General features: G+C 68.4%; 105 protein-coding genes, 3 tRNA genes and 16 pseudogenes (1 of these 124 only partly in view). 58 read left to right on the top strand and 66 right to left on the bottom strand.

Annotation, left to right across the window (positions count from 1 at the left end; genetic code table 11):
* Positions 1 to 257 carry the 3' portion of a hypothetical protein gene (locus G4G29_RS10900; protein ID WP_183150143.1) on the top strand. It extends 187 nt beyond the left edge of the window, so only the last 257 of its 444 coding nucleotides appear in the window; its start codon lies beyond the left edge, outside the window; it ends in the stop codon at positions 255 to 257.
* A gap of 71 nt (positions 258 to 328) precedes the next feature.
* Here the strand turns inward: G4G29_RS10900 and G4G29_RS10905 are convergent.
* Positions 329 to 401, bottom strand: a tRNA-Val gene (locus tag G4G29_RS10905).
* A 153-nt stretch (positions 402 to 554) separates the two neighbouring features.
* On the opposite strand from G4G29_RS10905, the gene aceE reads away from it, so the two are divergent.
* The 6 genes and pseudogenes from aceE (at position 555) to G4G29_RS10935 (ending at position 8,164) form a co-directional block, all read left to right on the top strand.
* Positions 555 to 3,281, top strand: a complete 2,727-nt coding sequence (gene aceE / locus G4G29_RS10910; RefSeq protein WP_183150144.1) for a pyruvate dehydrogenase (acetyl-transferring), homodimeric type — start codon at positions 555 to 557, stop codon at positions 3,279 to 3,281.
* 28 nt (positions 3,282 to 3,309) lie between these two features.
* Positions 3,310 to 4,506: a helix-turn-helix domain-containing protein gene (locus G4G29_RS10915; RefSeq protein ID WP_183152814.1), complete on the top strand. Its 1,197-nt coding sequence runs from the start codon at positions 3,310 to 3,312 to the stop codon at positions 4,504 to 4,506.
* 90 nt (positions 4,507 to 4,596) lie between these two features.
* Positions 4,597 to 5,515 (top strand): annotated as a pseudogene (locus tag G4G29_RS10920) (ACP S-malonyltransferase).
* The gene (locus G4G29_RS10925; protein WP_183150145.1) at positions 5,512 to 6,513 is read left to right on the top strand and encodes a beta-ketoacyl-ACP synthase III; all 1,002 of its coding nucleotides are present in this window, start codon (positions 5,512 to 5,514) and stop codon (positions 6,511 to 6,513) included. The pseudogene G4G29_RS10920 and the gene G4G29_RS10925 overlap by 4 nt, the downstream one beginning before the upstream one ends.
* A gap of 68 nt (positions 6,514 to 6,581) precedes the next feature.
* A complete protein-coding gene (locus G4G29_RS10930; protein WP_017202249.1) occupies positions 6,582 to 6,830 on the top strand; it encodes an acyl carrier protein in 249 nt (82 codons plus the stop codon).
* Between the two features lie 96 nt (positions 6,831 to 6,926).
* A pseudogene (locus G4G29_RS10935) lies at positions 6,927 to 8,164 on the top strand (beta-ketoacyl-[acyl-carrier-protein] synthase family protein).
* 80 nt (positions 8,165 to 8,244) lie between these two features.
* On the opposite strand, the gene G4G29_RS10940 reads toward G4G29_RS10935, so the two are convergent.
* Positions 8,245 to 8,910: a hypothetical protein gene (locus G4G29_RS10940; RefSeq protein ID WP_183150146.1), complete on the bottom strand. Its 666-nt coding sequence runs from the start codon at positions 8,908 to 8,910 to the stop codon at positions 8,245 to 8,247.
* Between the two features lie 95 nt (positions 8,911 to 9,005).
* Between G4G29_RS10940 and G4G29_RS10945 the strand changes: the two genes are divergently transcribed.
* Positions 9,006 to 10,409, top strand: coding sequence for a PLP-dependent aminotransferase family protein (locus G4G29_RS10945; protein ID WP_183150147.1), 1,404 nt, complete (start codon positions 9,006 to 9,008; stop codon positions 10,407 to 10,409).
* A 150-nt stretch (positions 10,410 to 10,559) separates the two neighbouring features.
* Here the strand turns inward: G4G29_RS10945 and G4G29_RS10950 are convergent, their stop codons facing one another.
* Positions 10,560 to 11,063 carry a DUF3145 domain-containing protein gene (locus G4G29_RS10950; RefSeq protein ID WP_183150148.1) on the bottom strand — a complete coding sequence of 168 codons (504 nt, stop codon included), beginning with the start codon at positions 11,061 to 11,063 and terminating at the stop codon, positions 10,560 to 10,562.
* A 206-nt stretch (positions 11,064 to 11,269) separates the two neighbouring features.
* Positions 11,270 to 12,043 (bottom strand): hypothetical protein, encoded by a 774-nt coding sequence (locus tag G4G29_RS10955; protein WP_021200730.1) that lies wholly within the window; start codon positions 12,041 to 12,043, stop codon positions 11,270 to 11,272.
* A 176-nt stretch (positions 12,044 to 12,219) separates the two neighbouring features.
* Here G4G29_RS10955 and G4G29_RS10960 point away from each other — a divergent pair, with 176 nt between their 5' ends.
* From G4G29_RS10960 to G4G29_RS10970, 3 genes are read left to right on the top strand one after another with little or no spacing between them, the layout of a single operon-like run.
* The gene (locus tag G4G29_RS10960; protein WP_183150149.1) at positions 12,220 to 14,223 is read left to right on the top strand and encodes a DUF262 domain-containing protein; all 2,004 of its coding nucleotides are present in this window, start codon (positions 12,220 to 12,222) and stop codon (positions 14,221 to 14,223) included.
* A complete protein-coding gene (locus G4G29_RS10965; protein ID WP_202045227.1) occupies positions 14,220 to 15,473 on the top strand; it encodes an alpha/beta fold hydrolase in 1,254 nt (417 codons plus the stop codon). Before G4G29_RS10960 ends, G4G29_RS10965 begins: the two co-directional genes overlap by 4 nt.
* Before the next feature lie 54 nt (positions 15,474 to 15,527).
* Entirely contained in the window at positions 15,528 to 15,812 is a 285-nt protein-coding gene (locus tag G4G29_RS10970) for a hypothetical protein (RefSeq protein WP_183150151.1), read from the top strand.
* Positions 15,813 to 15,886: 74 nt separating this feature from the next.
* Here G4G29_RS10970 and G4G29_RS10975 read toward each other — a convergent pair whose 3' ends face one another.
* The 3 genes from G4G29_RS10975 to glgA all read right to left on the bottom strand — a co-directional run bounded on the left by G4G29_RS10975 (position 15,887) and on the right by glgA (position 18,223).
* Complete coding sequence (locus G4G29_RS10975) at positions 15,887 to 16,144, bottom strand: type B 50S ribosomal protein L31 (RefSeq protein WP_021200734.1); 258 nt, start codon at positions 16,142 to 16,144, stop codon at positions 15,887 to 15,889.
* A 91-nt stretch (positions 16,145 to 16,235) separates the two neighbouring features.
* The gene (locus G4G29_RS10980; RefSeq protein WP_183150152.1) at positions 16,236 to 17,021 is read right to left on the bottom strand and encodes an ABC transporter ATP-binding protein; all 786 of its coding nucleotides are present in this window, start codon (positions 17,019 to 17,021) and stop codon (positions 16,236 to 16,238) included.
* Positions 17,022 to 17,038: 17 nt separating this feature from the next.
* Entirely contained in the window at positions 17,039 to 18,223 is a 1,185-nt protein-coding gene (glgA, locus tag G4G29_RS10985; RefSeq protein ID WP_183150153.1) for a glycogen synthase, read from the bottom strand.
* A gap of 46 nt (positions 18,224 to 18,269) precedes the next feature.
* On the opposite strand from glgA, the gene glgC reads away from it, so the two are divergent.
* From glgC to G4G29_RS11000, 3 genes and pseudogenes are all read left to right on the top strand, one after another.
* On the top strand, positions 18,270 to 19,511 hold the full coding sequence (gene glgC / locus G4G29_RS10990) for a glucose-1-phosphate adenylyltransferase (RefSeq protein ID WP_183150154.1): 1,242 nt from the start codon (positions 18,270 to 18,272) through the stop codon (positions 19,509 to 19,511).
* 50 nt (positions 19,512 to 19,561) lie between these two features.
* A pseudogene (serB, locus tag G4G29_RS10995) lies at positions 19,562 to 20,196 on the top strand (phosphoserine phosphatase SerB).
* 43 nt (positions 20,197 to 20,239) lie between these two features.
* Positions 20,240 to 20,935, top strand: coding sequence for an alpha/beta fold hydrolase (locus G4G29_RS11000; RefSeq protein ID WP_183150155.1), 696 nt, complete (start codon positions 20,240 to 20,242; stop codon positions 20,933 to 20,935).
* A 15-nt stretch (positions 20,936 to 20,950) separates the two neighbouring features.
* Here the strand turns inward: G4G29_RS11000 and G4G29_RS11005 are convergent, their stop codons facing one another.
* Positions 20,951 to 21,661 carry a beta-ketoacyl-ACP reductase gene (locus G4G29_RS11005; RefSeq protein WP_183150156.1) on the bottom strand — a complete coding sequence of 237 codons (711 nt, stop codon included), beginning with the start codon at positions 21,659 to 21,661 and terminating at the stop codon, positions 20,951 to 20,953.
* Between the two features lie 424 nt (positions 21,662 to 22,085).
* Between G4G29_RS11005 and G4G29_RS11010 the strand changes: the two genes are divergently transcribed.
* Genes G4G29_RS11010 through G4G29_RS11025 form a run of 4 tightly spaced genes read left to right on the top strand, consistent with a single transcriptional unit; the run spans position 22,086 to position 23,845 of the window.
* The gene (locus G4G29_RS11010; RefSeq protein ID WP_183150157.1) at positions 22,086 to 22,442 is read left to right on the top strand and encodes a DUF4190 domain-containing protein; all 357 of its coding nucleotides are present in this window, start codon (positions 22,086 to 22,088) and stop codon (positions 22,440 to 22,442) included.
* A gap of 55 nt (positions 22,443 to 22,497) precedes the next feature.
* The gene (locus G4G29_RS11015; protein ID WP_183150158.1) at positions 22,498 to 22,845 is read left to right on the top strand and encodes a DUF3099 domain-containing protein; all 348 of its coding nucleotides are present in this window, start codon (positions 22,498 to 22,500) and stop codon (positions 22,843 to 22,845) included.
* Complete coding sequence (locus G4G29_RS11020) at positions 22,842 to 23,036, top strand: hypothetical protein (RefSeq protein WP_183150159.1); 195 nt, start codon at positions 22,842 to 22,844, stop codon at positions 23,034 to 23,036. The genes G4G29_RS11015 and G4G29_RS11020 overlap by 4 nt, the downstream gene beginning before the upstream one ends.
* Positions 23,033 to 23,845 (top strand): SURF1 family protein, encoded by an 813-nt coding sequence (locus G4G29_RS11025; protein ID WP_183150160.1) that lies wholly within the window; start codon positions 23,033 to 23,035, stop codon positions 23,843 to 23,845. The genes G4G29_RS11020 and G4G29_RS11025 overlap by 4 nt, the downstream gene beginning before the upstream one ends.
* Positions 23,846 to 23,881: 36 nt before the next feature.
* Here G4G29_RS11025 and G4G29_RS11030 read toward each other — a convergent pair whose 3' ends face one another.
* Genes G4G29_RS11030 through abc-f form a run of 3 tightly spaced genes read right to left on the bottom strand, consistent with a single transcriptional unit; the run spans position 23,882 to position 26,809 of the window.
* Positions 23,882 to 24,472, bottom strand: coding sequence for a pyridoxamine 5'-phosphate oxidase family protein (locus tag G4G29_RS11030; protein WP_183150161.1), 591 nt, complete (start codon positions 24,470 to 24,472; stop codon positions 23,882 to 23,884).
* A gap of 40 nt (positions 24,473 to 24,512) precedes the next feature.
* Positions 24,513 to 25,181, bottom strand: coding sequence for an HAD hydrolase-like protein (locus G4G29_RS11035; protein ID WP_183150162.1), 669 nt, complete (start codon positions 25,179 to 25,181; stop codon positions 24,513 to 24,515).
* A gap of 29 nt (positions 25,182 to 25,210) precedes the next feature.
* Positions 25,211 to 26,809, bottom strand: a complete 1,599-nt coding sequence (abc-f, locus tag G4G29_RS11040; RefSeq protein WP_017202270.1) for a ribosomal protection-like ABC-F family protein — start codon at positions 26,807 to 26,809, stop codon at positions 25,211 to 25,213.
* Positions 26,810 to 26,973: 164 nt separating this feature from the next.
* Here abc-f and G4G29_RS11045 point away from each other — a divergent pair, with 164 nt between their 5' ends.
* Entirely contained in the window at positions 26,974 to 27,585 is a 612-nt protein-coding gene (locus G4G29_RS11045) for a VTT domain-containing protein (protein ID WP_183150163.1), read from the top strand.
* A 128-nt stretch (positions 27,586 to 27,713) separates the two neighbouring features.
* On the opposite strand, the gene G4G29_RS21970 is transcribed toward G4G29_RS11045, so the two are convergent.
* The gene (locus G4G29_RS21970) at positions 27,714 to 28,088 is read right to left on the bottom strand and encodes a hypothetical protein (protein WP_244631901.1); all 375 of its coding nucleotides are present in this window, start codon (positions 28,086 to 28,088) and stop codon (positions 27,714 to 27,716) included.
* 154 nt (positions 28,089 to 28,242) lie between these two features.
* Here G4G29_RS21970 and G4G29_RS21975 point away from each other — a divergent pair.
* From G4G29_RS21975 to G4G29_RS21985, 4 genes and pseudogenes are all read left to right on the top strand, one after another.
* A pseudogene (locus G4G29_RS21975) lies at positions 28,243 to 28,335 on the top strand (hypothetical protein); the annotation flags it as partial.
* A 508-nt stretch (positions 28,336 to 28,843) separates the two neighbouring features.
* Positions 28,844 to 29,515, top strand: coding sequence for a response regulator transcription factor (locus G4G29_RS11055; RefSeq protein ID WP_183150164.1), 672 nt, complete (start codon positions 28,844 to 28,846; stop codon positions 29,513 to 29,515).
* 97 nt (positions 29,516 to 29,612) lie between these two features.
* Complete coding sequence (locus G4G29_RS21980) at positions 29,613 to 30,380, top strand: acyltransferase family protein (RefSeq protein WP_244631902.1); 768 nt, start codon at positions 29,613 to 29,615, stop codon at positions 30,378 to 30,380.
* Between the two features lie 131 nt (positions 30,381 to 30,511).
* Complete coding sequence (locus tag G4G29_RS21985) at positions 30,512 to 30,925, top strand: hypothetical protein (protein ID WP_244631904.1); 414 nt, start codon at positions 30,512 to 30,514, stop codon at positions 30,923 to 30,925.
* Positions 30,926 to 30,927: 2 nt separating this feature from the next.
* Here the strand turns inward: G4G29_RS21985 and G4G29_RS21990 are convergent, their stop codons facing one another.
* Genes G4G29_RS21990 through G4G29_RS11070 form a run of 3 tightly spaced genes read right to left on the bottom strand, consistent with a single transcriptional unit; the run spans position 30,928 to position 32,215 of the window.
* Positions 30,928 to 31,188 carry an energy-coupling factor transporter transmembrane protein EcfT gene (locus tag G4G29_RS21990; RefSeq protein WP_244631906.1) on the bottom strand — a complete coding sequence of 87 codons (261 nt, stop codon included), beginning with the start codon at positions 31,186 to 31,188 and terminating at the stop codon, positions 30,928 to 30,930.
* A 14-nt stretch (positions 31,189 to 31,202) separates the two neighbouring features.
* Positions 31,203 to 31,520 (bottom strand): hypothetical protein, encoded by a 318-nt coding sequence (locus tag G4G29_RS21995; protein WP_244631908.1) that lies wholly within the window; start codon positions 31,518 to 31,520, stop codon positions 31,203 to 31,205.
* On the bottom strand, positions 31,517 to 32,215 hold the full coding sequence (locus G4G29_RS11070) for an ABC transporter ATP-binding protein (protein ID WP_183150165.1): 699 nt from the start codon (positions 32,213 to 32,215) through the stop codon (positions 31,517 to 31,519). Before G4G29_RS11070 ends, G4G29_RS21995 begins: the two co-directional genes overlap by 4 nt.
* 84 nt (positions 32,216 to 32,299) lie before the next feature.
* Here G4G29_RS11070 and G4G29_RS11075 point away from each other — a divergent pair, with 84 nt between their 5' ends.
* The gene (locus tag G4G29_RS11075) at positions 32,300 to 32,884 is read left to right on the top strand and encodes a TetR family transcriptional regulator (protein ID WP_183150166.1); all 585 of its coding nucleotides are present in this window, start codon (positions 32,300 to 32,302) and stop codon (positions 32,882 to 32,884) included.
* Here the strand turns inward: G4G29_RS11075 and G4G29_RS11080 are convergent.
* From G4G29_RS11080 to sufB, 7 genes and pseudogenes are all read right to left on the bottom strand, one after another.
* Positions 32,847 to 34,217, bottom strand: coding sequence for an MFS transporter (locus G4G29_RS11080; RefSeq protein WP_183150167.1), 1,371 nt, complete (start codon positions 34,215 to 34,217; stop codon positions 32,847 to 32,849). The genes G4G29_RS11075 and G4G29_RS11080 overlap by 38 nt on opposite strands.
* Positions 34,214 to 35,365 (bottom strand): annotated as a pseudogene (locus tag G4G29_RS11085) (aminotransferase class I/II-fold pyridoxal phosphate-dependent enzyme). Before G4G29_RS11085 ends, G4G29_RS11080 begins: the two are co-directional and overlap by 4 nt.
* Positions 35,366 to 35,458: 93 nt before the next feature.
* Complete coding sequence (locus tag G4G29_RS11090) at positions 35,459 to 35,788, bottom strand: metal-sulfur cluster assembly factor (protein WP_017202280.1); 330 nt, start codon at positions 35,786 to 35,788, stop codon at positions 35,459 to 35,461.
* Positions 35,789 to 35,797: 9 nt separating this feature from the next.
* On the bottom strand, positions 35,798 to 36,568 hold the full coding sequence (gene sufC, locus G4G29_RS11095; RefSeq protein WP_183150168.1) for a Fe-S cluster assembly ATPase SufC: 771 nt from the start codon (positions 36,566 to 36,568) through the stop codon (positions 35,798 to 35,800).
* A 3-nt stretch (positions 36,569 to 36,571) separates the two neighbouring features.
* Positions 36,572 to 36,898: a non-heme iron oxygenase ferredoxin subunit gene (locus tag G4G29_RS11100; protein WP_183150169.1), complete on the bottom strand. Its 327-nt coding sequence runs from the start codon at positions 36,896 to 36,898 to the stop codon at positions 36,572 to 36,574.
* Complete coding sequence (gene sufD / locus G4G29_RS11105; protein WP_183150170.1) at positions 36,895 to 38,100, bottom strand: Fe-S cluster assembly protein SufD; 1,206 nt, start codon at positions 38,098 to 38,100, stop codon at positions 36,895 to 36,897. Before sufD ends, G4G29_RS11100 begins: the two co-directional genes overlap by 4 nt.
* Positions 38,101 to 39,519, bottom strand: a complete 1,419-nt coding sequence (sufB, locus tag G4G29_RS11110; protein ID WP_183150171.1) for a Fe-S cluster assembly protein SufB — start codon at positions 39,517 to 39,519, stop codon at positions 38,101 to 38,103. It lies immediately after the preceding gene.
* A gap of 233 nt (positions 39,520 to 39,752) precedes the next feature.
* On the opposite strand from sufB, the gene G4G29_RS11115 reads away from it, so the two are divergent.
* Positions 39,753 to 40,859, top strand: a complete 1,107-nt coding sequence (locus G4G29_RS11115) for a COX15/CtaA family protein (protein ID WP_183150172.1) — start codon at positions 39,753 to 39,755, stop codon at positions 40,857 to 40,859.
* A 64-nt stretch (positions 40,860 to 40,923) separates the two neighbouring features.
* Entirely contained in the window at positions 40,924 to 41,409 is a 486-nt protein-coding gene (locus G4G29_RS22000; protein WP_244631910.1) for a hypothetical protein, read from the top strand.
* Positions 41,410 to 41,502: 93 nt separating this feature from the next.
* Here G4G29_RS22000 and G4G29_RS11125 read toward each other — a convergent pair whose 3' ends face one another.
* On the bottom strand, positions 41,503 to 42,408 hold the full coding sequence (locus G4G29_RS11125) for a heme o synthase (RefSeq protein WP_183150173.1): 906 nt from the start codon (positions 42,406 to 42,408) through the stop codon (positions 41,503 to 41,505).
* A 218-nt stretch (positions 42,409 to 42,626) separates the two neighbouring features.
* Between G4G29_RS11125 and tkt the strand changes: the two are divergent.
* The 6 genes and pseudogenes from tkt (at position 42,627) to pgl (ending at position 50,734) form a co-directional block, all read left to right on the top strand.
* Positions 42,627 to 44,734: pseudogene (tkt, locus tag G4G29_RS11130) on the top strand (transketolase).
* On the top strand, positions 44,731 to 45,843 hold the full coding sequence (tal, locus tag G4G29_RS11135; RefSeq protein ID WP_183150174.1) for a transaldolase: 1,113 nt from the start codon (positions 44,731 to 44,733) through the stop codon (positions 45,841 to 45,843). The pseudogene tkt and the gene tal overlap by 4 nt, the downstream one beginning before the upstream one ends.
* Positions 45,840 to 47,445: pseudogene (locus G4G29_RS11140) on the top strand (glucose-6-phosphate isomerase). The gene tal and the pseudogene G4G29_RS11140 overlap by 4 nt, the downstream one beginning before the upstream one ends.
* A 21-nt stretch (positions 47,446 to 47,466) precedes the next feature.
* The gene (zwf, locus tag G4G29_RS11145) at positions 47,467 to 49,017 is read left to right on the top strand and encodes a glucose-6-phosphate dehydrogenase (protein WP_183150175.1); all 1,551 of its coding nucleotides are present in this window, start codon (positions 47,467 to 47,469) and stop codon (positions 49,015 to 49,017) included.
* A complete protein-coding gene (locus G4G29_RS11150) occupies positions 49,014 to 49,949 on the top strand; it encodes a glucose-6-phosphate dehydrogenase assembly protein OpcA (RefSeq protein WP_183150176.1) in 936 nt (311 codons plus the stop codon). Before zwf ends, G4G29_RS11150 begins: the two co-directional genes overlap by 4 nt.
* A gap of 5 nt (positions 49,950 to 49,954) precedes the next feature.
* Entirely contained in the window at positions 49,955 to 50,734 is a 780-nt protein-coding gene (gene pgl, locus G4G29_RS11155) for a 6-phosphogluconolactonase (protein WP_183150177.1), read from the top strand.
* 31 nt (positions 50,735 to 50,765) lie between these two features.
* On the opposite strand, the gene G4G29_RS11160 is transcribed toward pgl, so the two are convergent.
* Complete coding sequence (locus G4G29_RS11160) at positions 50,766 to 51,860, bottom strand: DMT family transporter (protein ID WP_183152815.1); 1,095 nt, start codon at positions 51,858 to 51,860, stop codon at positions 50,766 to 50,768.
* Between the two features lie 61 nt (positions 51,861 to 51,921).
* Here G4G29_RS11160 and def point away from each other — a divergent pair, with 61 nt between their 5' ends.
* A complete protein-coding gene (gene def / locus G4G29_RS11165) occupies positions 51,922 to 52,488 on the top strand; it encodes a peptide deformylase (protein ID WP_183150178.1) in 567 nt (188 codons plus the stop codon).
* Between the two features lie 129 nt (positions 52,489 to 52,617).
* Positions 52,618 to 53,124, top strand: a complete 507-nt coding sequence (locus tag G4G29_RS11170; protein WP_244631912.1) for a septum formation family protein — start codon at positions 52,618 to 52,620, stop codon at positions 53,122 to 53,124.
* A gap of 62 nt (positions 53,125 to 53,186) precedes the next feature.
* On the opposite strand, the gene G4G29_RS11175 is transcribed toward G4G29_RS11170, so the two are convergent.
* A complete protein-coding gene (locus tag G4G29_RS11175; RefSeq protein WP_244631913.1) occupies positions 53,187 to 54,143 on the bottom strand; it encodes a helix-turn-helix domain-containing protein in 957 nt (318 codons plus the stop codon).
* Between the two features lie 576 nt (positions 54,144 to 54,719).
* On the opposite strand from G4G29_RS11175, the pseudogene G4G29_RS22005 reads away from it, so the two are divergent.
* The 3 genes and pseudogenes from G4G29_RS22005 to G4G29_RS11185 all read left to right on the top strand — a co-directional run.
* Positions 54,720 to 55,016: pseudogene (locus tag G4G29_RS22005) on the top strand (alcohol dehydrogenase catalytic domain-containing protein); the annotation flags it as partial.
* A 373-nt stretch (positions 55,017 to 55,389) separates the two neighbouring features.
* Positions 55,390 to 55,818 (top strand): zinc-binding dehydrogenase, encoded by a 429-nt coding sequence (locus G4G29_RS22010; protein ID WP_244631915.1) that lies wholly within the window; start codon positions 55,390 to 55,392, stop codon positions 55,816 to 55,818.
* Between the two features lie 46 nt (positions 55,819 to 55,864).
* Complete coding sequence (locus G4G29_RS11185) at positions 55,865 to 57,301, top strand: APC family permease (RefSeq protein WP_183150180.1); 1,437 nt, start codon at positions 55,865 to 55,867, stop codon at positions 57,299 to 57,301.
* Positions 57,302 to 57,466: 165 nt separating this feature from the next.
* Here G4G29_RS11185 and G4G29_RS11190 read toward each other — a convergent pair.
* The 5 genes and pseudogenes from G4G29_RS11190 to dusB all read right to left on the bottom strand — a co-directional run bounded on the left by G4G29_RS11190 (position 57,467) and on the right by dusB (position 62,836).
* Positions 57,467 to 57,542, bottom strand: a tRNA-Asn gene (locus G4G29_RS11190).
* 96 nt (positions 57,543 to 57,638) lie between these two features.
* Positions 57,639 to 58,412: an ATP-binding cassette domain-containing protein gene (locus tag G4G29_RS11195; RefSeq protein WP_183150181.1), complete on the bottom strand. Its 774-nt coding sequence runs from the start codon at positions 58,410 to 58,412 to the stop codon at positions 57,639 to 57,641.
* Between the two features lie 36 nt (positions 58,413 to 58,448).
* A pseudogene (gene dnaG / locus G4G29_RS11200) lies at positions 58,449 to 60,307 on the bottom strand (DNA primase).
* On the bottom strand, positions 60,307 to 61,689 hold the full coding sequence (locus G4G29_RS11205; protein WP_244631917.1) for a deoxyguanosinetriphosphate triphosphohydrolase: 1,383 nt from the start codon (positions 61,687 to 61,689) through the stop codon (positions 60,307 to 60,309). The pseudogene dnaG and the gene G4G29_RS11205 overlap by 1 nt, the downstream one beginning before the upstream one ends.
* Positions 61,682 to 62,836: a tRNA dihydrouridine synthase DusB gene (dusB, locus tag G4G29_RS11210; RefSeq protein ID WP_183150183.1), complete on the bottom strand. Its 1,155-nt coding sequence runs from the start codon at positions 62,834 to 62,836 to the stop codon at positions 61,682 to 61,684. Before dusB ends, G4G29_RS11205 begins: the two co-directional genes overlap by 8 nt.
* A 59-nt stretch (positions 62,837 to 62,895) precedes the next feature.
* Between dusB and G4G29_RS11215 the strand changes: the two genes are divergently transcribed.
* Positions 62,896 to 63,390: a glutathione peroxidase gene (locus G4G29_RS11215; protein WP_183150184.1), complete on the top strand. Its 495-nt coding sequence runs from the start codon at positions 62,896 to 62,898 to the stop codon at positions 63,388 to 63,390.
* Here G4G29_RS11215 and G4G29_RS11220 read toward each other — a convergent pair.
* Complete coding sequence (locus G4G29_RS11220; protein ID WP_183150185.1) at positions 63,387 to 64,079, bottom strand: DsbA family oxidoreductase; 693 nt, start codon at positions 64,077 to 64,079, stop codon at positions 63,387 to 63,389. The genes G4G29_RS11215 and G4G29_RS11220 overlap by 4 nt on opposite strands.
* A gap of 69 nt (positions 64,080 to 64,148) precedes the next feature.
* Here G4G29_RS11220 and G4G29_RS11225 point away from each other — a divergent pair, with 69 nt between their 5' ends.
* Complete coding sequence (locus G4G29_RS11225; RefSeq protein ID WP_183150186.1) at positions 64,149 to 64,760, top strand: AAA family ATPase; 612 nt, start codon at positions 64,149 to 64,151, stop codon at positions 64,758 to 64,760.
* On the opposite strand, the gene G4G29_RS11230 is transcribed toward G4G29_RS11225, so the two are convergent.
* Together G4G29_RS11230 and recO are read right to left on the bottom strand one after the other, a co-directional pair.
* The gene (locus G4G29_RS11230; RefSeq protein WP_183150187.1) at positions 64,700 to 65,503 is read right to left on the bottom strand and encodes an isoprenyl transferase; all 804 of its coding nucleotides are present in this window, start codon (positions 65,501 to 65,503) and stop codon (positions 64,700 to 64,702) included. The two genes, G4G29_RS11225 and G4G29_RS11230, sit on opposite strands and share 61 nt — an antisense overlap.
* Positions 65,500 to 66,241: pseudogene (gene recO / locus G4G29_RS11235) on the bottom strand (DNA repair protein RecO). The gene G4G29_RS11230 and the pseudogene recO overlap by 4 nt, the downstream one beginning before the upstream one ends.
* A 34-nt stretch (positions 66,242 to 66,275) precedes the next feature.
* Between recO and G4G29_RS11240 the strand changes: the two are divergent.
* Positions 66,276 to 66,968 carry a TRIC cation channel family protein gene (locus G4G29_RS11240; RefSeq protein WP_183150188.1) on the top strand — a complete coding sequence of 231 codons (693 nt, stop codon included), beginning with the start codon at positions 66,276 to 66,278 and terminating at the stop codon, positions 66,966 to 66,968.
* A 66-nt stretch (positions 66,969 to 67,034) separates the two neighbouring features.
* Here the strand turns inward: G4G29_RS11240 and leuA are convergent, their stop codons facing one another.
* Complete coding sequence (leuA, locus tag G4G29_RS11245) at positions 67,035 to 68,789, bottom strand: 2-isopropylmalate synthase (RefSeq protein ID WP_183150189.1); 1,755 nt, start codon at positions 68,787 to 68,789, stop codon at positions 67,035 to 67,037.
* Between the two features lie 360 nt (positions 68,790 to 69,149).
* On the opposite strand from leuA, the gene G4G29_RS11250 reads away from it, so the two are divergent.
* Positions 69,150 to 69,629 (top strand): hypothetical protein, encoded by a 480-nt coding sequence (locus G4G29_RS11250; RefSeq protein ID WP_244631919.1) that lies wholly within the window; start codon positions 69,150 to 69,152, stop codon positions 69,627 to 69,629.
* On the opposite strand, the gene G4G29_RS11255 is transcribed toward G4G29_RS11250, so the two are convergent.
* The 12 genes and pseudogenes from G4G29_RS11255 to hrcA form a co-directional block, all read right to left on the bottom strand.
* Positions 69,626 to 70,552: an NADP-dependent oxidoreductase gene (locus G4G29_RS11255; protein ID WP_244632585.1), complete on the bottom strand. Its 927-nt coding sequence runs from the start codon at positions 70,550 to 70,552 to the stop codon at positions 69,626 to 69,628. The genes G4G29_RS11250 and G4G29_RS11255 overlap by 4 nt on opposite strands.
* A gap of 37 nt (positions 70,553 to 70,589) precedes the next feature.
* Entirely contained in the window at positions 70,590 to 71,063 is a 474-nt protein-coding gene (locus G4G29_RS11260; RefSeq protein WP_183150190.1) for a hypothetical protein, read from the bottom strand.
* On the bottom strand, positions 71,060 to 72,040 hold the full coding sequence (locus G4G29_RS11265; RefSeq protein ID WP_183150191.1) for a hypothetical protein: 981 nt from the start codon (positions 72,038 to 72,040) through the stop codon (positions 71,060 to 71,062). Before G4G29_RS11265 ends, G4G29_RS11260 begins: the two co-directional genes overlap by 4 nt.
* Positions 72,040 to 72,561, bottom strand: a complete 522-nt coding sequence (locus G4G29_RS11270) for a sigma-70 family RNA polymerase sigma factor (protein WP_183150192.1) — start codon at positions 72,559 to 72,561, stop codon at positions 72,040 to 72,042. Before G4G29_RS11270 ends, G4G29_RS11265 begins: the two co-directional genes overlap by 1 nt.
* A 54-nt stretch (positions 72,562 to 72,615) precedes the next feature.
* On the bottom strand, positions 72,616 to 73,530 hold the full coding sequence (era, locus tag G4G29_RS11275) for a GTPase Era (RefSeq protein WP_220173411.1): 915 nt from the start codon (positions 73,528 to 73,530) through the stop codon (positions 72,616 to 72,618).
* Positions 73,505 to 74,800, bottom strand: a complete 1,296-nt coding sequence (locus tag G4G29_RS11280) for a hemolysin family protein (protein ID WP_220173412.1) — start codon at positions 74,798 to 74,800, stop codon at positions 73,505 to 73,507. Before G4G29_RS11280 ends, era begins: the two co-directional genes overlap by 26 nt.
* Positions 74,797 to 75,255, bottom strand: a complete 459-nt coding sequence (gene ybeY / locus G4G29_RS11285) for an rRNA maturation RNase YbeY (RefSeq protein ID WP_183150194.1) — start codon at positions 75,253 to 75,255, stop codon at positions 74,797 to 74,799. Before ybeY ends, G4G29_RS11280 begins: the two co-directional genes overlap by 4 nt.
* The gene (locus tag G4G29_RS11290) at positions 75,252 to 76,298 is read right to left on the bottom strand and encodes a PhoH family protein (RefSeq protein WP_183152817.1); all 1,047 of its coding nucleotides are present in this window, start codon (positions 76,296 to 76,298) and stop codon (positions 75,252 to 75,254) included. The genes ybeY and G4G29_RS11290 overlap by 4 nt, the downstream gene beginning before the upstream one ends.
* A gap of 58 nt (positions 76,299 to 76,356) precedes the next feature.
* Positions 76,357 to 76,707 (bottom strand): HIT domain-containing protein, encoded by a 351-nt coding sequence (locus G4G29_RS11295; protein WP_183150195.1) that lies wholly within the window; start codon positions 76,705 to 76,707, stop codon positions 76,357 to 76,359.
* 63 nt (positions 76,708 to 76,770) lie between these two features.
* Positions 76,771 to 77,499 (bottom strand): 16S rRNA (uracil(1498)-N(3))-methyltransferase, encoded by a 729-nt coding sequence (locus tag G4G29_RS11300; protein ID WP_183150196.1) that lies wholly within the window; start codon positions 77,497 to 77,499, stop codon positions 76,771 to 76,773.
* 2 nt (positions 77,500 to 77,501) lie between these two features.
* Positions 77,502 to 78,618: pseudogene (dnaJ, locus tag G4G29_RS11305) on the bottom strand (molecular chaperone DnaJ).
* A gap of 38 nt (positions 78,619 to 78,656) precedes the next feature.
* Positions 78,657 to 79,687 (bottom strand): annotated as a pseudogene (gene hrcA, locus G4G29_RS11310) (heat-inducible transcriptional repressor HrcA).
* Positions 79,688 to 79,789: 102 nt separating this feature from the next.
* Between hrcA and G4G29_RS23425 the strand changes: the two are divergent.
* The 3 genes and pseudogenes from G4G29_RS23425 to G4G29_RS22020 form a co-directional block, all read left to right on the top strand.
* Positions 79,790 to 79,858, top strand: a pseudogene (locus tag G4G29_RS23425) (hypothetical protein); the annotation flags it as partial.
* 19 nt (positions 79,859 to 79,877) lie between these two features.
* Complete coding sequence (locus G4G29_RS22015; protein WP_274601160.1) at positions 79,878 to 80,678, top strand: carboxylesterase family protein; 801 nt, start codon at positions 79,878 to 79,880, stop codon at positions 80,676 to 80,678.
* Positions 80,679 to 80,834: 156 nt separating this feature from the next.
* The gene (locus G4G29_RS22020) at positions 80,835 to 81,206 is read left to right on the top strand and encodes a hypothetical protein (protein ID WP_244631921.1); all 372 of its coding nucleotides are present in this window, start codon (positions 80,835 to 80,837) and stop codon (positions 81,204 to 81,206) included.
* Positions 81,207 to 81,216: 10 nt separating this feature from the next.
* On the opposite strand, the gene hemW is transcribed toward G4G29_RS22020, so the two are convergent.
* The 3 genes from hemW to lepA form a co-directional block, all read right to left on the bottom strand.
* A complete protein-coding gene (gene hemW / locus G4G29_RS11320; protein ID WP_183150197.1) occupies positions 81,217 to 82,434 on the bottom strand; it encodes a radical SAM family heme chaperone HemW in 1,218 nt (405 codons plus the stop codon).
* Complete coding sequence (locus G4G29_RS11325; RefSeq protein ID WP_183150198.1) at positions 82,434 to 83,087, bottom strand: DUF1990 family protein; 654 nt, start codon at positions 83,085 to 83,087, stop codon at positions 82,434 to 82,436. Before G4G29_RS11325 ends, hemW begins: the two co-directional genes overlap by 1 nt.
* Positions 83,088 to 83,169: 82 nt before the next feature.
* The gene (lepA, locus tag G4G29_RS11330; protein WP_183150199.1) at positions 83,170 to 85,023 is read right to left on the bottom strand and encodes a translation elongation factor 4; all 1,854 of its coding nucleotides are present in this window, start codon (positions 85,021 to 85,023) and stop codon (positions 83,170 to 83,172) included.
* 239 nt (positions 85,024 to 85,262) lie between these two features.
* On the opposite strand from lepA, the gene G4G29_RS11335 reads away from it, so the two are divergent.
* From G4G29_RS11335 to G4G29_RS24020, 7 genes and pseudogenes are all read left to right on the top strand, one after another.
* Complete coding sequence (locus tag G4G29_RS11335; RefSeq protein WP_183150200.1) at positions 85,263 to 86,246, top strand: ABC transporter permease; 984 nt, start codon at positions 85,263 to 85,265, stop codon at positions 86,244 to 86,246.
* A gap of 1 nt (position 86,247) precedes the next feature.
* Positions 86,248 to 87,186 (top strand): ABC transporter permease, encoded by a 939-nt coding sequence (locus G4G29_RS11340; protein WP_183150201.1) that lies wholly within the window; start codon positions 86,248 to 86,250, stop codon positions 87,184 to 87,186.
* A complete protein-coding gene (locus G4G29_RS11345) occupies positions 87,183 to 89,111 on the top strand; it encodes an ABC transporter ATP-binding protein (protein ID WP_183150202.1) in 1,929 nt (642 codons plus the stop codon). The genes G4G29_RS11340 and G4G29_RS11345 overlap by 4 nt, the downstream gene beginning before the upstream one ends.
* A gap of 141 nt (positions 89,112 to 89,252) precedes the next feature.
* A complete protein-coding gene (locus tag G4G29_RS11350) occupies positions 89,253 to 90,968 on the top strand; it encodes an ABC transporter family substrate-binding protein (protein ID WP_183150203.1) in 1,716 nt (571 codons plus the stop codon).
* 122 nt (positions 90,969 to 91,090) lie between these two features.
* Positions 91,091 to 91,288 (top strand): annotated as a pseudogene (locus G4G29_RS24010) (alpha/beta hydrolase); the annotation flags it as partial.
* A 56-nt stretch (positions 91,289 to 91,344) separates the two neighbouring features.
* Positions 91,345 to 91,593, top strand: coding sequence for a hypothetical protein (locus tag G4G29_RS24015; RefSeq protein ID WP_345941200.1), 249 nt, complete (start codon positions 91,345 to 91,347; stop codon positions 91,591 to 91,593).
* Positions 91,590 to 91,772 carry a hypothetical protein gene (locus G4G29_RS24020; protein WP_309491570.1) on the top strand — a complete coding sequence of 61 codons (183 nt, stop codon included), beginning with the start codon at positions 91,590 to 91,592 and terminating at the stop codon, positions 91,770 to 91,772. Before G4G29_RS24015 ends, G4G29_RS24020 begins: the two co-directional genes overlap by 4 nt.
* On the opposite strand, the gene G4G29_RS22025 is transcribed toward G4G29_RS24020, so the two are convergent.
* From G4G29_RS22025 to G4G29_RS11365, 3 genes are read right to left on the bottom strand one after another with little or no spacing between them, the layout of a single operon-like run.
* Positions 91,767 to 92,417 carry an MFS transporter gene (locus G4G29_RS22025; RefSeq protein ID WP_244632586.1) on the bottom strand — a complete coding sequence of 217 codons (651 nt, stop codon included), beginning with the start codon at positions 92,415 to 92,417 and terminating at the stop codon, positions 91,767 to 91,769. The two genes, G4G29_RS24020 and G4G29_RS22025, sit on opposite strands and share 6 nt — an antisense overlap.
* Entirely contained in the window at positions 92,300 to 93,001 is a 702-nt protein-coding gene (locus G4G29_RS22030) for an MFS transporter (RefSeq protein WP_244631923.1), read from the bottom strand. The genes G4G29_RS22025 and G4G29_RS22030 overlap by 118 nt, the downstream gene beginning before the upstream one ends.
* Positions 92,998 to 94,371, bottom strand: a complete 1,374-nt coding sequence (locus G4G29_RS11365) for a family 1 glycosylhydrolase (protein WP_183150204.1) — start codon at positions 94,369 to 94,371, stop codon at positions 92,998 to 93,000. The genes G4G29_RS22030 and G4G29_RS11365 overlap by 4 nt, the downstream gene beginning before the upstream one ends.
* A gap of 223 nt (positions 94,372 to 94,594) precedes the next feature.
* Between G4G29_RS11365 and rpsT the strand changes: the two genes are divergently transcribed.
* Positions 94,595 to 94,855 (top strand): 30S ribosomal protein S20, encoded by a 261-nt coding sequence (gene rpsT / locus G4G29_RS11370; protein ID WP_183150205.1) that lies wholly within the window; start codon positions 94,595 to 94,597, stop codon positions 94,853 to 94,855.
* A gap of 80 nt (positions 94,856 to 94,935) precedes the next feature.
* On the opposite strand, the gene holA is transcribed toward rpsT, so the two are convergent.
* The 8 genes and pseudogenes from holA to G4G29_RS24035 all read right to left on the bottom strand — a co-directional run bounded on the left by holA (position 94,936) and on the right by G4G29_RS24035 (position 103,006).
* The gene (gene holA / locus G4G29_RS11375) at positions 94,936 to 95,973 is read right to left on the bottom strand and encodes a DNA polymerase III subunit delta (RefSeq protein ID WP_183150206.1); all 1,038 of its coding nucleotides are present in this window, start codon (positions 95,971 to 95,973) and stop codon (positions 94,936 to 94,938) included.
* A 608-nt stretch (positions 95,974 to 96,581) separates the two neighbouring features.
* Positions 96,582 to 96,698, bottom strand: a pseudogene (locus G4G29_RS22035) (MBL fold metallo-hydrolase); the annotation flags it as partial.
* Between the two features lie 28 nt (positions 96,699 to 96,726).
* Entirely contained in the window at positions 96,727 to 98,334 is a 1,608-nt protein-coding gene (locus G4G29_RS11380) for a ComEC/Rec2 family competence protein (protein ID WP_244631925.1), read from the bottom strand.
* Complete coding sequence (locus tag G4G29_RS11385; protein ID WP_183150207.1) at positions 98,331 to 98,930, bottom strand: ComEA family DNA-binding protein; 600 nt, start codon at positions 98,928 to 98,930, stop codon at positions 98,331 to 98,333. Before G4G29_RS11385 ends, G4G29_RS11380 begins: the two co-directional genes overlap by 4 nt.
* 138 nt (positions 98,931 to 99,068) lie before the next feature.
* Positions 99,069 to 101,652, bottom strand: a pseudogene (leuS, locus tag G4G29_RS23430) (leucine--tRNA ligase).
* A 25-nt stretch (positions 101,653 to 101,677) separates the two neighbouring features.
* On the bottom strand, positions 101,678 to 101,950 hold the full coding sequence (locus tag G4G29_RS24025; protein ID WP_345941059.1) for a chorismate-binding protein: 273 nt from the start codon (positions 101,948 to 101,950) through the stop codon (positions 101,678 to 101,680).
* The gene (locus G4G29_RS24030; RefSeq protein ID WP_345941060.1) at positions 101,947 to 102,225 is read right to left on the bottom strand and encodes a chorismate-binding protein; all 279 of its coding nucleotides are present in this window, start codon (positions 102,223 to 102,225) and stop codon (positions 101,947 to 101,949) included. The genes G4G29_RS24025 and G4G29_RS24030 overlap by 4 nt, the downstream gene beginning before the upstream one ends.
* Positions 102,226 to 102,313: 88 nt before the next feature.
* Positions 102,314 to 103,006 (bottom strand): hypothetical protein, encoded by a 693-nt coding sequence (locus G4G29_RS24035; protein WP_309491572.1) that lies wholly within the window; start codon positions 103,004 to 103,006, stop codon positions 102,314 to 102,316.
* Positions 103,007 to 103,047: 41 nt separating this feature from the next.
* On the opposite strand from G4G29_RS24035, the gene G4G29_RS11400 reads away from it, so the two are divergent.
* The 3 genes from G4G29_RS11400 to G4G29_RS11410 all read left to right on the top strand — a co-directional run bounded on the left by G4G29_RS11400 (position 103,048) and on the right by G4G29_RS11410 (position 105,642).
* Positions 103,048 to 103,719, top strand: a complete 672-nt coding sequence (locus G4G29_RS11400; RefSeq protein ID WP_183150208.1) for a DedA family protein — start codon at positions 103,048 to 103,050, stop codon at positions 103,717 to 103,719.
* 216 nt (positions 103,720 to 103,935) lie between these two features.
* On the top strand, positions 103,936 to 104,748 hold the full coding sequence (locus G4G29_RS11405) for a phosphatase domain-containing protein (RefSeq protein WP_309491573.1): 813 nt from the start codon (positions 103,936 to 103,938) through the stop codon (positions 104,746 to 104,748).
* A gap of 15 nt (positions 104,749 to 104,763) precedes the next feature.
* Positions 104,764 to 105,642, top strand: a complete 879-nt coding sequence (locus G4G29_RS11410) for a 3-methyladenine DNA glycosylase (RefSeq protein WP_183150209.1) — start codon at positions 104,764 to 104,766, stop codon at positions 105,640 to 105,642.
* A 3-nt stretch (positions 105,643 to 105,645) separates the two neighbouring features.
* Here G4G29_RS11410 and G4G29_RS11415 read toward each other — a convergent pair whose 3' ends face one another.
* Genes G4G29_RS11415 through G4G29_RS11430 form a run of 4 tightly spaced genes read right to left on the bottom strand, consistent with a single transcriptional unit; the run spans position 105,646 to position 108,881 of the window.
* The gene (locus G4G29_RS11415) at positions 105,646 to 106,854 is read right to left on the bottom strand and encodes a glycoside hydrolase family 3 N-terminal domain-containing protein (RefSeq protein ID WP_244631927.1); all 1,209 of its coding nucleotides are present in this window, start codon (positions 106,852 to 106,854) and stop codon (positions 105,646 to 105,648) included.
* 26 nt (positions 106,855 to 106,880) lie between these two features.
* On the bottom strand, positions 106,881 to 107,537 hold the full coding sequence (locus G4G29_RS11420; RefSeq protein ID WP_183150210.1) for an SDR family oxidoreductase: 657 nt from the start codon (positions 107,535 to 107,537) through the stop codon (positions 106,881 to 106,883).
* 28 nt (positions 107,538 to 107,565) lie between these two features.
* Positions 107,566 to 108,093, bottom strand: coding sequence for a hypothetical protein (locus tag G4G29_RS11425; protein WP_183150211.1), 528 nt, complete (start codon positions 108,091 to 108,093; stop codon positions 107,566 to 107,568).
* On the bottom strand, positions 108,090 to 108,881 hold the full coding sequence (locus G4G29_RS11430; RefSeq protein WP_183150212.1) for a hypothetical protein: 792 nt from the start codon (positions 108,879 to 108,881) through the stop codon (positions 108,090 to 108,092). Before G4G29_RS11430 ends, G4G29_RS11425 begins: the two co-directional genes overlap by 4 nt.
* Before the next feature lie 104 nt (positions 108,882 to 108,985).
* Here G4G29_RS11430 and G4G29_RS11435 point away from each other — a divergent pair, with 104 nt between their 5' ends.
* A complete protein-coding gene (locus G4G29_RS11435) occupies positions 108,986 to 110,011 on the top strand; it encodes a DUF2804 domain-containing protein (protein WP_244631928.1) in 1,026 nt (341 codons plus the stop codon).
* Here G4G29_RS11435 and G4G29_RS11440 read toward each other — a convergent pair.
* Complete coding sequence (locus G4G29_RS11440; protein WP_183150214.1) at positions 109,998 to 111,083, bottom strand: NAD(P)-binding domain-containing protein; 1,086 nt, start codon at positions 111,081 to 111,083, stop codon at positions 109,998 to 110,000. The genes G4G29_RS11435 and G4G29_RS11440 overlap by 14 nt on opposite strands.
* Before the next feature lie 135 nt (positions 111,084 to 111,218).
* Here G4G29_RS11440 and G4G29_RS11445 point away from each other — a divergent pair.
* Positions 111,219 to 111,291: transfer RNA gene (locus G4G29_RS11445), tRNA-Ala, on the top strand.
* A 194-nt stretch (positions 111,292 to 111,485) separates the two neighbouring features.
* Entirely contained in the window at positions 111,486 to 111,662 is a 177-nt protein-coding gene (locus G4G29_RS11450; protein ID WP_183150215.1) for a hypothetical protein, read from the top strand.
* Between the two features lie 37 nt (positions 111,663 to 111,699).
* Here G4G29_RS11450 and G4G29_RS11455 read toward each other — a convergent pair whose 3' ends face one another.
* Positions 111,700 to 112,065 (bottom strand): cupin domain-containing protein, encoded by a 366-nt coding sequence (locus tag G4G29_RS11455; RefSeq protein WP_183150216.1) that lies wholly within the window; start codon positions 112,063 to 112,065, stop codon positions 111,700 to 111,702.
* Positions 112,066 to 112,184: the final 119 nt, after the last annotated feature.

The raw sequence follows: 112,184 nt of genomic DNA on the forward strand, positions 1-112,184 counted from the left end.
TCTGGTGGGCGGTGGTCCCGGTGATCCTCTGCGTCGCCGGCTATTGGGCGCTGTGGGTGCGATTCCTGGCTTCGGGCAGACGGCGTGCCTCCCTGTTCGCTCCGGCTCTCGGCATTCCGGTGCCGATGGCGGTGTTGCCGGTCGCGGCGTTCCTCGCCGGTGCCGCGTGGCTCGGAAATCCCTGGATCGCGCTCGCCGCGGTCGTGCTCGCCGCAGGGCACGTCCCCCGCTCGCTGATCGCGGCCGGATCCCAGTAGTCATGACGATGGCTCGCGGGCGGCGGGGACAGAACGCCGGCCAGAGCCGAACTCGCGGAGTGCTTTCACGGTGGGCCCTGCCGGGATCGAACCGACGACATCCACGGTGTAAACGTGGCGCTCTACCAGCTGAGCTAAAGGCCCTGGTGCCGTCAGTCTATCGGTCGTCCGGTGCGCACCCGCGTCGGAGAAGAGGGATAGGCTGATGGCGGCGCGCGTTGTGCACAGCTGACAAGGCTGCCCGTGTCGCTTCCCGTTTCCTTGGCATGACCTGCCAGCTTGACGAAAGGTTCCCCCGTGACCGTGCACGACCAGGATCCGTACTCCCAGGGCCCACTCGACAGCGATCCGGAGGAGACCGGCGAGTGGCAGCAGTCCCTCGATGAGCTGGTGGATGCCAAGGGCCACGGCCGCGGCCGCGAGATCATGCTCAGCCTGCTCAAGCGCTCGAAGGAGCTGCACCTGGGCGTGCCGATGGTCCCCACGACGGACTACATCAACACGATCGCCCCGGAGAACGAGCCGGAGTTCCCCGGCGACGAAGAGGTCGAGCGCCGCTACCGCGCCTGGATCCGGTGGAACGCAGCGATCACGGTGCACCGCGCGCAGCGCCCGGGTATCGGCGTCGGCGGTCACATCTCGACGTACGCCTCCTCCGCTGCCCTGTACGAGGTGGGCTTCAACCACTTCTTCAAGGGTGCGAACAACCCCGGCGGCGCCGACCAGATCTTCATCCAGGGCCACGCCTCCCCCGGCACCTACGCCCGGTCGTTCCTCGAAGGACGCCTGAGCGAGGACCAGCTCGACGGCTTCCGCCAGGAGAAGTCCCACGCGCCGCACGGCATCCCGTCGTACCCGCATCCGCGTCTGATGCCGGAGTACTGGCAGTTCCCGACCGTGTCGATGGGCCTCGGCCCGATCAACGCGATCTATCAGGCGATGTCGAACAAGTATCTCGAGAACCGCGGCATCAAGGACACGTCCCAGTCGCACGTCTGGGCGTTCCTCGGCGACGGCGAGATGGACGAGGTCGAGAGCCGCGGACAGCTTCAGGTCGCCGCCAACGAGGGCCTCGACAACCTCACCTTCGTGGTGAACTGCAACCTGCAGCGTCTCGACGGCCCCGTGCGCGGAAACGGAAAGATCGTCCAGGAGCTGGAGTCGTTCTTCCGCGGCGCCGGCTGGAACGTGATCAAGGTCGTCTGGGGCCGCGAATGGGACGACCTTCTCGCCCGCGACACAGAGGGCGCCCTGCTCAACCTCATGAACGTCACGCCCGACGGCGACTACCAGACGTACAAGGCCGAATCCGGCGCGTACATCCGGGAGCACTTCTTCGGCCGCGACGAGCGCGCAGCCGCCCTCGTCAAGGACTACTCCGACGACGACATCTGGAACCTCAAGCGCGGTGGCCACGACTACCGCAAGGTCTACGCCGCGTTCAAGGCTGCGACCGAGCACAAGGGCAAGCCCACCGTCATCCTCGCGAAGACCGTCAAGGGCTACGGTCTCGGTCCGCACTTCGAGGGCCGCAACGCGACCCACCAGATGAAGAAGATGACGCTGGACAACCTCAAGACGTTCCGCGACGCCATGCACATCCCGATCACGGATGCGCAGCTCGAGGAGAACCCGTACCTGCCCCCGTACTACAACCCGGGACCCCAGGACGAGACGATCCAGTACATGCTCGAGCGTCGCCAGGCGCTCGGCGGCTTCCTCCCGGAGCGCCGGTCGACGCACGTCGGCCTCTCGCTGCCCGACGACACCGCGTACGCCCTCCCCAAGAAGGGCTCCGGCACGCAGGAGATCGCCACGACCATGGCGTTCGTCCGACTGCTCAAGGATCTGCTGCGCTCGAAGGACTTCGGTCACCGCATCGTGCCGATCATCCCCGACGAAGCTCGCACGTTCGGCATGGACGCCTACTTCCCGACGGCGAAGATCTACAACCCGAACGGCCAGCACTACACCTCGGTCGACCGTGAGCTCCTCCTCGCCTACAAGGAGAGCCCGCAGGGCCAGATCGTGCACGTCGGCATCAACGAGGCCGGGGCCGTCGCGGCTTTCACCGCGGCAGGCACCTCCTACGCAACGCACGGCGAACCGCTGATCCCGATCTACATCTTCTACTCGATGTTCGGCTTCCAGCGCACCGGTGACGCCCAGTGGGCCGCCGGAGACCAGATGGCCCGCGGGTTCATCATGGGTGCGACCGCCGGCCGCACCACGCTCACGGGTGAGGGTCTGCAGCACGCCGACGGTCACTCGCACCTGCTCGCGGCCACCAACCCCGCGACGCTGTCGTACGACCCTGCGTACGGCTACGAGATCGCGCACATCGTGCGCTCGGGCCTCGAGCGGATGTACGGCGGTGAGCACGAAGACCCGAACGTGATGTACTACATCACGCTCTACAACGAGCCTCTGGTGCAGCCTGCCGAGCCGGAGGGCGTGGATGTGGACGGCATCGTGCGCGGCATCCACCGTGTCTCCGTCGGCGAGGGCGAAGGCCACCGCGCACAGCTGTTCGCCTCCGGCGTCGGACTCCCCTGGGCCCTCGAGGCGCAGGAGCTGCTGAAGAACGACTGGGGCGTGATCGCCGACGTCTGGTCGGTCACCTCCTGGACCGAGCTGCGCCGTGACGGCCTCGCCGCCGACGAGCACAACTTCCTCCACCCCGAGGCCGAGCCGCGTACCGCGTACCTCACCCAGAAGCTCCAGGGTGCCGAGGGACCGGTCGTCGCCGTCAGCGACTTCATGCACGCCGTGCAGGACCAGATCCGTCCCTGGGTGCCGAACCGCTTCGCCACACTCGGCGCCGACGGCTTCGGCTTCTCCGACACGCGCGCAGCGGCCCGTCGCTTCTTCAAGATCGACGGACCGTCGATCGTCGTCCGCACGCTGCAGTCGCTGGCAGAGGACGGCAAGGTCGACCGCTCGCTCGCAGCGCAGGCCATCGAGAAGTACCGCCTGCACGACGTGAACGCCGGAACCAGCGGCAACGCGGGCGGCGAAAGCTGAGCCTTCGGTGACAGGATCCCCTTCCGGCATGGACAAGGCCGCGACGCTCACCTGGCTGCGCCGGATCTCCGGTGACATCGCCTCGGTGACGATCAAGCGCCTGGAGGACACCCTCCCGTGGTACGCCGACATGCCACCGGCCCGCCGCTCTGCGGTCGGGCTGGTGGCGCAGGCGGGCATCACGTCGTTCATCCAGTGGTACGAAGATCCCACCTCCACGCCGTGGATCGCCGCCGACATCTTCGCCGCGGCTCCCCGAGAACTGCTGCGGAGTGTCAGCCTCCAGCAGACGCTCCAGCTCATCCGCGTGACGGTCGAGGTCACCGAGGAGCGCGTCGCCGGGCGAGGAGACGATCTCCGCGAGGCGATCCTGCTCTATTCGCGCGATGTGGCCTTCGCTGCGGCAGATGTGTATGCGCGAGCCGCCGAGGCGCGTGGGCTCTGGGACGCCCGCCTCGAAGCCCTCGTCGTCGACTCGATCCTCACCGGAGAGGCGGACGAAGAGCTCCCGAGCCGGATCGCCGCCCTCGGATGGCACGGTCATGGCGAGGTCGCCGTGCTGGTCGGCACGACGCCCCCGCAGTTCGATGTGGATCTCGTCCGTCGAACTGCCAGGAAGCTCGCTGTCGACGTGCTCATCGGCGTGCAGGGTTCTCGGCTCGTCCTCGTGCTCGGACGCGCTCGCGCCGAGGGCCAGGAGGGTGAGGACGATGAACTCGGGTTCCAGGAGATCGCCACTCGCCTCGAGCCGTCGTTCGGACCGGGATACGTCGTGCTCGGACCGGCCGTGGCCGCACTCGTGGACGCGAGCCAGAGCGCTCGTGCCGCGCTCGCGGGGTTCGCTGTCGCCAGAGCATGGCGTGGCGCTCCCCGTCCGGTCGAGGCCGACGACCTTCTCCCCGAACGGGCCCTCGCCGGCGACCCGCTGGCGAAGCAGACTCTGATCGAGCGCATCTACCGTCCCCTTCAGGCGCACTCCACCGATCTGGTCACCACCCTGTGGAGCTACCTCGACAACGGCCGGTCCCTCGAGGCGACGGCGCGGGAGCTCTTCGTGCACCCCAACACCGTGCGCTACCGGCTCAAGCGCGTGAGCGAGGTCATCGGCTGGGACGCCACCGGCCCTCGCGAAGCGCTCATCCTGCAGACGGCCTTGATCCTCGGGTCGATCGGCGCCGCGGATCAGGTACGTCGACGCGCACCGCTCCGGCGCCCGCAGCGCTGAGCGCGTGTTTGTACGCCACACACAAGGGTTTTTCCGAATCTTGTGATGGATCATCCACCGCTCTGCCGCAAACGTTGGCAGACTGGGTGGGTGATTGTCGTCTTATGCCCAGGTCAGGGCTCGCAGACCCCCGGATTCCTCGCCCCTTGGCTCGAGCTCGACGGGGTGACCGAACGCCTCGCCGCATACTCGGACGCCGCCGGAGTCGATCTTCGCGAACACGGCACGGTGTCCGACGCCGACACGATCCGGGATACGCGCATCGCGCAGCCCCTCATCGTGGCCGCGTCGCTGATCGCCGGTGACGCCCTCACGCAGCGGGCGGGTCGACGCGCCGACGGCATCGCCGGACACTCGGTCGGCGAGATCGCCGCACTCGTCGGGAGCACGGTGATCGATGCCGACACCGGTATGCGTCTGGTGGGTATCCGTGGCCGCGCGATGGCCGATGCGGCTGCGCAGGAGCAGACCGGCATGAGCGCGGTTCTCGGCGGCGACGAGGAGACCCTCCTCGCCCGTCTCGCCGAGCTCGACCTCTCCCCCGCCAACTACAACGGAGGTGGCCAGATCGTGGTCGCCGGTGCGCTCCCTGCCCTGGCCGCCCTCGCGGAGGAGCCGGTGAAGGGCACGCGCGTCATCCCCTGCAGGTCGCCGGCGCATTCCACACCCGCTACATGGCCGCAGCGGTCTCCGCGCTCCGCGACGCGGTCGCGGACGTCGATCCCCAGGACCCCGACATCACGCTGTGGACCAATCGTGACGGCTCCGCTGTCGCCGACGGCGCGCAGGCGCTCGACTACCTCGTCGACCAGGTCTCGTCCCCGTGCGGTGGGACCTGTGCATGCAGTCCTTCGCCGATGCCGGAGTCACCGGCGTGATCGAACTCGCCCCGGCCGGTGCCCTCGTGGGGCTCGCGAAGCGCGGTCTCCGCGGCGTACCGACCGTCGCCGTGAAGACCCCCGAAGACCTCGACGCAGCCGTCGCGCTGCTGAACGGAGCAGCCGCATGAGCGTCACCCTCGCCCAGGCCACAGGTCCCGCGTACACGCGCATCTACTCCTACGGTGCTGCCCGCGGTGAGAACGCGGTGCCGAACGAAGACCTGATCGGTCCGATCGACTCCAGCGACGAGTGGATCCGCCAGCGCACCGGTATCGTCACTCGCGCCCGCGCCGACAAGGGCACTGACGCGATCGACCTCGCGACCGCGGCAGCAGCCGAAGCCATCGAGAGGTCCGGCGTCGCCGCCGACCAGGTCGATCTGGTGATCGTCGCGACCATCAGCAATCCGAAGCAGACGCCGTCGGTCTCGGCGATCGTCGCGGACCGTGTCGGGGCGAATCCCGCAGCGGCGTACGACATCAACGCGGCGTGCGCGGGTTACGCCTACGCAATCGCACAGGCCGACGCGCTGATCAAGGCCGGCGCGGCACGGTATGCCCTCGTGATCGGCACCGAGAAGCTGTCCGACGTGGTGGACCCGACCGATCGCAGCATCTCGTTCCTCCTCGGCGACGGCGCGGGGGCCGCGCTGCTCGGTCCGAGCGACACGCCGGGCATCGCACCCGCGGTCTGGGGCTCCGACGGCTCCAAGGCCGACGCCGTGGGCATGAACGGCATTCTCACCGACTTCCGGGACGGCGTGGTGCCGTGGCCCACCCTCCGCCAGGAGGGCCAGACGGTCTTCCGCTGGGCGGTCTGGGAGATGGCCAAGGTCGCGCGCGAGGCGCTCGACAGAGCGGGCGTCGAACCGACCGACATCGCGGCGTTCATCCCGCACCAGGCGAACATGCGCATCATCGACGAGTTCGCCAAGCAGCTGAAGCTGCCGGAGACCACGGTGATCGCCCGTGACATCGAGACCACGGGCAACACCTCGGCCGCATCGATCCCCCTGGCGAGCCACCGGCTGATGGCCGAGCACCCCGAACTCTCCGGCGGCCTCGCGCTGCAGATCGGATTCGGCGCAGGACTCGTGTTCGCCGCACAGGTCGTCGTCCTTCCCTGAGAATGCGCTGACCTTCCCTAGACTGTTCCACGGTTCCGAAAACAACCCGCAAGAAAGAGGAAGACCACATGGCTTTCACCAACGATGAGGTCCTCGCCGGCCTCGCAGAACTGATCACCGACGAGACCGGCATCAACGCCTCCGAGGTCGCGCTGGAGAAGTCGTTCACCGACGACCTCGACATCGACTCGATCTCGATGATGACGATCGTCGTCAACGCCGAGGAGAAGTTCGGCGTCACCATCCCCGACGACGAGGTCAAGAACCTGAAGACCGTCGGCGACGCCGTCAACTTCATCGTCGCGGGTCAGGAGTAATCCCGGCAGGATGCCACCCCTGCGATCGCGGGGTGTGGCATCCTCCGCCCTGCCCTCCCACTCGTTCGACTTCGTTTCGACAAGGAACCACACCCCATGACCAAGCGCATCGTCGTCACCGGCATCGGCGCCACGTCCGCCATCGGCGGCACGGCCCCCGAGAACTGGACGAATCTGCTGGCCGGCATGTCCGGCACCCGCACCCTCGAACACGACTGGGTCCAGCAGTACGAGCTGCCCGTCACCTTCGCCGCAGAGGCGATCGTGCGTCCGGAAGAGGTTCTCCCCCGTCACGAGGCGAAGCGCCTCGACCCCTCCTCGCAGTTCGCGCTCATCGCCGCGCGCGAGGCCTGGGCGGACGCCGGTTCCCCGCGGTCGACCCCGAACGCCTCGGCGTGGATTTCGCCACCGGGATCGGCGGCCTGTGGACGCTGCTCGACGCCTGGGACACGCTCCGTGAGAAGGGCCCGCGCCGGGTCATGCCGCTCACGGTGCCGATGCTGATGCCGAACGCTGCTGCGGGCAACCTCTCGCTGCAGTTCGAGGCCCGCGCCTACGCGCAGACCGTCGTCAGCGCGTGCGCGTCCAGCACCGAGTCCATCATCCACATATACCACCACCTCCAGGACGGCCTGGCCGACGTCGTCATCGCCGGTGGGACCGAGTCCGCGATCCACCCGATCACGATGGCCTCCTTCGCCTCGGCGCAGGCGCTCTCACGTCGCAACGACGACCCTGCTCACGCCTCCCGCCCCGGCGCGATCGACCGAGACGGCTTCGTGATGGGTGAGGGAGCCGCCGCGCTGATCCTCGAGACCGAGGAGCATGCCACGGCGCGCGGCGCGAAGATCTACGGCTATGTGCTCGGCGGCGGCGTCACGGCCGACGCGTACCACATCACCGGTAACGACCCCGAGGGAAAGGGCGCAGCGCGCGCCGTCACCCAGGCGCTCGAGGAGGCCGGCATCACCGCCGACCAGGTCACGCACATCAACGCGCACGCGACCTCGACGCCGGTCGGCGACCCCAACGAGTACGTCGCGCTCAAGAAGGTGTTCGGCGATCGGATCGACGAGATCCCGGTATCTGCGACGAAGGCATCCACCGGGCATCTGCTCGGCGGCACCGGCGCGCTCGAGGCGATCTTCTCGCTCCTCGCCCTGCGCGATCGCGTCGCACCGCCGACGATCAACATGACAGAGCCCGACCCGGCTGTGCCGTTCCGGCTGTCCGGGGAGGCGACGCCGCTCGGTGACGGACCGCAGATCGCGATCAGCAACTCCTTCGGATTCGGTGGACACAACGCCGTTCTGGTGGTCGCCGGCACCGACTGACCTCCGCGGACACGAAGAGAGCCCCTCGGGATTCCGAGGGGCTCTCTTCGTCTTCGGTGCACGGCGTCCGCCGCAGCGCGTCAGGTGCGGGGTGCCGAGGCTAGCTGGCGAGAGCGCGACTCGCGCATGCGCGTGACGCGTGGCAGGAACCATCCGATGAGTGGTCCGATGCCGAACGCGAAGAGCACCGTGCCGACGCCCACGGGTCCACCCAGCAGGAATCCGACGAGCAGCACGCCGCCTTCGATCAGGGTGCGCACGAGCCACACCGCCCAGCCGGTGCGCCTCACCAGCCCGGTCATCAGACCGTCGCGCGGGCCAGGGCCGAAGTCCGCGGCGATGTACAGGCCTGTTGCGAAGGCGAGCAGCAGCATGCCGAACACGAACATGGGGGCGCCGATCCAGACCGAGTCAGGCGTGGGGATGACCGCGAGAGCGAGATCGGCGCTGGGACCCACCAGGAGCGCGTTCAACACTGTCCCGAGGCCCACGCGCTGCCGTAGCGGAATCCAGAGCAGCAGCACGGCGATCGAGATCAACACCGTCATGACGCCGTAGCCGACCCCCGTCTGTCCCGCCAGGCCCAGTGCCAGGACGTCCCACGGCGAGACGCCGATGCCGCCGCGCACCATGAAGCCGAGCGCCACCCCGTAGAGGAACAGTCCGACCACCAGCTGCACGAGGCGCTCGATGAGGTCTCGCGGTGATGTGGCAGTGACAGGCAGGAGGACAGCACAGAGGAACATGACTCCACTCTGACGTCTTCGTCCACTCCATCAGGGAGACCACTCTCGGGAAAGTGGTCTGCGTTTTCCAGGCCACTTTAGGCCATGCTGGAAACATGGGATCACGACTCGTGGAACAGCTCGGAGCGACCAACATCGCCGGAGCGGGCGCGGCCACCCTGGCCGATGGGATCCGTGCACTGATCCTGGACGGACGACTCACCGTGGGCGAGCGTCTGCCCAGCGAGCGCGCCCTCGCGCTCGAACTACGGCGCTCCCGCTCGACGATCACTCGCGCCTACGGGCTGCTGGACTCCGACGGCTACGTCTCGCGCCTGCACGGCGGCAGCACCCGCGTGACGCTCCCGCACGGCCACGCTGCGCCGGGTTCCGACGCCATCGACGATGCGATCGACCTGTCGATCGCATCGATGGACTCGACTCCGGGACTCTACGATGCGACGGTGCGATCACTTCCGCGTCTCGCCGCACTGCGCGGTACGAGCGGGTACTCGCTGCAAGGTCTTCCCGAGCTCCGCGACGCGGTCGCGCAGCGCTTCACCGAACGCGGTGCGCCGACCTCCGCCGAGGAGATCATCATCACCTCGGGCGCACTGAACGCCGTGAACCTGATCCTGACGGGGATCGGCCGGCGGGGCGAGCGGGCACTCGTCGAGCAGCCGACGTTCCCCCACGCTCTGGAAGCCCTGCACCGCCACGGGTACCGGCTCGTGCCGACGCCCGTCGACGTGGACGGCTGGGACACGCGGCACCTGAACGACACACTCCTGAGCGTGCGACCCCATGTCGCCTACCTGATCCCCGACTTCCACAACCCGACCGGTGCGACACTCCCCGACGAGGAGCGCTCGCGCCTGGTGACGACGGCGCGCAACGTCGGTACGCATCTCATCGTCGATGAGACCACCACCGAGCTCGACATCGACCGGGGATGGTCACCCGCCCCGATGGGCGCGAACGGTCCCAACGTCATCACCGTCGGATCGATGTCGAAGATCGCCTGGGGCGGCATGCGCATCGGTTGGATCCGCGCCGAGCGCTCGATCATCGCTCGTCTACTGGCCGTGCGCCCGTCGTTCGAACTCGGGACCGCCCTGTTGGAACAGTGCATCGCGGTGGAGCTGCTGAGCGACATGCCCGCGCTCACGGCCCATGTGCGCCGCCGACTCCAGGAAGGCCGCGCTGCGGTCGAAGCCGGCGTCGCCCGGATCCCCGGCTTCTCGATGCCGCCCACTCCCGGTGGGCTCTCCGCCTGGATCGACATCGGCACCCCGCTGTCGACCGCCCTGTCTCTCGCCGCCCGCGAACGACGTCTGATCCTCCCACCCGGCCCTCGCTTCACGACCGGCGGGGTGCTCGAACGGCGGCTGCGGATACCCATCACCCTCCCGCCCGAGCGCGCGACGGATGCCATGCAGCGATTGGCGCTGGCCTGGGACGACGTTCGGGGAGGGGCGTCGTCGCGTCCCGACGAACTGGAGCACGCCGCCGTCATATGACCTCGACGGCCCCACACGACGAGGACCCCACCTCGGTTCGCGGGGCGGGGTCCTCGTCGTGCGGAGCGGGGATACGTCTTCTCAGCGTCCGGGATGATTCACCGGCATCCGATACTCACGCCTCCCCCGCTCCCGGCCTGCGGTGCCGGACTAGCCGACCTTGTGGAGCCAGACGACCCGTGCGTCATCGCTGGCATGGCGGAACGGCTCGAGCTCCTCGTCCCAGGCGGAGCCGAGAGCGATGTCGAGCTCGCGCTGGAGCTCGACGGCACTCCCGGCCGCGATCTCCATCGCGTACCGGATGCGGTCCTCACCGATGACGATGTTGCCCGCCGCGTCGGTCTGCGCGTAGTGGATCCCGAGATCGGGAGTGTGCAACCAGCGCCCTCCGTCGCTTCGGGGCGTCGGGTCTTCGGTCACCTCGAAACGGAGGTGCTCCCATCCGCGGATCGATGTCGCGAGGGCAGCACCGGTACCGACCGGACCGTCCCAGTAGAACTCGGCGCGCCGCGCACCCTCGAGCACCGGCTGTTCGGTCCAGTCGAAGTTCACTGCACGCCCGATAGCGCGACCCACCGCCCATTCGAGGTGCGGGCAGAGCGCGCGAGGCGCAGAGTGGATGAACACCACTCCGCGTGCGTAAGCCGTCGCCATGATCTCTCCGTTTCATCAGGTGCGTCTTCCCCAACGACCTGAACCACGAAGTGGCGAGAATATGCGGTTATGCGCCCATTCTCGCCGAGTTCGTCGGAAATCACAAGCGTGTCATTCATCACGAAGGCCCCGGTCGCGCGGACCGGGGCCTTCGTGCGCTTCGACGAGCTCGGCGACCGAACGGGTCGGAGCTCAGCGAGAGAGGATCAGGCCTCGCTCATGGCCTGCTTGACCTGCTGGCCCTTCGCGGCGTAGTAGGCCGCGCGCGCAGCATCCTTGCGCGCCTGCTCGGCGTAACCGAACTCGAGCGTCTCCTGGTCGACCTCGTAGTTGGGCACATCGTCGGTGCCGTGGTACTTCTCGATGTAGGCGTCGAGCTCGGGGCCAGAGGTCCACGACGTGATCAGGCAATAGCGCGGCTCCGTGCCGTTGTGCGTGGCGGCGTGCCACAGACGCTGCGTGTCGACGATGAGCTGCGCGCCGGCCGGAAGGGCGATGCGGTACTCGATGCTCGGGTCGGTGCGGTTCTCGCGCAGGACGAAGTAGCTGTCCTTGTCGTCGGTCAGGTTGAAGAACCCGCGGACCACCCAGCCGGTGCCGTCGGGGTTCAGGCGGTTGTTGTCGTCCTGGTGCAGGTTGTAGAGGCAGTCGCCGTAGGGCGTCGGCTGCAGCTCGATCACGCGGCAGCGACCGACGTTGGCGCCCGGCTCCTGCGCACGGCGCGTCAGGTTCGGGGCCTTCTCGGTCTGCGAGTCGATCCAGACGCCGTCCTTGTCGGTGCGCGGTGGCTTGTGGTTCCAGAAGCCGTTGCACTCGATGTCACCGAAGGCACTGGCGAGCGGGGCGAAACGGGTGTCCCCCGACGACTTCCAGTCGTTGTACTCGATGTCGAGCCACTCCTTGGGGTCGAGCTCCTGGTTGTAGCTGTCGAGGACGACGAATCCCTTTTCCTCGAGCGCAGCAGACTTGATGTAACCCATGATCGAGTCATGTTCCTTTCATCGGGGGCCAGCACGTTTTAACAGGCCCTGATAAGGCAAGCCTAACAGCGAAGCCTGCGCGCCCTCCGGAGGTCGGCCGTGCATAACCGAATAGACTGATCGGGGCGCCCGGCGAGGCCTCGGCACCCGTCGCTACGGGAGGACGAGACACCAGCATGAGCACCGCGACCAACGTCGAGGCGACAGCAGTCAACACGATCGAGTGGCTCGCGACGGGAACCACCACGATCGTGGTCCCGGTCTATCAGCGCCAGTACCGCTGGGACATCGGCGGGTGCGAGCGGCTCCTCTCCGACATCCGCGCCGTCGCCCGGGAAGACCAGGCGCACCGTCACTTCATCGGTTCGATCCTCTCTGCGGAGGACGGCACATCCGCCGACGCGGCTCTGATCCTCATCGACGGGCAGCAGCGCATCACCACGCTCATGCTGCTCGTCGCCGCGTTGCATCATGCGGTCCGCGACTCCGATCCCCTGCTGGGCGCCGAGCTCGAACGCGTCCTGGTGCGCGCCGATGCGCCGACCCGCACCAAGCTGCGCCCCCACGACGCCTGGGCCGACCTCTATGAGTCTGTCGTGCTCGACCGCCGTGGGGACGCCGACCGGGAATCCCGCTTCGACGACAACTACGCGTTCTTCCGCAGCCAGATCCACGCGGATGAGGTGCCACTCATCTGGGAAGGCCTGCAGAAGCTCGAGCACGTGTCGATCACGCTGGGCGCAAAGGCGAATGCGCAGCAGATCTTCGAGAGTCTGAACTCCACGGGCGAGCCGTTGCGCGATCACGAGCTCATCCACAACTACATCCTGATGGGGCTCAGCCACGCGGAGCAGGTCGACGTCGAGAACCGGTTCTGGGCGCCCATCGAACAACATACGGGCGAAGCCATCGGCGCGTTCTGGCGGCACTACCTCGTGCTGGTGACCGGCAGGGAGGTCGCCGCGAACGGTGAACACGGCGTGTACAGTGCCTTCCGCCAGTCCTTCCCCCGGGTCGACATCGCCCACCTGCAGGCTGATGCCGCCAAGTGGCGTCACTACGCGGAGATCTACGGGATCCTCCTCGACCCCTCCCGCGAGCAGGACCCTGAGATCGCGCAGCAGCTGCGCCACGTGGCCACTTTCGGCCGCTCTTCGGCCCCGCTCGTGATGAGTGCGTACAGCGACCACGTCCGCGGCGTCATCGACAGGGCGGAGCTCATCGAGACCCTGGAATGGCTGCAGACGTTGTACCTGCGTCGAGCGCTGGTCAACCTTCCGGCCGAGCGCCTGATCGCCCGACTGTGCCGCGCGCGCGACGACGGACGCGATTCCCTGGCTCGTGCGTTCGCCCGCATCACCCCGTCGGACGAGCGCGTGAGCGCCGTGCTGAAGTACAGCGAGCTCCCTCACCCCGCCTACGTCCTGGGGCGACTGGAAGGCGTGGAGAACCTCGACGCCTTCGACGTGGAGCACATCGTGCCGATGGTTCCCGGCGACGCCTGGTCAGGTGATGGGGAACGCCCCTGGAGCGCGTACTCCGAGGACGAGCAGAACAGCCACCGCGCGCTGGCACCGACCCTGGGCAATCTGACGCTCCTGGAGCAGCCGCTCGCGGAGCGCGTGTTCGGCGCGGCCTTCCCGGTCAAGCGGGCCGAGGCCTATGCCCGCAGCTCGGTGCCCGCGACGCGGGACCTCGCCGAAGTCACGGCGTGGGGCACGTCCGCGATCACGCAGCGCACCGTCGCACTCACATCCGATCTGATCCGCGTCTGGGCGCGGCCTGCACTGCCGGAGATCGACGACGATGGCCTGACGCCGATCTTGGACGCCGTCCGCCGCCGGGGGTGGCCGACCGGATGGGAGCGCGAGTTCGACTACGTCGAATACCGCGGGGAGCGCTGGGAGGTTCCCGACGTCAAGTACCTGTTCAACCGGGTCTTCCGACGGGCCTGGACCGACACCCGTGACGCGGCACTCGCTTACTGTGCCGCCCATGGCGGCCCGATCTACCAGGACAAGGCCTGGAAGGGGCAGTGGGATGAACTCGACGAGGGGCACTTCCTCTACATGGGCTGGGACTCCAACTACATGATGACCGCCGTGCAGGGCGTGCTCGAGGAGTCGGGCATCGCCTCGGAGGTCTTCGTCAAGTACTCCTACATCGGGAATGTGATGTGACCATGAGCACAGTCGTCCGCACGCTGCTGGATCTCACCGTCGAAGAGCACACGCTCACCGTCCCGCTCGTCTGGGGCGACCCCGCCGACTCCCGTACCATCGACATCTTCGCGCGCGTGGTCTCCCGTGAAGGCGGTGAGACCCTCCCCTACCTCGTCTTCCTGCAGGGAGGTCCAGGACACGAGGCTCCCCGTCCATTCCACTCCTCCACGTCCCCGGCCTGGCTCGATGAGGCGCTCGCCCACTACCGCCTGGTGCTCCTCGACCAGCGCGGCACCGGGCAGTCGACTCCCGTCGGCGACCGCGGTCTCGCGCAGGGCGCCGAAGCCGTGGCCGAGCACCTCACTCATCTGCGCGCCGATGCGATCGTGCGCGACTGCGAGGCGATGCGCGAGCACCTGGGAGCGCCCACCTGGAGCGTGCTCGGGCAGTCCTTCGGCGGCTTCACGACCCTCGCCTACCTCTCGTCCGATGCCGCCTCCCTCGCGGACGTCTTCATCACCGGCGGCCTCAGCGCCGTGGGCCGTCACCCCGACGACGTCTACGCCCTCTGCTACGACAAGATGCGCGTCGCGTCCGAGCGCTACTACCGCCGCTTCCCCGAGCACCGAGACGCGATGCGACGTCTGATCGACCTGGCCGACGCCGGCGACATCGTGCTTCCCGACGGCGAGGTCGTCTCCCGCTCGCGGCTCCGCTCGATGGGCTCCGCACTCGGCACGGACGACGGTTGGCAGACCGTCTGGTCCCTGCTCGAGCGCGACCCCTCCTCGAACGCCTTCCGGTACGACCTCCTGCACGCGATGCCGTTCGACGGCAGGAACCCGCTGTATTTCGCCTTCCACGAGTCGAGTTACGCCGACGGTCACGCCACCCGGTGGTCGGCCGAGCGCACCGAACCCACGGACTTCCGCGATGACCCGACCCTGTTCACGGGCGAGCACATCCGCCGGGACTGGACCGAGACCGTTCCGGCGTTCCGGCCCTGGCGAGACGTCACGCTCGCCCTCGCGGAGTTCGAGTGGCCACGCATCTACGACGCCGAAGCCATCACCGCGTCGGGTGCGACCGGTGCGGCGGCCGTCTACGTCAACGACGTGTACGTGCCGTACGAGTTCTCGATCGAGACGGCGAGGCTCATTCCCGGGGTCCAGCTCTGGCAGACCAGCGAGCACGAGCACAACGGCCTCCGCTCGGGACCTGTGCTCTCGCGCCTCATCGACCTCGCGCAGGGGCGTCGCATCCGCTGACGTGTCCCCCGCGAGGAGGATGCCGCTGCCCGCCAGGCTGCCTATCCTGTTGTCATGAAGGACGTGATGGCGTGGGCGACGGTGATCGGCGTGCTCGCCATGGGTCCTGCCCTGCTGATCGTGGGTCTCACGCACACGTTCTCGCGCAAGCCGGTGGAGAAGAAGTACGAGCACGTCGCGAACGGCGGCCTGGTGGGGGTGTTCGACAGCGTGTGGTCGCCCACTGCGCATGAAGCGAGCCAGGAACGGGACCGCCAGACGCAGCGGACGGCGCCGGCGCCGGCGCCAGGCGATCCGCCGAACCGCATCGACGCCGGTCGCATCGTCATAGACGTCTGAGAACCGCGCCGGGGAGTCGACCACGAAGAAGGCCCCATGCTCCGAGGAGCATGGGGCCTTCTTCGTGGCAGTCGTTACTTGGACGAGCCGCCGAAGCCCTTGAAGCGCTGGTTGAACTTCTCGACGCGGCCGGCCGAGTCCATGATGCGCTGCTTGCCCGTGTAGAACGGGTGCGAGGCCGAGGAGATCTCGACGTCGATGACGGGGTACTCCACGCCGTCGAGTTCGATGGTCTTGTCGCTCGAGACGGTCGAACGGGTGAGGAACGTCTCGCCCGAGCCGAGGTCGCGGAACACGACAGCCTTGTACTCGGGGTGAATGTCAGTCTTCATGGGATTCCTTAGTTGCTGCCCTGGATTGTGCCAGGGACGAGGGAAGTCTGCGGTGCAGAGAGCACCAAGGGTCGATTCTATCAGACCCTGATCAGGACGCCGCGCGGGCGGCGTAGCGTCCGTCGTCGCTGCTGAGCACGATCGGCATGCCGAACGTGTCGGTGAGAGTCTCCGCTGTGAGCGTCTCGGCGATCGGCCCTGCCGCGACCACCGCGCCGTCGCGGATCAACATCACATGGGTGAACCCGACGGGGATCTCCTCCACATGGTGGGTCACCATCAGCATCGCCGGAGTGGTCGGAGATGACGCGTAGCCGCTGAGAAGCGCGAGGAGCTCCTCCCGGGAGCCGAGATCGAGCGAGGCGGTCGGCTCATCGAGGAGCAGCAGCTCGGGGTCGGTCATGACCGCGCGTGCGATCTGGACCCTCTTCTGCTCGCCGTCGCTGAGCGTGCCGAACGTGCGGTCGGCGAGGTGGTCGAGACGCCAGTCCCCGAGAACGCGGAGCGCACGACGCTCATCGATGTCCTCGTAGTTCTCGTTCCAGCGACCGAGAACGGAGTACGCGGCGGTGAGCACGGTGTTGAGGACGGTCTCGTCGCGGGGGACGCGCTTCGCCATCGCGGATGACGCGAACCCGATGCGCGGTCGCACCTCGAACACATCGGTGCGGCCGAGGGTCTCCCCCAGCACGGTCACCGTTCCCGACGTCGGATGCATGAGCGTGTCGGCCAGCTGCAGAAGCGTGGTCTTGCCCGCGCCGTTCGGGCCGAGGATCACCCATCGCTGGTCATCGTCGACCTCCCACGTCACGTGATCGATGATGTTGCGCCCCTCACGGCGCACGACGACGTCGGTGAATTCCAGAGCGCTCGGCATGCTCCCAGCCTATCGGCTCAGGCGGTCAGCTCCGCGTAGAGCGCGCGCGTCGTCTCCGCGATCGCCGCCCAGCTGAACTCGTCTCGTGCGCGCACCCGCCCGGCCTCGCCGTAGGCGCGTGCGCGTTCCGGATCCATGGCCACCTCGGTGAGGACCGCGGCCAGGTCGGCCACATAGCGCTCCGGATCGACCGGCGTGCCTGTGCCGTCCTGCAGCTGCTCGATCGGGACGAGCCGGCCGGTGACGCCGTCCGCCACGACCTCGGGAATCCCCCCGGTGGCGGTGCCGACGACGGCCGCGCCGCACGCCATCGCCTCGAGGTTGACGATCCCGAGAGGCTCGTAGATCGACGGGCACACGAAGGTCGTCGCCGCCGTGAGGATCGCCGACAGCTCGTCGCGCGGCAGCATGCGCTCGATCCAGATGACGCCGTCCCGGCTCTGCTGGAGCGCCCGCACGCCTTCCTGAACCTCCGCCATGATCTCCGGCGTGTCAGGAGCGCCTGCGCACAGGACGAGCTGCACCTCCGGAGGCAGCAGCCGCGCAGCCTGCAGCAGATACGGCAGACCCTTCTGCCTCGTGATGCGCCCGACGAACACGACCGACGGCCGCGCGGGGTCGAGTCCGACCGACTGCAGGAAAGCCGTGTCGCGCACCGGCCGCCACCGCTCGACGTCGATGCCGTTGTGGATCACGCGCACCTTCGCCGGGTCGACCTGCGGGTAGCTGCGCAGGATGTCGGCACGCATCCCTGCACTCACGGCGATCACGGCTGCGGCGTTCTCGTAGGCGAGTTTCTCGATGCCGCTGGAGATCGCGTAGCCGCCGCCGAGCTGCTCGGCCTTCCAGGGGCGGAGGGGCTCCAAGCTGTGCGCCGTGAGCACGTGCGGGATCCCGTGCAGTTGAGAGGCGAGGTGTCCTGCGAAGTTCGCGTACCAGGTGTGGCTGTGCACGAGGTCGGCATCGGCGACGGCGGCGGCGATCTCGAGATCCGTGCCCAGGGTCTGCAGCGCGGGGTTGGCGGCGGCGAGTTCCGACGGCGCCCGATAGGCGAAGGTATCCGGTTCGTCCCTGGGTCCCCCGAACGCACGGACCCGCACGTCGACGTGTTCGCGAAGCGCGGCGACGAGTTCCGCCACGTGCACCCCGGCACCGCCGTACACCTCGGGCGGGTACTCCTTCGTGATCATTTCGACTCGCATGTCTGAACGCTAGTACAGCGGCCGGGAACGCATCTATGGTGGAGCCATGTCCGCTCCAAAGAAGGTCTTCGGGATCATCCTCGCCGGCGGCGAGGGCAAGCGACTCATGCCGCTCACCGCGGATCGCGCGAAACCCGCAGTGCCCTTCGGCGGACAGTACCGGTTGATCGATTTCGCGATCTCGAACCTCATCAACTCCGGCCTGCGCCAGATCGTGGTGCTGACGCAGTACAAGTCCCACAGCCTCGACCGGCACATCTCACAGACCTGGCGCATGTCGGCGCTCCTCGACTCGTACGTGACCTCGGTCCCGGCGCAGCAGCGGCTCGGCAAGCGATGGTTCTCCGGCTCCGCCGACGCGATCCTGCAGAGCATGAACCTGATCAACGACGAGAAGCCCGACATCGTGGTGGTGATCGGCGCCGACCACGTGTATCGGATGGACTTCCGACAGATGCTCGAAGCCCACATCGAGTCCGGGGCGAAGGCGACCGTCGCCGGCATCCGCCAGCCGCTCGCCCTGGCCTCGCAGTTCGGCGTGATCGACGCGGACGCGGAGTCCGGCCGGATCAAGCAGTTCCTCGAGAAGCCGACCGACATCGCCGGCCTCGAGGACTCCCCCCACGAGGTCCTCGCCTCGATGGGCAACTACATCTTCGATGCCGATGCGCTCATCGCCGCGGTCGAGGCCGATGGCGAATCCCCCACCTCCGGCCATGACATGGGCGGCGACATCGTGCCGTACTTCGTCGATCGGGGCGAGGCCGGGTACTACGACATGAAGCAGAACGAGGTGCCGGGATCCTCACCGCGGGACCGCTCCTACTGGCGAGACGTCGGAACCATCGATTCGTTCTTCGACGCACACCGCGACCTGATCTCGACCCTGCCCGTTTTCAACCTCTACAACATGGAGTGGCCGATCCATTCGCAGGCCGTCAACTCGCCGCCCGCGAAGTTCGTCCGCGACTCGGTCGGCCGCATCGGCAACGCGATCGACTCGATCGTCTCGCTCGGCTCCGTGCTGTCCGGAACGCACCTGGAGCGCAGCGTCGTCGGGCCGTGGACCCTCGCCGGCGGCGGGTCGACGATCACCGACTCGGTCGTCTTCGATCACGTGCAGGTCGGCCAGGGAGCCCGCATCCACCGTGCGATCCTCGACAAGAACGTGGTCCTCGAGGACGGGGCCACCGTCGGCGTGGACCGCGAGCGTGATCTCGCGCGCGGCTTCACCGTCACCGAGTCCGGCATCACCGTGGTCGGCAAGGGCGTGTTCATCGAACGCTGACGACGTCATGCGGCACATCGCATGCTCGAGCGCTCGATAGGCTCGAACCCGTGACCGCCGCGCGTTTCCTCGTCGTCCTCGATGCCGATTCCACCCTCATCCGCAACGAGGTGATCGAGTTGCTCGCCGACGAGGCGGGGCGGCGTGCGGAGGTGCAGGCCGCCACGGAAGCGGCGATGCGGGGCGAGGTCGACTTCGCCACGAGCCTCCGCTCCCGGGTCGCGGCCCTCGAAGGTGTGCCCTCTCGGCGTTCGAGCGTGTCAAGGCACGCGTCGAGCCGACCCCTGGTGTGCGTGCGCTCACGGCTGCCGTCCACGAACGCCGCGGCATCGTCGGCGTCGTCTCCGGAGGGTTCCACGAGATCCTCGACGACGTCGCGCCCGCACTCGGCGTCGACCGATGGCGCGCGAACCGCCTCGAGGTGGTCGCGGGGTCGCTCTCCGGACGCGTGGACGGCGACATCGTCGACGGTGTCGCGAAAGCCTCGTCCCTGCAGGAGTGGGCGGCAGAGCTCGGTGTGACTCCTCGGGCCACGATCGCGATCGGCGACGGGGCGAACGACCTGCAGATGATGGCGGTGGCAGGACTCGGGCTCGCCTTCAACGCCAAACCCGCCGTGCGGGAGGCCGCCAGCCTCGTGATCGGCCCGCAGGACCTGTCCGAGGTCATCGCACTGCTGCCGTAGGACCACCGTGGTGAATGTCCGCGCCCGCCACTAGCGTCGGCTCATGGACATCATCCTCATCCCTGGTCTCTGGCTCGACGCATCGAGCTGGGACGAGGTGACCCCCACACTCGAACGGGCCGGCCACCGCGTGCACGCCCTCACCATGCCCGGCTGGGGTGCACCGGCATCCGACTCCGGCGACATCGGCATCGCCGACTGGGTCACTGCGGCTGTGGCGGCCGTGGATTCGGTCGACGGCGACGTCGCGGTCGTCGGACACAGCGGTGGCGGGAACGTCGCCTGGGGCGTCGCGGATGCCCGGCCTGATCACGTGAGCCGGGTGATCTTCATCGACACCGTGCCGCCCCCGCCCGGGAACGGGATCAGCGAGTTCGACGTCGTCGACGGGGTCGTGCCCTTCCCCGGCTGGGACTTCTTCCCCGAGGAAGACATCGAGGATCTCGATGCGGAGACCAGGGCACACACGCTACCGCTCACGCGAGGCGTTCCCGCTCGCGTTCCGACCGATGGCATCGCCCTCACGGATCCCGGACGGTACCGAGTGCCGGTGACACTGCTGATGGGCGGCCTCGACTCGTCGACGTTCGACGGGATGATCGATCAGTGGCAGGAATACGCGGCAGAGTTCCACGCGATAGATGACGCCGAGGTCGTGCGGATCGGATCCGGCCATTGGCCGCAGTTCTCCGTGCCGCAGCGCCTCGGCGAACTGATCGACGCCGCGATCGCGCGCTGAGGATCGGGGACGGCGTCAGTGCCCCATCCCGAGGCCACCGTCGACCGGGATGACAGCGCCGGAGATGTATCCGGCGTCGTCACCCGCGAGCCACGTCACGACGCCAGCCACCTCGTCCGGAGTCGCGAAGCGCGCTGCGGGGATGTTCGCCTTGTACTGCTTCTGCGTCTCTTCGGGCAGCTCGGCGGTCATGTCGGTCTCGATGAACCCGGGAGCCACGACGTTCGCGGTGATCCCCCGTGCGCCGAGTTCCCGGGTGATCGATCGCGCGAATCCGACCAGCGCGCTCTTCGACGCGGAGTAGTTGACCTGGCCTGCCGAACCGTACAGGCCGACCACGCTCGAGATCAGGATGATGCGGCCGAAGCGCGCGCGGAGCATCCCCTTCGACGCACGCTTGACGACACGGAACGTGCCACCGAGATTGGTGGCGACCACGCTGTCGAAATCGTCTTCGCTCATGCGGAGAAGCAGAGTGTCCTTGGTGATGCCTGCGTTGGCGACGACGATCTCGACCGGTCCGAGCTGCTGCTCCACTTCGGTGAACGCGGCGTCGAGCGCGGCCGCGTCCGTCACATCGGCGCGGACCGTGAGCGTTCCTTCGGGGCCTTCGCCGCTGCGGGCGGTGACGGCCACCCGATAGCCGTCACGCACGAACCGCTCCGCGATCGCGCGACCGATCCCGCGATTTCCGCCGGTGACGAGGACGACGCGCTCAGCGCTCATGGACACACTCCTGACAGGGGCCGACGGCACGGGGATCCGGGCCACATCCGATCCTACCGACGATGCCGGCAGCGCCCATCGCAGACCGTTTGACAGACGCTGCGACGACTGGAACCCTGAATGAGACGAAAGGCTGCACCGTGAGCGAGAATCAGGCCCCCTCCCCCGCGATGAGTCATCGTTCACCCCACCCCCGCCGCCGCCACCTCCGGTCGAGCCGACGGCAGCGCCCGCCCTCCCGGCGCATCCGGTAGAGCCCGCGCCGCAGCCGATCCAGAGCTACCCGGGCGCCGCGCCCACCTATCCGGCGGCCACGCCGCCCTCCCCCGCAGCCGGCCCGTCCGCCTATGGCGCCCCGCCCGCGGCACCGCCGCAGGCCGGCTACGCCCCACCTCTCGCCCAGCCCGCGTACGCTGTCGCTCCGATGCAACCGGCACCGCAGCAGCCTGGGTACGCACCCTACGGCGCACAGGGGTACCCCGGAGTCGCGCAACGCCCCACAAGCGGACTGGCCATCACGTCCCTGGTCTGCGGCATCGCCGGAGTCGCGCTGTTCTGGGCGATCATCCCGCTGCTGGCCTCGATCGCGGCCGTCATCACCGGCCACATGGCGCTCGGACAGACCAAGCGCGATCCGTCGATCGGCGGCCGCGGACTGGCCATCACCGGCCTCATCCTCGGCTACGCGGTGGTCGGCATCGGAGCGTTCGTGCTCGTCAGCACCATCATCAGCTTCCTGTTCCTCGGAGCGTTCACACTTCCCTTCGTCTTCTCGAGCTGAGCCGAAGGCACACCGGCATGCCGGCGCGCCCGCACCGGCGTAGGCTTGAGTCATCGTGAAGAACACGCGTGAAGTCCCGGCTGTCACCTCACTGCCGCAGTCCCCGCGGGACGAGGCAGACCATCGCGTGCGCCGCTATGCCCTGACGATGACGATCCGCATCGTGTGCTTCGGCCTCATGGTGCTCGTGCAGCCGTATGGGTGGTACACGTGGGTCTTCGGCATCTCGGCGGCCGTTCTTCCGTATATCGCCGTGGTCTTCGCGAATGCCGGCAGCGACAGCACCGAGACGACGGCCGAGTCCCCCGTTCGCGAGCTCGATGCCCCGGAGCCGACTCCGATCGAGGGCGAAGCCCCCGCAACGCACGTGTTCACGATCCATGAAGGCCCGAAGGACCGATGACAGACCTCGAATGCGCGCGCGCCGGGTGCCGGAGCGCCGCCACCAGCCACGTCGTATGGCGCAACCCCCGCATCCATGCCGCCAACCGCGAGAAGATCTGGCCGGCCTGCGACGAGCACGTGGGGTTCCTCCGCGACTACCTCGCCGCCCGTGACTTCCCGGTGACGGTGCGCGACGGGGTTCCCGGATGAGTCGACGACTGACCCGGTGGGCCGTCTACGTACTGATCGCCATCGGATTCGCCATCGCGTGCGTCTTCCTCTCGAACTGGCAGTTCGAACGCAACGAGGACCGCGCGGCACAGATCGAGCTCGTGGAGCAGAACTACGACGCGGAGCCGGTGCCGCTCGCCGACCTGATCGGCCAGGACGGCGAACTCGACCCGTCGGACGAATGGCACCCCGTGACCCTGCGGGGCGAATACCTCGCCGAGCAGCAGCTCCTCGTGCGGAATCGTCCACACGGCGGGACAAGTGCATTCGAGGTGCTCGTGCCCTTCCGCGACGTGGACGGCCGCGTGTTCATCGTCGACCGCGGATGGGTGCCGCCCGGTGAGGGCGATGCGCCCGACGCCGTACCCGCACCGCCGGAGGGCGAGGTCGTGGTGACCGCACGTCTGCGACCGGGCGAGCAGCTGCCTGCGTCCGGGCGAGGCGCCCCCGACGGCCAGGTGCCTACCATCAACCTGCCGTCGATCGCTGAACAGGTCGACGGCGAGGTCATCACCGGCGCCTATGGACGCCTGATGAGCGAGGACCCTGCGGGGAGCGTCGCACTGGGCGGCTTCGACTCGCCAACGGACGACCCCGGCCCTCACCTGTCGTACGCGATCCAGTGGATCCTGTTCGCCCTGATGGGCTTCATCTTCATCGGATACATCATCCGCACCGAGATCGTGAAGCACCGCGAAGAGGTCGAGGGAATCCCCGCTCCGGTCAAGAAGTCGAAACGCAAGGACCACGATGCCGACGTGGAGGACGAGCTGCTCGACGTGCGTTGAGCACGCGGGCGCGTTCACCGCCTTCGGGTCTGCTTGTCAGACGAGAGTCGTGCCGGTCACCGTGCGCGACCATTCGCCACCCCGACGCTCGTAGACGATCCGCGTGTGGTTGCGGTCGGGCGCGCCCTGCCAGAACTCGACACGCTCCGCGAGGATCCGCCAGAGAACCCAGTCTCCGGGGGCGATGCCGTCACGCGCCGCGGCGGAACGTGCGGCGAGGTCGGCCTCGCTCTCGGCCGGCGACACCTCTTCGACCCGTCCGCGGATGCGGACCGCCCGCCTGTGCGGCTGCCACCAGAAGTTCAGCGCCGCCACGGGGTGCGCGCCGATGTGCGCAGCCTTACCCGACGATCGCGTCCCGGCGAACGCCCACCCGCGGGAATCGGCGTCTTTCAGGATCAAGGTGCGCGAATCCGGCACCCCCGCCCCGTCCACCGTCGCCAGCGTCGCCGTGTGGGGTTCGGGAACCCCGCCGGCGGCAGCGGTCCTGATCCATTCGAGGAACATCGGCACCGGATCGTCGGGGAGGTCGGTGAGGTCGAGACGCGGTGCGGTGCCGGTGAGAGCCGGTTGCGCGCGCAGCCATTCGCGGAACTCCGAGGAAGAAGGAGTCTGTCGTGCCGCCATGCATCCGACTATGCCATGGGAGGGCAGCCGACACCTCGGTTCAGTCGACCTCGACGGAACCGACGCGCACGCGGAGCGGAGCCAGCAGGTCGACCAACTCCCCCAGCGCCTCGATGCGCGGGGTGTCGCCGGACCAGGCCTGATGACCGCCGTCGAAGTGGAGGAAGACGGCGCCGAGATCGTGAGCGATCTCCCGGTCGTGGTTGGTGTCGCCGATCACGAGGACCTCGTTCGCCGCCAGCCCCGACGCGGCGAGCCACGCGCCGATGACCTCGTGCTTCGAGGCGCGATACGGGTCGTCGATCGACAGCACCTGCTCGAACACAGCGCCGAGATCGTGTGGCTCCATCTGACGAGCGAGGGCCTGGGGAAGGGTCGCTGAGGCGAGAACCTGGCGGAGGCCGTACGCCTGGAGTGCACACAGCGTCGAACGCGCATCGGCATGCAGCTGCGCTTCTCCGACGCGCGCCGCGAGCAATTCCAGGTACGACGTCGCGGCAGGCACGAACAGGTCGTCGCCGAGTCCAACCGCGCCGTAGAAATCACGGATCGGGAACCGGAAGACCGACCGGTACGCGTGCCCGTCGGCCAGCACCGGGAGCGCGTGCTCCTCGAGCACGGAGTTCATCACCTGCCGGCAGATCTCCGTGTCGTCGAGCAGCGTGCCGTTCCAGTCCCAGCACACGGCACGGATGCGATCCAAGTCCATTCCGTCACGCTACAAGCCGATACCGACATTCAGGCGAGTTCGATGAGGTCCTGGTACTCCTGGCTCCAGATGTCTTCGACACCGTCGGGCAGGATCAGCACACGCTCGGGGTTGAGCGACTGCACGGCACCAGGGTCGTGCGACACGAGCACCACCGCACCCTCGTAGTGTGCGAGCGCACCGAGGATCTCCTCGCGCGAGGCGGGGTCGAGGTTGTTGGTCGGCTCGTCGAGCAGCAGCAGGTTCGCCGAGGACACGACGAGCGTGGCCAGCGAGAGACGCGTCTTCTCGCCGCCCGACAGCACACCCGCGGGTTTGAGGACGTCGTCTCCCGTGAAGAGGAACGAGCCCAGCACCTTGCGCGCCTCGGTCTCGGTGATGTGGGGTGCGGCCGAGACCATGTTCTCGAGCACCGAGCGATTCACGTCGAGGTTCTCGTGCTCCTGGGCGTAGTAGCCGACCTTGAGACCGTGCCCCGGCTCCAGCTGTCCCGTGTCGGGCTGATCGACGCCCGCGAGCATGCGCAGCAACGTGGTCTTGCCCGCGCCGTTGAGCCCGAGCACGACCACCTTGGAACCACGATCGATCGCGAGGTCGACATCGGTGAAGATCTCGAGCGAACCGTACGACTTCGACAGCCCGCTCGCCATCATCGGCGTCTTGCCGCAGGGCGCCGGCTTGGGGAAGCGCAGTTTCGCCACCCTGTCTTCCTGGCGGACCTCGTCGAGTCCGGCGAGCAGCTTCTCGGCGCGCGCGATCATCTGATGCGCGGCCGCGGCCTTCGAGGCCTTCGCCCCGAAGCGGGCGGCCTGCAGCTGCAGGGTCGTCGCCTTCTTCTCGGCGTTGGCGCGCTCCTTCTTGCGGCGCTCCTCGTCGGCCACCCGCTGGCGCAGGTAGTTCTTCCAGTTCATGTTGTAGGTGTCGATGACCTGACGGTTCGCATCGAGGTAGAAGACACGGTTCACGGTCTCGCCCACGAGTTCGACATCGTGGCTGATCACGATCAGCCCGCCCTTGTAGCCCTTGAGGAACTCACGCAGCCACACGACACTGTCGGCGTCGAGGTGGTTCGTCGGCTCGTCGAGGATCATCGTCTGCGCGTCGGAGAAGAGGATGCGGGCGAGCTCGATACGACGCCGCTGACCACCGGACAGGGTCGAGAGCGGCTGGTCGAGGATGCGATCAGGCAGCGACAGGTTGTTGGCGATCGACGCCGCCTCGGCCTCGGCCGCGTATCCACCCTGCGCTTCGAACTGCTCGGTGAGACGGGCGTAGCGCTTCATGGCCTTGTCGGCGACGGCGGGGTCGTCCGAGCCCATCGCGAGCGCCGCCTCGGTCATGCCGAGGTTGAGCTGGCCGAGGCCACGAGCATCCAGGATGCGCGTGCGCGCCAGGTCCTCCGGGTTGCCGGACCGCGGGTCCTGCGGCAGATAGCCGAGCTCGCCGGAGCGGGTCACACTGCCACCGGAGGGCAGGACATCACCGGCCAGCACCTTGGTGAGTGTGGTCTTGCCGGCCCCGTTGCGGCCGACGAGTCCGATCTTGTCTCCGTCGGCGACACGGAACGAGACGTTCTCCATCAGCAGGCGCGCGCCAACGCGGATCTCGAGGTCGTGCACGGCAAGCACAGCGGACGTCCGTTCTTCCAGGGAGGTGTGTTCGGCCGATCGGCCAGCCTCCCAGTATAAGCGGCGCGGCAGGGAGCGACGGTCAGGAAGATCACTCCGGAGAGTGACGGGAGCGATACTCGGGAGTGATGCCCGCCGACGCACCCGCTGCATAACGTGCTCGAGTGGACATCCTCAACGAGCTCATCATGCAGGCCATCGCCTCGCCCTGGCTGTATCTGGTCCTGTTCGCCGTCACCGTCATCGACGGCTTCTTCCCGCCCGTGCCGAGCGAGACCGTGCTCGTCGCCGCCGCAGCCGTGACCGCCTCCACCGGAGAAGGGAATCTACTGCTCCTGGGTGCTGTCGCCGCCGTGGGCGCGGCCATCGGCGACAACATCGCCTTCGTGATCGGCAGGGGACTCGGCACGACCCGGTTCGCCTGGATGAAGCGCCCTCGGATCGCCGCGGCATTCGAACACGCGCAGCGTGCGCTGGATCGACGCAGCGCGACCCTCATCCTCGGGGCCCGGTACATCCCGGTGGGGCGCGTGGCCGTCAACATGTCGGCCGGCGCTCTCGGCTTCCCCTGGCGCCGCTTCCTTCCGCTGAGTCTGATCGCCGGCGTCAGCTGGAGCATCTTCAGCCTCGTCATCGGCCTCCTCGCCGGGGCGTGGATCAAGGACCAGCCGCTGCTCAGCGCCGGCATCGGCATCGCGCTCGTGATCGGCTTCGCGATCGACCGGGTCGCCGCGGCCCGTCGCCGCCGCGCACCGTCTCCTCGACTGGCAGGATGAAAGTCATGGCACGCCGCCGAGCGCCCACCGCTGCGCCAACGGATCAACCGTCGCACCGCCGCGCTCGTCGCCCTGGGTGCGGCGGTCGTGGCGCTGTACGCGACCCTCGTGCCGCTGCAGACGGTCCTCTACGGAACACCGCTGCCGCTGTCCTTCGTCCTCGGGGCCGCGCTGTGCGGGTCACCTCTGCTCGCGATCGCCCGCCCGGTGTGGGCCATCGGCCTCTTCACCGCCGCTGCACTCGTCCTGCCGCTCATCGTCATCCCCGAGTCGGCGATCCAATCGCCCTGGCCGTGGTCCGTGCCCGCCCTCCTGGTCTTCGTCGTCTTCGTCGGGGTCGTCACCTTCCTCCACGGCGCACGACTCGGAGCGTTCGCACTGATCCTCGGCGCGATCGCTTCGCTCCTCGCGCCCGTGCTCCGTCCCGACATGGTCGCATTGCCCGAGTCCTCGGCGAGTGCCACGGCCGACCTCATCGTCACCACCGCTGTCGCGTCGGCCATGTTCCTCATCGCCGCCCTGGTCGCCGGACGTGTGCGGGTCGCCGCCGAGCTCTCGCGTGAGAAGGAGCACAGCGCTCTCGAAGAGGCCAGACGCGCCCTGGTGGAGGAACGCACCCGGATCGCCCGTGAGCTGCACGATGTGGTCGCTCACAGCATGTCGGTGATCCAGGTGCAGGCCTCCACGGCCCGCTACCGCATCCCGGACCTCACAGACGCGGCGACCGCCGAGTTCGACGACATCGCGGCGACGGCTCGCAGCTCCCTCACCGAGATGCGTCGCATGCTCGGAGTGCTGCGTACCGAGGACCAGACGGCCGAGCTGGCACCGCAACAGGGCATCGACGACATCCCCGCCCTCGTCGAGCATCCGTCGCGCCGGTGTCGAGGTCGGGCTGGTGCTCGAAGGAGGGGAGGCCGCCGCCGGAGCGCCCTCGGCCGTGCAGATCGCCGCCTTCCGAATCGTCCAGGAGGCCCTGAGCAACGCGGTACGCCACGCGCCCGGCGCCCGGATCGCCGTTCGCCTGCACGCCGAGGCCCACAGCATCCGCATCCGTGTCCACAACGCCGCACCTCCGCACCGCCCGGAGGGACACGTGGGCGGATACGGCCTCCGCGGCATGCGCGAGCGGGCCGAGATCCTCGGGGAAGCCTCTCCGCCGGACCTGCGGCGGACGGCGGATGGGATGTGGATGCCGTGCTCCCCCTCGACCCCGGTGCCCCCATGCCCCCTCCCCTGCACTCGACAAGGAGACTCCGTGACGATCAGCGTGCTCATCGCCGACGACCAGGCCATGGTGCGAGCCGGTTTCGCCGCACTCCTCGGCGCTCACGAGGGCATCCGCGTGGCAGGCCAGGCCGCGAACGGCGCCGAGGCGGTCGCGCTGGCGGCTCGCCTGGACCCCGACGTGATCCTGATGGATGTGCGCATGCCGGAGCTCGACGGCATCGAGGCCACCCGGCGCATCCTCGGTCCGTCCTACCCGGCAGCGCACGTCCCGCGGATCCTCATGTTGACCACCTTCGACATCGACGACTACGTATACGACGCACTCGAGGCCGGTGCCAGCGGCTTCCTGCTGAAGGATGCTCTACCCGAGGAGCTCGTGCACGCGGTGCGGGTCGTGGCGGGCGGAGATGCCCTGCTCGCTCCGAGCGTCACTCGACGGATGATCGAGCAGTTCGCCGGTCGTCGCCCGCGCGCCCCGCGCTCGTCGACCGCGTTGGCAGAGCTGACCGACCGCGAGCGAGAGGTGCTGATCCTGATCGGCAAGGGGCGTTCGAACAGCGAGATCGCCGGCGACCTCTTCATCGCCGAGCAGACCGTGAAGACGCACGTTGGCAAGGTGCTGGCGAAGCTGACCCTGCGCGACCGCGTGCATGCGGTGATCCTCGCCTATGACACGGGACTCGTCGAGCCGTCCTCCTGACTCACCCCGCCGTAGGGGGCGCAACAGCACCCGAGGGTGATGTCCCCGCGGCCACCGCGTCCATAGTCTCCTGGGACACCGCTCCCGAGGAGGACCCATGGCCATCGTCCAGGCGCCGCATACCGTCGCTTCCGCACCATCGCGGCACGCATCCCGCGACACCGGGATCGACTTCGTCAGGGCGCTGTGCGTTGTCGGCGTCGTCGTGCTGCACTCGATCATGGTCGGTGTCACGGTCTCCGACGGCGGTCCCGTGTTCGACAACGCCAGCGACGGCACCGGGTGGATCGCCCCGCTCAGCTGGCTGCTCCAGGTGATGCCGCTGTTCTTCGTGATCGGGGGCTTCTCCGGGCTGCTCGCCCACCGTCGGATGCGCGAACGCGGCGGGACGGCGGTCGGGTTCGTCGCCGGCCGCGTTCACCGCCTGCTGCGACCGGCCGTCTTCACGATCGCGGTCGTCGGTGTCGGACTCGCGCTCCTGACGATCTCCGGTGTTCCGGCCGACCTGATCGCGACGGCCGGCTTCCGCTACGGGCAGCCGCTCTGGTTCCTCGGCGTCTTTTTGCTCTGCCAGGTGCTGCTTCCTCTGCTGGCCTCGGCCCACGAGCACGCCCCCTTCCGCACGATCGGTGCGCTGGCCGCGGCATCCGTCGCGGTCGACATGCTGCGTGCAGCGACGGGGCTCGACGGGCTCGGCTTCCTGAACCTCGCATTCGTGTGGATGGCGCTGCAGCAACTCGGCTTCTTCCTGGCCGACGGACGCATCGACGCCCTCAGCCGCCGCGTCAGGGCCGTCGCGGGCATCGGAGCCCTGTCCCTCCTCCTCCTCCTCACGTTCGTGACGGGGCTCTACTCCCCGACCTGATCGCGAACATCAACCCGCCGACCGCAGGACTCCTGCTCGTCGGCATCGCGCACACCAGTCTGCTGTCGCTGCACCGCGAACGCCTCGAGCGTTTCAGTCGCCGCCCGCGTGTCGCGGCCTTCACCGGATTCGTGACCGCACGCACGATGACGATCTACCTCTGGCACATGCCCGTCCTGCTCGTGATGGCCGGGGCGACCGCCGTCTACGCACTGACCACCGGCGCCGTTCTCCCGGCGCTCGACAGCCCGGACTGGTGGGCGGCCCGTCCGCTCTGGCTCGCGACCTCGCTGGCCCTCACCGGGCTCGTGGCCGTGGCCCTGGCCCGGTTCGAATCGGAGCCGGCACCGCGGGCCACCGCTTCGGCGACTCGCCTCGCGGTCGGTGCCGTGAGCGGTCTGGTCGGCGTCGTGCTGCTCCTGGCCCTCGGTACGTCGGTCGCCACGGCGCTGCTCGCGGTGGCGCTGATCGTCGGAGCCCTCAGACTCGCCGCCGCGGGCGGGTCGCTCCCCTCGTCCGGCGCGCCCACGCTCGTCCCTGCGTAGGGTCAGCCCATGCCCCGCGCTGCCAGCGCGTCGCCCACGTCGTCCGCATGCCGCAGCGCCATCACCAGCACGGGGACGACCGTGCGGACGCCGAGCCGCACATCTCGCGCCCGCTCCGCCTCTCGCACGCGGTGGGCGAACCCTGCGATCACCGGGACCGTCGTGATCGTCAGCGAGATCGTGAGCGCCACCGCATCCGGATCCCGTCCGAACCGACGGAGCGGACGCAGAAGCCGATGCAGGACGGCGAGGAGATCGGACATGCGTGTCGTGAGCGTCAGCAGGCTCGCAAGGAGCAGCACGGCGACGACGCGCCCGTGTTGATCCACGCAGCGAGCGGCGAGACGAAGATCACGAGCGCGGCGGCGAGCACGAGGATGATCCACCGCAGACGCCAGATCTCCGCGACCGGGACCCGGAACGACAGGCCGGCGACGCCGTACAAACCGAGGACCACCAGGAGCGAGAGAGCGATGCTCACGGCGTCGTGCGGATACATCGACAGCACGAGCGCGCCGACGGCCAGCGCGGCGAGCTTGAGGCCAGCCGGAGCACGATGCAGGATGCCGGTGCCGTCACGGTACAGCGCGATCACGCGCACGCCCGCCGATACGCGTCGATCACGGCAGCGGGGTCGCCCGATGCGACGACCCGCCCTTCGTCGAACAGCACGACAGCCTCGCAGCGAGCTGCCAGGTCGAGGTCATGCGTCACCACCACGACCTGTGCCTCCTGTGCGAGCAGGAGATCGCCGATGCGCCGCGCATTGCGCAGGTCGAGGAGCGTCGTCGGCTCGTCGGCCACGATCAGCTTCGGCTCGGTGATCAGCACGGAGGCGAGGGCGAGCATCTGCTTCTGACCACCGGACAGGCTCGACGCGGGGACGTCGGCGTGCGCGCCCAGTCCGTGCGAAGAGAGCGTCGCACGCACCCGGTCGGCCACTTCCTGCTTCGGACGCCCGCGCAACGACAGGGCGAGGTCTTCGGCCGGCGTCGGCATCAGGATCTGCGCATCCGGGTTGGTGAACACGAACCCGACGCGCCGTCGGACGGCCACGCGGTCCTGAACGCTGTCGAGCCCGTGCACCGAGACCCTCCCGCTGGTGGGGGCCACCAGCCCGTTCAGCAGTCGCGCGAACGTCGACTTGCCCGATCCGTTCGCACCGATCACGGCGATCGTCGGAGCGGTCAGCTCCACCGAGATGTCGTGCAGGACCGGCCTTTCGTCGAGCCGCACCGAGACGCGGTCGAGCGAGATGGATGCCACCGTGACCTCCGCTGCGCCCGTCATGACGCCCCCTCCCCGCAATCGTCCCCGTATCTCGGATCAGTCCTGAACACCGTTCACCTGAACGTCGTTCACTATAATCGGAGCATGAGTCCGGAGACGAATCAGGCACGGCACGACCGCGACAGCGTCGCCCGCAGCGCACTCGCCCTCCTCGACGAGGTCGGACTCGCCGACCTCTCGATGCGACGCATCGCCGCCCGGCTCGACGTACAGCCCAGTGCGCTCTACTGGCACTTCGCGAACAAACAGGAGCTGCTCGCCGAACTGGCCGACCGCATCACAGCCTCGATCCCCGGGGACGGCCGCGGCGTGCTCGCGACCGCCCGTGGCATCCGTGACGCGCTGTTCGCCTACCGGGACGGTGCAGAGCTCGTGCTCAGCACCTATGCCCTCCAGCTCGGCTCCTCGCACGCGCAGGGCGTGCTCACGGAGGCCCTCCGCGCACAGGGCGCGAACGATGCCGACGACCGCGGAGCGGCGCTCCTGCATTTCGTGCTCGGACACGCCACTCTCGTGCAGCAGCGCATGCATGCCGACAGTCACGGCGCATTGCCCGCCGCAGCCGAGCCCGATGTGACCGCAGGACTCGATCGCGTCTTCGACCTCGGGGTCGCGTCTCTCGCAGGAGACCTCAGCGAACGGGCGACTCCGCCGCGTGCCCGAGCCTGAGGCCGGGCACCACCCCAACCGCCAGCAGAGCGATGCAGAAGGCGAACACCACCCCGAACGCGCCGGCCTCGCCGCCCAGAGACGCGACACCCAGACCCGCGAGGGCGATCGCGACGGCGGAACCGGTGGCATCCGAGATCGACAGCGCCGAGGAGTTGAAGCCCTGGTTGGTCTCATCCGAGTAGGCCAGGGTCAGCACCGTGAGTCGCGGGTACAGCAGCCCCATGCCACCGCCGGCGAACGCCCAGCCGACCACGACCAGGAGGGGAGACACGTCGAAGACCGCGGCGACGAAGACGCAGGAGAGCGCGATCAGCAGCATACCGAGACTGATCAGGGTGATGCGACGGTTCCCCAGCCGCTCGCCGAAGCGTCCCTGCAGTGCGGATGCACCCGCCCACGCCAGCGCCGCGAGCATCAAGGCGATACCGGCCCAGGTCGCGCTGAAGCCGAACTTCTTCATCAGCAGGTACGGGATGTAGGCCTCGGCGGCGAAGAACGCTCCCGCCGCGATGCCGCGCATCAACACGACGCTCGGGAGCCCGCGCCCCGCCCGAAGCGTGCGTCGGGGCAGCAACGGCAGGACGGCGACTCCGATGGCGAGGACCGCAGCGAGCGCCACCGGCCACCCGACGGACGGCGTCATGTCGGCCGAGAAGCCGACCACGACGGCCAGCACCGCCACGACGACGGCGAGCAGGAGGCGGACGACGAGCGCACCACGATCCTGTGGCTCCCCGTGACCGAGGTCGACACCGCGGAGCCGCACGGCGATCATCAGGAAGGCCGCAGCGGTGAGGACCGCGACTCCCAGGAACGCCCAGCGCCAATCCAGGTACTCTGCCACGGCCCCGGCGAGGAACGGACCGACCATCGACGGCACCACCCAGGCCGCGGCGAAGGCCGCGAAGATCCTGCCGTGCAGGTGCGGCGGGTACAACCGGGCGACGACGACGTACAGCGCCACCGTCTGACCGCCCGTGCCGAGCCCCTGGACCAGACGGCCGAGCAGGAACTGGTGCATCGTCACCGCGAAGCCCGACAGCAGCAGCCCGATGATGAACAGCGTCACGGCGACGTAGAGCGCGCCGCGCGGCCCCCGCGCATCCGACCACGCCCCCGTGGCGACCATGCCGATCACGCTCGTGGCGAGCGTGCCGGCGAAGGCCACCGCGAACAGGGCCTCCCCGTCGAGCGCCGCGCTGACGATGGGCATCACCGTCGTCACCGCGAGCGCCTCGATCGCTGCGAGGAAGATCAGCGCGACCGCGCCGAGGGTGACCCAGATGCGGTGGCGATCCCAGATCGTGGCGACGTCGGCGGGCGGCGTCATCGGCCCACGAGCGCGGCGATGCGCTCGATGGCCTCGGTGAGGATCTCCGGACTGGTACCGAAGTTCAGCCGCACGAACCCGGCTCCCTCCGCGCCGAACGCCGGACCGAAGTGCAGGGCCACCTTCGCGTCCCGGAGGATGCGTCGTGCGGGGTTCTCACCCCACTCGAGTGCGGCGAGGTCGATCCACGCGAGGTACCCGGCGTCGGGGAGCCGATAGCGCGCGGCGGGAAGGTGCGCGGCGAGGAGGTCTTCGAGGAGCACCCTGTTCTCATCCAGTGTGCGCAGCAACCCGTCGAGCCACGGGTCGCTCTCCTCCGAGAACGCGGCGACGGCGGCGAGCAGCCCGAACTGGCCCGTGCGCCATTCGACTTCCACCGGGAGTCCTCGAACGACCGCGCTGGTCTCGTCATCTGCCGTCACCATCAGAGCGCACTTGAGGCCCGCGAGATTGAAGGCCTTGCTGGCGCTGACGACCGCGTAGCCGACGCGCGCTGCGGCGTCGCTGACCGCGAGGAACGGGGTGAAGCCGGTACCGGGCTGTGCGAGCGGCGCGTGGATCTCGTCGGAGACCACCGCCACACCGAATTCCTCGGCGAGCTCCGCGAGCGCGGAGAGACTCTCGATCGTGCACCGTGCCGGTCGGGTTGTGCGGGTTGCAGAGCAGGATCGCCGTGGCCCCGCCCTCGAATGCCTCGCGGATGCCGTCCAGGTCGAGCTCCCACCGCGTTCCGGTGTCGCGGAGCGGCACACGCTCGACCTCGGCGCCGGCTTCCTCCACGAGGTCGTAGAACGGCGGGTACACGGGCGGCGTGACGACCACGCGCTCCCCGGCTGAGTGACGCGCCGCAGAAGCTCCACGATCCCCATGCTCACGTCCGCCGTGCTGCGCATACGCGCAGGGTCGGGCTCCCACCCGTACCGTCGGCTAGCGAACGCCGCGAAGGAGGCGGCGAGCGGTGTCCTCGACGCGACGTAGCCCGTGTCTCCGAGCTCGACCGCACGCTGCAGGGCCGCGGTGATCGCGGGGGCGAGCGGGAAGTCGGTCTCGGCGACGAACAGCGGAAGGACGTCTGCGGGGTACTCCCGCCATTTCTCGCTGCTGCGCTCACGAAGCTCCGCCAGAGACAGGGCCTTCACCTGAAGCATGGGTCCTCCCGAGGTTCCGACACGCGCCGTCGCCGTGTCATCGGAGCCGACGCGCGCGCACAGACCGCCTCTCGACGGTGCTCTCGTGCGGGGTCAGATGGCGAAGCCGAGCGCGCGCATCATGTCGCGCCCGTCGTCGGTGATCCGCTCCGGACCCCACGGCGGCATCCAGACCCAGTTGATCCGGAACCGATCGACGACGTTGTCCAGCGCCTGAGCGGTCTGGTCTTCGAGGACGTCGGTGAGAGGGCAGCCCGCGCTGGTCAGCGTCATGTGGATGACGAGAGCATCGTTCTCGTCATCCCAGGCGAGGTCGTAGATGAGGCCGAGGTCGACGACATTGATCCCGAGCTCGGGGTCCATGACGTCTTTGAGAGCCTCGGTGACCGCGTCGTACTTCTCGTCCGTGAGGGTCGCTGTCATGCGATCAGCCTACGCCTCGATAGGGGCTGCAGGGTCGAGGAAACGGTCGTATCCCTCGTTCTCCAGCCGGTCGGCGAGCTCGGGTCCGCCCTCTTCGACGATCTTCCCGGCGACGACGACGTGGACGAAGTCGGGGCGGATGTAGCGGAGGATGCGGGTGTAGTGCGTGATCAGCAGCACGCCGAGTCCGGTGGACTCCTTCGCGCGGTTGACGCCCTCGGAGACGATCTTGAGCGCGTCGACGTCGAGGCCGGAATCGGTCTCGTCGAGGATCGCGAACTTCGGCTTCAGCACCTCGAGCTGCAGGATCTCATGACGCTTCTTCTCGCCACCGGAGAAGCCCTCGTTGACGTTGCGCTGCGCGAACTTCGGGTCCATGCGCAGGTTCGACATGGCGGCCTTGACGTCCTTGGTCCAGCCGCGGATCGCGGGGGCTTCGCCGTCGAGCGCCGTCTTCGCGGTGCGCAGGAAGTTCGTCACCGTGACGCCGGGGATCTCCACCGGGTACTGCATGGCGAGGAAGAGCCCGGCGCGAGCGCGCTCGTCGACGCTCATCGCCAGGACGTCCTGGCCGTCGAACGTGATCGAGCCGGAGGTCACCGTGTACTTCGGGTGACCGGCGATCGTGTAGGCCAAGGTGGACTTGCCGGAGCCGTTGGGGCCCATGATGGCGTGCGTCTCACCGGTGTTCATGGTGAGGTTGATTCCGTTGAGGATCGGGGTGGTCCCCGCCTCGGTCTCGACCGTCACGTGCAGGTCGCGGATCTCGAGAACAGACATTCTTCAGACTTCCTTAATCACAGTCGGATCGATGAGCACGTCGTCGCCGTCGATCTGGACGACGTAGACCGGAACGGGCTCATATGCGGGGAGATTCTGGGGCTTGCCGGTGAGCAGGGAGAATGCGGAGCCGTGAGCCCAGCACTCCACCGTGTCGCCTTCCACGAAGCCCTCGGACAGCGAGATGTCACCGTGGGTGCAGGTGTCGCCGATCGCGTGGATCACACCTTCCCCGTCCTTGATCACGGTGATCGGCACTCCACTCGGCTCGACACGCAGGGGGGTGTCCTGCTCGAGGTCGGCGACGCCGCAGACGCGCTCCGCGGTCATGCGCTCACCTCGGCGAGCTCCGTCTCGATGGCCGCCAGCAGCTCGGTCTCGAGGGCGGGGATGCCGAGGCGCTGCACGATGTCGGTGAGGAATCCGAGCACGACGAGCCGTCGGGCCTCTTCCTCGGTGATACCGCGGGCCTGCAGGTAGAAGAGCTGCTCGTCGTCGAAGCGACCGGTGGCACTCGCGTGACCGGCACCGAGGATGTCACCCGTCTCGATCTCGAGGTTCGGGATCGAGTCGGCGCGCGCGCCCTCGGTGAGCACCAGGTTGCGGTTGGCCTCGTAGGAGTCTGTTCCTGTCGCGTCGGCGCCGATCAGCACGTCGCCGATCCAGACGCTGTGGGCGCTCTGACCCTGCAGGGCGCCCTTGTACAGCACGTCGCCCTTGGTGTGCGGGCCCTTGTGGTGCAGGTACACCTGACTCTCGAGGTGCTGCCCGGCATCGGCGTAGGAAAGCCCGTAGAGGTAGCCTTCCGACCCGGAGCCCGCGAGTTCCACGCTGGGGTTCACGCGCACGACGCCGCCGCCGAAGCTGACCACGAAGTGCTTGAGGGTGGCATCGGCACCGACGCGGGCCTGGTGCGCCGCGGCATGCACGGCGTCGTCGTCCCACTGCTGGACCGACACGACGGTGAGCTTCGCGCCGTCGCGGACGATGATCTCGACGTTCTGCGCGTACTGGGCCGAGCCCTTGTGCTGCAGCACGACGGTCGCGACGCTGTGCTCCAGCGCCTCGATCACGATGTGCGCATCCGCACGACGATCGGCGCCCAGACCGTTGAGGGCGACGAGGATCGGCTCCGCGACCTCTTCCTCGCGCGGGATGCGCACGTGCAGGGCGTCGGTACTCCCCTGCCATGCCACGGCTGCGGTGACGTCCTCCGCGAGGAAGACCTCTCCGCGCGGGGCGTCACCGGCTTTCAGGCCGGAAGCGGCGTACTCTCCGCCGGAGACGAAAGTCACGTCCACGCCGTCGTTCGCCGTGGCCGTGGTGAACAGCGGCGCGAGCTGGGCGACCGGAGTGTGCTTCCAGTTGACCTCGCGGCCGGTGGGCGACCCGAAGTCGGCCGGCTCGAAGGAGTGCGGACGCTCGGAGCGGGTCTGCACCGGGACGAATCCGGCGTCGGCCACCTGGGCTGCCGGGTCGATGTGCGCGTTCGTGTGCTGCGCCTCGCTGGGCGCGGTCGTCGAGGCCGCCATTTAGCCGACCGATCCTTCCATGCCCATCTCGATGAGCTTGTTCAGTTCCATCGCGTACTCCATGGGCAGTTCCCGGGCGATCGGCTCGATGAAGCCGCGCACGATCATCGCCATCGCCTCGTCCTCCGGCATGCCGCGGGACTGCAGGTAGAACAGCTGCTCCTCGCTCACCTTCGAGACCGTGGCCTCGTGGCCGAGCTGCACGTCGTCGACGCGGATGTCGATCGCCGGGTACGTGTCGGAGCGGGACTTGGTGTCGACGAGGAGTGCGTCGCAGCGCACAGTGTTCGCGGAGTGGTGCGCATTGGCATCGACGCGGACCTCGCCACGGTAGCCCGCACGGCCTCCGCCGCGGGCGATCGACTTCGAGACGATCGACGACTGCGTGTACGGCGCCATATGGATCATCTTCGCTCCGGCGTCCTGGTGCTGCCCAGGACCGGCGAAGGCGACGGACAGCGTCTCGCCCTTGGCGTGCTCACCCATCAGGTAGATCGACGGGTACTTCATCGTCACCTTGGAGCCGATGTTGCCGTCGACCCACTCCATGGTCGCGCCCTCGTGTGCGACCGCACGCTTGGTGACCAGGTTGTACACGTTGTTCGACCAGTTCTGGATCGTCGTGTACCGCACGCGCGCGTTCTTCTTCACGATGATCTCGACCACGGCCGAGTGCAGGGAGTCCGACTTGTAGATCGGCGCCGTGCAGCCCTCGATGTAGTGGACGTAGCTGTCCTCGTCGGCGATGATCAGGGTCCGCTCGAACTGCCCCATGTTCTCGGTGTTGATGCGGAAGTAGGCCTGCAGCGGGATCTCGACGTGCACGCCCTTGGGGACGTAGACGAAGGAGCCGCCCGACCAGACGGCCGTGTTCAACGCCGCGAACTTGTTGTCACCGGCGGGGATGACCGTGCCGAAGTACTCCTCGAAGAACTCCGGGTGCTCGCGCAGCGCGGTGTCGGTGTCCATGAAGATGACGCCCTGCTCCTCCAGGTCCTCGCGGATCTGGTGGTAGACGACCTCGGACTCGTACTGCGCGGCGACGCCCGCGACGAGGCGCTGACGCTCGGCCTCGGGGATGCCGAGGCGCTCGTAGGTCTCGCGGATCTCGGCGGGGAGGTCTTCCCAGCTCTGCGCCTGCTTCTCGGTGGAGCGGACGAAGTATTTGATGTTGTCGAAGTCGATGTCGCTGAGGTCGGCACCCCAGGTCGGCATCGGCTTGCGGCCGAAGAGCTGGTAGCCCTTGAGACGGGTCTTCAGCATCCACTCGGGTTCGTTCTTGAGAGCCGAGATCCCGCGGACGACCTCCTCTGAGATCCCGCGCTTGGCGACGGCACCCGCAGCGTCCTCGTCGTGCCAGCCGAACTCGTACACCCCCAGCCCGTCAAGCTCCGGGCGGTCGATCAGCACATCCGACATCCAACACTCTCCTCACAGGTCCCAAACGGTGTCATCCGCCCCGACACACCTGATCCCCGTCGAGTCTGCGGGAGCGGGTGCCGTTGGTGGGCCCTCATCACTGGCGCTTCCATCGCGCCTAAACTGTTGACGATGCTTCAGCGCGGTCAGCGCTCATCGCAACAATCCGATTCTACAGGTTCCGCCTGCCAGACGGGCCATGCCCGCCCGTTCGCGCGCGGTCCGGAGGACACATGACCGATACGACGATGCCCGCCTCCTCGACGACGCGAGCGGTTCCGCCTCGCTCCGCGGTGTGGGGTCGCGCGTTGACGGTGTTCGCGTGGCTCTCGTTCGTCAGCGAGACCATCATCATCGGCACGGGCGGTGCTGTGCGCCTCACCGGCTCCGGACTCGGCTGCTCCGACTGGCCGCTGTGCACGCCGGAGTCGCTCGTGCCGATCCTCGAAGTGCAGGGCATCCACGGACTCATCGAGTTCGGGAATCGGCTCATGACGGGCGTGGTCGGCATCATCGCCCTCGTCGTCGTCCTGCTGGTTCTGCACACCATCAGCGGCGCGCGTGCGCTCAAGACGGCGCTCTGGTACGCGCTGGCCGGGATCATCGCCGCCGGTGCCGCCTTCGCGATCGCGACACCGTTCCACTTCCCTGCTTCGCCCATCGCGCTCGGCGTGCTGCTCATCGCGGTGATCGCAGCCGCGGTGCACTCCGTACGGACGACCCCGACTCGGCGCGATCTGGTGCTGCTCGCGTGGCTCGTGCTGATCGGCGTGGTCGCGCAGGCACTCGTCGGAGGCATCACCGTACTGACGGGTCTCAACCCCTTCATCGTGGGATTCCACTACACGTCGTCTCTTCTCCTCGTCTGCGTCACCGCGGCGTTCCTGGTCCGGCTGAAGGCCGCCCCGGGCCCGCGAGAGCGCGCCGTCCCGTCGTGGTTCGCCGCGGTCACCCATGTCACGGGCCTTGCTCTGGCGGTGACCATCGTGTTCGGCGTCCTGACGACGGGATCGGGCCCGCACTCGGGAGACGCCGATGTGCTGCGGCACGGATTCGACGCGACCGTGCTGGCTCACGTGCACTCCTGGCCCGGATACGTGCTCGCCGCACTCGTCCTGTTCCTGACGGTGTCCGCCTGGGTACTGCGCCTGGAGCCGAGGCGGTGGCTGCTGGTCCTGGTCATCGCGATCCTCGTGCAGGTCGGCGTCGGGGTCTGGCAGGCACGGGAAGGACTGCCGCCGCTGCTGGTCGGCATCCACATGGTGCTGGCATCGCTCTCGGCGGCGGCGTACACAGTGGTCGTGCTGCACCTGAAGCGCCCCGCACGCATCGAAGAGTGACGTCCACAGTCGATCCATAGCTCGCACATCGCAGACTCACCGGAGCCGCAGCGATAGTGGGGGCATGAACAAGTCACTCTCACGCAGCATCGGATTCTGGCTCCTCCTGGTCGTGTCCCTCGCCACGACGGCGGTCGGCGGATGGCTCATCTCCGGTCAGATCGCGACGATGACGACGACCCTTCTCGACGGCACGGCCACCGGCGTCGAGGTGTACGTCGGTCAGTCGCTGGTCGTCGTGGGCGCCGGAGTCCTCGCCGCCGGAATCGTCGGCATCCTGCTGACGCTCGGACTCGTCGCTGCTCGTTCACTCGTCCCGACGCCTGCCCCGGCGGTCGTCGAGGCGATCGACTGGACGACCGCGCCGACCGAGGACCAGACCGCCGTGGCGGCTCCGACATCGACCAGCGGCGCGCCCCTCGCGGACACCGGCGACACCGTGACGGACGCACCCCTCACGCCCGCGGACGACCACTCGTCGTCCGCTGACTCCTCCGCCGCCGACTCCTCTGAGGACGACTCGTCGTCGGAGCAGCCCCTCACGCGCTGACGTCAATCGCCAGCAAGAGACCGCAACTCCAGAACGAGACCGAGGCGGCGTCGAGAGATCGACGCCGCCTCGTTCGTCACACCGGAGGGGACGTCAGAACGGCAGCAGCGGGTCGATCGCGACGGCGACGAAGATCAGCGTCAGATAGGTGATCGACGCGTGGAACACGCGCATCGGGCGCGGTTCCGTCCCGTGCACGGCACGGTTGTACAGGCGGTGCGACTCGTAGATGAACCATCCGCCGAACACCGCCGCCGAGACGGTGTACATGAGGCCCATCCCGGCGATCGGGACGAGGAGCAACGAGCAGGCGACGGTGGCCCACGCATACAGGATCACCTGGAGACCGACCTGCGAGGCGTTTCGCGTGACGCCCAGCATCGGCACGTCGACGTCTTCGTAGTCGTCCTTGTACTTCATCGACAGCGGCCAGTAGTGCGGCGGCGTCCAGAGGAACACGAGCAGGAACAGGATGAATGCCGGCCAGTCGAGCGACCCGGTGACGGCGGACCAGCCGATGAGCACGGGGAAGCATCCTGCGATGCCGCCCCAGATGATGTTCTGCTCGGTCCGGCGCTTGAGGATCATCGTGTAGATGACGACGTAGAAGAAGATGGCCGTCGCGGAGAGCGTCGCCGTGAGCCAGTTGGTCGTGGCGAGCAGCCACACCGTCGATGCGATCGCGAGCGTCCACGAGAAGATCAGCGCGCCACGAGGGCTGACCTCGCCGGTCACGAGCGGCCTGTTCTCGGTGCGGTGCATGTGCGCATCGATGTCGCGGTCCAGGTACATGTTGAACGCCGCGGCGGACCCGGCGCTCAGCGACCCGCCGATCACGGTCGCCAGCACGAGCCACAGATTCGGGAGCCCACCCTGTGCGAGGAACATCACGGGAACAGTGGACACGAGCAGCAGCTCGAGGACACGGGGCTTGGTGAGCGTGACATACGCCTTCACCGTGCGACCGATGGACGACTCCTTCACGGTCTGATCAGACATCGTCGAGATCTCGATCGCCTCCTCCGCACGTGTGACCGGACAACCTCTCCAGTGTATGACACGGGATGACGGGATCCGGCTCGCGGGCCCGCGTAGCGCATCTCACGTCACCGCTATGCTGAAAACACTCGCGCCCGGCGAAGTGCACACCACTCCGTGATGATGCGGATGCGCCAGGGAATACGGGCGCCCTCGAAACTGTCGGAAAGGGCATGAACGTGTCGGAATTGCAGTGGGATGAGATCGATCGACGCGCGGTGGACACCGCTCGAATCCTGGCGGCTGACGCCGTGGAGAAGGTCGGAAACGGTCACCCCGGCACGGCCATGAGCCTCGCTCCTGCCGCGTACCTCCTCTACCAGCGCGTACTCCGGCATGATCCGGCGGATGTCGACTGGCTCGGTCGCGACCGCTTCATCCTCTCTGCTGGCCACTCCTCGCTGACGCAGTACGTCGAGCTCTACCTCGGCGGTTTCGGACTCGAGCTCGACGACCTGAAGTCGCTGCGTACCTGGGGCTCGAAGACTCCTGGCCACCCGGAGTACGGACACACCAAGGGTGTCGAGATCACCACGGGCCCGCTGGGTCAGGGACTCGCCTCCGCCGTGGGCTTCGCCTACGCCGCGCGCTACGAGCGCGGCCTGTTCGACCCGGACGCCGCAGCGGGCACCAGCCCGTTCGACCACTTCGTGTACGTGATCGCCGGCGACGGAGACCTCCAGGAGGGCGTGACGAGCGAGGCCTCCTCGCTCGCGGGCCACCAGCAGCTCGGCAACCTCATCGCGATCTACGACTCCAACCAGATCTCGATCGAGGACGACACGAACGTCGCCTTCACCGAAGACGTCGCGAAGCGCTACGAGTCGTACGGCTGGCAGGTGCAGGTCGTCGACTGGAAGAAGACCGGCGAGTACGTCGAAGACGTGGCCGAACTCCACGCCGCGATCGAAGCCGCCAAGAGCGAGACGTCGAAGCCGTCCCTGATCATCCTCAAGACCATCATCGGATGGCCGTCGCCTGGAAAGCAGAACTCCGGCAAGATCCATGGCTCCGCCCTCGGCGCTGACGAGCTCGCGGCCACGAAGAAGGTCCTCGGTTTCGACCCGGAGCAGACCTTCGTGGTCGCGGACGACGTGCTCGAGCGCACCCGCGGACTGGCCGCCCGCGCCGCCGAGACCCGCGCGGCGTGGCAGGAGTCGTTCGACGCGTGGGCCGCTGCGAACCCGGAGAAGAAGGAGCTGCTCGACCGCGTCGAGGCTCACGAGCTCCCGTCCGACATCGCGAGCGCGCTGCCCGTGTTCGAGGCAGGCAAGGAGGTCTCGACCCGCGCCGCATCCGGACAGGTCATCAACGCCCTCGCCGCAGAGCTGCCGGAGCTGTGGGGTGGCTCGGCCGACCTCGCCGAGTCGAACCTCACCACCATCAAGGACGCCCCGTCGTTCATCCCTGCCGAGTGGTCGACCCACGAGTGGTCGGGCAACCCGTACGGTCGTGTGCTGCACTTCGGCATCCGCGAGCACGCCATGGGCGCGATCATCAACGGCATCGTCCTGCATGGTCCGACACGCGCCTTCGGCGGCACCTTCCTCATCTTCAGCGACTACATGCGCCCCTCGGTGCGCCTCGCCGCGCTGATGAACGTGCCGAGCATCTTCGTCTGGACGCACGACTCGGTCGCGCTCGGTGAAGACGGCCCGACCCACCAGCCGGTCGAGCAGCTCGCGACGCTCCGCGCGATCCCGAACTTCACGGTCGTCCGTCCAGCCGATGCGAACGAGACCGCCGCGGCGTGGCTGGAGATCCTCCGCCGCCACGAGGGCCCCGCAGGCATCGCGCTGACCCGTCAGAACATCCCGGTGTTCGCGCGCGGCGAGGGCGCGGCCTCTGGCGACACCTTCGCCTCCGCCGACAACGCGGCCAAGGGCGCCTACGTCCTGGCCGAGGCGCCGAACGGCACGCCAGACGTCATCATCGTCGCCACCGGCTCCGAGGTGCAGCTCGCCGTCAATGCCCGCGAGGCGCTGGCGACCGAGGGCATCAACGTCCGTGTGGTCTCCGCCCCCTCGCTGGAGTGGTTCGCGGAGCAGGACGAGGCCTACCGCGAGCGTGCTTCCGTCGTCCGTCACCGCGCGTCTCCGTCGAGGCCGGCTCCGTGCTCACGTGGCGCGGCATCGTGGGCGACCGCGGCCGATCGGTCGGCATCGACCACTTCGGCGCCTCCGCCGACTACAAGACCCTGTTCGAGAAGTTCGGCATCACCACCGAGGCCGTCATCGCGGCCGCACGCGAGACCATCGCCGCACACAGCACCAAGGAGAACGCATGAGCACCCCCACCGCACAGCTCGCCGCCGCAGGTGTCAGCATCTGGCTCGACGATCTCTCCCGCACCCGCATCTCCTCCGGCAACCTCGCCGAGCTGATCGCGTCGCGCAACGTCGTGGGTGTCACCACGAACCCGACGATCTTCGCCAACGCGATCACCGACAAGAACGACACGTCCTACGACGCCCAGGTATCCGAGCTCGCCGCCTCGGGAGCCTCTGCGGAAGAGGCCGTCTTCGCCGCCACGACGCAGGACGTCCGGGCCGCACTCGACGTGTTCCGTCCTGTGTGGGAGGCATCGAACCACGTCGACGGTCGCGTCTCGATCGAGGTCTCCCCCGACCTCGCACACGACACGGCAGGCACCGTCGCCCAGGCCAAGGAGCTGTGGGCGAAGATCGATCGTCCCAACCTGCTCGTCAAGATCCCGGCGACCAAGGCTGGCCTGCCCGCGATCACAGAGGCGATCGCGAACGGCATCAGCGTCAACGTCACGCTCATCTTCAGCCTGGAGCGCTACGCCGACGTGATCGACGCCTACCTGGCGGGGCTGGAGCGCGCGCACAGCGGCGACTTCGACCTGTCGAGCATCCACTCGGTCGCATCGTTCTTCGTCTCCCGGGTCGACACCGAGACCGACAAGCGCCTGTCGGCCGTCGGAACCGCTGAGGCCGAAGCACTCAAGAGCAAGGCCGGCCTCGCCAACGCGCGGCTCGCCTACGAGCTCTTCGAGCAGAAGTTCGCCGAGAAGCGCGCGCAGGACCTGATCGCGGTCGGCGCGAACCTCCAGCGCCCGCTGTGGGCATCGACCGGGGTCAAGGACCCGGCCCTCCCCGACACGCTGTACGTGACCGAGCTGGTCGCGCAGGGCGTGGTCAACACGATGCCGGAGAAGACACTCGAGGCCACCTTCGACCACGGTGTCGTGACGGGCGACACGATCACCGGCGGCTACGACGAGGCCCGCGAGGTGTTCGCCGGGCTCAAGGAACTCGGAATCGACTTCGACGACGTCACCCAGGTGCTCGAAGAGGAGGGCGTCGCCAAGTTCATCGATTCCTGGCACGACCTCCTCAGCCAGGTCTCCGAAGCGCTGGAGGCCCAGCGATGACTTTCGCGATCCACACCTCCGGCGCCGCGCGTGCCGCGATCGACGAGACCGTCCCTGCACTGGTGCACGACCTCGTGGCCTCGCGCATCACCAGCGGCGATTCCACGCTCTGGGGTCCCGACGCCGAAGCCGAAGCCGCCGTGCGCCTCGGCTGGGTGGAGGCCGTCTCGGTCTCGCGCCCCCTCGTGGACGAGATCGTCGCGCTGCGGGCCGACCTGAACGCGAAGGGCGTCACCCGCGTCGTGCTCGCCGGCATGGGGGATCGTCCCTGGCCCCCGAGGTCATCGCCCAGACCTCCGGTGTGCCGCTCACCATCCTCGACTCGACTGCCCCCGGACAGGTCCTCGCGGCTCTCGACGAGGGCCTCGACGACACGGTCCTCGTCGTGTCGTCGAAGTCGGGCTCGACCGTGGAGACCGACTCCCAGCGTCGCACCTTCGAGGCGGCCTTCCGCGACCTCGGCATCGATCCGGCCGAGCGCATCGTCGTCGTCACCGACCCCGGCTCGCCGCTCGATGCCTCGGCACGCGAGGCCGGATACCGGGTGTTCAACGCCGACCCCAACGTCGGCGGCCGGTACTCCGCACTCACGGCCTTCGGGCTCGTCCCCTCCGGCCTCGCCGGCGTCGACATCGACGAGCTGCTGAACGAGGCCGAGGCTTCCCTGCTCGAGGTCGCGGTCGACTCGGCCGAGAACCCGGCCCTGCGCCTCGGCGCCGCGATCGCTGCGACCACCCCGCGGCGCGACAAGCTGGGGCTCATCACCGACGGCACGCACATCAACGGTCTGCCCGACTGGATCGAGCAGCTGATCGCGGAGTCCACCGGCAAGGAGGGCACCGGGATCCTCCCCGTCGTCCTGCTCCCGGTCTCCCCCGAGCTCGACCCCGTGCCCGCCGACCTCCAGGTGGTCCGACTCGTCGACGACGCGAACGAGTTCCATCTGCACGAACGCCACGAAGGCGAGATCCTCGTCAGCGGCACCCTCGGCGCCCAGTTCATCGTGTGGGAGTACGCCACCGCGATCGCCGGGCACCTGCTGCGGATCAACCCCTTCGACCAGCCCGACGTCGAGTCCGCGAAGATCGCCGCGCGCGGTCTTCTCGACGCCCGCCCAGAGCCCACCGCCCCGGCCTTCGTCGAGAACGGTGTCGAGGTGCGCGTCTCGGACCCGGCCCTCGCGGCGTCCGGAACCGTGGAGGGTGTGCTCGACGCCCTCTGGGCGCAGCTCCCCGCCGACGGCTATGTGTCGATCCAGGCATACGTCAACCGTCTCGAAGTGCCGCAGCTCCAGGGCCTGCGCGAGCTGGTCGCTGCGGACTCCGGGCGCCCCACCACGTTCGGCTGGGGTCCGCGATTCCTGCACTCGACCGGTCAGTACCACAAGGGCGGACCGGCGCAGGGGTGTTCCTGCAGATCCTCGAGCGCACCGAGGTCGACCTCGAGATCCCGGAGCGGCCCTTCACGTTCGGCCAGCTCATCCAGGCCCAGGCCGCAGGCGACGCGGCCGTGCTCGCCGAGCACGGCCGACCCGTCGTCTCGCTGACGATCACCGAGTCCTCGGACGACGTGCTCGCCCTCTTCGAAGCCGCACAGAAGTAACAGCAGGAGAATCCCCCACCGATGTCTGTTCCCATCTCGCGCGGGCACAACCCGCTGCGCGACCCCGACGATCGCCGCCTCAACCGGATCGCGGGGCCCAGTGCCCTCGTGATCTTCGGCGTCACCGGGGACCTGTCGCGCAAGAAGCTCATGCCGGCGGTCTACGACCTCGCCAACCGCGGCCTGCTGCCCCCGGGGTTCGCCCTGGTCGGCTTCGCCCGTCGCGACTGGGAGGACCAGGACTTCGCCGAGGTGGTCTACGACGCGGTCAAGCAGCACGCCCGCACCCCGTTCCGTGAAGAGACGTGGACGCAGCTGCTGCAGGGCATCCGGTTCGTGTCGGGTGAATTCGACAACCCCGACTCGTTCCGGAAGCTGCGTGACACGATCGAGAAGCTCGATGTCGAGCGCGGCACGATGGGAAACCACGCGTTCTACCTGTCCATCCCGCCGAAGGACTTCCCGCTCGTCGCCAAGCAGTTGAAGGACTCGGGTCTCGTCGGCGAGGACAGCGACGACGACGAGCGCTGGCGTCGCGTCGTCATCGAGAAGCCGTTCGGCCACGACCTCGAATCCGCGCGCGCTCTCAACGCCGCACTCGAGGTCGCCTTCCCCGCCGACTCGATCTTCCGCATCGATCACTACCTCGGCAAGGAGACGGTGCAGAACATCCTCGCGCTGCGCTTCGCGAACGAGCTGTACGAGCCGATCTGGAACCGCAACTACGTCGATCACGTGCAGATCACGATGGCCGAGGACATCGGTGTGGGCGGTCGCGCGGGCTACTACGACGGCATCGGCGCGGCGCGCGACGTGATCCAGAACCACCTGCTCCAACTGCTCGCCCTCACCGCCATGGAGGAGCCGATCAGCCTGTCTGCCGAGCACCTGCGCGCCGAGAAGGAGAAGGTCCTGGCCGCGGTTCATGTGCCCGACGACTTGTCGATCGCGACGGCTCGCGGTCAGTACGCTGGCGGGTGGCAGGGTGGCGAGAAGGTCACCGGCTTCCTCGACGAGGAGGGCATGAACCCCGAGTCGACCACCGAGACCTACGCCGCGATCAAGCTCGAGATCGACACCCGACGCTGGGCCGGGGTGCCGTTCTACCTGCGCACCGGCAAGCGCCTCGGCCGCCGCGTCACCGAGATCGCCGTGGTCTTCAAGCGCGCGCCGCAGCACCTCTTCGGGCGGGGAAACGCTTCAGAGCTCGGCCAGAACGCTCTCGTCATCCGGGTGCAGCCCGACGAGGGCGTCACGATCCGCTTCGGCTCGAAGGTGCCGGGCAGCGGGACGAACGTCCGCGATGTCACGATGGACTTCGGCTACGGCCACGCGTTCACCGAGGCGAGCCCCGAGGCGTACGAACGTCTGATCCTCGACGTCCTCCTCGGCGACCCGCCCCTGTTCCCGCGGCACGAGGAGGTCGAGCTCTCCTGGAAGATCCTCGACCCGGTCGAGAAGTACTGGGCGGCTGTGGGCGGCCCGGTGGAACAGTACGCTCCGGGCTCGTGGGGACCGGTTTCCGCCGACGACCTGCTGGCCCGCGACGGACGAGTCTGGAGACGCCCGTGATCATCGATCTTCCCGACACGACGGTCAGTCAGGTCGCCAAGCAGCTCGTCAAGGTGCGCGAAGAGGGCGGAGCGGTCGCTCTCGGGCGCGTGCTCACGCTCGTCATCGCGGCCCGCAACGGCGTGGCCGAGGCGGCGATCGACGCGGCGAACGACGCCTCCCGCGAGCACCCCATGCGCGTCATCGTGATCACCACGGGCGAAGGGGAATCCCGCCTCGACGCGCAGATCCGCGTGGGCGGAGACGCCGGCGCCAGCGAGGTCGTGGTCCTGCGCGCCTACGGAGACGCCGCGAGCAACGAGGAGAGCCTCATCACGGGACTCCTCCTCCCGGATGCACCGGTCGTCGCCTGGTGGCCGGAGGAGGCTCCGACCTCGCCGGCGACATCTCCCCTCGGACGGATCGCCCAGCGCCGGATCACCGACGCCGCGACGTCTCCCGATGTGCGTGATCGACTCGCGCTGCTCGGGCGCACCCACGCCCCCGGCGACACCGACCTCGCCTGGACCCGCCTGACGCACTGGCGCGAGCAGCTCGCCGCGGTGCTCGACCAGCCGCCGTTCGAACCCATCACGGGTGTGGAGGTACGCGGCGGCTCCGCGTCTCCGTCGACCGCGCTGCTCGCCGCGTGGCTGCAGATGGCCCTCGACGTCCGCGTGCACTGGTCGTACGAAGACCCTGAGCACTGGCAGGAGGGGATCAAGTCCGTGCGGCTCACTCGGGCGTCTGGCGACATCACGCTCGAGCGCCCCTCCCCCGGCATCGCGATCCTCACGCAGCCCGATCAGCCGAACCATGATCTGCACCTGCCGCGGCGCACGCTGCGCGAGTGCCTCGCGGAGGAGCTGCGCAGGCTCGACCCCGACGTCCTGTACGGTCGAGTGATCACCGAGGGCTGGGAGAAACTGGGTCCGCCCGAGACTGGAGAGTGACGTCGATGCCGGTATCGTCCGCAGAGAAGCGGGTCGTGGTGGAAGCCACCCCTACCGCTCTCGCCCATCGTGTCGCCGACCGATTCCTGTCGCGCGTGCGTGCGCGCACGCGCAACGGACGGCTGGCGCACATCGCCCTCACCGGTGGTTCCATGGGTGGCGCGGTGCTTCGCGCGACCGCAGAAGACCCGCGAGCGGCAGACATCGACTGGTCACTGGTGCACTTCTGGTGGGGTGACGAGCGGTTCGTCCCCCGCGACGACGACGACCGCAACTCCCTGCAATCCCGTCAGGCGCTGCTCGATCACATCGCCGTCCCTGCGGAGAACGTGCACGAGGTGTCGGGGCCGGAGACAGGGCTGACCCTCGACGAGTCGGCCGCGGCCTATGCCGAGGAACTCGCCGGGTTCGGCACCACCGAGCACCCGTGGCCGTCGTTCGCGGTCTGCTTCCTCGGTGTCGGCCCCGACGGCCACATCGCGTCGCTCTTCCCCGACCGCGACGAGGTCACCGTCACCGATGCCGCTGTGCTCGCCGTGCGCGACTCCCCGAAGCCGCCTCCGGAGCGCGTCACACTCACGCGTCCGGTGCTCAACTCGTCGAAGCGGGTCTGGCTCGTGCTCACCGGAGCGGACAAGGCGTCGGCACTCGGCCTCGCACTCGCCGGGGCGAGCTACACGAGTGTGCCCGCAGCGGGCGCGAAAGGCCGCAAGCGCACGGTGTTCTTCGTCGACGAGGCGGCGGCATCCGAGGTCTCACCCGATCTGATCGATCAGGCGTACTGAGCCGACGTCCCTGGCTGAAGCCCTGATCCGCTCAGGGCTGTTCCCCGGAGCCCGCTCGCCACGGCGGAGTGCCGGGCGCTTCGGGATCCTCCGAGCGCTCCGGTGCACCGGAATCGGTGGCCCGTGCGGCCGCGGAAGAGTCGGCTCCAGCGTCTCCCTGACCCGTCGGCGTGCTCCCTCGCTCGATACCGAGCTCCTGGCTCTCGCTGAGCACCTGCGGGTGGTAGCGGGCGAGGCCGACCACACCCCAGACCGCGATGGCGCCGGCGACCGCGAAGATCACCATGACCCACGGCGGAGCGGCAGCGGCTTCACCCAGGACGACCATGCCGATCAGGACGGCGACGAGCGGGTCGACGACCGTCAGTCCGGCGATCACGAGGTCGGGCGGGCCCGAGCTGTACGCGGTCTGCACGAAGTAGCCGCCCACGGCCGCCGCGGCGAGCAGCGCGAGCACGCAGATCGCGGTGATCCACTCGAACTGACCTGCCTCGATGCGCTTGATGACCACCTTCGCCAGTGTGGCGACGAAGCCGTAGAGCACGCCGGCGCCGATCACATAGAACAGCGCGCGCATGCGGTGCCGAAGGATCAGCCATCCGCCGCCGAGGATGATGATCACGACGAGCAGGAGCGCGAGGATCACGAAGAGCTCGCGATCCGTCACCTCCTGTTCGGTCGCATAGATCGCAGCGAAGAACACGAACAGGAAGATGCCGCCGACACAGCACACGATGGCGGTGAGAGACTGCCGCGTCGGTGCGTGCCCGGAGACTCTGGCGTTGAGGAGAGTCGTGATGACGAGGGCGATCGCCCCGAGCGGCTGGACGACGATCAGCGGAGCCTTCACGAGCGCGGCGAGCTGGCAGATCACGGCGAGTCCGAGCATGAGGGTGCCGAGGAGCCACGACGGACGTGTCAGCAGGCGCTTGATCTGATCGAAGGTCAGGCCCGATGCGCCGTCGGCACCGCTGAGACGTTCGACCTTCTCGACTCCTCGATGCTGGTACTGCGCTCCCAGCGACATGAAGACCGCACCCGCGAGGGCGAGGGGGATGCCCAGCAGCAGTCCGGGGTTCTGGAAGGCGCCGACGAGCTGGTCGCCGACATCCTCCACCGCGTTCATCCACACCCCAGCAGTCACGCTAAGAGCCTACCCGTCGACCGGCGCGGACTAGGGTTGTGACGTGGCTGTACTTCCGATTCGCATCATGGGCGACCCCGTCCTGCACTCCCCCGCTTCTCCCGTCGAAGAGGTCACGGACGAGATCCGCACCCTCGTCGCCGACATGTTCGAGACCATGGACACCGCACCGGGTGTCGGACTCGCCGCCCCGCAGGTCGGCGTCCCGCTGCGCATCTACACCTACGCGTACGTGGACGATGACGACCAGCCCTGGCGTGGCGTCCTCATCAACCCGGTGCTCTGGATGACACCCCTGGAGCCGGGCGACCCCGACCCCGATCTGGAGTCCGAAGGCTGCCTCTCGTTCCCGGGCGAGCGATTCCCCCTGCGCCGCTCGGAGCGGGTCCACGTGACGGCGACCGATCTCGACGGGCGACCGGTGACGATCGATGTCGACGGCTGGCGTGCGCGGATCATGCAGCACGAGTTCGACCACCTCGACGGCATCCTCTACGTGGATCGCCTGTCCGACGGAGACTGGAAGACGGTGCAGAAGATCGCGCGCAAGCGGGGGTGGGGCCGACCGGGAGCGAGTTGGATGCCCGGCGTCGACGACCTCGAAGGCTGACGCCGCTCTCAGCCGGTCCACAGCATCCTTCGAGTTGCGTCATAGACTCCCTGCCCGCTAGCGTGTTCGCGGCGGGGGCCGTTTCGCATGCCTCCGTGACACCTGGGAGGGAAACACACCATGATGAAGATGCGCACTCGACGTGCTCTGATGCTGGCGGGCTCCGCGGTCGCGCTCTCGGTCGCTCTGAGCGGCTGCAGCGCGATCAACGGGATCCTGGGCGGTGGCTCCGGCGACGCGAATCGCGATGAGGAGACCGGTCAGGTCACCGAGAGCGCGAACGTCGACGTCTTCTCGATCAAGCTCGGCGACTGCATGCTCGAGACCGGCTCAGGAATGCTGACCGACGCCGACATCCTCCCGTGCTCCGAGCCGCACGACCAGGAGGTCTACCACGAGATCACGATGGAGGACGGCGAGTTCTCCGACGCCGACATCGACGCGGCCTCCGAAGGCTGCATCGGCGACGCGTACACCGCGTTCGTCGGCGTGAGCTACCAGGACTCCGCCTTCGACGTGACCACGCTCACGCCCAGCCAGGAATCCTGGGAACAGAGCAACGACCGCGTGATCCAGTGCATCATCATGGACCCGGCCGGACAGACCACCGGTTCGCTGAAGGGCGTCGCGCGCTGATCGATGTCTTCCGAGGAAGGGCCCTGCCGATCGGCGGGGCCCTTCTCCGTCGGTCGGCCCGTTCAGCCGTCGGCCGCGCGCAGAGCGAGCCAGACCGCCACGCGATCGTCCGGGTCCGTGAGCGAAAGGCCCGTCAGGTCCTCGATCCGACGGATGCGCGCCGTCAGCGTCTGTCGATGGATGTGCAGCCGTGCCGCGCTGTCGCCCCATGCGCCGTTCGCGGCCAGGAACACTCGAAGCGTCTGGAGGAGCTCGTCCGGACGATCTGCTGCGCGCAGCGGGTCCAGGAGCCGAGCGATGCGCCGGGTCTGCTCCCGGTCGAGCTGACCGAGGACGAGGGACACGGTGGGGATCGCCTCGTAGCGGACGACCCGATCGCCGCCGGTGCGCGCGGCCTCGCAGGCGTGACGTGCCTCGTCGACCGTGCGGGCGAGTGCGTCGACATCGGCCGGCCTCCCGAGCCCGAGATAGAGCGTCGAGGCGTAGGTGCGCGCCCGATGCGCCACCTGCTGCGCGTGGTCCTCCCGCACCACCCCGAGGACCAGCCCGCGCTGCGAGGTGAAGACATGCTCGGCACCCAGCTCGTCGAGCCAGAGGGCCAGAAGGTGCTCGACGTCGACCCCACTCGTCCGCGACGCGAGGGCGAACCCCACCAGGGTGCGCTCGTGCACACCCCAGCGCCGGAGCAGACGTGTCGCCCCCTCCCCACCCTGGAGCACGGTCTCGAACATCATCGAACGTCCGAGACGCTCGAGATGACTGCTGTCGCGCGTACGCATCAGGAGGTCCAGCAACGCCGCCGCCTGTGAGCTGAGCTCCCTGCCCCTCCCCGAGCTGTCGTTGCGAGGAGCAGTGACCAGCTGCGCGGTGATGTCCTGCCCTGGACCGACGGGATGCACCTGCAGGGCGCGGTGGCGCACCCTGACCGGTCGGCCGACGGCGACGGCGATCGCGTCGTCGATGTGCAGGCTCCCTGCCCCGGCCGTGGTGATCACCTCGCCGTGCCGATCGAGGAGCACCGCCCATCCATCGATGCGGTGCGCGAGTTCGGCGATGACCCCGTGATGCCGCTGCGCCGCGCAGCGAGGGTGAGACCCGCATCGCCGACGTGATGGCCCGCGCCTCGGCCGCCTGGTCGACCGCGAGGAGCGTCGACAGCGTCGGCGTCAGCAGCTCCTGGGCCACGGCCGCGCCGACGGCCGCCGTGATCTCGGCTTCGCGCAGAGCGTCGCGGACGGCGGAACCGTCTGCGCCGGTGACCACGACGGCATCGCGCAGCATGGCACGCCGATCAGGGTCGCCGCGGAGGGCGAGGATCTCTCGCTCGTCGGCTGCGACGAGCGTCGCGAAGAGGTGATCCGTCGGAGCACCGAAGGACTCGAGGTCGACGACCGCGTTCACCGCACGAGCTCCGGGGACCGCACCGGGCAGAAGCTCGCCGCGCAGATATCGGGCCACGGAGGCGACGTCACGAGCCATCTCTCGATCATACCGATTGTCGAAAGAGCGAGCCGGTATCCATCGTTTTGTCGAATGCCGATGCCTCGCCGTCTCTCCTAGCATCGTGCCCAGCCCCTCTCCATCCGAAGGAAGTCATGAAAGCTGTTGTGTTCCGCGACCCTCAGTCGCCCATCGAGTTCGTCGACGTCGATCTCGCACCTCCCCGGGCCGGTGAGGTACGGGTGCGGATCGCCGCGGCCGGCGTGTGCCACTCCGACCTGCACGTCAAGCGCGGCGAATGGGATGCCGCCGCTCCTCTGGTCATGGGACACGAAGGCTCCGGCGTCGTCACAGAATTGGGCGAAGGTGTCACGACACTCGCTGTCGGAGACCACGTCGTGCTGAGCTGGGTTCCGCCGTGCGGCGAGTGCCGGTACTGTCGCGCGGGACACGAGGCCAGGTGCCAGAAGGTCGCCACGGTGGTCGCACCCCTCGGAGTTCTCTTCGACGGGACCTCGCGCCTGAGCCGTGACGGTGAGCAGCTGCACCACTACCTCGGTGTCTCCTCCTTCGCCGAGGAGGTCGTCGTCCCCGCGTCCGGCGCGGTCAAGGTGCGTGACGACGCCCCGCTCGACGTCGTCGCCGTCGTCGGCTGCGCCGTGGCCACGGGCGTCGGCGCTGTGCTGAACACGGCTGCCGTCGAGCCGGGTTCCACCGTCGCCGTGATCGGCTGCGGCGGCGTGGGCCTCAACGTCGTCGTCCAAGGCGCGCCTCGCGGGTGCCGAGCGCATCATCGCGATCGATGTCCGCCCGGAGAAGACGCAGATGGCTCTGCAGTTCGGTGCGACCGACCGCATCGACGCCTCCCAGGGCGATGCCGTTGCGCAGCTGCGCGAGCTCATCCCCGACGGCGTGGACTACGCCTTCGACGCGATCGGACGCACGACCACCACCGAGCAATCGATCCAGATGCTGGGGCTTGGCGGCGCGGCGGTCATCGTCGGGTTGCCGCCGACGGGCGCGCGCGCGTCGTTCGAGCCGCTCGTGCTCGCCGAGGCCGACCAGCGCATCCTCGGTTCGAACTACGGGTCGGTCCGTCCGTCGATCGACGTACCCGCCCTCGTCGACCGGTACATGGACGGACAGTTGAAGATCGACCCGCTCATCTCGGGACGTCGTCCTCTGTCGGAGGCGGCCGCTGCCCTCGATGACCTCGAAGCCGGCTCCGCCCTGCGCACCCTTCTCATCCCCTGACCGCCTCCGGCTGTCACCGTCCCTGAAACCCGAATCCAGGAGAACCATGTCAGACACCGTCGTCGCCCCACCTGGCGCCCCCAAGGACGCCGGTCTCCGCACCGGCGTCATGAGCGGTCCTGAGCTCGCCGCCCAGGCCATCGCCAATATCGCCCCCAGCGCCGTCATCGCCTTCACGGCCGCGGCCATCTTCCTCGGCGCCGGCAATGGCACCATCTACGCCTTCGCCCTCGCCACGATCGTGATCCTGTGCGTCGGATACTGCGTCGTGGTGTTCGCACGCAAGCACGCGTCGGCCGGCTCGCTGTACACCTACGTGTCCAAGGGTCTCGGTCCGTTCGGCGCCTTCCTCGCCGGTGTGACGCTGCTGATCGGCTGCTTCGGCATCGCGGCGGCATCGCTCAGCGGGTCCGTCAGCTACATGGCCCAGTTCCTCAGCATGCTCGGCCTTCCCGCGCAGGGTCTGGGCTGGGACATGGGCCTCGCCATCGTGCTCGGCGGGCTGGCGACGCTGTTCACCATCCGCGGCATCCGCCTCTCGGCGCGGGTGTCGCTCGTGCTCGAGCTCCTCTCGGTCGGCATCATCCTCATCCTGTTGATCGCCGCCCTCGCGTGGGCGGGCCCCGCCGCCTGGGATCCTGCCCAGGTGCTCGCGGCCGGATCCTCGTTCCAGGGCATCGCGTCCGGAATGGTGCTCGGCATCCTGGGCTTCGTCGGGTTCTCCTCCGCCGACGCCCTCGGTCGCGAGGCGAAGGAGCCATACAAGGCCATCCCCCGCGCGATCATGTGGAGCGCCCTCGGCGTCGGCGTGCTGTACGTGTTCGCCGCATACACGCAGATCGCGGTGCTCGGCGACGATCTGGCCACCTCGGCGAGCCCGCTGGAGAGCATGTCTGCGCTGATCGGGATGCCCGGCTGGTTCGCGGCCGTGCTCACATTCGGGGTCTCGGCGTCGTTCTTCGCCGTGGTGGTCGCGCCGCTCAACGTGATCGGACGCATCGTCTACGTGATGGGCAAGGAGGGCGTCGTCGCCGAGCGGTTCGGCCGCACGCACGAGCAGCACCTGACTCCGCATCGTGTGCTGATCATCGCCGGCGCCGCAGCCATCGCGGTCGACATCGTGCTCCTGCTCTCGGGCGCGGCCACCGGAGACATCCTGGTCTGGGTCAACACCTGGGGAACGTACGGCTACATGGTCGCCTACGCCCTCGTCGCGATCGCCTGCGTGGTGTACACGCAGCGGGCGAAGATGCGGAACGGTCTCGTCAAGGTGTGCGCGACCGTCGCCGTCGTCACCATGGCGTACGTCTTCTTCGCGAACGTCTGGCCGGTGCCGGCCTTCCCGTACAACGTGATCCCGTATGTGTTCCTTGCAACGGTCGCGCTCGCCCTGACACGGTATGCCTACCTCGCCCGCCGACGTCCCGACGTGATCGCCCGGATCGGCAACACGGAGACCAGCGCAATGGAGGGCGTCGGCTGACCCGCACACCTCCTGACAGCACGGCTTCGCACCGAGTGCACGGGTTCTCCTCGCGAGAACCCCGCCCGCTCGGTGCGAAGCCGTGCACTCGCATACACCGCACTCGCTACACCCCACCGTGCGCGGGACGAGAAAAGCCCCCTCCGAGGAGGGGGCTTTTCTCGTTGGCTCCCCGGCTTGGACTCGAACCAAGAACCTGCCGGTTAACAGCCGGCTGCTCTGCCAATTGAGCTACCGAGGAATGTGTCCGCTGAGCGGGCAACTCGACAAGCTTAGCAAACTCCGGACGGACTTCATGCCACCATGGCGCCCTTCGAGGATGCCGGGCGTGTCGAGATCAGTGACGCGAATCCGACTCCGCATTGGGCACCCAGAGCAGGTCTCGACCGACGCCCCTCGCTACGACATGGCCACCGCGGAGCATCAAGGTCTCGGCGTTGAGCTCCCGGATGAAGTCGGCGTCGTTCGTGACGAGCAGCGCCGCCATCGACTGCTCCCGGCGGCGGCGGGTGATCGCGTCGAACACCACGGGCCGGACTTCGAGGTCGAGGTTCGCGAGCACCTCGTCGGCGATGAGCACCTTCGGCTCCAAGACGAAGGAGCGGGCGATCGCCACGCGCTGCCGCATGCCCGCACTGAGTTCGTACGGGAATTTCGCCGCCGTCCCCAGGGGGAGGTGCAGCTCGTCCAGCAGAGTGGCCACGCGGATCGAGAGCGCCTTGGTGTTGACCCTCCGCTCCCTCATCAGGATCGGCTCGGCGATCACCTCGTTCACGGTCAGGCGCGGCGGCAGGTCCGCTCCCGCACCCTGAGGCACGAAACCCGTGCGGTACGTGAGGATGCGGTGCTTCCGGCCCGGCCGGCGGACGTCGACACCACACACCTGCGCGCTGCCGCCGACGACCTTGACGGAGGGATCCGTGGATCCCGCCAAGGCTGCGACCAAGGTCGACTTCCCCGACCCGGTCGGACCGGCGACGCAGATCAGTTCTCCCGGGGCGAGCGAGAACGTGACGCCGTCGACCGCGCGCGTCGGCATCCCGTGGCCGATCCGGTCGATCACCAGATCCGAGCAGTCGATCGCGTTCGGGGATTCGGGCCGGCGGGACATGTGTCCATCCTGCCCTCTGCGCGCCGCCCCTCGGCGTTACGACTCGGCTAAGCGCTGACGCTCGGCGTCGATGTCCCGCAACCGCATGCGCAGCGCCCGCCCTCCGTCGGAGTCAGCCGGCACCCGCTGCACGGCGCCCAGGAGTTCCTGCTTCTCGTTCTCGAGCTGGCGCAGCACGAGTCGTCGGGCGAGGTCGGCGACCGTCGCGACGGCGCGCTCCTCATCGCGCGCGGGGAACGGCGTCATCAACAGCTCACCGGCGAGCGAGCGATACGGCTCGCGGACGCTGTTGACCGCTTCGGTCACCCATCCTGCGCGCGTGCGATCGGGGGCACCCGCCACCGCTTCGCGCACCGCCTCCAGCCCTGTGGTGCGGAAGGGCGCGCCCAGAGCCCGATCGAGCAAGGCCTGGTCGACCTGATGCCCGTACTGCAGCGCCCCCATCAGAGCGTCTCTCTCGACGGCCATGTCGGGGCTGCGCGGCAGGCTCGCCAGGGTCACGGGGCGATCCCCGACGCTCCCGTCGTCGGATCGACCTGCGGCACCTCGCGGCGCGTGTGCAGCGGCGTCGATCCACCCCTGGCCGCACGCTCGACCTCGCTGCGCACCTCGGTCGGGTCCATGCCGAGCCGACGCGCGAGCACGCGCTCATACCCCGGACGCAGCAACTGATCGCGGATCTCGGCCACGATGGGTGCTGCGGCCCTGAGCGCGCCGACCCGGCCTTCGACCGTCGAAAGGTCGAAGCCGCCCAGCTTGCGGTCGATCGCGAACTCGAACATCGGCTGCTTGGTGTCCATGAGCCGGCGCACGGCGGCATCCCCACGCTGGAGACGCAGGTCGCACGGGTCGAGGCCGTCGGGAGCGACGGCGACGAAGGTCTGCGCGTTGAACCGGTCGTCCTCTGTGAAAGCCCTCAGCGCGGCCTTCTGACCGGCCTCGTCCCCGTCGAAGGTGAAGACGACCTCGCCGGAGGCGTTGTCATCACCCATCACCCGGCGCAGCACCTTGATGTGCTCCGTCCCGAACGCGGTGCCGCAGGTCGCGATTGCGGTCGTGAGCCCCGCCAGGTGACAGGCCATCACATCGGTGTACCCCTCGACCACGACGACGCGACGAGGGTCGCCGCGGGCGATGTCGCGCTTGGCGAGGTCGAGGCCGTACAGCACCTGCGCCTTCTTGTAGATCGGCGTCTCGGGGGTGTTCAGATACTTGGGCCCGTTGTCGTCATCGAACAGCTTGCGTGCGCCGAAGCCGATCGTCTGGCCAGACACATCGCGGATCGGCCACACCAGTCGTCCGCGGAATCGGTCGTAGACACCCCGCTGCCCGGTCGACACCAGTCCTGCGGTGCTGAGCTCTTCGCGGGTGAACCCCTGCGCGGAGAGCGCCTTGAGCATGCCGTCCCAGCCCCGCGGCGCGAAACCGACGCCGAAGTGCGCGGCCGCGCCCGCGTCGAATCCGCGCTCCCCGAGGAACCGTCGTCCGGCCTCGGCATCCGCGGTGAGCAGCTGCGCGCGGAAGAACTCCGCCGCCGCCGTGTTCGCGGCGTAGAGGCGGCTCCGGCCGCTCGTCTCCGGCGCCGACCCGCCATCCTCGTAGTGGAGCGTGTACCCGATGCGCCCTGCGAGACGCTCGACCGCCTCGGTGAAGCTCACATGATCCATCTCCCGCAGGAACGAGTAGACATCGCCCGATTCACCGCAGCCGAAGCAGTGGTAGTACCCGACCTGCTGACGCACGTGGAAGCTCGGGCTCTTCTCGTCGTGGAACGGGCACAGGCCCTTCAGCGACCCCACGCCGGCCGACTTGAGCGCGACCCGCTCGCCGATGATGTCGGCGATGTTCGTGCGCGCCTTGACCTCGTCGACATCAGCCTGCAGGATCCGCGGCATCAGTGCGCCCCTTCGGCGACGGGCCGCCTCTCGGCGTGCGCGCGGGCGCCGGGACGAGCATGCCGAGGCGTCCAGATCCCGACCTCGGCCGGATCGATCTCCCCCACCAGTCTGTTGTGCCAGTCGATGGCGCTCTGATCGGTGAGACTCGCGATCTGGTCGACCACGACCCTGGCGCGTTGCGCATCGTCCTCTGCGTCGACGAAATCCGCGGCGAACGCCGGCTCGAGCACATCGGACCCCGCAGACCACAACGCGTCCGTGGACCAGAGCGCGTCGGCGAGGCGCTTCAAAACGCGGCGCTGCTCCTTGTACACGCCCTTACGGGCTTCGATCGTGACGATGGCCTGGCCCATGATGCCCTTGAGGACGGCGATCTCGACCTCGACCACCCGCGGAACGATGACGTGGGCGTTGTACCGCACGAGCGGCGCTGTGCCGTACGCATCCCTGGTGGCCGACACCGAGGCCCGCGCGAAACGCCCGATCAGGTCGCTCGTCAGGTTCTTGAGTCGCGCGAGGGACTGTCGCGAGCGGTCGAACGAGGCCAGCCACATCGGCTGCGACGCCAGTCGGTACATCGCGTCGGCGAGCTCGTCACGGGTGAAGTCGTACCCGACCCACTGCTGGATCCGTCCGACGAGCGCGTCGTGCGCGCGGGGATCCGCGAGCTGAGCGACATCCACGTAGCCGTTGACGATCGCGTCCTCGAAGTCGTGCACCGAGTATGCGATGTCGTCCGAGAGATCCATGATCTCCGCCTCGATGCAGCGGAGTCTTCCCGGCGCCCCTTCGCGCATCCAACGGAAGACCGCTTCGTCCTCCGGATAGACACCGAACTTGAGCCGACCGCCGGGGTCGGGCACGGGGCTGTCGACCGTCCAGGGGTACTTGCAGGTCGCGTCGAGGCTGGCGCGCGTGAGGTTCAGTCCCACCGACCGGTCGTGGTCGTCGAGCACCTTCGCCTCGAGGCGAGTGAGGATGCGCAGGGACTGCGCGTTGCCCTCGAACCCTCCGATGTGCTCCGCCCACTCGTTGAGCGCGCGCTCACCGTTGTGTCCGAACGGCGGATGCCCGAGGTCATGACTGAGGCAGGCGGTGTCGACGACGTCTGCCGAGACGCCGAGCGCCGTCGCGAGCTCTCGCCCCACCTGGGCGACCTCGAGCGAGTGGGTGAGCCGATTGCGGGCGAAGTCCGCGGTGCTGGCGGGGCTGAGCACCTGCGTCTTGGCCGCAAGTCGTCGGAGCGCGGCGGAGTGGAGGACGCGCGCACGATCGCGGGCGAAGTCATCGCGCTCGGATCGATGGGTCTCGGCGAAGAAGCGCTCTGCGTCTCGGGGGTGGTAGCCGTCGTCGCGCGCGGCGTTCGTCGTGTCAACCACCACTGTTCTCGATCTCTGCTCCACGCATCATCTCGGAGGCGGACGAGGCGAGCTCGCGCGACTCCAGCCACTTGTCCGGAAGCGCCGTCCGCTTGGGGTGTCCCGAGCGGCCCCGCTGCCCCTCGGCGTCGGCGCCGGGGTACGGCGCCGAGCGGTCGAGTCGCCCGAGGAAGTCATCGATCTCCGCAAGGCTGGACGCGGTCGCGAGTCCGGTGCGGATGTCGCCGCCGACCGGATAGCCCTTGAAGTACCAGGAGACGTGCTTGCGGATGTCGCGGCATCCGCGGTCCTCGTCCTCGAAGAACTCGACGAGGAGCTCGGCATGGCGACGGAAGGCGTCTGCGACGAATCCGAGCGTGGCGTCGACGGTCTTGCCCTCGCCGCCGAACGCGGTGGCCAGCTCGCCGAACAGCCAGGGGCGACCGAGGCATCCGCGTCCGACCACCACACCGTCGCAGTCGGTCTGCTCCATCATGCGCACGGCGTCGTCGGCCGACCAGATGTCGCCGTTGCCCAGCACCGGGATGCTCGTGACGGCCTGCTTGAGTTCGCCGATCGCATTCCAGTCCGCGAACCCGGAGTAGAACTCCCCCGCCGTGCGCGCGTGCAGCGCGACCGCTGCCGCTCCCGCGTCTTCGGCGGCACGGCCTGCATCGAGGAACGTCAGGTGATCCTTGTCGATGCCTTTGCGCATCTTCACGGTGAGCGGGATGTCGCCCGCGGCCCTGACGGCCTGATCGACGATGTCGGCGAAGAGCTTCGACTTCCACGGGAGCGCGGCTCCGCCCCCCTTGCGCGTGACCTTCGGCACAGGGCAGCCGAAGTTGAGGTCGATGTGGTCGGCATGATCCTCGGCGACGATGATGCGCACGGCCTCGGCGATGGTCTTGGGGTCGACGCCGTACAGCTGGATCGACCTCGGCGTCTCGGACTCATGATGACGGATCAGGCGCATCGTGGTCTCGTTCCGCTCGACGAGAGCGCGCGAGGTGATCATCTCGCTCACGTAGAGCCCGGCGCCGTACTCGCGGCACAGACGCCGGAAGGCGGTGTTCGTGATGCCGGCCATGGGCGCGAGGACGACCGGCACGTCGAGGGCGATCGGGCCGATGCGAAGAGGGCGGGCGGGGGCGGTGGCGAGAGTCATGTCGCTTCCATTCTCCCAGACGCAGAGCAACGAGGCATTCGGCGACTTAGGCTGTGAGTATGACCGATTCCGCGCTCCGTACGATCCCCTTCACCGATGCGAAGGGCGAGGAGAAGACCCTCGACGATCTCGGCGCCGATGTCGTGCTGGTGGTGAACGTCGCCTCGAAGTGCGGGCTGACTCCGCAGTACGAGCAGCTCGAGGAATTGCAGCGGACCTACGGCGATCGCGGCTTCACGGTCGTCGGGTTCCCGTGCAACCAGTTCTTCGGTCAGGAGCCCGGATCGGTGGACGAGATCCTCGAGTTCTGCTCGACGACCTACGGCGTCACTTTTCCCGTGAACGACAAGGTGAAGGTCAACGGCAAGAACGCATCGGCGCTCTACAAGGCGCTCAAGGAGACCCCGGATGCCGGCGGGAAGGCCGGTCGCGTCGAGTGGAACTTCGAGAAGTTCCTCGTGCTGCCGGACGGGGACGTCCTTCGCTTCCGGCCGAAGCAGAAGCCGGACGCCCCCGAGATCGTCAGCGCGATCGAAGCGGCACTGACCCGCTAGACGGCCTCGGCCTCGGCCTCCGCCTCGACGTCTCCGCGCTTCGACCAGAGGTCGCGGAGCACGTTCTCGAACGCCTCGGGCGGCTGCGCGCCGCTGATGCCGTACTGACCGTCCACGACGAAGAACGGCACGCCCTGGATGCCGTACGCGCGGGCCTGAGCCTGGTCCTGACGCACCGCGGGGAGGTACTGCTCGCTCTCGAGTGCCGCGCGTGCACGGTCTGCGTCAAGCCCCACTTCGGTCGCCAGCTCGATGAGGTCCTCGATGCGTCCGACGTGCTTGCCCTCGGTGAAGTAGGCGGACATCAGCCGCTCCTCCATCTCGTGCTGCCGTCCCTCGGCCTTGGCGAAGTGCAGCAGTTCGTGCGCCTTCACCGTGTTGGTGTGCTTCAGGAGGTCGAAGCGGTACTGGAGTCCGGCGTTCGCGGCGATGCCCGTCACGTTCGACAGCATCTGCTCGACCTGCTCCCTCGGCATGCCCTTGTGGCCCGCGAGGAAGTCGATCTCGTCGCCGTCGAAGTCGACAGGTGTGTCGGGCGAGAGCTCGAAGGAGTGGAAGGTGATGTTGACCTGCGGTGCGTCCTCGTCGGCCGCGACCGCTTCGAGACCCTTCTCGAGGTTGCGCTTGCCGATGTAGCACCAGGGGCAGGCGATGTCGGACCAGATGTCGATGGAGATGGGTTCAGTCACACTTTCATCCAACCGCATGCGCCCACGAGCTATTCCGCCTCTCCCCCGCCCCGCGGCTAGGATGCTCGGATGCTCTCCGCCGACGACCCGCTGCCGTTCGTGCCGTCGCGGGTGCTGGTGGCCGGCGTCTCCGGCTCGGGCAAGACGACGCTCGCCCGTCGCCTCGGGCGGGTGTGGGGACTCCGTCATGTCGAGATCGACGGGCTGTTCCACGGGCCGGACTGGACGCCGAGGCCCGCGTTCCTCGACGACGTGCGCGCATTCGCCGCGGAGGAGCGCTGGGTCACCGAGTGGCAGTACACGAGCAAGGGAACCGACGAGATCCTCCCGCCTCGAGCGCAGCTCGCGATCTGGCTGGACTATCCCCACCGCGTGGTGCGCCGCCGTCTGATCGGACGCACCCTCGCCAGGGGCATCCTGCGACGCGAACTCTGGAACGGCAATCGTGAGAAGGGTCCGTGGAGTCTCTTCTACCGCGATCCCGAGCAGAACATCCTCGCGTGGCAGACCGCGACGCTGCACACGTGGGCAGGGCGCTTCCCTGACCTGATGGAGCGGTTTCCGCACCTCGTCATCGTGCGGCTCCGGCATCCGCGCGACGCGGAGAAGTGGCTGCGTGCTCAGGCAGACGCGTCGGGGGCGTCGATGGCCCCACCGAAGCGGCGGTCACGCGAAAGGTAGATGCCGATCGCACGCCACAGCTCCTCACGAGAGAAGTCGGGCCAGAGCGTGTCGAGGAAGACCATCTCGGCGTACGCGGACTCCCACAGCAGGAAGTTCGAGGTGCGCTGCTCCCCCGAACTGCGCAGGAACAGATCGACGTCGGGCATATCCGGCACGTACAGGTTCCGGCGGATCATCTTCTCGGTGATCGCCTTCGGCTTGACACGTCCGTCAGCGACCTCCGCGGCGATCGACCGCATCGCGTCGACCAGTTCGACGCGGCCACCGTAGTTGACGCACATCGTGAGCGTGAGCACGTCGTTCCCGCGCGTGAGCTGCTCGGCGTGCTGCAGCTCCTTGATGACACTGCCCCAGAGCCGCGGCTTGCGGCCCGCCCAGCGGATGCGCACGCCCCACTCGTTGAGCTGGTCGCGCCGCCGGTGCAGCACATCACGGTTGTAGCCCATGAGGAAGCGCACCTCCTCAGGGGACCGCGCCCAGTTCTCGGTGGAGAACGCATACACCGAAAGGTGCTTCACACCGGCCTGGATCGCGCCGGCGACCACGTCGAGGAGCACCTCTTCTCCAGCTTTGTGGCCTTCGATCCGACTCAACCCCCGACGATTCGCCCATCGACCGTTGCCGTCCATCACGATCGCGACATGCTCGGGCACGGCTCGGAACGTGGGAGGGTGCACCCCCGTCCAATCGAGCGGGCGATAGGCCACGGCGTCCTTGTGCGTGTACGGCTTCGGGGTCACCGTGATCCTTCCGACGAGGTGTCCGACACATGGGCGAGCGAGCGGATGCCGCGCTCCATGTGCCACTGGGCGTAGGCGGAGACGAGTCCGGAGGCCGCTGCGGTATCGGCGGCAGGCGACGCGTCGATCACGTCCCACTCCCCCGCGATCAGGGCGCGGAGCAGCCTCAGCGTCTTCTCCGAGACGCGCGGGCTTCCGGCGGGAGCGCAGTTCTCGCAGACCAGTCCGCCCAGCTGCGCGACGAATCGCGAATGCGGACCCGGCGTGCCGCAGCGCGCACTCGTCGAGCGACGGCGCCCACCCCGACAGCGACATGACCCGCAGCAGATAGGAGTCGAGGATGCTGCGCGCGACGTGCTCACCGCGCGACAGGGCGCGCAGTCCGCCGACGAGGAGCAGGTACTGATCCGGCGTCGCTTCCGCATCACTCAGGCGATCCGCCGTCTCGACCATGGCGTTCGCCGCGGTGAAACGGTCGTAGTGCGCCGCGATGTCGCTGCCGTACGAGCCGAGCGACTCGGCCTGCTGCACGATGTCGAGCGAGCGGCCCTGATAGAGCTGCACGTCGGCGACCATGAACGGCTCGAGCCTGGCCCCGAACTTCGACGAGGTGCGGCGCACCCCTTTGGCCACGGCTCGGACCTTGCCGTGACGCCGCGAGAGCATCGTGACGATGCGATCCGCCTCACCGAGCTTGTGAGTGCGCAGGATCACCGCTTCGTCTCGGTAGGTGGGCACCCCTCGATTATCCTCCGTACGCGAGAATGGGGGCGTGACCGAACCGCTCTTCACCATTCCGCTGTGGGCGGACCTCCTCGGCGTCGGCCTCGGCGGCGTCCAGGGCGCGATGTTCGCCTCGGGGTTCCAGGGGCAGCGGCGCCTCGACTGGCTGGGTGTCGCGATCATCGGCATCATGATCGGCATGGGCGGCGGCCTGATCCGCGACATCCTCCTCGGGCAGACGCCGGCGACGCTGCAGAATCAGTGGTACCTGGTGACGGCCGCCGGCGCGGCACTGCTCGGCATGTTGCTCGCCGGGCTCTTCACCCGTCTGAACACCGCGATCGTCGTGCTGGACGCCGTCGTGATCGGGATGTTCGGTGCGTTCGGGACGAGCAAGGCGCTGGCTTTCGGCATTCCCGAAGTGCCCGCCGTCTTCATCGGCGTCTGCGCCGCGGTCGGCGGCAGCGTGCTCCGCGACATGCTGATGGGTCTGCCGACCGCGATCATGCACGTCGGGTCGCTGTACGCGGTCGCCGCCGGAGCGGGGTGCACCTTCATCGTGATCGCCGTCGCCGTCGGTATGCCGATCACGATCGCCGCCGTCGTCGGCATCGCCGTCACCACCGTCATCCGCATTCTCGCGGTGACGTTCGACGTCTCCCTGCCGGAGCAGCGTCGTATCTACCGTCGCAAGGTCGCGGCGGAGACGGGCGCGATCGCGATCGTGAAGCCGCAGGACTGATCCGCTGATCAGACGACCGCGGCCGACATCCACACGATGCCGGCCGCGGTTCGCCTCCGGGGACGATCAGACCGCCGCGAGCTCCTGCTCGCGGGTGCGGATCGACCGGTTGACGCCCGAGACGATGGCCTTGAGGGATGCCGTCGAGATGTCGCCGTCGATGCCGACGCCCCACAGCCGCTGGTCGCCGACCTGCAACTCGACGTAGGCGGCAGCCTGCGCGTCGCCACCGGCGCTGAGAGCGTGCTCGACGTAGTCGTACACCGTGATGTCGAAGCCCTGACCACGCAGCACCTCGACGAAGGCGGCGACCGGACCGTTGCCGTTACCCGACACGGCGACCTGCTCCTCGCCGTCACGCAACACGACGTCGAGCACCACATCACCGGACATGTCGCTGCGCGTCTGCGTCGCCAGGAGTTCGAAACGTCCCCACTTGGCCGCCGAATCGTCGGACGGCAGGTATTCGTCGTTGAAGATCGACCAGATCTGGTCGGAGGTGACCTCGCCGCCTTCGGCATCCGTCTTGGCCTGCACGACCCCGGAGAACTCGATCTGCAGCTTGCGCGGCAGGTCGATCGCATGGTCCGACTTCAACAGATAGGCGACGCCTCCCTTGCCCGACTGCGAGTTCACACGGATGACCGCCTCGTAGGAGCGGCCGAGATCCTTCGGGTCGACGGGCAGATAAGGGACCGCCCACTCGATCTCGTCGACCGTGACGCCCTCTGCGGCGGCCCGGGCCTCCATGGCCTCGAACCCCTTCTTGATCGCATCCTGGTGCGAACCGCTGAACGCGGTGAAGACCAGGTCGCCCGCCCACGGGCTGCGCTCGGGCACCGGCAGCTGGTTGCAGTACTCGACCGTGCGCTTGACCTGGTCGATGTCGCTGAAGTCGATCTGCGGATCGATGCCCTGTGTGAAGAGGTTGATGCCCAGTGCCACGATGTCGACGTTGCCCGTACGCTCGCCGTTGCCGAACAGGCAGCCCTCGATGCGATCGGCCCCGGCCATGTAGCCGAGTTCCGCGGCCGCGATCGCGGTGCCGCGGTCGTTGTGCGGGTGCAGCGAGAGGATGATGTTCTCGCGGTGGTTCAGGTGGCGGCTCATCCACTCGATCGAGTCGGCGTACACGTTCGGCGAGGCCATCTCGACGGTCGCCGGGAGATTGATGATCACCTTGCGCTCAGGCGTGGGCTCGAAGACCTCGATCACCTGGTTGCAGATGTCGACGGCGAACTCCAGCTCGGTGCCGGTGTAGCTCTCGGGCGAGTACTCGTAGTAGACCTTCGTGTCGGGGATCGTCTTCTCGAACCGGCGGCACAGCCGTGCGCCCTCGAGCGCGATTTCGATGATGCCCTGCTTGTCGGTGCGGAAGACGACCTCGCGCTGCAGCACGCTGGTCGAGTTGTAGAGGTGCACGATGGCCTGCTTCGCCCCGGCGATGGACTCGTAGGTGCGTTCGATGAGGTGTTCGCGCGCCTGGGTCAGGACCTGGATCGTGACGTCGTCCGGGATCAGATCCTCTTCGATGAGCTGCCGCACGAAGTCGAAGTCGGTCTGGCTCGCCGACGGGAAGCCGACCTCGATCTCCTTATACCCCATGCTCACGAGCAGCTCGAACATGACCCGCTTGCGTTCGGGCGACATCGGGTCGATGAGGGCCTGGTTCCCGTCGCGGAGGTCGACCGCGCACCAGCGGGGAGCCTCGGTGATGCGGGCATCTGGCCAGGTGCGGTCAGGCAGGTGGACGGTGATCTGCTCGTGGAACGGCCGATACTTGTGGATCGGCATCGCGGACGGGCGCTGAGTGTTCTGCATGATGGGGCTTCTTCTCTTCGTCAAGATGAACGGGCCAACACAAGCGCCGCGACGAGGAAGGCCCTAGCTTTAGGACTCGTCGCGGCAGCTAAGAAGAAGCAGACCGCCGAAAGGCATGTGGTCATGCTAGCAGGGATGGTGCGGCACTTTCGACGGGTCTGAGACGATCGCGCGGCCGGTGACACTCCCCGATATGAGTACATCGCACCGTCGCCTCGCCCTCGCCGCAGCGACTGCCGCCGGAGTCTTGCTCCTGAGCGCCTGCGCCTCAGGACCCGGCAGCACCCCGGCCCCACGAGCACGACGGTCCCCTCCGATCAGCGCCTCGAAGAGGCTCACCCCGGCCTGCCGGACGGGCGCGTGATCGGTGTCGGCACGGTGCTCGATGTCGCGGGTGACGTGCAGCTGTGCATGGGGGTCATCATGGAGTCGTACCCGCCGCAGTGCCAGGGAGTGCCCCTCGACGGGTGGACATGGGACGGCGTCGACGGCAGCGAGACCAGCGGCACGACCACCTGGGGTCAATACGCGGTGTACGCCTCGTACGACGGCGAACGACTCACGAACACCGACCAGCCGATCATGCTCGCCCTCTACGACACGGTCGCCCCGGAGGACCCGACCGGCGGCGTCGAGGGGACCACGGCGGAGGACGAGCTCGTGCGGGTCCAGGACGACATCGCCGCTCGTCTGGGATCAGAAGCGCTCACGGTGGCGACCGACCGCGGCTACGTCTGGCTGACCGTCGTGTGGGACGACGGGACGATGCAGGATGCCGCCGACGCCGAGTACGGCGACGGGGTGGTGATCGTCACCTCGGCGCTGCGCGAGACCGACTAGGCCTCAGGGATCAGCGCCAGTTTTCCGCCGGGATGTCCGGCCGAGAGCAGGCGCTGAGCCTCAGGCGCCTGAGCGAGCGGGAACGTCCGCGCGACCGGCACCACCAGGTCGCCGTTCTGAGCCAGGGCGATGAGTTCGCTGCGCACCTCGTCGCGAAAACGCGCGCTGTCCGGCATCGAGCCCGCGATGGCCACGATCCCCTCGGACTCCGCTCGCGTGAACGCGGCGATGGTGACGATGCGTCGGCGGTCGGTGACCACCTCCAGAGAGACATCGACGGCCTCGTCCGTGCCCACGGCATCCAGGGCCGCCACGACGGGTCCGTCTGCGACCTCGAGCACACGCTGACGGAGGCCGTCGCCGTAGCGCACCGGGATGCCGCCGAACCGTCGCACCTCGTCGAAGCGCTCCGCGCTCGCCGTCCCGATCACGCGGACGCCGCGCAGGCGAGCCTGCTGCAGAACGCTCACGCCGACCGCCCCCGACGCCCCATGGAGCAGGATCGTCTCTCCCGGACCCGCACCGGCGATCGCGAGCATCTCCGCCGCCGTGGTTCCGACCAGCAACAGGTTCGCGGCCTCGGGGTGCGAAAGGGTCGAAGGTTTCGCGAACACCTTCTCGGCAGGAACGGTGAGTTCGGTGGCATAGCCGCCGCGCACTCGAAACGCGATGACCTCGTCGCCGACCGATGCCGCACCGGACCCGATCCGCGTGTCCGGACCGAGTGCGCTCAGTTCCCCGGACACCTCGTAGCCGATCGGTACGGGGAGATCGAGGTCCGACCGAGCGGCCGCGACGTGCTTCGCGTCCGCAGGATTGACGCCGGCCGCCCGCACGCGGATCGTGACCTCGCCTGCCTCCGGAGCCGCGACCTCATGCGCGACGAACTTCCAGGTGTCGGGGGAACCCCATCGCGTCGCCACCCAGTGGTGTGCCACTGTCACCGTCTCACCGAGCCGCTCAGAGGATGCAGCGCAGATTCGTGACGGTGCCGGTGACGTTCGCCCAGGTCCCGGCGTTCACGCTCTTGAGCACCGTGCTCCCGTTACGGACCTGGACGTACCCGCCGCTGCGCGCATTCGCCACGGACTTGGCGGTGAAGCTCGACGGGATCGTGTGGACGGCGCACGTGCCGAACGACAGCACGCCGCCCCCGAGAGAGGAGGCGTTGTAGGCGCAGATCCGTCCGGTCGCGCAGCTGCCGACGGACCGCGCCGCGAGGTCGGATGCGCTCGGCACGCTCAGCTCCATGTCCAGCTTCGGCCACACCGCATGCGTCGAATCGATGACGATGCCGCCTGGCACCTCTTCGAGGACGGCCGCGATCTGCGGATCCACATCGCGGGGAGCGTCAGCGGCGGCGTAGGCCGGAGCAGAGCCCAGGATCATGGCGATGCCCAGCAGCGCTGTGGCGAGAACGGTCGTTCGTTTCATCGAATGGTCTCCTCATCGAGATCCCACATCTGGTAGGAGATGATCGCCCCCGCGGGGAACAGCTCATCGGCGGTCAGCACGGTGCGTTCGACGCCGACGATCCGTCCCGTGTCGCGAGACACCAGGACCAGATCGCTCACGGCTCCGTCGGGCGACTGGACGCGGACCCCCGTGACCGTGCGTCCCAGACGGTCGGTCGACGTGCCCAGAGCATCGCCGCCGCCTGCTTCCTCGAGAAGAAGGAGGAGTTCGCGGTGCTGTGCGTCCGTCAAGGTCCACTGGTCGAGGACGGCCGCGAACGCCATCTCCACCTCGTATGCCGTCGGGTCCTCGGGCATTCCGAATGCACGGAGCATCGCGACCATGTCGTCGCGGGTCTCACCGGGAACGGCCGTCCAGGGGGTGTCGAAATCGCCGGGCGCCATGACGAGGTCGGTGACCACCTCTCCGCTGCTCGTGACCTCCGCAGCGTTGCTGGCGACCGCATCGGTGGGGTCGTAGGGGACGCCGGCGAGGATGATCATGCGTCCCGAACCGTCCGGCTCCCACGTCAGTGTGGAGAGCTGCGGAGCGACCGTCGAGGTCTTGGTGTCGACGTCGACCGAGAACGACCACGATGCCGTCTTGACGGTTCGCAGCGGCATCGTCGGGCCGGGGGTCTCGGCCAGAGCGGCATCCGCATCGTCGACGAGCTGCGCGATGGTGTTGGATCCGCTGAAGTCGAGGGGCGCCGGAGTCCCGGCGACCGCCGCGCCCTGCGGCGAGAAGATCGCGAACGCCAGCGCCGTCGAGGCGACGGCCGCGGTGACTCCGCCCGTCCAGCCGATCGTCCGGGTGCGGCGACGCCGTGGAGCCGAACCCGTGCGGAGGATGCGGTCACGCGTCGCACGGGCACGTGCGTCCGGCAGAGCGTCGCGTGGTGTCGTCGCGGGGTCGGCATCGCTCAATATCCGCTCGAGCACGGCGTTCTGCGTCATCACCCGTCACCAGCCCCCTCCAGGCCCAGCTCCGACCGCAGGCGATCCTGCGCTCGGCTCAGCGTCTTCTGCACCCGGGACTCAGAAGCGCGCAACAGCTCGGCGATCTCCCCCACCGCGAGTCCATCCCAGTACGTGAGCATGATGATACGCCGTTGGGGCTGTGTGAGGACACCCAAAGCGCGAACGACTTCGACGCGGCCGAATCGACCCAGCTGCTGCTCGTCCCCTGACACGCCCGTGTGCACGGCATCGAGAGCGCCGTGCGGCATGGATGATCGGGTGGTGCGCGAGCGCAGACGACGGTCCGCCTCACGCAGCAGCCAGACGCGTCCTGGTGGTCGCGCGGGTCGGAGGCGTGCCCAGGCGTGGAAGAAGACCTCCGAGACGATCTCGGTGACCTCCTCGTCGTCGCCGACCACACCTTCGACGTGGTGGCGCACTGCCGCCCAGTGCGCATCGAACACGCGGGTGAAGACCTCGTTTCGCAGCGGATTCGGGTCTTCGCTGCGAACGTTCATATCGTCGGGGTCGGCGGTCTTCCCGCCGCCTTCGACGCGTGACCTGGGCGCATCTCAGAAGCCGAGTCTGCCGAGCTGCTTCGGGTCGCGCTGCCACTCCTTGGCGACCTTGACGTGCAGGCCGAGGAACACACGCGTACCCAGCAGATCCTCGATCCCTGCGCGAGCGCGTGCACCCACGTCGCTGAGGCGCTTGCCCTTGTGCCCGATGATGATGGCTTTCTGACTGTCACGCTCCACGACGATCGAGGCATGCACGTCGGTCAGGTCGGTGCCCTCGCGCGGCGCGATGTCGTCGATCACCACGGCGATCGAGTGCGGAAGCTCATCGCGCACGCCCTCGAGGGCGGCTTCGCGGATCATCTCGGCGATGCGGTCTTCCTGCGACTCGTCGGTCGTGATCCACTCCGGGTACAGAGCGGGGCCTTTCGGCATCAGCTGGAGGATCTCGTCGGAGAGCACGTCGAGCTGGTCCCTGGTCAGCGCGGAGAGCGGGATGACAGCCGCCCAGTCGTCGCGCAGCGCATCGACCTCCACCAGCCTGCCGGTGATCTCGTCTCGACCAGCGGCATCCGTCTTCGTCACGATCGCGATCTTCTTGGCGCGCGGGTATCCATCGAGCGAAGCGGCGATGCGGCGGTCGCCGGGACCGACCTTCTCGTTAGCCGGAACGCAGAACCCGATGACGTCGACATCGCCCAGCACCTGCTCCACCAGGTCGTTCAACCGTTCGCCGAGCAGTGTGCGCGGTTTGTGGATGCCCGGGGTGTCGACGATCACGAGTTGACCCTCCGGCCGATTCACGATGCCGCGGATCGCCCGCCTCGTGGTCTGCGGCTTCTCGCTCGTGATCGCGATCTTCTCGCCGACGAGAGCATTCGTCAGGGTGGACTTGCCGACGTTGGGGCGGCCGACGAAGGTCACGAACCCGCTTCGAGTCTCATCAGCCATCGTGTCGATCTCCTTCATCCTGCGAAGCGTCAGGTTCTCCTGTCGCACGTTCCACGAACACCGTCGCGATCCCACGGCCGCGTCCGCGAGAGGCTCCTCCGGTGAGGACCAGGCCATCGACGGTCGCCGTCGCACCGGGTTGCGGCACCTGTCCGAGAGCCTTGCCGAGCAGTCCGCCGATCGAGTCGACGTCCTCGTCCTCGAGCTCGAGACCGAAGAGATCGCCCACGTCCTCCAGCGAGAGACGGGAACTCACTCGATAACGTCCGTGACCCAGGTCGACGAACTCCGCCGATACCTGATCGTACTCGTCGGAGATCTCGCCGACGAGTTCCTCGATCAGGTCCTCGAGCGTCACCAGACCCGAGATCCCGCCGTGCTCGTCGATCACGAGGCACACGTGCACGGCATCGCGCTTCATCTGCTGCAGCAGCGTCTCCGCACGCATCGACTCCGGCACGAAGGTCGCCGGACGGGAGATCGGCCGGATGGATGCCGCTCGCCAGGCGCTGTCATCCCGGTACGCGAACTGCACGAGGTCCTTGAGATAGAGCACCCCGACGACGTCGTCGGCATCGTCGTCGACCACGGGCATCCGCGAGACGCCCCGGTTCAGGAAGAGCGACATCGCCTGGTCGGTCGTCGCTGTCGCATCGACCGTCACCATCTCGGTGCGAGGCACCATCACGGCGCGCACGAACTGGTCGGTGAAGTCGAAGACGGAGTGGATGAGGTCGCGGTCGTCCTCCTCGATGAGATCGTTCGATGCCGCTTCATCCACCATGCTGAGCAACTGGTCTTCGCTTGTGAAGGAGCTGCGCCCGGTTCCCGGGGTCACCTTGTTTCCGAGCAGCACGAGGCCTTGTGCAAGGGGACCGAGGAAGATCCGGAGTCCACGGACGATCGAGGCGGTGCCGCGGATCATGCCCTCTGCATGCTGTCGCCCGAACGACCGCGGGCTCGCGCCGACGAGCACGAACGTGATGGCGGTCATCAGCAGGGCCGCGGCGAGCATCGCCCACCAGTTGTTCTCGATGAGGATCGTGAAAGCGACCGTCACGAGCACCGCCGCCGTCACCTCCGCGAGCACGCGGATGAACGCCACAGCATTGACGTGCGCGTCGAGGTCGGTCGCGATCCGGCCCAGCGCCTTGGCGCGGCGGCCCTCGGTCGCCATGTCCGCGAGCCCTGCGCGCGAGGTCACGCCGTACGCGGCGTCGATCGCAGCCATGAGACCGCCGAACGCCACCAGCAGGACGGCGGCGATGAGGAGGAGGACGGCCGTCATCGGCGACGTTCGGTGGCGGCGAAGCCCTGGATCAGTTCCTTCTGCAGTCCGAACATCTCACGCTCCTCATCGGGCTCCGCGTGATCGAAACCGAGGAGGTGCAGCAGACCATGGGTGGTGAGGAGGATCAGCTCGTCCATCAGCGTATGGTGCGCGGCCTGAGCCTGCGTCTCCGCCACCTGCGGGCACAGCACGATGTCGCCCAGCAGACCGGGAGCCGTCGGACGATCCTCGGTGCCGGGGCGCAGCTCATCCATCGGGAAGCTCAGCACGTCGGTCGGGCCCGGCTCGTCCATCCACTGCACGTGGAGTGCCTCCATGGCGCCCTCGTCGACCAGGACGATCGCCACTTCCGCGTCAGGGCTGACATGCAGCTGCGCGAGGTTGAAGTCCGTCAGGCGCTGCAGCACCGTCTCGTCGACGTCGATGGCCGACTCGTTGTTGATCTCGATCATGAGAGTCCTCGTTTCGGCATGCGGTCACGGGGGCCGGGCCGCTGCGCTCCCCTGCGCTCGGCACGGTTGGCGAATTCGGCGGCCTGTTCACGCTCGAACCGCTGCGCTGTGCGCTTCTCGTCGTACTCGCTGTAGGCGTCGACGATGCGCCCCACCAGGGAATGACGCACGACATCGTCGCTGGTGAGCCGGGAGAAGTGGATGTCGTCGATGCCGTCGAGCACGCGGGTGACCAGACGGAGCCCCGACGAGCCCTGCGGCAGATCGACCTGGGTGATGTCGCCTGTGACGACCATCCTCGTGCCGAAGCCGAGGCGCGTGAGGAACATCTTCATCTGCTCGGGAGTGGTGTTCTGCGCCTCATCGAGGACGACGAACGAGTCGTTCAGCGTGCGACCGCGCATGTAGGCGAGCGGTGCGACCTCGATGGTCCCCGTCGCCATCAGACGAGGGACGATCTCGGGGTCCATCATCTCGTTGAGCGCGTCGTACAGCGGCCGCAGGTAGGGATCGATCTTGTCGGTGAGAGTGCCGGGGAGGAACCCGAGACGCTCTCCGGCCTCGACGGCCGGACGCGTGAGGATGATCCGGGTGACCTCCTTGCGCTGCAGCGCCTGGACGGCCTTCGCCATCGCGAGGTAGGTCTTGCCCGTGCCCGCCGGCCCGATCCCGAACACGATCGTGTTCTCCTCGATCGCGTCGACGTACTCCTTCTGACCGAGCGTCTTCGGGCGGATGACCTTACCGCGCGTGGTGAGGATGGCCTCGCCGAGCACTTCACTCGGACGCGGACCGCCCTCCTGCCGCAGCATCCGCGCGGAGCTCGACACGTCGCTCGGAGCGAGGTCGTGTCCCGCCCTGGTCATGGCGAGCAGCTCCTCGACCAGTGCCTTCGCCTTCGCCACATCGTCCTGCGAGCCGCTCAGGGTGATCTCGTTGCCGCGGACCAGGACCTGGACGTCACGATGCTCCTTCTCGAGCATCCTCAGCAGACGGTCCTGCGGGCCGAGCAGCTGCACCATCGCGACGCCGTCCGCGTACATCTTCTCCACCGACTCCGGAGGCCGAGCGCCCAGGCTCCGCTCCTGCGGTTCGTGATTCTCAGGCACCGACGCTCTTCTCGGTCAAGCCACCGGCCAGCACATGTGCGTGGACGTGGAAAACGGTCTGTCCGGCGTTCGCGCCGGTGTTGAAGACGAGGCGGAAGTCGCCGTCGTCCGTGTGCTCCGCCGCCAGTTGACCGGCGAACGCGATCATCTCGGCGAGCAACGCAGGGTCTCCTGCGGCGAGCTCCGCGACGTCGCGGTACTCCGCGGTCTTGGGCACCACGAGCAGGTGGACGGGTGCCTGCGGAGCGATGTCGCGCAGAGCGAAGAGGCGATCCGTCTCGCCGAGGATCTCGGCGGGGATCTCCCCGTTGAGAATGCGCGTGAAGATCGAGGGTTCCGTCATGCGGTCAAGTCTACCGATGGCGACGACGGTGCAGCCCGGAGCATCGCGACGAGACGATGCCGGTCACCAACGACCGAGCGCCACCGCGAGCACGGCGATGGCAGCAGGTCCTGCGGTCGAGGTCCGCAGCACCGTGTCTCCGAGACGCACTCGCTCCGCACCCGCGGCCACCATCCGGTCGAGCTCTTCCCCTGAGATTCCCCCCTCGGGCCCCACGACCAGCACCAGGTCGCGGCCGTCGGACGTGATCTCCGACAGGCGCGCGGACGCCGTGGGATCGAGGAGCAGCACACGTTGCGAGGTCGCCCGCTCTGCGAGCTCACGCGTCGAGACGGGCGCCGTGACGTCGGGGACCCAGGCACGATGCGCCTGTTTCGCCGCCTCGCGCACGATGGTCGCCCAGCGGTCCCTCCCCTTCACGGCCTTCGGGCCCTCCCATCGCGAGACGCTCCGGCTCGCCTGCCACGGCACGATCTCGTCGACGCCGAGCTCGCACGCGGCCTGGACGGCCAGTTCATCCCTGTCCCCTTTCGCGAGCGCCTGGACCAGGATGATCCGCGGCTCGGGGGCCGGATGCTCCGTGCGCGCGGTGATGCGGACATCGACGCGTGTCGGCGCGACCTCCTCGGCGACGCCCGACAGCCAGATGCCTGCACCGTCGCCGACAGTGACGGCCTCGCCGAAACGCAGCCGCCGCACCACGGCCGCGTGCTTCGCCTCGGCACCGGTGAGCGTCACGACCTCGCCGACGCGAACATCCGTCGACGACTCGACCAGGAAGTGCAGCGCCATGATCAGTGGCTGCGGAAGCGGTCGCGGAGCTTCGAGAAGAGTCCCTGCTGGAACTGCGCGAGCTGCGGATCCGGCGCCTTGGTCTTCTTCGCGAAATCCTCGATGAGCGCCCGCTGCGCCGAGTCGAGCCTCGTGGGTGTGAGCACCTGGACGCCGACGCGCAGATCACCGCGCTGGGTGCCGCGCAGCGGCGTGATCCCTCGGCCCTTGATCGTGAGCACGTCGCCCGACTGCACGCCGGCGCGGATCTCCAGCTCGACCTCGCCGTCCAAGCCCTGGATGGTCGTCTCGGTCCCGGAGGATGGCGTCCGTCATCGCCACCTCGAGGGTCGCGAGCAGATCGTCGCCCTCACGGCTGAACGCCGGGTGCGCGTTCACGGTCACCTCGACGTACAGATCGCCGTTCGGACCGCCCGCCTTGCCGACCTCTCCGGAGCCGGGCAGCTGGAGCCGGAGACCGGTCTCGACGCCGGCGGGGATGTCGAGCGACACCGTCCGGCGCGAGCGCACACGTCCCTGGCCGCCACACGTGCCGCAGGGGTAAGGGATCGTGGTGCCGTAGCCCTCGCAGGTACCGCACGGCTGAGAGGTGACGACGTTGCCGAGCAGGCTGCGCACCTGGCGCTGCACATGACCGGAGCCGCCGCAGATGTCGCACGTGACCGGGGACGTCCCCTCCTGACAGCACGATCCCTGGCAGGTCTCGCACAGCACCGCGGTGTCGACCTCGATGTCGCGGTGCGCGCCGAACACGACATCGCCGAGTTCGAGCGTCACACGGACGAGGGCATCCTGGCCACGCTCCCGACGAGACCGCGGGCGTGCCCCGCGCCCTCCGCCCTGCGCAGCCCCGAAGAACGTCTCGAAGATGTCTCCGAAGCCGCCGAAGCCGCCGAAGTTGCCCGCGGCGCCGTCACCGCCGCCCATGTCGTAGCGGCGACGCGAGTCGTCGTCGCTGAGAACGTCGTACGCATGCGTCACGAGCTTGAATCGCTCGGCCGCATCCTCTCCCGGGTTCACATCCGGATGCAGCTGTCGCGCGAGGCGACGGTATGCCTTCTTGATCTCGTCGGTGGAAGCGTCTCGGGACACCCCGAGAACCTCATAGTGGTCCGCCACGATCGCCTTTCTGCGTGTGTCTTCCGGTCGCGACCGCGTCAGCGGCCGGCCTCGTCTTCATCGAGCATCCGCGACAGATAGCGGGCGACTGCCCGCGCCGCCGCGAGATTGCTCGGATAGTCCATGCGCGTCGGCCCCATCACGCCGACGCGCGCCGTGCCGCTGGGGCGGCGTAGTTGCTGGCGACGATCGATGCCTCGCCGAGCCCGAACGGCGCGTTCTCGGTTCCGATGCTCGCCGCGAGGCCGTGCTCGTCGGTCACCATCTCGCTCATCAGCCGCAGCAGTGTCACCTGCTCCTCGATCGCTTCGAGGAGGGGATGGATGCTGCCGCGGAAGTCCTGCTCGCGACGCGCCAACGTGGCAGCTCCCGCCATCACCAGGCGCTCCTGCCGGAACCCGCCGAGTTCGTCGAGCACGACACCGGCGATCGCGTGCAGCACCGGATCCTTCGGCGGTTCAGCCGCCGCCAGCAGGGTCTGGAGTCGGTCGGAGGCGTCTGCGATCGCCTGACCCGTGATCAGGGCCGAGACGCGAGCACGCAGCAGCGCCATCGCCGTCTCGTCGATCGCCTCAGGGAGAGGCGCGATCCTCTGCGACACTCCCCCGGCATCCGTGACCAGCACGATCAGGAGCCGGTTCGGCGCCAGCGCGACCAGTTCGATGTGCGTGACATGGGCGCGAGCGAAAGACGGGTACTGAGCGAGCGCGACCTGCCCGGTGAGCTGCGTCAGCACCCGTACCGTGCGCACCATCAGGTCGTCGAGGTCGGAAGGTTCGCCCAGGAACGACTCGATCGCCGATCGCTGTGCCGACGAGAGCGGCCGCAACTGGGCCAGGTGGTTCACGAAGACGCGGTAGCCCTTGTCGGTGGGCACACGACCAGACGAGGTGTGAGGCGCCGTGATGAGCTCTTCGTCTTCGAGCAGCGCCATGTCGTTGCGGATCGTCGCCGCCGACACGCCGAACGAATGCCGATCGACGATGGAACGGCTGCCGACCGGTTCGTGGGTCTCGACGTAGTCCTGCACGATCGCGCGGAGAACCTGGAGTCCTCGCTCTGTGACCATCGCCTTCCCTTCCGCTGGCACTCGGACGTTCAGAGTGCCAATCCTACCCCGAGCAGCTCGTGATTCTCCGTACGGCGGGGCCGCAACCCTAGGATGACGCTCATGACCACCTCACCCCGGGCCACCCTGTCGAGCGGCGTGGTCCGCGGCACCGAGAGCGAGGGCGTCGCCCGTTACCTCGGCGTCCCCTATGCGGCTGCCCCTTTCGGCGAGAACCGGTTCCCGAGCCCCGCAGCCGACGACCGCGTGGCACGGCGTGCGGGAGGCGACCCGGTTCGGCCCGACGCCACCCCAGCACCCCTACGCCGGCGAGATCGGCGAACTCCTGGGGTCCGTGCGCATCGACGGTGACGACATCCTCACGGCGAACGTGTGGGCTCCGACCGAGGCATCCGGCGCGCCGGTGCTGCTGTGGATCCACGGCGGTGCGCTCGAACGCGGCACGGCGGCCCTGCCGCTCTACGACGGAACCGTCTTCGCGAACGCGGGCGTCGTGTTCGTGTCGATCAACTACCGCTTGGGCTCCGAGGGTTTCTCGGTGCTCGACGGCGCACCTCGAAACCTCGGGCTGCGCGATGCGGCCGCTGCGCTGGAGTGGGTGCATCGCGAGATCGCGGCCTTCGGCGGAGACCCCGCGCGCATCACCGCGATGGGCGAGTCGGCCGGCGGTGCCGTCGTCGCCGGGCTTCTCGCACGTGACGACTCCCGCGCGCTGATCTCCCGCGCCATCATCGAATCCGGGCCGCTCACGGCCCAGACTCCGAAGAAGGCGGGGCGCGTGACGGCGCAGTTGGCGAAGCGACTCGGCGTCACCGCGGATCGGGATTCCTTCGCCGCGCTCTCCCCGGACAGCTGCTGGACGCGCGCGCGGCCCAGTCCGCCGGTTCGTCACCGCTCGGCGGGGCTCCCGGGTTCCAGTTCGCGATCGATCCCGACAGCCTGCCGCGGTCTCCGCACGAGGTTCTCGGCGAGATCGACACCCCGCTGCTGATCGGCAGCAACACCGACGAGTACCGGCTCTGGTTCCCGCCGGAGGCGCTCGCCGGCATCGGCGAGCTCAAGCTTCAGGCCGCCCGGCTGCTCTCCCGGATCCCCGTCGCGCCGTATCCGAGTACCGCTCGGCTTTCCCCGTGCCGGCACGGGTGAGGTGTTCGGGCAGCTCGTCACCGACATGATGCTGCGTGCGCCGCTGAGCCGTGTCGCGGCTGCCCGTCCCGCGACGACGCACGTCTACGAGTTCGCGTGGCCGAGCCCGGTGCGAGACCTTCGCGCGGCCCACGCGCTCGAACTCGGGTTCGTGTTCGATCGTCTCGACGACGAGGAGGCCAGGCGCCTGGCCGGACCGGATGCCCCGCGTGACCTCGCGACCGAGATGAACGCTGCCTGGGTCGGCTTCGTGACCGACGGCGAACCCGGCTGGCCGCCGTACGGTCCCGGCCGGCAGACGCGCCTGTTCGACACGGTCAGCTCGACGGTTCCGCAGCGCCGCACCACCGGGATGGACCTGCTCCCCGGGTGACGCCGGCCGATCAGTCCGTGAGCTCGCGCACCACGGCATCCGCGAGCAGGCGACCGCGCAACGTCAGCTGGACGCGCCCGTGCAGGGCAGCCACCGGATCGATCAGTCCATCGGCTATCAGACCGGCGACACGGCTCCGGTTCGCCGCAGGCACCTCGTCGACCGCGATGCCCTCGCGGATGCGGCTCAGCAGCAGGATGCGCTCCAATGTGCGCGACTCGGCATCGGGGCGCTCGGTTCCGGCTGCCGGCGACTCGGAGGCCGCGAGACGTTGCGCGTATGCGGCGGGGTGCTTGACGTTCCACCATCGCAGCCCCGCCATGTGGCTGTGGGCACCAGGACCGAAGCCCCACCAGTCGCTGCCGCGCCAATAGGCGAGGTTGTGCCGGGAACGTCGGTCCGGCGTGCGGGCCCAGTTGCTGACCTCGTACCAGTCGAAGCCGCCGTCCGCGAGGCGCGCATCGGCGAGCTCGTACATGTCCGCCTGAAGATCGTCGTCGGGCGTCGGCACTTCGCCGCGACGGATCTGGCGCGCGAGCTTCGTGCCGTCCTCGATGATGAGCGCGTAGGCGGAGATGTGGTCGGGCTCGAGCGCGAGCGCCGCATCGAGCGAGGACTCCCAATCGGCGAGGGACTCCCCGGGCGCGCCGTAGATCAGATCGACGCTCACGGCGAGGCCCGCATCCTTCGCGGCGGCGACGGCCGTGCGGACGTTCTCCGGCCGGTGGGTGCGGTCGAGGGCGGCGAGGACATGCGGCACCGCCGACTGCATGCCGACCGACATCCGCGTGACTCCGGCCTCAGCCAGGGTGCGCGCGACCGCAGGCGTCACGGTGTCGGGATTCGCCTCGACGGTCACCTCGGCACCCTCAGCCAGCCCGAAGGCCGAGGAGGCCGCATCGAGCATGCGGGCGAGGTCTCCGGCGGGGAGGAGGGTGGGCGTGCCTCCGCCGAAGAAGACCGTGTCCATCGGGCGCAGCGCCCCGGCACCGTCGAGCACGCGTCGAGCGAGGTGGATCTCGGCGATCAGCGTCGATGCGTAGTCCTCCTGCTTCGCCCCGCGCAGCTCGGTCGACGTATAGGTGTTGAAGTCGCAGTACCCGCAGCGCACCGTGCAGAAAGGAATATGAAGGTACGCCGAGAACGGCGCACTCGTGTCGATCGGAAGATCGACGGGCAGTCGCCCGTCCGTCGGTGCCGGGTCTCCGAGAGGGAGGGGGCCCGCCATCACAGCGGGGTCGCGTAGAGCGGGGAGATCGCGCGGAGGTAGCGCGCGAAGAGCTCGCGACGGCGGCGCTTCACGAGTGCGGGCACCGTGCGGTACAGCAGTGCGTTGGGGGCGTCGAAGGCGCGGACGGTGAACCAGACCTCGTCGTTGTCCTCCCGCCAGTCGACGTCGAAGGACTCCTCGCCGCGAACCACGGAACCGCCGACCGTGCCGAGCACGAAGCCGATGCGCCGCGTCTCCTCGGTGACCGAGATCACACGGAGCTCGGCATCGGCGCGCATGCCTGCGACCCGGCCGCGCAGGTGCAGCGTCATCCCCGCACCGACGAACGGCATGCCCTCCGCGTCGTACCGGGGCTCCACATCGCGCTTGCTCGGCGCGATGGGGTTCCCCGCCGCATCGAAGCTCACTCCCGCGTAGGCGGGGCCCGGCGCCGGACGCACGTCTTCGACCGAGAGCCCGGCGGCGCGTTGAGCCGTCCAGGAGAGAAGCGCCTCGCCGGCGGTCTGGAACCTCTCGCTGCCGCTGCCGATGCGCCAGGATTCCTCCGCAGGGACGCTCCGCTCCGGCGGGTACTGCATCAGATCGGGCGCATGGGTCGCACCCACGGCCGCATAGTCCACCGTGTCGTCTCGGAAAGTCCCGCGCCGCATGAGTTCCAGCCTACTTCGCGTCACCTGAGCGAACACCCCCACGCGCCGCACGACGACACATCGCTTGATCCGATCCGCCGTGCTACTTCTTTTCCTTGCCCTCGACGTCGCCCGACAGCGCAGCGATGAACGCCTCCTGGGGGACCTCGACGCGTCCGACCATCTTCATGCGCTTCTTGCCCTCCTTCTGCTTCTCGAGGAGCTTGCGCTTGCGGGTGATGTCACCGCCGTAGCACTTGGCGAGCACATCCTTGCGGATGGCGCGGATCGTCTCGCGAGCGATGATGCGCGCGCCGATGGCCGCCTGGATCGGCACCTCGAACTGTTGACGAGGGATGAGCTTGCGCAGCCGCTCGGCCATCATCGTGCCGTAGGCGTAGGCCTTGTCTCGGTGGACGATGGAACTGAACGCGTCGACCTTCTCGCCCTGCAGGAGGATGTCGACCTTCACGAGGTCGGCCTCCTGCTGGCCCGAGGGTTCGTAATCGAGCGAGGCATACCCCTGCGTCTTGGACTTCAGCTGATCGAAGAAGTCGAACACGATCTCGCCGAGCGGCATGTTGTAGCGCAGCTCGACACGCTCCTCGGAGAAGTACTCCATGCCCAGCAGCGTGCCGCGTCTGGTCTGGCACAGTTCCATGACGGTGCCGACGTAGTCCTTGGGCAGCAGGATCGCGGCCTTCACCATCGGCTCCGAGACCGAGCCGATGCGTCCGTCCGGATACTCGCTCGGGTTCGTGACCGTCACGGTCTCGCCGGTGTCGCTGGTGAGCACTTCGTAGATCACGCTCGGCGCGGTCGTGATGAGGTCGAGGCCGAACTCCCTCGAGAGACGCTCGGTGATGATCTCCAGGTGCAGCAGGCCGAGGAAGCCGCAGCGGAATCCGAAGCCGAGGGCCACGGAGGTCTCCGGCTCGTACTGCAGCGAGGCGTCGGAGAGCTTGAGCTTGTCGAGCGCCTCGCGAAGCTCCGCGTAGTCGCTGCCGTCGATCGGGTAGATACCGGAGAAGACCATGGGCTTCGGGTCGGTGTAGCCGGGAAGCGCATCGGATGCGGGCTTCCTCGCCGTCGTGATCGTGTCGCCGACCTTCGACAGGCGCACGTCCTTCACACCGGTGATGAGGTAGCCGACCTCACCGACTCCGAGTCCCTTGGTGGGCGTCGGCTCGGGGCTGGACACCCCCACCTCGAGAGCGTCGTGGTTCGCGCCGGTCGACATCATCTGGATGCGCTCGCGAGGCGAGAGGCTCCCGTCCACCATGCGCACGTATGTCACGACGCCGCGGTACGCGTCGTAGACGGAGTCGAAGATCATCGCCCGTGCCGGGGCGTCCGCGTCGCCGACCGGCGCGGGGATCTCCTGCACGAGGCGGTCGAGCAGATCCTCGACGCCGACGCCCGTCTTGCCGGAGACCCGCAGCACGTCCTCGGGCTTGCCGCCGATGAGCGACGCCAGTTCCTTCGCGTACTTCTCGGGGTCCGCGGCGGGAAGGTCGATCTTGTTGAGGACCGGGATGATGTGGAGATCGTTCTCCAGCGCCAGGTAGAGGTTCGCCAGCGTCTGGGCTTCGATGCCCTGCGCCGCGTCCACGAGCAGGATCGCGCCCTCGCACGCCGCCAGCGAGCGCGAGACCTCGTAGGTGAAGTCGACGTGCCCCGGGGTGTCGATCATGTTGAGCGCGAAGGTCTGTCCGTCGAGCTCCCACGGCATGCGCACGGCTTGGCTCTTGATCGTGATGCCGCGCTCGCGTTCGATGTCCATGCGGTCGAGGTACTGCGCGCGCATGTCACGGTCGGAGACCACGCCCGTGATCTGCAGCATCCGGTCGGCGAGGGTCGACTTGCCGTGATCGATGTGGGCGATGATGCAGAAGTTGCGGATCTGCGCAGCCGGCGTCGAGGCAGGCTGAAGGGGTGTGAGAGCGCGTGGGGACATGTCCACTCGATTGTACGGTCAGGCGGCGCTAATCCCCGATTCCGGCATTCCGGTGATAGTCTCCCGAAGTTGCCCGGGAAAAATCCGTGACACCGGATCCCGTAAGCGATAAGACTCCGTCACAGACCCCGTGACGGCCGTCGCGTCGCGGGAGACGGTGGAGAAAGAAGCTGTTCCCACCCGACTCAGCGTTGCGTCGGCAGATCCCGAGCGCGTCTGTAGAAGAGAAAGACTGCCCCTTGATCAAGTACCTCTTGCGCCGAGCACTCGGCTGGCTGCTGATGATCGTGGTCGCGACGAACCTCACGTACTTCCTGGCGTGGGGATTCCTCGATCCGCGCAGCAACTACGTGGGACGACGCCCGCCGCTCACCGAAGAGCAGATCGTCAACGTCCTCGAACCCCGCAACCTGAGCGACACCGTCCCGCTGATCGAGCGGTGGTGGAACTGGCTCACCGCGATCCTGCTGCGCTGGGACTGGGGCGTGAGTCCGACCGGCGGCTCCGTCAACGAGCAGGTCGCGTACCGCATGTGGGTCAGCGCGGAACTGGTGCTCGGAGCGACGATCCTCACCACGATCCTCGGCATCGCGCTCGGCGTGTACACCGCGTCACGCCAGTACAAGCTCGCGGACCGGATCGGCCAGGCCACGAGCATCATCACCATGAACATCCCGATCGTCGTCGCGGCTTTCGGAATCGTCCTGATGGCGATCGCGCTGAACGACGCGACGGGCGTGCGCATCTTCTACGTGACCGGAAACGCGAGCCGCGGAGTCGAGGGATTCTTCCCCGTGCTCATAGACGTGCTGCAACATCTGACGCTGCCGACGATAGCCCTGGTGCTCATCGGCTACGCGGGCATCCACTTCCTGCAGAGGTCGCTCCTGCTGGACAACATCAGCGCCGACTACGTGCGGACCGCCCGCGCGAAGGGGCTGACCAAGCAGCAGGCGATCCGCAAGCACGCACTGCGGACCTCGCTGATCCCGGTCGCCACGCAGGTGGCGTTCACGATCCCCGCCGTGTTCACCGGCGCCGTCCTCACCGAGACGATCTTCGCGTGGAACGGCATGGGCAAGTACTTCATCGACGCCATCACGAAGAACGACATCCATGGCACCGTCGCCATCGCGGCCTTCGGGGCAGTGCTCACGGCGATCGGCGCCATCCTGGCCGACATCGCCGTCGTGGTTCTCGATCCTCGAGTGAGAGTGAGCTGACATGACCTCCGAAATGATCGACCCCACCGTCGAGGCCTCCGAGGTCGCTCCCGGTCCTGAGACGACGCGCGTCGCCACCCGCCGTCTGTCGAAGTGGACGCTGTACTCGCGCCGCTACGCCCGCAACAAGGGCGCGGTCGCCGGTCTCATCATCTTCGTGGTGCTCGTGCTGTTCGCGATCTTCGGACCGCTCATCGCGCGCTACGACCACATCGAGCTCGACTTCCTGCACCTGAGCAGCCCCCCGAGCGCCGAGCACTGGTTCGGCACCAACAACGCCGGCAACGACCTGTTCGCTCAGGTCGCCGTCGGGCTGCAGCGGTCCCTGATGATCGCCGTCACCGTCTCCGTGGGCGTGACGATCGTGTCGGCACTGGTCGGAACGGCGGCCGCGTACTTCGGCGGCTGGACCGAGCGGGTCACGTTGCTGGTCATCCACTTCATGATGGTCATCCCGAGCTTCCTCATCCTGGCGATGATCTCGAACAAGTCCGGTGGCGACTGGCGGGTGATCGCGTTCATCATGATCTTCGTGATCGGCTGGTACTTCCCGGCCCGCGTCATCTGGACGATGGCGCTGTCGCTCCGCGAGCGCGAGTACGTCAGCGCCGCGCGGTACATGGGAGTCCGCGGCATGCGGATCGTCGTGCGCCACCTGCTGCCCAACATCGGCTCCCTGCTCGTGATCAACTTCACCCTCGGCGTCGTGAACGCCGTCGTGGCCGAGACCGGACTCTCGTTCCTCGGGTTCGGCGTGAAGATCCCCGATGTGTCGCTCGGTGCGCTGATCGGCGCCGGATCGAGCTCGCTCATCACCTCGCCGTGGCTGTTCTACTTCCCCGCCGCGGCTCTGACCCTGCTGACCGTCTCCATGGCGTTGATCGCCGATGGTCTGCGCGACGCCCTCGATCCCACCTCTGCGGCTGGAGGCCGAGCATGAGCAACGTACTCTCCGTCCGCGATCTCACCGTCAGCTTCGCGTCCGAGGCCGGCCGCGTCGATGCCGTGCGAGGCGTGTCGTTCGACCTGGAGGCGGGCAAGACTCTGGGCATCGTCGGCGAGTCCGGATCCGGCAAGTCGGTCACCTCGCTCGCGATCATGGGCCTGCTCGACGAGAACGCCAAGGTCACCGGCTCGATCATGTACGACGGCCAGGAGCTGCTCGGCATGACCGACAAGCAGCTCTCCGTGATCCGCGGCAACGGCATGTCGATGGTGTTCCAGGACCCGCTGACGTCGCTGACCCCGGTGTTCACGATCGGCGACCAGCTCATCGAAGCCCTCACCGTCCACCGCAGCCTCTCGAAGAAGGATGCGTGGAACCGCTCGATCGAACTTCTCACGCTCGTCGGGATCAGCGAGCCCGAACGCCGCATGAAGTCGTTCCCACATGAGTTCTCGGGAGGAATGCGTCAGCGCGTCGTCATCGCGATCGCGATGGCGAACAACCCCAAGCTGATCATCTGCGACGAGCCGACCACAGCCCTGGACGTCACGATCCAGGCCCAGATCCTCGACCTCATCGAGAAGGCGCAGCAGGAGACCGGCGCCGCCGTGATCATGATCACCCACGACATGGGCATCGTCGCCCGCACCGCGGACGACGTCATGGTCATGTACGCAGGAAAGCCCGTCGAGCAGGCGCCGGTGCACGAACTGTTCCACAAGACCCGGATGCCGTACTCGATCGGCCTCCTCGGGGCCATCCCCCGCGTCGACAAGGCGGAGAAGGAACCGCTCACCCCGATCAAGGGAAACCCTCCCCTGCTCATCAACCTCCCCGACGCCTGCCCCTTCGCCGACCGCTGCCCCATCGTCATGGACGCATGCCGCACGCGAGAGCCCGAGCTGCTGCCCGTGGCCACAGGCTCCGGCGATGCGCACCGCGCCGCCTGCATCCGGTCGCACGAGATCGAGGACGGGGGACTCCTCGGCGGCCTTCCCGTGTACCCGGTCCGCGAGATCCCGGAGAGCGACCTGGCCAAAGTTCCTCGCGAACAGCGTCCGATCACGCTCGAGGTCAAGAACCTCACCAAGACGTTCCCGCTGCTCAAGGGTGCCTTCCTCAAGCGCAAGGTCGGCGAGGTGCACGCGATCAAGGGCGTCAGCTTCGACGTGCGCGAGGGCGAGACGATGGCCATCGTCGGCGAGTCCGGCAGCGGCAAGACGACCACGCTCCTGCAGATCATGGACATGGTCAAGCAGACCGACGGCGACATCGTGATCGCCGGCACGAGCGTCAACGACATCCACAGCCACAAGGTCGAGCGGAAACTGCGACGCGACATCCAGATCGTGTTCCAGGACCCCATGGGAGCCCTCGACCCGCGCATGACCGTGGCGGACATCATCTCGGAGCCGCTCTTCGCGATCGGCACCCCGAAGGAGGAGGCTCATCGACGCGTCGACGAGCTGATGGACCTCGTCGGGCTGAACCCGGCGCACAGCGACCGCTTCCCGCAGGCGTTCTCCGGTGGTCAGCGGCAGCGCATCGGCATCGCACGCGCGCTCTCGACCAACCCCAAGATCGTCGTGCTCGACGAGCCGGTCTCGGCCCTGGACGTCTCCATCCAGGCCGGCGTGATCAACCTGTTGGACGAGCTCAAGGCCAAGCTGGGCCTGTCGTACCTGTTCGTCGCCCACGACCTCTCGGTCGTCCGCCACATCGCGGACCGCGTGGCCGTGATGTACCTCGGCGACTTCGTCGAGCACGGCGATGTGGACGACGTGTTCGAGAACCCGCAGCACCCCTACACGCAGGCTCTGCTCTCGGCGATCCCGGTCCCGGACCCCGACATCGAGCGCACCCGTCGACGGGTCGTGTTCGACGCCGAGACCATGAGCACCCGTCCCGTGAGTGTGTGAGGGCGGACCTGAAACCGGATGCCACCTGATGTGGGTCACCGTCCGATAACGGTTAGGCGGTATTCACTTTCGACCGCTGTGATACGTCCAGGGCCGAACTATTCTTCCCCTTATGAAACGCCGAAAGGCGAAAGGAGCACCATGAAGAACAAGAAGTTGTTGGGGGCGATCGCGATCAGCGGCGCCCTCGCACTCGCCCTCGCGGGTTGCGCGAGCGGTTCCGGGAACAACGGAGGCGGGGACGACGGCGGCGAGAAGGTCGAGACCAAGGCGGCCGACTACAACCCGCAGCCGCGCGAGAACCTGAAGGAGGGCGGCGAGGTCAACTTCGAGATCAACGAGGTTCCGGAGCAGCTGAACGCCTTCAACAGCGACGCGAGCGCCGACACCGCACGTCTGTGGTACTACTACATGCCGCAGCTGCTTCTGGTCACGCCCGAGGGCGAGGTGCAGAAGAACGACGCCTACCTCGACGAGTACGAGATCGGTGAGGCGGACGGCAACACGACCGTCACCTTCACGTTCACGGACGAGGCGCACTTCAACGACGGCACGGACATGGACTGGACCGCCATCGACGCCACCTGGAAGGCGAACCGCTCCTACGACGAGGGCTTCAACCCGAACGCGACCGACGGTTACAAGCAGATCACCTCGGTCGAGCAGGGCGACAGCGCCAAGACGGCCGTCGTCACCTTCGACGGCGTCTACGCCTGGCCCTCCATGGCGTTCCTGACCGGCGGAGTGCTGAACCCGAAGCACGCCGACGTCGAGACGTTCAACAACGCGTACATCGGCAACCTCAACGCCGAGTGGGGCGCTGGACCGTACACGGTTGACGAGTTCGACGCGAACGCGGGCTTCGTGTCCTTCAAGCCGAACCCCGAGTGGTGGGGCAACGCTCCCCTGCTCGACAAGGTCACCTTCACGGCTCTCGAGGACGACGCCGCGATCAACGCCTTCAAGAACGGTGAGATCGACCAGGTCGAGGCCGGCAGCGAAGAGCGTCTGAAGCAGGTCGAGGACGTCGACGGCGCTGTCGTCCGTCGCGCTCAGCAGACCGCCAAGACGGTTCTCATGGTCGACGGCGACAAGCCGCAGTTCGAGGACGTGAACGTGCGCAAGGCGTTCTTCATGGGCGTCAACATCGACCAGCAGAAGCAGATCGCGTGGAACGGCCTCGGATACGAGGAGGAGCCGGCAGGCTCGCTGAACATGTACTCGTTCCAGGACGGCTGGAAAGACGCGTTCGGCGAGGCCGGACTGAAGTACGACGTCGAAGCTGCCAAGAAGCTGCTTGACGACGCCGGCTGGGTGGAAGGCGATGACGGCATCCGTGAGAAGGACGGCGTCAAGTTCTCGGTCGTCTACCCGATCTTCAGCAACAGCCCCGTCCAGGAGGCGCTCGCGAAGTCGCTGCAGGCTCAGCAGAAGGAGCTCGGCATCGACCTCCAGGTCGAGGTTCGTGCATCCGCTGACTTCTCGGACGACTTCACGTCCAAGAACTGGGACATCTTCGGTCTCCGCTTCACCGACTCCGACCCGTTCGGACCGGCGTGGATGTGCCAGATCTACTGCTCCGACAGTGGCCTGAACCTCTCTGCGACCGGCACGGCCGACATCGACAAGCAGATCGCTGACGAGGTCGAGTCGCAGAAGGACTCGGAGAGCTGGACCAAGGCCGCCATGGACCTCGAGCCGAAGATCATCGAGGAGACCTGGGGCGTCATCCCGCTCTACAACGGTCCGTCGATCTACGTGGTCCAGGAGGGCCTGGCGAACCTCACGCCGGAGCCTTACGTGGGCCTGGACCTCTTCGGAGTCACTCCGGTCGAGAACCTCGGCTGGGAGAAGTAACACCCTCTGACACGAATCGTGTCGAAGCGGGGCCGGTGGTGATCCACCGGCCCCGCTTTCCTTATGCTGAACGCGTGAGCGCCCAGATCGTCCTCGTCCACGGCATCCGCACGTCCGCGACCATGTGGCGTGCGCAGCGCGCCTACCTCGATGCGCGCGGGTACGCCGTCACGGCCGTCGACCTGCCGGGCCACGGCACCCGGATGGAAGAGGACTTCACTCTCCACGAAGCCCTCCACACGATCGATGCGGCTGTGCGCGCGGCCGCAGCCAACGGGCCCGTCGTGCTCGTCGGGCACTCCATGGGCGGTCTGCTCTGCCTTGCATACACGGGCGGGGCGCAGCGCCCGCCGGTCGCGGGACTGGTCGCGGCCGCGTGCACCTCTCTCCCCACGGTGCCGGGCTCCGGGCCTACCGTCTGTTCGCCAGGGCCGTCGACGCGCTTCCCGACCGCGGGATGTGGCTCACCGCACGGATGCTCGAAGCCACTATCCCCCTCGAGACGCGGTCCGACTTCGCTGCGGGCGGCTATGCACTCGACACACAGGACGCCGCGCTCCGCAGCCTCGCCGCACTCGACATCGCCGCGGCCCTCCCCGGATCACGGTCCCGCTCTGGTTCGTGAACGGTCAGTACGATCAGCTGCGGCTCAACGAGTCCCTGTTCCGCCGACTCGCGCCGCACGCCGAACTGATCATCGTGCCCCGCACGACCCATCTGGTCACGGCCATGCGGCCGAGGATATTCAACGCCGTGCTGCAGCTCGCGATCGCGACAGTCGAACAGGCACCCGCGGGCTCATGAGCGCGCGGGCTGCCGTGCGCACGCGGTGAGCACTCCTCCGACGATCGAGAGGACAGCCGCGGCGACGAAGACCAGCCAGAACCCGCCGACCAACGCGACCAGCCCGGCTCCGAGCACCGGGCCGATCAACTGCCCGAGAGCCGCAGTGACGTTGACGATCCCGAGATCGCGTGCATGGTCCTGCTCGTCGGGCAGCAGATCAGCGGCGAATGCCAGCCCGACCGTCGAGAACGCGCCGTAGCCGAGGCCCATCAGCGCCGCGGCGACCAGCGTCATCTCGAACGTCGGGACGAGCGCGATGGCCACGCCGGACGCCGCCTGCACGACGGTGGCCGCGACGGCGAGCGTTCGCCGGTTCCCTGTGCGATCCGAGACCATCCCGGTCACCACCGACGCGATCACCACGAACACGGTGTAGACGACGATCAGCAGCAGGAGATTGTCCTGCGCGGTGGCACTCGGCTGGCCGAGGCCGTGCAGCAGGAAGAACAGGAACAGGGCGGTCCCCAACGCGTTACCGATGTTCGTCACCAGACGGCCGGAGAGCATCCAGGCGAAATCGCGATCACGCAACGAGGCGAGCGGACGACGTCCGAGCGGCTTCGGGCGCAGCGCCTCGGTGGTCGGCGGGTCCGGCAGGAGCAGCGCTGCCGCGGATCCGACGACGGCGATGACGGCCGCGAGCAGCAGGTATCCTCGCTGATGCCGAGGCCGAGCAGAACGACGAGACCGACACCGAGCACGATCCCCACCGCTTGACTCGAACCGACGGCGGCAGAAGCGGCGCCCCGTTGCGACGAAGGGAGCTGATCGGCGATGAGTGCCGTGAACGCCGCGGACGAGACCGCGACGCCCACCGACACCCCCACCCATCCCGCGCCCACGGCCCACGGCCCCTCGGCGATACCCGTGAGGACGAGGCAGACGGCCGTGAGACCGACGCCACCCAGAGCCCAGGGACGACGGCGATGACGCCCGGCAGCCCCGCGATCGGAGAGTGCGCCGGCGGCCGGACCCGCGATGATGCCGGCGAGACCGCCGATGCCGAGCACGAGACCGGACGAGACCACCCCGCGGATCCAGTCGTCTTCCGGCGTGTCCAGCTGCAGCGGCAGGAGCAGCTGGACCGGCGTGAGCTGCACGGTCCAGATCGCCAGCCATGCCAGCGTGAACAGCGACATCCAGCGGGCTCCCGCCCGCACGGTGCGCGTCCCCGTGACCCCGCTCATCCGGCCACCTCCGCCGCGGATGCCGCCGAACGCGAACGCGCGATGAGATCGCGGTACCACTCGTATGACGCCTTGGGTGTGCGCTCGCCGGTCGCGAAGTCCACGTGGACGAGCCCGAAGCGCTGGGTGTAGCCGTCCGCCCACTCCCAGTTGTCCAGCAGGGACCACACCGTGTACTCCTCTACCGGAACCCCGGCCCGGATTGCCTCGCCCACGGCCTCGATATGCCCGGACAGGCACTCGATCCTGTCGGCGTCGTCGATGCGCGCCGCACGATCCGGCTCGGGGAACGACGCACCGTTCTCTCCGATGATGACCGGAGGATGGTCGGGATGCCGTGTGTGCAGGTCCACGAGGAGATCCCGCAGGGCCGAAGGCATGATCGGCCATTCCGGGCCGAATCCGGTGACGGGCGCGCCCGGAGTCGGCACGATGTCGAACGGGACGGGGCTCTGCGTCTCCGCCGCGGTGACCGTGGTCGGGTTGTAGAAGTTGATGCCGTAGAAATCGATCGAGTGGCCGATCTCCGCAAGATCTCCCTCACGCACCGGCATCGGCGGCAGACCGAGCTCTTCGAGGTCCGGATACCCTCCTTCCAGCAGGGGCTCACTGAAGAGACGGTTGTGGATCAGGTCGTAGGCCGCCGCCGCTCGCCGGTCTTCGGCCGTGTCGCGCAGGGGCAGGACCCAGGTGTGGTTGTTGACGAGTCCGACGGCTCTGGCTCCGCGGCCACGCAGCACGGTGGCAGCTCGAGCGTGCGCCAGAAGCTGGTGATGCGCCGTCGGCAGCGCGCCGAAGAGCAGCTGTCTCCCCGGCGCGAGCGCACCGACCGCGTAACCCTGGAGAGTCGTCATCGCGGGCTCGTTCAGCGTGTACCAGTGTTCGACTCTGTCCCCGAGCGCATCGGCCACGATCTCGGCATACTCGGCGAAGCGATCGGCCGTGTCCCGGTCGAGCCAGCCGCCCTCGGCCTCGACAGCGCTCGGCATCTCCCAGTGGAAGAGGGTGGGGAACGGGACCACGTCGGACTCGAGCAGAAGATCGACGAGGCGGGAGTAGTGGTCGAGCGCCGCGGTGTCACCTGCTCCTCTGCCGTCCGGTTGCACGCGTGCCCACGGGATCGAGAATCGATAGCGGTCGAGTCCCAATCCCGCGGCGAGGGCGACATCGCTCTCCGGATCCCGGTAGCTGTCGCAGGCGGGCTCGGCGGTCGACCCGTCGATGATCGCACCCGGCACCTCGAGGAAGTCGTCCCAGATCGAACGCCCTCTCGCCCCGGTCGGGCGAGAGCCCTCGATCTGGAAGGCGGAGGTCGCCGCGGACCAGCGGAATCGGCCAGGCAGGGACGGGCGGGGGGATTCGCGGATCATCTGGCTTCCTTGACATCGACGTCGGGATAGTCATGATTCTGCACCCAGTGCCAGCAGGTGCGCGACCGAGTTTCGCGCATCTCCGGTCGTTTCGCGTCGGCGGCCCGTCTGCTGGTAGACTCGACTCTTGGCTTGCGTGTGGGTTCTTCCCTCACGACCGCTGTGCAGCAGCCCTCTTCTGCTGCCGGCATTCCGAACAATCCTGTACAGAAAGCGTCCACACGTGGCAAACATCAAGTCGCAGATCAAGCGCAACAAGACCAACGAGAAGGCTCGCGAGCGCAACAAGGCGGTCAAGAGCGAGCTCAAGACCGTCATCCGCACGACCCGCACGGCTGTCACCGCCGGCGACAAGTCGGCAGCCGAGGCAGGTCTGAAGAAGGCCTCCGTCAAGCTCGACAAGGCCGTCAGCAAGGGTGTCCTGCACAAGAACCAGGCGTCGAACCGCAAGTCGGCCCTCGCCAAGCAGGTCGCGTCTCTCTGAGCCGAATCACCTGAGAAAGGCCCGTCCCGTCACCGGGGCGGGCCTTCTTCGTGCCTGCAGCGAACTCGGCGCGCAGTCGACTATTCGCCGAACGGCTGACGGGTCGCGATCACCGTGACCATCCGCTCCAAAGCGAAGATCGGGTCGCGTGCCGCACCCTTGACCTCGCCGTCTGCGCGCGCCGTGGCCTGGATGGCCATCCCGAGCGACCGCTCGTTCCAGCCTGCGAGGTCGCGGCGCGCACGATCGACCTGCCAGTCCTTCATGCCCAGGCGCTGAGCGAGCTGTCGGCTGGGCTCGCGGTTGCCCGCGACGCGTGCCATGGTGCGCAACTTCATCGCGAAGGCCGCCACCATCGGTACGGGATCAGCCCCGGACGAGAGAGCGTGCCGCAGCGCGACGAGGGCCTCGCCGTATCGCCCGGCGATCGCCGTGTCTGCGACCACAAACGCGGAGACCTCGACGCGACCGCCGTAGTACTTGGTGACGGTCTCTTCGGTGATGTCGCCCTCGACGTCTCCGATGAGCTGCTGACAGGCGGCCGCGAGTTCGGTCAGGTCGTCGGCGAAGGCGGAGACCAGCGCCCGGAGAGCCGGAGGGGCGATGCGCTTCTTCGCGGCGCGGAATTCGCCCGCGGCGAAGTCGACCCGATCGCCGTCTCTCTTGATCGCCGGACAGGCGATCTCGATGCCCCCGCCGTTGCCGGCCCGGAGGGCGTCGAGCAGCTTCTTTCCGCGCACGCTCGCACCGGTGTGGCGGAGGATGACGGTCGCACCCTCCTGGGGGTTGTCGAGGTACGACACCGCTTCCTGGATGAACGCATCGGAGCACTTCTCGACCCCGGAGACGCGCACGAGACGCGGTTCACCGAACAGCGACGGCGAGGTCAGCGACAGCAGCGTGCCCGGAGCGTAGTCGTCTGCACGCACATCGCTGACCTCGAGAGCCGGATCCTCGGCGCGGAGGTAGTCACGGACCCCGGCGATCGCACGTTCGGCACAGACCTCTTCGGGCCCGGAGACGAGCACGAGCGGCGCGGGACGGGGTTCTCGCCACGACACCTGAGGGATCTTGGTCGGCTTCGCTCCACCGCGGGAAGGGGGACGCGAAGCTGCCATGTCTCCAGCCTACCGGGGCCCACCGACAGCGCTTCCCTCGGCGTCATCGCGTCGTCTTCTCGGTCCACACTCGCAGCTCGTCGCCCTGCACGCCCAGGAGGATGCGGCCGTGCCGCTCCGTGCGCAGCACCTGCGAGCCGGAGGCTTCGAGCAGGTCGAGCGTCTCTGCGCGGGGTGCCCGTAGTCGTTGTCCGCACCGACGCTGACCAGCGCCGCCCGCGCGTGCACAGCCTGGTACAGCCCAGGATCCTGATCCGCACTGCCGTGATGCGCGACCTTGACCACGTCGTATCGACCCAGTCGGGCTGTGCGGAGCAGCATGCGCTGCGGCGCGGCCGAGAGGTCGCCGAGGTAGAGGGAGCGGGGCACCCCTCCCCGTCGAACTCCATCACCACGCTCGAGTCGTTGCCGGGAGGGAAGGCCACGGAGTCCCGCTGCGGCCACAGGACCCGCCAGCTCGCTCCGCCGAGCATCCCGTGCTGGCCTGCCGATGCCGCGTCGACGCGCGCACCCGCGCGGGCGAGTCCGTCGAGGAGACGGCCGTCCGACTCCTCCGACACGGGCCCATGGAGCACCGCGTCGACCCGCCCCATGACCGCCGAGGTCCCGCCCACATGATCGAGGTCGTAGTGGGTGAGCACGAGTAGATCGATCCGCTCGACCCCCAGCGCGCGGAGACACGCGGCCAGGGGCTCAGGGGCCGGCCCGGTGTCGATGAGCGCCACCGTGCCCGCCGACCGGATCAGGATCGCGTCACCCTGCCCGACGTCGCACGCCGCGATCGACCAGCCACCGGGCGCCGTCGCCGTCGCCAGCGGCCCGTCGAGAAGGATGCGGGCCCCCGACAGTGAGCACCACGATCACGACCGCGGCACCAGCGCGCCGCACGAACGCGAACCCGCGTGCGGCGCGCGGACCTCGCCCTGTTGCGGGCAGCCGGATCACGACGACGGCGATCGCCCCGCTCACGAGTGCCACCAGCGCAGCGCTCCCGACCCCTGCCGGAAGCAGCAGCTGCGCGCCGGGAAGACGAGCGGTCGTCGTGGCCGTCGTGGCTATCCACGCCGCTGGCAGCCAGGCGGATGACACGAGCAGGTCGGCAAGCGGCGGCACCGGCGCGGCGAGGCAGCCGAGGAGGCCGACGACGGTCGCGATCGGAGCCGCGGGTTCGGCGATGAGGTTCGCTGCGATCCCGATCAACGACTGCTGCTCCGCGAACAGAGCGATGATCGGCCCGCAGACCAGCTGCGCCGACACCGGCACGGCGACCGCCATCGCCACCGGTCGAGGCATGACTCTGCCGAGTCCTCCGGCGAGCGGACGTGCGAGGAGGATGAGCGCTCCGGATGCCGCCACGGAAAGGGCGAACCCCGGTGTCGCCGCGAGCCAGGGATCGGCGAGCAGTATCCCCACCGTGCAGAGGGAGAGCAGACCTGCTCCGGCGCTCGGCCTGCCCAGCAGGACGCTCAGCATCCCGACCGCAGCCATCACCGCCGCACGGATCACGCTCGGTTCCGGCGTGACGAGGATGACGAATCCGCCCAGACCGACGAGTGCGAGAAGAGCTCGCATCGCGCGACCGCCCCCGCATAGAGCCACCAGCCAGAAGATCCCGCCGACGACGATGGCGCAGTTGGCACCGGACACGGCGGTGAGATGGCTCAGCCCGCTCGTACGCATGTCGTCGTTCAGTTCCATCGAGACCGCTCGGGTGTCGCCGACCGCGAGTCCCGGGAGGAGGCCGGCACCGGGCTCCGGGAGCCGCGACGATCGCTCGGTGAAGGCGCGCTTGAGCGCCGCCGCCGCTCCGAACACCCCGGACGCCGGCACGACGATCTCTGTCTCGCTCGCGAAGATCACCAGCGCCGACCGCTCACCCGGTTCCGTCACTGCCGCTTCACCGACCACGCGGAGCCGAGCCCCGAGATCGAGTCCGTCCATCGGGGGCGCCCCGATGCGCACGGCCGAAGACAGCGCCGTCGGGTGCCCGGGAGCACCCATCGCGGACGTGGACGCCTCGACCCACATCCGCCCGTCGCGTCCGACCGACGCCGACGAAGTGATGTCGGCGGTGACTTCTACGACGCGACCGTCCCATGACATCGCCTCCTCCCTGGCCGGTGAGGCGATGCCGACCGCGAGGGCGCTGCCGACACCACCTGCCAGCAGCAGCAGTGCGAGCCCGGCAGCCGCGACGGACGACCTGCCACGGCGAGAACGAACGAACAGCGCGAGCACCACGAGCCCCGCGAGCCCCGCCGCCACCACGCCCCACGCGACGGTCGGCACCAGCACGCACAGCAGGGCGACGCCCCAGACCACGACGACGAGCGGCACGAGCCGCAGATCGCGTGGCTTCACACCCTGACCGCATCGCGCAGACCGGCGAGAAGCTTCTCGCCGATGCCGGGGACGGCCAAGAGATCGTCGACGGACCGGAACCGACCGTTGTCCTCTCGCCAAGCGATGATCCGCTCGGCAAGCGCGGGGCCGATCCGCGGCAGGGTCTCCAGCGCCCCCTGGTCGGCGGTGTTGAGATCGACCCGGTCATCGCCGGGTGCGTCCGCGACGGGAGCATCGGTCGCGACGCCGACCGTCGGCACCACGATCTGTTCCCCGTCTTCGAGAGTGCGCGCGAGGTTCACCGCCGCGAGGTCGGCCTCATCGGTCGTCCCGCCCGCAGCCGCGACGGCATCGACGAGGCGGGCGTTCAGGTCGAGGACGTACAGCCCCGGCCGCGCGACTGCGCCCAGCACATGCACATAGAGCTCACCGGCGGGCGCGTCGGTCGTCGTGACGTCCGTCAACGACAGGGAGTCCGACGGGGGCGCCTGGCCACGCAGCAGACCGAACCCCACAGCCGCCGACAGCACGACCAGGGCGAGCACCACGGCGGCCCCGACGCTCAGACGCAGCCGACGCCGAGGAGGACGTGGAGGAGTCTGCGGGGACGTCATCCGGCCACGCTAAGCGCGTGCGCCGGCCCCTCTCACCCGAGAGACGGCCGGCGTGGACAAGCCGGCAGGATCGACCGCTGTGGAGGACGGCGGCGCCGCGCCGGCGATCACCCAGGATCGACCGGCATGAAAGTCCGCTCAGCCCTCGACGACGAAGCTGACGATCTTCGGCGCCCGCACCACGACCTTCACGATCTCCCGGTCGCCGATCGAGCGGATCACGCGCTCGTCGGCCCTGGCCAGTGCTTCGAGCTCCGCTTCGCCGATGCGCGCCGGAACCTCGAGCTGTGCACGGACCTTGCCCCCACCTGGACCACGGCGGTGACCGAATCCTCGACGAGCAGGGCCGGGTCGGCCGAGCGCCAGGTGACGAGGCCGACGGAAGGCTCGTGCCCGAGCATCTCCCACATCTCCTCGGCCGTGTGCGGGGCGATGAGGTCGAGCATGACGGCGATCGTCTCGGCTGCTTCGCGCACGGCGGGGTCTGTGGCACCCGCGGCGCCGTCGATCGTCTTGCGGGTGACGTTGACGAGCTCCATGAGACGCGCGACGAGCACGTTGAACTTGGTCTGCTCGACGAGGGCGGGCGCCTCGGCCAGCAGCTTGTGCGTCGCACGTCGCAGCGCGGCGTCTCCGCCGTCGAAGACCACGTCCACCGCGCTGGAGACCTCGCCGGCGATGCGCATGGCCCGCGCCAGGAACTTCTGCGCGCCGGTCGTGGAGACGTCGGCCCAGTCCTTGTCGTCTTCCACCGGGCCGGCGAACGCCAGACCGACGCGGAGCGCATCCGCGCCGTGCGCGTCGAGCTCTTCCTGGAACAGCACGAGGTTGCCCTTGCTCTTCGACATCTTGGTGCCGTTGAGGATGACCATGCCCTGGTTGATCAGGTTCGAGAACGGCTCCGTGAAGTCGATCAGCCCCATGTCGAACAGGACCTTCGTGATGAAGCGCGCGTAGAGCAGGTGCAGGATCGCGTGCTCGACCCCGCCGATGTACGAGTCGACGGGCGCCCAGCGGTCGGCCTGCGCCGGGTCGAAAGCCACGGTGTCGCTGTTCGGCGAGAGGAACCGCAGGAAGTACCAGGAGCTGTCCACGAAGGTGTCCATGGTGTCGGGGTCGCGCAGAACGGGGTCACCCGTCTCGGGGTCGGTCGTGCGCACCCAGCTCTCCGCGCCACCGAGCGGCGACGTGCCCTTCGGGGCGAGGTCGAGGCCTTCCACGCTCGGCAGCTTCACCGGCAGCTGGTTCTCCGGCACCGGGATGATCCGACCGTCCTCGGCGTGCAGCATCGGGATCGGCGTGCCCCAGAAACGCTGACGCGAGATGAGCCAGTCGCGCAGACGGTAGTTCTTCGCGGCACGTCCGGTGCCCGACGCCTCGAGCTGCTCGATCGCCCGCGCGATCGCGTTCCGCTTGGACAGGCCGTTCAGCGCACCCGAGTTGATCATGCGACCCTCGCCCGTCAGCGCCACTCCGGTGGATGCCGGGTTCTGCTCGTCGAGTGCGGCGCCCGTGTCGATCGGCACCCCGTCCTCGTCGACCTCGATCACCGGCATCGCCCCCGTGATCGGTGCCGTCGTGTCGACGACGACCTTCACGGGCAGGTCGAAGGCGCGGGCGAAGTCCAGGTCGCGCTGGTCGTGCGCGGGGACGGCCATCACGGCGCCGTGGCCGTAATCGGCGAGCACATAGTCGGCCGCCCACACCGGCAGCCTCTCGCCGTTGACGGGGTTGATCGCGTAGCGCTCAGGAAGACACCGGTCTTCGGGCGGTCCGTGGACTGCCGATCGATGTCGGTCTCCTTCTGCACCTGCTCCAGATAGGTCTGGAAGCGCAGCCGCACCTCGTCCGGCGCACCGGCGGCGAGCTCGGCAGCCAGGTCGGAGTCGGGTGCCACGACGAAGAACGTCGCGCCGTGCAGGGTGTCCGGCCGCGTCGAGAAGACCGTGACAGGCTCGTCCCGGCCCTCGATCACGAAGTCGACGTCGGCGCCGACCGAGCGTCCGATCCAGTTGCGCTGCATCTGCAGCACCTTGTGCGGCCAGAAGCCCTCGAGCTGGTTCAGGTCGTCGAGCAGACGGTCGGCGTAGTCGGTGATGCGGAAGTACCACTGCGTGAGCTTCTTCTTGACGACCTCGGCGCCGCAGCGCTCGCAGCGCCCGTCGACGACCTGCTCGTTCGCCAGCACCGTCTGGTCGTTGGGGCACCAGTTGACCGGACTCTTCTTCCGATAGGCCAGGCCGCGCTCGTACAGCTTGAGGAACAGCCACTGGTTCCAGCGGTAGTACTCGGGGTCGGAGGTGTGCAGCACACGCGTCCAGTCGAACGAGACTCCATAGGCCTGGAATCCCTCCTTCTGCTGCGCGATGTTCTGATAGGTCCATTCGCGCGGATCGGCTCCGCGACGGATCGCCGCGTTCTCGGCGGGCAGCCCGAAGGAGTCCCAGCCGATCGGGTTAAGCACGTTGTGTCCGCGGTGGCGCCAGAATCGGGCGACGATGTCGGAGTACAGGTAGTTCTCCGCATGCCCCATGTGCAGGTCGCCCGAGGGATAGGGGAACATCGCGAGCACGTAGCGCCGCGGTCGTGTGTCGTCGTCGCCGCCGGTGAGGAACGTCCCGTTCTCCGCCCAGTACGTCTGCCACTTCTTCTGGATGGCGTGCGCCGACGGAGTCTCGTCGTCGGCAGGAGCGGTGGACAGGTTCTCAGACAACGAACGCACGACCAATCTGATGGAAAAAGCGGGATCAGTTCAGGATATCGGAACCCCAGAGGGCGGGCATTCCGGCGCCCAACGCCGCGAGCGGCGCCCTGGCCTTGGTCGCGACCTCAGCGACCTCCGTGGCGGCGACCGAGAGCCATGTGATGCCTCCGCCCGCGCCGACGACAGCCTGCTCCGGTTCGATCACGATGCTGCGGATGACCATCGCGAGGTCGAGCGCGCCGTCGACGCCGATGTAGCCGAAGCACCCGGCGTAGACACCCCGCGGTCCGCCCTCCAGCTCGTGGAGCCTGGTCATCGCCGAGAGTTTGGGGCGCCCGTCATGCTCCCGGCGGGGAAGGTCGCGTCGAGCAGCGCGCCGACCGTGGTCCTCTCCGCTGCGACACCGCTCACCGTGCTCACGAGCTGGTGCACGGCGGGATAGCTCTCGACGACCCAGAGCCCGTCGACGCGGATGCTGCCAGGCACGCAGACCCGCGAGAGGTCGTTGCGCATGAGGTCGACGATCATCACGTTCTCCGCCCGCTCCTTGCGGTCGACCGCGAGCTCCGCGGCGAGCGCGGCATCCTGCACCGGGTCTGCACCGCGGGGACGGGTGCCCTTGATGGGGCGCGTGCGGAGGACTCCCCTTCGGCGCGGAGGAACTGCTCGGGGCTCGCGCTCAACAGGGTGCGGTCGCCGATGCGGACGAATCCCCGTGGTGCGCCGGGGTCGCGGATCGGAGTCTGGCGTACACGGCGACCGGATCGTGGACGCCGGCGACGGTGAAGCGGGTCGTGAGACACAGCTGGTAGGCGATGCCGGCGCGGATGAGGTCTCGACACCGTTCGATCAGCGCCTCGTACTCCTGGGGATCGTGTCGGGGCTCGGCGACCAGATGGAGGTCTCCGAGGTCTTCGCGTGGCGGAGCGATGCCCTCGGCGGGAGCCCCTGCACGGAGGGTGTCCGCCGCCCAGGTCTCGATCTCCCCGTCATCACAAAGCGCCCAGGTCTGCCGGCGAGCGTGGTCGAAGGCGACGACGTGGGTGGCCCTCACCCAGGCCCCGCCCGTGGTGTCGACGGGTCCGGCGATCGGAGCTCCGGCGGCGGTGGCTCCGCTCTCGTAGTCGAGCCAGCCCACCCAGCCGCCGCGGAACGGCGGCAGGGATGCGTCGTCATCGGCGGGAGTGACGTCGAGCCGCGTGTCGACGGGAACCGTCGAGCGCTCCCCTGTCCCGACGAAGCTCCACCCCTCCGTCGCCTCCGCGCCCGCGTCGAGCCAGAACACATCGGAGGCCCGCGCCTCGAGCATCGCGAACACCGCAGACGGCTCCGCCCAGACGGGAAGCGGTCGCGCACTCAGCTGTTCCGGCACCTTTCCAGCCTAGGTCCGGTCCGCTCCCGTATTCTCATCACGTGGACGACCTCCTGCTCTGGCTCCTCGACACCGTGCAGTCGATCGATCCGGTCACGCGCACTCTGGTCGCCGGTGTCGCCGTCATGCTGGAGACCAGCATCCTGATCGGGCTGATCGTCCCCGGCGACACCATCGTCATCATCGCCTCGATGGGCGTCGCCACGGTGTGGGAAGGCATCGCGATGGGTGTCGCGGTCGTGATCGGCGCGCTGATCGGCGAGAGCATCGGGTTCTGGCTCGGTCGCTGGCTCGGCCCCCACATCCGCGTGTCCTGGCTGGGGCGGAAGATCGGCGAGCACAACTGGGTGCGCGCCGAGAACTACCTCGCCCGCCGTGGGGGCATCGCGATCTTCCTCTCCCGCTTCCTGCCGGTGCTCCATTCCCTGGTCCCGCTCACCGTCGGCATGAGCGAGTACCCGTATCGCCGGTTCCTGGCATGGACGGCCCCCGCCTGCGCTCTCTGGGCGACCGCGTACGTGAGCGTCACGTCGCTCGCGGCCGGCAGCTTCCGCGAGCTCGTCGACCGGGTGCACTTCGCGGGGTACATCTTCGTCGGGGTCATCGCCCTCTTCCTGCTCCTCGCCTACCTCGGCAAGAAGCTGCTGCAACGCCTCGAGGCTCGTCACCTGGAGGCTCCGGAGGCGGAGGTCGACGCCGACGTGAAAGACTGAACCAATGGCATCCGCACCCCCGGCGCCCCGGATCCACTGGTTCGCCCGACTCGAACACCGCTTCCATGTGTGGCGAGAAGGTCGCGCGCGCCGTCGCGGCCGCGTCGCGACGATCCTGCCGTTCCCCGGCTACGGCGGGCCGGGCTGGGTCCGTGTGGTCGGCCGCGTGCTGATCGTCCCCCGCAGCGTCGCACCCGCGACGGCGAGCCGGCGAGCGTGCGCGGATGGCGGAGCTTCGTCGGGATCCCGGTCGGCTTCGCCTCGGTGAGCGTGCACTTCGGCGACACCACGCATCAGGTGGTCGCCGATCGCGGCGGCGTCGTGGACGCGATGATCCGCGTGGATCTCGAACCGGGGTGGCAGACGTTCACCTTCTCGGTCGAGGGTCAGGAGCCGATCGAGGCGCGCGCGTTCGTCGTGGCCGAGGGAACGCGGTTCGGCGTCGTGTCCGACGTCGACGACACGGTGATGGTGACCGCGCTGCCTCGTCCGTTCATCGCGTTCTGGAACTCCTTCGTTCTGGATGAGCACGCGCGTCTGCCTGTCCCCGGCATGGCCGTGCTTCTCGACCAGCTGCTGCGTCAGCACCCTGGCGCACCGATGGTGTACCTGTCGACAGGGGCGTGGAACGTCGCACCGACGCTGTGGCGCTTCCTCGGTCGTCATCTCTTCCCCGCCGGGTCGATGCTGCTCACGGACTGGGGGCCGACGCACGAGCGTTGGTTCCGCAGCGGCCGCGAGCACAAGCTCACCAACCTGCGCCGGCTCGCCACCGAGTTCCCCGACGTGAAGTGGCTCCTGATCGGCGACGACGGTCAGCATGACGAGGCCATCTACAGCCAGTTCATGGAGGAGCACCCCGAATCGGTCGCGGGTGTCGCCATCCGGCGTCTTCTGCCCGCCGAGGCTGTGCTCGCGGGCGGGCGTGCGGGGCGGGAACCGCACTCCGAGGATGTCGCGCCGTGGGTGAGCGCGGAGGACGGCGCCGGGCTGCGAGATCTGCTCGGTGAAGCCGGCATCCTGCGCTGACGAGCACCTGTCGACATGAACCTCGCTGACGGGGCGCTGACCCGCGAATCATGGCTCCTGCGGGAGCAGACGCATCAGGCGCGCGCGGATGCGCTGACCGCTGCGCATCGCCGGCGCGCGGCGCACGACGAGAAGCACCCCGTGTGGGACTTCCTCTTCACCTACTACTCCTTCAAGCCGGCGCAGCTGCGACGCTGGCATCCGGGTGCCGGGATCGAGCTGGAGGATGCCAGGGAGCGTCTCTCGTGGCGCTGGTACTCTCCCGGATCCGAGGAGGGGTCCGTCGTCCCCGATGCCGACTCCTTCGGCGCGGACAAGCCCGAGCTCGCCGCCCTCGTGGAGCGGATGCTGCGCCGCACGGCATCCCGTCCTGGACAGTTCGGATGCTTCGGGCTGCACGAGTGGGCGATGGTCTATCGCGCGGAGGAGCATCGGCATGCCGTGCCGCTTCGGCTCGGACAGGCAGGCACGGATGCGGTCGTCGAGAGCCACGACCTCCGCTGCACGCACTTCGACGCCTTCCGGTTCTTCACCCCGCAAGCGGTCCCGCGCAATCGCACCCCGTTGAGCCGTGACGACCAGCCGCTGTTCGAGCAGCCAGGGTGTCTCCACGCGGGCATGGATCTGTACAAGTGGGCCACCAAGCTCGGGCCGCTGATCCCGGGCGAGCTCCTTCTCGACACGTTCGAGCTCGCGCGCGATATCCGTCTCCTCGACATGCAGGCCGCGCCGTACGACCTCGCCGCGTGGGACGTCGTTCCCGTGCCGATCGAGACGCCCGAGGGGAAGGCGGAGTACGTGCGGCGACAGCGAGGTTTCGCGGAGCGCGGAGCCGCCCTGCGAACCGCGCTGCTGAACGCCTGGCTCGGCGAGGGCGCACCCGAGGCGGCGTGAGCCTCACCCCACGGGATCGCAGTCGGGACACACCGCCCAGTGCGCGGTGCTCGCCGCCACCCGCATCCGGAGGGTGACCACCCGGACAGCAGCCTCTTCGAGCCTCTGCGCCGGCAGCGTCCCGGCATCGACGGCCGCCGCGATCCCCGCCGCCATGTTCTGCGCCGTCCGGGTGTCGGAGCCGGCGATCATGAGCACCAGGTCATTGCCGGCGGCGATCGCGGCCACACCGTTCGCGACCGGGTCGGCGTAGGCCGGATTCCCCGACGACAGCAGCATCCCGAGATCGTCGGTCACCGCCACCCCCTCGAAGCCGAGATCGTCTCTGGCGATCTGGTGCCACCTCGGCGAGAGGGACGCGGGCAGCGGATCGACGGCGGTGTAGGCGAGATGTCCGTACATCAGCAGATCCGCCCCCGCATCGATACCCGCCCGGAAGGGGGCAGCCTCCGTCTCGCGCCACTGGTCGAGTCCCCTGTCCGTCGTGGGGATCGCGTGATGGGAGTCTCCCGGCGCGGCACCGTGTCCGGGGAAATGCTTCAGGGTGGACGCGACGAACTGCTCCTGCGCCGCCGTCGCAGCCGCGACCCTGTCTGCAGCGCCGACCGCGTCGGTGCCGAGCGCCCGACCATAGATGAAGCTGCCCGCATCCGGGGTGAAATCCGCCACGGTCCCGAAGTTCACCGTGATGCCCGCGCGTGCGACCAGGGCACCGCGCGCCGAGAACGCATCCGCCGTGTCGGAGACCGGACGATTCTTGAGCGACGTCGAGGCCGCGAAGTCGTCGCCGTGCAGGCGCGACACGATTCCCCCCTCCTGGTCGACGGCGATCAGTGGAGGAAGTCGGGGATCGAGGGTCAGCGCGCTCGTCAGGCCCTGCAGTGCGGCCTCGGATTCCGGGATGTTCGCCCCCATCAGGATGAAGCCGCCGAGCCCTGACTCCATATAGGCGCGGAGCGCCGCCGGATCGGTTCCCGCGACGTGCCCCATGACCACGGTCGACGCCTGCTCGGCCACCGTCATCCCCTGCACCAGCGAAGCAGCGCGCGCGGATGGCGTCGTGGCCGGAGTCGTGCTCGACGTCGCGGCCGGAACGGGAGCCGGGGTCGATGTCGCAGGAACGACGGATGCCGACGCCGTGGTCGTGGCGCACAGGCCGACCATCGCAGCGATGACCACCGCCCCCGCCGTCCGTCTGCGGTACCGGGACATGAGGACTCCTGCGCGCGGACGCCGCGTCAGCAACCGAGCGCCTCGGTGATGGGCACCGACGATTCCGGGTCGCCGTTGCCGAAGCGGATCGTGCGCCCGATCGTGCACGGCGCGTGGAGTGTTGCTGCGATGACCGCGGCGACATCCGCGCGCGACACCGCACCGCTTCCGTCCGGGTCGATCCGGATGCGCGAGGTGGGGGCGTCGAATGTGAGCGTGCCGGGGCCGAGGATCGTACCTTCGAGGCCGCTCGCGCGCAGGTGCTCGTCTGCAGCCCACTTGGCGTCGGCGTAGGGGTAGAACGAGTCGCCTTCGGGAACACCGTGATCGGCAGTGGAGCCGAGCCACGAGACCATGACGTAGCGGCGGACGCCGGCGCGCTCTGCCGCGTCCATCGACCGCTGAGCCGCGTCGCGGTCGACCGCGTAGGTGCGCTCGGGCGATCCGCCGCCGGCACCTGCCGACCAGACGACGGCATCGTGCCCGCGGATGATCTCGGCGAGCGCCTCGACGTCCATGTTCTCGACGTCGGCGACGAGCGCTCGTGCTCCACCCGCTTCGACCTCGGGCGCGTGCTCCGGGTTGCGGATCACTCCCGTGACCTCATCGCCCTGAGCGACGAGCAGCGGTGCGAGCAGGAGGGCGATGCGGCCGTGGCCGCCGAAGACGATGATGCGCGACATACCTTCACCCTACGCGCCCGTCCCGACGTCAGCGCGGGGTCTGCTCGCTGTCGATCACGAACGCCTGGGGGTGGCTCGGCAGGTAGCGCACGACGACCGGTTCACCGCTGGGAAGGTAGACATCCCGGTCGGGATACACGGCGGGCGTGAAGAAGTTGCTCTCGAGCGTGTACTCCACACCCTCCGCGGTCGTGAAGGTCACCCAGTCTCCGTCCATCGTCGCGGTCGTCGGACGGCCGTGGTCGTGGATGTAGGCACGCGTGACGGGGACACCGGTCAGGCTGAGGATGCCGATCGCGAGCGAGCCGACCATCAGGAAGGCCAGGAACCGGGCCGCGACACGGAAGACACGGCCCCCGATCTCTCCTCGGGGGCGGCCTGCCGAGCGCAGCAGGCCCTCGCGTTCGCGGACACGACGCAGCGCCTCACCGGGCACCGCGCCCCGCGCCGACAGCGCGAACAGACCGAGCGTGGAGAACCCCGCGATGAAGACGACGGCATAGCCGTGCGACGCCGGGAAATCGACCAGCCAGATGAGCGTGTCCATCGGATTCATCGCGTCGCCTCCTTCTCGATCGTCACCGCGACGGTCTGCGGGTCCTCCCGCCGGTAATACGCCCACACGGGAGCACCGACCTGGAGATGCGGGATCGCCTGCGGGTACACGAACACCGTGGTGTCGGCCTCCCAGGTCGCCGCGTCCTCGGGAGCCATCAACACGCGCAGCGCGAGTTCGCTCTGCCCCTCCCGTCGTCGACCGGTCGGGCGCACCTCCAGCACCGAGGCGGGCACCGGGATGCCGCTCGTTCGCGCCCGCACCTGGGTCGGATCGATCAGGCCGCGATCGATCCGCCACTGCAGCATCGCGTCGCGGACCTCGGGGTCGCTGAGGTCGGCGAGTTCGACCGTGTCCTGGTCGGTCAGGCTGTAGCGCACCGGAACGGGGAGTCCCACCTGGAGCGTGCCGATCTCGGACGCATCCACCAGCATCCGCAACTGCCCGATGAACTCCTCAGCCGTGCTCGGCGTCACGCGGATGAACATGTCGTACTGCGGGACGTCGTTCACCGTCACCCCGGTGCGGGAGACCTCGACGATCGTGCCGACCCCGATCTGCGCCTCACCTCGGACGCTCCTCCGACGCCCGAGTCCGGAGAGCATTCCGCCGAACGTCAGCAGCAGTCCCCACGCGACGCCGATGATGATCGGAGCGCCGAGCGTGTCCTCTCCGGCGAACGGCAGGATCGAGTGTCGCTGGTCGACCCCGAAGAGCCCCTCCCCGACCCAGATCGCGAGCCACGCCGACAGGAGGAGCCAGACGATGAGGAGGATGATGCGGAGCATGACGATCAGCGTACCGATGCATCACTCCGGCTCCGGCCCACGCCCTCGTCCTCTACACTCGGCTCAACGCCGACCCGACACGGCGCCCCCTCGACACCAGGACGATGATGCCCACACCGTTGATCGAGCGCGAGATCACCGCGCCCGTCGCCCTCACCACCGCCGACGGAAGTCTGAATCACGACGCGCTGGGCTGGTCGCGGACGCCGCTGCACGACACGTCGGGGATCCCCGGACGTGGGCACTGGGGCCGCAACAAGCGGTGGGAGTACTGGAACGTCATGACGGCGTCCCACATCATCGCGTTCACCGTCTCGTGCGTCGACTACATGGCGTTGCATGAGGTGTGGGTGCTGGACCGGGCGACCGGCGAGGAGATCGGCACGACGACGATCTCACCGGGAGGGCGCAGCGCCACGCTCCCGCCGTCGCTCGGAGACGGGCCCGCCCGCGCACGCACCCGCCGGATCACCCTGGACGTCGACGAGTCGTTCGACGGCACTCGGCTGCGCGGAACCGCTCCTCGCGTGTCGTTCGACATGCTCGCGACCCGCCCGCCGGGGCACGAGTCCCTCGGCGTCGTGGTGCCGTGGCGGCGCGGAGACGAGATCTCCCGCTTCCAGTACACCGTCAAGGATGTGGCGCGGCCGGTCACCGGAACCGTCACGATCGACGGCACCCCGCATGACGTGCCGCCGGGGAGCTGGGCGGTGCTCGACCACGGCCGCGGACGTTGGCCCTACCGCGTGCACTGGAACTGGGCGGCAGGGAGCGGACTCGTCGACGGTCGCGTGATCGGTCTGCAGCTCGGCGCGAAGTGGACGGATGGCTCCGGCGCCACCGAGAACGCGCTGCTCGTCGACGGCCACCTGTCGAAGATCAGCGAAGAGCTCGTCTGGGACTACGACCCGCAGGCCTTCATGAAGCCCTGGCATGTGCACGGGACGACCGCCGATCTCGCCTTCACCCCGTTCTACGACAAGCGCTCGCGCACCGACGCCGTGGTCATCGCGAGCAGGACAGATCAGCTGTTCGGCGTATGGTCGGGGTGGGTGACCGACGACACCGGGGCCCGCGTGCGCGTCGACGGCATCGAGGGATTCGCGGAGGAAGTCCTCAACCGCTGGTGACGGCCCCGGTGGTGACGGTCGCGTCTGCGGACCGCAGTGCCCGCTGCACGCCCTTCGCCGCCGAGCGCCCCGCACGGTTGGCGCCGATCGTGCTCGCCGAGGGTCCGTACCCCACGAGCTGAACCCGCGGGTCCACGACGGCGGTCGTGCCGCGGCCGTTCCTGTCGAGTTGGATGCCACCTGCCGCGGTCCGCAGGCGCAAGGGCGCGAGGTGACTGATCGCCGGCCGGAAACCCGTCGCCCACAGGATCACATCGACGCGCTCGAAGCTCCCGTCGGCCCACCGCACGCCATCGGGCTCGATGCGCTGGAACATCGGCCGTCGAGCGGCGTAGGCGCCGAGGCGCTCGGCTTCGCGCTCCTGCGGACGCAGCATGAGCCCGGTGACGCTGACCACGCTCTCGGGCGGGAGCCCTGCGGCGACACGCTTCTCGACGAGGGCCACGGCCGCCGCCCCGGCCTCGGGGGTGAAGTCGTCGTTCCGCCACACCGGCTCGCGGCGGGTGACCCAGAGCGTCTCGGTGAGCGGCGCGAGGGCGCCGAGGAACTGCACGGCCGACGCTCCGCCTCCGACGACGAGGACCCGCTTGCCGACGAAGTGCTCCGGCCCCGGGTAGTCCACGGTGTGCAGCTGCTCGCCCAGGAACGTCTCCATCCCGGGGAAGTGCGGCAGGAACGGATGCGACCACGTTCCGGTGGCGTTCACGAGCGTGCGTGTCGTCCACTCCCCCTCGTGCGCCCGTACGACGAGCATTCCGCCCTGGTCTTCGACCCGTTCGACGTGCACCGGACGCAGCACGGGGAGCGCATGCGCCCGCTCATAGGCGCCGAAGTACGCGGGGACGGCCGCGTTGGCGCGTGCGGTGTCTCGCGGCGGAGGACTGTCGCCCGGCAACTCTGCGACGCCGTGCACATCCTGCATCGTGAGCGCGTCCCACCGATGCTGCCAGGCGCCACCCGGACGCTCGTTCGCGTCCAGCACCACATGCGAGATGCCCAGCCGGGAGAGGTGGAACGACGCCGAGAGACCGGCCTGCCCTGCGCCGATCACCAGACTGTCGAGGATGCTCACGATGAACAGAACGCCCAGAAGGTCGGGGATGTTCCGGCGACGACGACACTCCCGGGCGCTCCGCACCGATTGGTGCTGGCGCTGACTCGTGTAGTACTCTTTTCAAGTTGCTCCGGCTACTTCGGAGCGGCGTTTGGGCCTGTGGCGCAGCTGGTAGCGCACCTGCATGGCATGCAGGGGGTCAGGGGTTCGAGTCCCCTCAGGTCCACCGAGAAGCCCCCGGATATCCGGGGGCTTTCTTCGTTTGCGGATCCTGTTTCGTCGCTCGCGGACCTCGCCAGGCACCTGAAGCCGTGAGACCGGGGCTGCTGCGTCTACCGCGCTCCTGGGTGCGCGTCAACCCGATCGCGTCCGCATGACGGGCGACGTACCGTGAGCGGCATCCGACGAAAGGAAGCGCTCATGTCGAATCCCCTCATCCCTCCCGTGCCCCCGGTGTCCACTGGTGGCAACGACGAAGTGCCCACCCGAGAAGTGGACGGGGAGCGCGTTCTCGATCAGGACGTCGACGATGCTCTGATCGACAGTGCCGAGGCCGACCGCGTCGCCGCCGGAGACGACGAGGACACGGGCGTCTGAGCGTCAGGTCCGAGCGTCTGAGCGTCAGGTCCGGGCGTCAGGAGAGCTCCCGCAGATCCGACGTCATGTCTCCGCCTGCGTCCCCCGTGTTGACCGTGCCCTTCGGCTCGAACAGGATCGCGTGGACCTCCTCTGTGGCCTTCGGGCAATGCTCGACACCGCGCGGGACCACGAACACGTCGTTCGGATCGAGGACGACATCGCGATCGCGGAGCTGGATGGTCAACTGCCCGCTCACCACGAGGAACAGCTCGTCGGTGTCGGGGTGCGTGTGCCAGACGAACTCGCCCTGAAGCTTGACGACCTTGACGTCGTAGTCGTTGATGCTCGTCAGCCGATGCGGCTGCCAGTGCTCGGTGATCGCGGAAAGGGCCTCGTGCACGTTGCGGACGTCGTCTGCCATGCACTCGAGCCTATCCGGGCGCCCGCACGACGCACGTAGACTTCCAGACATGGCTTCCGCGTTGGCGACACGACCCGGGAAGAGCTTTCGCGGCGTCTTCCAGGGCGTGCTGCTGGTCG

Origin of the sequence: Microbacterium sp. Se63.02b (assembly GCF_014171575.1) — a bacterium.
Classification (GTDB): Bacteria; Actinomycetota; Actinomycetes; order Actinomycetales; family Microbacteriaceae; genus Microbacterium.

Bases quoted from the DNA above. Each gene is read 5' to 3' on its own strand.
- G4G29_RS11430 (WP_183150212.1), bottom strand. From the start codon at position 108,881: ATGCTCCGCATCATCCTCCTCATCGTCTGGCTCCTCCTGTCGGCGTGG.
- G4G29_RS10980 (WP_183150152.1), bottom strand. From the start codon at position 17,021: ATGCCGAGCGCTCTGGAATTCACCGACGTCGTCGTGCGCCGTGAGGGG.
- G4G29_RS10970 (WP_183150151.1), top strand. From the start codon at position 15,528: ATGAAGGACGTGATGGCGTGGGCGACGGTGATCGGCGTGCTCGCCATG.
- G4G29_RS10915 (WP_183152814.1), top strand. From the start codon at position 3,310: ATGGACAAGGCCGCGACGCTCACCTGGCTGCGCCGGATCTCCGGTGAC.
- G4G29_RS22030 (WP_244631923.1), bottom strand. From the start codon at position 93,001: ATGAGCGGGGTCACGGGGACGCGCACCGTGCGGGCGGGAGCCCGCTGG.
- G4G29_RS11000 (WP_183150155.1), top strand. From the start codon at position 20,240: ATGGACATCATCCTCATCCCTGGTCTCTGGCTCGACGCATCGAGCTGG.
- sufB (WP_183150171.1), bottom strand. From the start codon at position 39,519: ATGTCGGATGTGCTGATCGACCGCCCGGAGCTTGACGGGCTGGGGGTG.
- G4G29_RS21980 (WP_244631902.1), top strand. From the start codon at position 29,613: ATGGCCATCGTCCAGGCGCCGCATACCGTCGCTTCCGCACCATCGCGG.
- G4G29_RS11225 (WP_183150186.1), top strand. From the start codon at position 64,149: ATGCTCTCCGCCGACGACCCGCTGCCGTTCGTGCCGTCGCGGGTGCTG.
- G4G29_RS10955 (WP_021200730.1), bottom strand. From the start codon at position 12,043: ATGGGTTACATCAAGTCTGCTGCGCTCGAGGAAAAGGGATTCGTCGTC.
- G4G29_RS10975 (WP_021200734.1), bottom strand. From the start codon at position 16,144: ATGAAGACTGACATTCACCCCGAGTACAAGGCTGTCGTGTTCCGCGAC.
- G4G29_RS11300 (WP_183150196.1), bottom strand. From the start codon at position 77,499: ATGGCGCTGCACTTCCTGGTCGAGTCGTCGACGGATGTTCGCGTCGGC.
- G4G29_RS11270 (WP_183150192.1), bottom strand. From the start codon at position 72,561: ATGAACGTTCGCAGCGAAGACCCGAATCCGCTGCGAAACGAGGTCTTC.
- G4G29_RS11075 (WP_183150166.1), top strand. From the start codon at position 32,300: ATGAGTCCGGAGACGAATCAGGCACGGCACGACCGCGACAGCGTCGCC.
- G4G29_RS11265 (WP_183150191.1), bottom strand. From the start codon at position 72,040: ATGACGCAGAACGCCGTGCTCGAGCGGATATTGAGCGATGCCGACCCC.
- G4G29_RS11260 (WP_183150190.1), bottom strand. From the start codon at position 71,063: ATGAAACGAACGACCGTTCTCGCCACAGCGCTGCTGGGCATCGCCATG.
- pgl (WP_183150177.1), top strand. From the start codon at position 49,955: ATGCCGGTATCGTCCGCAGAGAAGCGGGTCGTGGTGGAAGCCACCCCT.
- G4G29_RS11325 (WP_183150198.1), bottom strand. From the start codon at position 83,087: ATGCGGCGCGGGACTTTCCGAGACGACACGGTGGACTATGCGGCCGTG.
- sufD (WP_183150170.1), bottom strand. From the start codon at position 38,100: ATGGCGGCCTCGACGACCGCGCCCAGCGAGGCGCAGCACACGAACGCG.
- G4G29_RS11115 (WP_183150172.1), top strand. From the start codon at position 39,753: ATGACCGATACGACGATGCCCGCCTCCTCGACGACGCGAGCGGTTCCG.
- G4G29_RS11170 (WP_244631912.1), top strand. From the start codon at position 52,618: ATGCGCACTCGACGTGCTCTGATGCTGGCGGGCTCCGCGGTCGCGCTC.
- G4G29_RS11080 (WP_183150167.1), bottom strand. From the start codon at position 34,217: ATGACGCCGCCCGCCGACGTCGCCACGATCTGGGATCGCCACCGCATC.
- G4G29_RS10960 (WP_183150149.1), top strand. From the start codon at position 12,220: ATGAGCACCGCGACCAACGTCGAGGCGACAGCAGTCAACACGATCGAG.
- G4G29_RS22000 (WP_244631910.1), top strand. From the start codon at position 40,924: ATGAACAAGTCACTCTCACGCAGCATCGGATTCTGGCTCCTCCTGGTC.
- G4G29_RS11100 (WP_183150169.1), bottom strand. From the start codon at position 36,898: ATGACCGCGGAGCGCGTCTGCGGCGTCGCCGACCTCGAGCAGGACACC.
- G4G29_RS10930 (WP_017202249.1), top strand. From the start codon at position 6,582: ATGGCTTTCACCAACGATGAGGTCCTCGCCGGCCTCGCAGAACTGATC.
- G4G29_RS11215 (WP_183150184.1), top strand. From the start codon at position 62,896: ATGACCGATTCCGCGCTCCGTACGATCCCCTTCACCGATGCGAAGGGC.
- G4G29_RS11340 (WP_183150201.1), top strand. From the start codon at position 86,248: ATGACCTCCGAAATGATCGACCCCACCGTCGAGGCCTCCGAGGTCGCT.
- G4G29_RS24025 (WP_345941059.1), bottom strand. From the start codon at position 101,950: ATGACCAGGCTCCACGAGCTGGAGGGCGGACCGCGGGGTGTCTACGCC.
- G4G29_RS10925 (WP_183150145.1), top strand. From the start codon at position 5,512: ATGAGCGTCACCCTCGCCCAGGCCACAGGTCCCGCGTACACGCGCATC.
- G4G29_RS11160 (WP_183152815.1), bottom strand. From the start codon at position 51,860: ATGAACGCGGTGGAGGATGTCGGCGACCAGCTCGTCGGCGCCTTCCAG.
- G4G29_RS11420 (WP_183150210.1), bottom strand. From the start codon at position 107,537: ATGTCGCGCATCATCGTCTTCGGCGGCCACGGCCGCATCGCCCTCCTG.
- G4G29_RS10940 (WP_183150146.1), bottom strand. From the start codon at position 8,910: ATGTTCCTCTGTGCTGTCCTCCTGCCTGTCACTGCCACATCACCGCGA.
- hemW (WP_183150197.1), bottom strand. From the start codon at position 82,434: ATGGCGGGCCCCCTCCCTCTCGGAGACCCGGCACCGACGGACGGGCGA.
- G4G29_RS11415 (WP_244631927.1), bottom strand. From the start codon at position 106,854: ATGTCCCGGTACCGCAGACGGACGGCGGGGGCGGTGGTCATCGCTGCG.
- G4G29_RS11030 (WP_183150161.1), bottom strand. From the start codon at position 24,472: ATGGCGGCACGACAGACTCCTTCTTCCTCGGAGTTCCGCGAATGGCTG.
- G4G29_RS22010 (WP_244631915.1), top strand. From the start codon at position 55,390: ATGGCTCTGCAGTTCGGTGCGACCGACCGCATCGACGCCTCCCAGGGC.
- holA (WP_183150206.1), bottom strand. From the start codon at position 95,973: ATGGCAGCTTCGCGTCCCCCTTCCCGCGGTGGAGCGAAGCCGACCAAG.
- G4G29_RS11345 (WP_183150202.1), top strand. From the start codon at position 87,183: ATGAGCAACGTACTCTCCGTCCGCGATCTCACCGTCAGCTTCGCGTCC.
- glgC (WP_183150154.1), top strand. From the start codon at position 18,270: ATGTCCGCTCCAAAGAAGGTCTTCGGGATCATCCTCGCCGGCGGCGAG.
- G4G29_RS11070 (WP_183150165.1), bottom strand. From the start codon at position 32,215: ATGACGGGCGCAGCGGAGGTCACGGTGGCATCCATCTCGCTCGACCGC.
- G4G29_RS22015 (WP_274601160.1), top strand. From the start codon at position 79,878: ATGCGGCTGCCCCTTTCGGCGAGAACCGGTTCCCGAGCCCCGCAGCCG.
- G4G29_RS11005 (WP_183150156.1), bottom strand. From the start codon at position 21,661: ATGAGCGCTGAGCGCGTCGTCCTCGTCACCGGCGGAAATCGCGGGATC.
- G4G29_RS11025 (WP_183150160.1), top strand. From the start codon at position 23,033: ATGAGTCGACGACTGACCCGGTGGGCCGTCTACGTACTGATCGCCATC.
- G4G29_RS11035 (WP_183150162.1), bottom strand. From the start codon at position 25,181: ATGGACTTGGATCGCATCCGTGCCGTGTGCTGGGACTGGAACGGCACG.
- G4G29_RS21970 (WP_244631901.1), bottom strand. From the start codon at position 28,088: ATGGCCGACGCGACAGCGGTGGTGACGATGAGGTCGGCCGTGGCACTC.
- G4G29_RS11185 (WP_183150180.1), top strand. From the start codon at position 55,865: ATGTCAGACACCGTCGTCGCCCCACCTGGCGCCCCCAAGGACGCCGGT.
- tal (WP_183150174.1), top strand. From the start codon at position 44,731: ATGAGCACCCCCACCGCACAGCTCGCCGCCGCAGGTGTCAGCATCTGG.
- G4G29_RS11455 (WP_183150216.1), bottom strand. From the start codon at position 112,065: ATGGCAGACGACGTCCGCAACGTGCACGAGGCCCTTTCCGCGATCACC.
- ybeY (WP_183150194.1), bottom strand. From the start codon at position 75,255: ATGATCGAGATCAACAACGAGTCGGCCATCGACGTCGACGAGACGGTG.
- G4G29_RS10945 (WP_183150147.1), top strand. From the start codon at position 9,006: ATGGGATCACGACTCGTGGAACAGCTCGGAGCGACCAACATCGCCGGA.
- G4G29_RS11090 (WP_017202280.1), bottom strand. From the start codon at position 35,788: ATGACAGCGACCCTCACGGACGAGAAGTACGACGCGGTCACCGAGGCT.
- G4G29_RS10950 (WP_183150148.1), bottom strand. From the start codon at position 11,063: ATGGCGACGGCTTACGCACGCGGAGTGGTGTTCATCCACTCTGCGCCT.
- lepA (WP_183150199.1), bottom strand. From the start codon at position 85,023: ATGTCCCCACGCGCTCTCACACCCCTTCAGCCTGCCTCGACGCCGGCT.
- G4G29_RS11280 (WP_220173412.1), bottom strand. From the start codon at position 74,800: ATGACGGCCGTCCTCCTCCTCATCGCCGCCGTCCTGCTGGTGGCGTTC.
- G4G29_RS11295 (WP_183150195.1), bottom strand. From the start codon at position 76,707: ATGACGGAACCCTCGATCTTCACGCGCATTCTCAACGGGGAGATCCCC.
- G4G29_RS11450 (WP_183150215.1), top strand. From the start codon at position 111,486: ATGTCGAATCCCCTCATCCCTCCCGTGCCCCCGGTGTCCACTGGTGGC.
- glgA (WP_183150153.1), bottom strand. From the start codon at position 18,223: ATGCGAGTCGAAATGATCACGAAGGAGTACCCGCCCGAGGTGTACGGC.
- G4G29_RS11020 (WP_183150159.1), top strand. From the start codon at position 22,842: ATGACAGACCTCGAATGCGCGCGCGCCGGGTGCCGGAGCGCCGCCACC.
- dusB (WP_183150183.1), bottom strand. From the start codon at position 62,836: ATGACTCTCGCCACCGCCCCCGCCCGCCCTCTTCGCATCGGCCCGATC.
- era (WP_220173411.1), bottom strand. From the start codon at position 73,530: ATGAAGGAGATCGACACGATGGCTGATGAGACTCGAAGCGGGTTCGTG.
- G4G29_RS11385 (WP_183150207.1), bottom strand. From the start codon at position 98,930: ATGACGTCCCCGCAGACTCCTCCACGTCCTCCTCGGCGTCGGCTGCGT.
- G4G29_RS11435 (WP_244631928.1), top strand. From the start codon at position 108,986: ATGATGCCCACACCGTTGATCGAGCGCGAGATCACCGCGCCCGTCGCC.
- G4G29_RS11350 (WP_183150203.1), top strand. From the start codon at position 89,253: ATGAAGAACAAGAAGTTGTTGGGGGCGATCGCGATCAGCGGCGCCCTC.
- sufC (WP_183150168.1), bottom strand. From the start codon at position 36,568: ATGTCTGTTCTCGAGATCCGCGACCTGCACGTGACGGTCGAGACCGAG.
- G4G29_RS11425 (WP_183150211.1), bottom strand. From the start codon at position 108,093: ATGAATCCGATGGACACGCTCATCTGGCTGGTCGATTTCCCGGCGTCG.
- G4G29_RS11365 (WP_183150204.1), bottom strand. From the start codon at position 94,371: ATGATCCGCGAATCCCCCCGCCCGTCCCTGCCTGGCCGATTCCGCTGG.
- G4G29_RS11195 (WP_183150181.1), bottom strand. From the start codon at position 58,412: ATGTCCCGCCGGCCCGAATCCCCGAACGCGATCGACTGCTCGGATCTG.
- G4G29_RS21990 (WP_244631906.1), bottom strand. From the start codon at position 31,188: ATGTCCGATCTCCTCGCCGTCCTGCATCGGCTTCTGCGTCCGCTCCGT.
- leuA (WP_183150189.1), bottom strand. From the start codon at position 68,789: ATGCAGAACACTCAGCGCCCGTCCGCGATGCCGATCCACAAGTATCGG.
- G4G29_RS11290 (WP_183152817.1), bottom strand. From the start codon at position 76,298: ATGTACGCGGACGGCGTCGCGATGGTGCAGCTGCTCGGCCCGCAGGAC.
- G4G29_RS11010 (WP_183150157.1), top strand. From the start codon at position 22,086: ATGCAACCGGCACCGCAGCAGCCTGGGTACGCACCCTACGGCGCACAG.
- G4G29_RS11125 (WP_183150173.1), bottom strand. From the start codon at position 42,408: ATGTCTGATCAGACCGTGAAGGAGTCGTCCATCGGTCGCACGGTGAAG.
- zwf (WP_183150175.1), top strand. From the start codon at position 47,467: ATGTCTGTTCCCATCTCGCGCGGGCACAACCCGCTGCGCGACCCCGAC.
- G4G29_RS11410 (WP_183150209.1), top strand. From the start codon at position 104,764: ATGAACCTCGCTGACGGGGCGCTGACCCGCGAATCATGGCTCCTGCGG.